Origin of the sequence: Paraburkholderia sediminicola (assembly GCF_046027825.1) — a bacterium.
Classification (GTDB): Bacteria; Pseudomonadota; Gammaproteobacteria; order Burkholderiales; family Burkholderiaceae; genus Paraburkholderia; species Paraburkholderia sediminicola_D.
Genome location: NZ_JAQQDU010000017.1, coordinates 1 through 115343, shown reverse-complemented (window position 1 = coordinate 115343; position 115343 = coordinate 1). Strand labels below are relative to the sequence as shown.

Genomic DNA, 115343 nt, shown 5'->3' with positions numbered 1-115343 from the left:
GCCGCCAGTACATATAGCGGCCCGACGTGACCACCGAGAGCATGATCATCACCATCGTCGCGTAACGGCCAGGCAGGCGGCGGAACAGCAGGGCGGTGACGAAGCAGCAGGTCGCGAACGTCAGTTGCTCGTAGAACGCGAGCGGCACGGTGAACACGAAGTACAGCATCACCAGCGCGAACAGCGTGACGAGACCGGTCACGATCCGGCTGTTCCAGAAGCGTGCGTCGACGAAGCGTTCGAGCCGTGACGGATCGCGGGCCTCGATGTCCTGCGACGGATGCGTGCTCATGCGACGTTCCTCGGCGAGACGGCGATCGCGTCGACCGCCGCCATCAGCCAGTTGCCGCACGAGCGAAAATCGGCGGCCGCCTGGCTGAGTGGATCGTAGTGAATCAGCGTGGTGTCGCACGCGAGCGCTTCGCTCACGCCTTCGTCCAGATGGATCACGCCTGGGAAGAGTTTGTCGCCGAGCATCTGGCGCAAGACCTTGAGGACGTCTTTGGTCAATTGGCGAGACTGGTCGATCTGGTTGACCACGTAGCCTTCTCCGCCGAACTCCGGGCGCGGCGCCGCATAGGCTTCGATCAGCCGTTCCATTAACGGAATGGCGGCGTAGGAAGCCGCGTCGGCCAGCACCACGTTCAGCGTGAAGGTCGCCGCGCACAACGCAGTGCGTACATACACCGACGAACCCGGCGGCGTATCGATGATGACGATGTCGGACGGGTCGAGCCGCAGCGATTGCAGCGACTGCGCGAGCCAGCCTGGCTCCTGGTCGACATACGCTTCGAAGCGGCGGCGGTCGTCTTCGAGCACCGCGCCATAGGGCAGCACGGTCACACCGTCTACGCCGTCGAACATCACCGTCTGCCATGGATCGCCCGTCAACGTCGCGCGCGACAAACCGTCGATGCTGTCGAGCGGCACGCCGAAATGCAGACGCAGCGCGTTCTGCGGATCGAGATCGAGGGCAATCACGCGGCGGCCGCTGGCGGCCAGCACGGAGGCGAGATTGGCGGCGAGGGTAGTTTTACCGACCCCGCCTTTGGCGGACACGACCGCAATGACTTTCATGAGCGACGAGGGCCGTTGATCAGCCACGAGTTGGAGGTGGCGGGCACGGCGGCGCGGGGCGCTGCGGCTGGCGCAGCGGCCGTTTGAACAGGTGTGCCGCGCAGACGGTCGAAGACCGATTGCAGCGGTGCGGATTCGCCTTGGCTGCGGACGGGTTGCGGCGGCGCCGGTTCGGATGCCGGAGCGAACAGTTTGCCGAGGATCGAAGCGGGCGGCGGCGCTGCGGGCACCGTCGTGCCGGTGTGGGTGGATGCCGGTGCCTGCGCCCATGCTGGAGCATGAGCATGAGCTTGGGCGGGCGCTGGTGCCCATGTCGGGACCGGAGCGGGAGCAGGGGCTTGCGCCCACGTCGCAGCGGGTGCAGCGATCGGCGCCGGTGCGATGGCGCGTGGTGTGAGGGCGGGGATCCCGGCGCGCGGCGTCACCGCGTTGGGCGGCATGCTCACCATAGGTTGCGTGACAGGCGTCGTCGGCATAGGGAACTGGGCCAGCGGCGGAATAGCTGCAGGCGGCATGACCGGGGGAACCGACGCAGCGGCAACCGGCGGCACCTGCGGCGGGGCGTGTGGGGTCACCGGGGGCACCACATCGATCCGCGCCGCGGCGTCCGCGTTCGGTTCGAGCGCGCCGAAGCGCGAAGCGGCGGGCGGCGCGACAGACTGGGTGGCGACGACGACCGGCGGAATGTCCCGTCGATGTGAGCGTGTAAACAGCGGTGCCTTCGCGCGCGTGACCGAGACAGCGTCTTTGGGCGTCGCGTCCTGGCCATCCGCAGCCGGCGCCGCGTCGCGCGCCGACGTATCGCGAGCAAGCTCGCGGCGTTGCCCGATCGCGGGAATCGTCGGCTGCGTCAGATCCAGCGTCACCAGCAGCGGCCAACGTGTGCGCGCCGAACGCGCTTCGTTTTCGCGGCCGATTTCCTGGTACGCGTTGGCGTCGCCGCCAAAATGATCGAATAGTTTTTCGATGTCGCTCGATGAACTCATAGTGCCGCCGTCTTGTTCATGACTTGCCTTGCCCCGATCCCTGCACGTGCTCGCGGCGCTCAAACGCTGGTGCTGCTACTTCACGCGCACCGGTCTGGCGCGTTCCTCTACTGCCCGTTGTTTAACGATGTCTAACGACTGACTGTCCGTCGGCCTCAAGCCAGTACTGCCGGCTCACGTCCGATGGGTTCAACTTAGCGGTCCGCTTGCCGGGTCCGCTCACACTGCGTGCCGGCCCAGCCGAAACTCGATCGCGGTATCCGTGCCGTACTCGCTCGTTTGCGCCACCGACAGGCCCTGCGCGCCCAATGCGCTCAACCAGGTCTGATAGACGCCTTCGAGAAATGCAGGGGTCCATGCGAGCGCTGCGTTGCCGAATGCCTGCAGCGGCGCACAGTAATGAACGATGCGCAGCGACTCGGCTTCGTCGGAGAGCTCGACGTAGCCCCAATCCGTGTCATGCCAGACCAGATTCAACGCCTGAGCGAGCTCGGCGGTCGACCCGCACGCGGGCAATTGATGCGCTGCCGCAAACCGGCAACCGACGCGATACATCAGTTGGCGCAGTTCGTCGCGACCGATCTGCGCTTCGAACTCTGTCGCCAATGCAGTCAGCATGCCACGCCATTGTGAAGAGATTTGGCGTTCCAGCAGGTAGTCGAGAGTTGGGACCATGTTTTCCGGGAAATGGCCGATGCTTCAGCCGTGCATAAAAACGGGTGCCGACGGTCGAATGCAAATGAAAGTGTTACGGGAGGTCGCGCATTGCACGCGTCCCAGGGTACGTTTTACCGAATCTGTCCAGTCTGTCCGCCACACTTCGCAGGAGTCTACTTAAGACATTAACTTTTAGCCACTTTACATTCGTCTGCTTTATACAAGCAAACGATTGCGATGGATGCCGATCAATTACGCAATATTTGCGGCCTGAATCGCCTTGCTCGCGGCATCCACTGTGGATGCCCACCGCGAAGATGTTCCGGATTGACCTATTCGCGGTACAGCGCGCCGTTGCTTTAGTTTTTTCGTTTCGTGGTAAATGCAACGGTTGAGTTTGCCGCGGGCGGATGCGATAAGCATTTGCGTCGCCGGGAATGCCCGTCACATCTTTCAGGTTCTTTGCGCCCCCAACATTTGCCTGGACCAGTAAGCTTACGGACTGGTGCCGCCGGGCTGTGCGAGTGCTGGCGCAAATTGCGCAGCAGACCGGCGCGGACACGCATACGCAGGGGCGTGGTCCGTTATGGCGATGCCGTTTGACTCAAAACAACAATGCTCAATCCACTCACTATTCTGGTTGTCACGGTTCTGTCGGGCGCCATGGGGATGGCCGTGCTCGGCTCGTTATGGCGTGCGGCGATACCCGGCGTCGGCTACTGGATCTCGGCCAACGCGGTCGCGATCGCGGCGCTTTTAGCTTTTGCCTTGCAGGGACACGCGTCACGCTGGCTGACTTTCGTGGGGGCCAACGAGTTGCTGGCCATCTCGCTGTTGCTGGTGGTAGAAGGCTGCTACCGTTTTCTGGGCCTCCGCGCGCGGCCTTGGGCGGCTTACGCCGGCGCGCTTGCGGTGTTGATCGGCATGACCTACTGGACCTTTATCCGGCCGGACTTCAATGCGCGGGTGACGGTGGCATCGGTGTATCACGCGAGCCTCTATGCCCTCATCGTTGTGATGATGTTGCGCGACCGCCCCTCGACCCGGCCGCGCTACAGTTATTACTTCCTCGCGGTTGCGGCGCTGCTTTTATGCGTCGGGCATCTTTCGCGCGGCGTCATGTACGGCTTCGGCATGCTGCTGCAGTCCAGCTTGCTGGAGGTGACGCCGAGTAACGTCGCCTTTCTCGCACTCGGCATCCTCGCGCCGCCGTGTCTCTCCATCGGCGTAGTGATGCTCGCGCATGATCGGCTTGCCGAGCGGCTCGAGCGGCTGGCCAATGTCGACGATCTGACAGGCGCGTTGTCGCGCCGCGCGTTTCTTGCCATCGGCGAGGCGCTGCTGAAGGCGTCCTTGCGCACCCACTCGCCGGTGGCGATGGCGATCATCGACATCGATTCGTTCAAAGCGGTCAACGACGGTTACGGCCATGCCGCCGGCGACCAGGTGCTGAGCCACTTCGCGACCTTCATCACCCGCAATTTGCGAGTCGGCGACGTATTCGGGCGGCTGGGCGGCGAAGAGTTCGGCGTCTTGTGCCCGGCGACGACCACCGCCGAAGCGGTGCGGCTGATGGAGCGCCTGCAAGTTCGGCTCGCGTCGGCCGCGTCGGCGGAATTGCCGCGTGGATTGAAGTACACCTTCAGCGTCGGGGTGGATCAGCATCGGCGCGATGAATCGCTTGCCCAGTTGATGGCCCGTGCCGACGGCGCGTTGTATGCCGCCAAGGCCTCGGGACGCGATCGCGTGATGGCGGCGTAGCCCTTACGGGGCGGGGCGCCACTCTATTTTCGGGTAGGGCATAAATATTTGTCAGACGGTTGCCGTTATACATGGGCCAAGTGACCGGAGCCAGCCAGATATCCATCAATATGCCTTCCACTTCAACAAAGCCACTGTCCGATTCTGGTTTGCGCGATCGCTTTCATCGACGATCGCTGGAACACCAGCGTCCCCTTTCGACGGTGACGCTGGCGTTTACCGTTGTCGCGTTCCTGTGTCTTGTGGGCGCGCGCGATATGGTCAACGGCCCGGCCACGCCGCTCGGCTACCGGCTCTCCTGCGCGCTGGTACTCGCTTTGCTGGTGATGGCGATCCCACGCGCCAGCTCGACCTGGGCGTTCGGCGCAATCGGTGTCGCCTATTCGCTGGTGCTGGTGGCCGGTCTCGCGCTGAACGTCGCCGGTGTCGAGCATCCCTTGTTGTGGATACTGCCGGCCATGGTGGCGATTCCGATCTGCGCCGCGCCACTGTGGCTCACGCCGACGCATTTCTTCATCGGCAGCGCGGTCTTTTATGTGGCGGCATTTGCCACGCTGTTCGGCGCGCCGCGCACGCATGACGTCGACGTCGTTGTGTGGATGTGGATCGTGGCGATCGGCGTGCCGACTTCGGCTGTGTTTCACTTCGGCTTCTACCGGTTCCGCCGCAATCACTTTCTGCTCGAGAGCCAACTGGCGCAGCTCGCCGCGACTGATCCGCTGACCGGCCTGCAGAACCGCCGTGCGTTTGTGAAGCAGGCCGAGCGCCGCCTCGAAACCATCGCGCCGGATGCGCGGGTCAGCGCGATTTTTCTCGATATCGACAGTTTCAAATCGCTGAATGACCGCTTCGGCCACGCGGTCGGCGACCATGCGCTGTACGAGGTGGCCCAGGTGTTGATGGAGGGGACCTCCGCGGACGATAGCGTGAGCCGGATCGGCGGCGAGGAGTTTGCCGTGCTGCTGCGCGACGGCCTGGCCGGCGCACTGGCGCTGGCCGAGCGTCTGCGTGGCGCGATTGCCGCGATCGAACGCCCGGACGGCCATCTGACCGCGAGCTTCGGCGTGGCCGAACACCGCAGCGGCGAAAGCATCATGGTGCTGCTCGATCGCGCCGATGAAGCCTTGCTGCGCGCCAAGCATTCGGGCAGAAACCGCGTGTGTGCCGAACGCGCGTTGCCACTCGAACTGCTGCAATTCGACGCCGATGCCGCGCACGAGGAGGGCGGGGCGCCCGCGCGGCGCCATCGCTGGGAGGACTATTACCTGACCTCGCACTTCCAGCCGCTCTACAGTTTGTCGCATCAGAAGCAGGTCGGGTTCGAGGCTTTGCTGCGCGGCGAGCAGGACGACGGCACGTTGGTGCCGCCCGTGGTGCTGTTCGCGCCGAGGCCGTCCAGCGATGAAGGCGCGCTCGATCGCGCGAGTCATGCCGTGCATCTGGCCAATGCGCGCAAGTCGCTTCCGGGCGATGCGTGGCTGTTCCTCAACATTCTGCCCGCCACGTTTATCGCCGAAGGCTACGCCGATCGGCTCGCGGCGATCGTGCGGGCGGTGGGGCTCGAACCTGAACAGGTGATTCTCGAGATTCTCGAATCGCATGGCGGCAGCGTCGACGACATGTCGCGCGCGGCGGCTTTGTACCGTGAGTACGGCTTTCTGATCGCCGTCGACGATTTTGGCGCGGGTCAATCGAACCTCGACCGGCTGTTGCGGATTCGGCCGGATATCGTGAAGCTTGATGGCGAGCTGATTCGCGCGACCAGTCACGGCACCGAGCAGCCGATCTTGCCGAAGCTCGTTTCGCTGTTGCATCAGGCGGGGATGCTGGTGGTTGTTGAAGGCGTAGAGACCACGGAGGAACTGATTCTTGCCGTGGAGTCGAATGTCGATTTCGCGCAGGGTTATCTGCTCGGGCGGCCGGCGGCCGAGATTGCGCCGCCTGAATCGGTGCATCGGCGGATCGATGACGCTTTTGATGTGATTGCCCAGGGGCGGGCGCATCAGCATGCGTTGTTTGAGTCGGAGGTCGAGCCGTATCGGTTGGCTTTGAGCCGGGCGGCTGATGAGTTGCGGGAGGGGGTTTTGATGGAGCAGGCGTTTGCTTCTTTGGCGACGCTTGAGCGGTGTGTCAGTTGCTTTATTCTGAATGATTCAGGGCGGCAGATCGGGAATGAATTGCGGGGGCCGGCGTGGAGTAGCGAAGCGGCTTCGCTGCATCCTGTGGCGAATCCGCAGCATGCGAGATGGGATCATCGGCCTTATTTTCGCAATGCGGTTTTGTTGCCTGGGGTGGCGGTGGCTAGTAATCCTTATCTTTCTTTGGCGAGTGGGCGGCCTTGTGTTGCGGTTACTTTGGCTGTGCAGTTTGCCGGTGAGAGGGCGGTTGTTGGGGTGGAGTTGGATTGGGCGGCGGTGGGGTTGCCGTGGCCGGCAGGGGACTGATTGGTTTTTTTGCCTGCGCGGCGCTTGTTGTCTGTGTGCCTGCGGCGTTGGCCTTTTCTTGATTTGATATTGGATTATTAGCGTCGCCCCTGTGCGGGGCGGGCACCTACTTTTCTTTGCCTGCCGCAAAGAAAAGTAGGCAAAAGAAAGCGGCTCGAACCCCCTGCTAAGCGGGTCCCCCGCACAGTCACGGTAGTGGTGCATCTGGAACCTGTGTTCTCGCACATTCAGCGTGAGTGACAAGGCAGTCATGCTTCCCGCCTCGCACGACGTGCTCGCCGGAAGGGTTCATCGTGCAAACCCGTGGCATCGTTTGGGCGTGGTGGGAGTCATCGGCTTCGCCTCGGCGACGTGTCTATCCCTCTTACGAGCGAAGCCCCACTTCGAATGAAATGTCTGGCGATGGCCGCGCAAAGATGATCTGGTGTTCCGAGCAAAAACGAGAGAGTCAAACGCGGTGGGTGGGTTTAAGAAATACGCTTCGGCGCGCGCAGCACCGCCGGAAGAATAACAGCCTTGTCACTGGTGCCGAATGTGCGAGAACCCAGATTCCAGATGCGCCACTACCGTAACTGTGCGGGGGACCCGCTTAGCAGCGGGTTCGAGCCGTTTTCTTTGCTTATCTTTCTTTGCGGCGGCAAAGAAAGTAAGTGCCGCCCCGCACAGGGGCAACGCTAATAAACCAATAAGAATTCAAGGAGAGGCCAACGCAGTAGGCATACAGACAACAAGCACCGCGAAGGCAAACAAACCAGGCAAAGCCCATCGCCGTAGGCAAACAAAGCGCCGCGAAAGCAATAACAACCCCGCCGCGCGGCGCCCGCTGATGCCTGGCAGGCAACCCCTCAATACCCGCCCTTCACGGGCGCCACCATCCCGGCAGTGTTCTTGTACGACGCAGCCAGGTCCGCCGCCGCGCGACTCAACAAACCGGTATCCGTCCCTACCGCCACAAACGTCGCGCCCGCCGCGACATATTCCGCGGCAATCGCCGGATCCGGTGCCAGCACGCCGGCCGCTTTGCCGGCATCCCGCACCTTCCCGATGCCCTTGCATATCGCGTCGCGCACACTCGCATCACCAGGCTTGCCCAGCAACCCCATCGATGCACTCAGGTCCGACGGACCAAAAAACACACCGTCAACACCATCCACCGCCGCAATCGCCGAAAGATTCTCCATCCCCAGCACGGTCTCTACCTGCACCACCACACACAACTCATCAGACGCCGTCTGCAAGTAATCCGGTATCCGGTTCCAACGCGATGCCCGCGCCAACGCACTCCCCACGCCACGAATACCCTGCGGCGGATAGCGCGTCGCCGCGACAGCGTCCGCGGCCTGCTCCGCGGTGTCGATCATCGGCAGCAACAAGGTCTGCACGCCTATATCGAGCAATTGCTTGATCAACGCGCTATCGCTGCGCACCGGACGCACCACCGGATGCGATGCGTACGCAGCCACAGCCTGTAATTGCGCCAGCGTGCTGCGTACATCGTTCGGTGCGTGCTCGTTGTCAATCAACAGCCAATCGAATCCGGCCGTGGCCAGCAATTCGGTCACGTAGGCATCGGCTAGCGCCGCCCATAAGCCGAATTGCGGCCGGCCTTCAGTCAGTGCGCGCTTGAATGTGTTTTGCGGTAGGGACATGTCGGCAACTCAAATGAAATTCAAACCAATGCCGCCGAGCGGGCCATAGTCGACGTGGAACGTGTCGCCCGCCCGTGCCGGGATCGGACTCGTGAACGAGCCGCTCAGAATCACGTCGTTCGCGTTCAGTCCTTCATCGTAGGGGGCAATCTTGTTCGCGAGCCATGCAACGCCAGTGGCGGGGTGATTCAGCACGGCGGCCGCGAGTCCGCTTTCTTCCACGGTGCCGTTCTTGTAAAGCAATGCGCCAACCCAACGAAGGTCAACGTCCATCGGACGCACCGGACGGCCACCCAGCACGATGCCGGCATTGGCCGCGAAGTCGGAGATGGTGTCGTACACCTTGCGCGGTGCCTTCGTCTCGCGGTCGAATTGTTCAATGCGCGCGTCGATGATCTCTACCGCGGGCGTCACGTAAGCCGTGGCATCCAAAACATCGAATAGCGTGATGCCAGGGCCCTTCAAGGGCTTGCTCAATACAAACGCCAATTCCACTTCCACACGCGGCGCAATGAAGCGGTCGGCGCGGATGTCCTGTCCGCTCTCGATGAACATGCTGTCGAGCAGCGGCGCATAGTCGGGTTCGTCAATCTGCGACGAACGCTGCATCGCGCGTGAGGTCAGGCCGATCTTGCGGCCCTTGATTACGTGACCCTCGGCCAGTTTGAGCTTCACCCACTCGCGCTGAATCGCGTACCCGTCTTCTACTGTCATCCCGGGATACCTGGCCGAGAAGTGGCGCAGTTGGGTGCGCGTTTTCTCGGCATTGTCGAGTTCCGCCGCGAGATCGCGGATTGTCTGTTCGTCTAGCATGATGGATTCTCTATTAGCGGCTGCCGCGCCCAGCTACCGGGTCGGATAGTAGGACGGAGCGTCAAGCCCGGGGACTAGGCCCAAGTCTCGGGCTCAAGTCTCAGGTTCAAGTCCCAGGCCCAAGTCTCAGGTTCAAGTCTCAGGCTCAAGTCTCAGACCTTAAGCCGCGCGTGCAAATTGTTGTGTTTCCACGTGCCGGCTTCGCTGAATTCGTTGATCTCCAGCGACAACGCCAGGCCGTGTTTTTCAAACTCAGCCGCGAAGTGCTGTTTGATCGCGTCAAACAGTGTGTCTCCGGTCGCCTTTTTAGCAGCGTCAGAGCGGCCCGCTGCGATCTTCAGGTTTGCATGCAGGAAGGCAGCGTCGGGCCGACCGTCAGCGATGCTGTACTGCTCGCAACGTAATGCACGTACGCGGATGCCGCCGAGCGGAAAAACGCGTTGGTCGTTCTCGCGCTGTGCGTCGAGGTAACGCGCCAGCGTGTTGCATAGCTCGCCGATACTGTCTTCGTCGGCGAGATTGGCGCTGTATTCGAGTGTCAAATGTGGCACAGCAGGCTCCTTTCTCAGGACTTAAGCGGGCAGGGGCGTCACGGGGAAGATCGCATTGATCTGGCCGGTGCCCGAACTGCCGAAATACGGTGTGACGACTTCAACCTTGCCGTCGTAACGATCCCAACCGAGCGCGCCAAGCAGCATCGCGGTGTCGTGCATGCCGCCTTCGCCCCAGCATTTCTCGTTATAGAGTGGCAGCATCTCGCAGAAGGTTTTCCAGTCGCCTGCTTCCCACAACTCGACCACCCTGCGGTCCATCTGTTCGAGAAACGGGCTCCACACCTTGTGCATGAACTGCTCGGCGGTGCCGTTATTGGCGAAGTGGTGGCTCAACGACCCGCTTGCCAGAATCGCCACGGTGCCGTCGTAACGTTCCTCGATGGCCTTGCGTACCGCGAGGCCGAAGCGCGCGCTGGTTTCGAGGTCGTGCCACATGCACCAGCCGGCTACCGACACAGTCTTGAAGTGCTGGTCGCTATTCATATAGCGCATGGGCACCAGCGTGCCGTATTCGAGTTCGAGCGTGGTCTCGCTGTGCGCGCGGCTCTTGACGCCCATTTCGTTGGCGACTTCCGCGATCAGATCGCCAAGCCCGACATTGCCGGGATACGCGTACGGCATGTTCTTGATGAAGTGCGGCAGTTCGTTGCTCGTATAGACGCCTTCAAACTTCGGCGCGCAATTGATGTGGTACTCGCTGTTCACGAGCCAATGCACGTCGAATACGACGATCGTGTCCACACCCAATTCCCGGCAACGGCGGCCGATTTCGTGATGGCCGTCGATCGCGGGCTGACGGCAACCCTTATGCGGACCGTCGAGTTCGGACAGATACAACGACGGAACGTGAGTCACTTTTGCTGCTAACGCGAGTTTGCCCACCGCGGTCTCCTATTCTGTGTGGCGCGAGGCGTGATGCACTCGCGCGCCAATGACCGGCACGTCAGACGCCCCAGCGCGGAATGTGATGCGAGCCGAGCGATACGCACACGTTCTTCGGTTCGAGGAACGCTTCGTAGCTCCACGTGCCGCCTTCGCGGCCCACGCCCGATGCTTTCGTGCCGCCAAACGGCTGGCGCAGATCGCGCACGTTCTGGCTGTTGACGAAGCACATGCCCGCCTGTACGGCGGCGGCGACGCGCAGCGCGCGGCCGGTGCTCTCGGTCCAGATGTAGCTCGACAAACCGTAGGAGATGTCGTTGGCGAGTTTGATCGCGTCGGCTTCGTCGTCGAACGGAATCAGGCAGGCAACCGGGCCAAAGATTTCTTCCTGCGCGATCCGCATGCGGTTGTCGACGTCGACGAACACCGTCGGCTGAACAAAGTTGCCTTTGCGCATGGCTTCAGGCAAGTCGGGAGCGTCGAGTCCGCCGCACGCGAGCGTCGCGCCTTCCTTCGGACCCAGTTCGATATAGCTGCGCACTTTGGCCAGGTGCCCCTGGCTGATCATCGGGCCGACGATCGTGCTGTCTGCCAGCGGATCGCCCACCGTCAAACGTTTCGCGCGCTCGACGAAACGCTCGGCAAAGCGCGCGTAAATCGAGCGCTGCACCAGAATGCGCGACCCCGCCGTGCAGCGTTCGCCGTTGTTCGAGAAGATCATGAACACGGCAGCATCGAGAGCGCGCTCGAAATCGGCGTCGTCGAAAATCACGAAGGGCGATTTGCCGCCCAGTTCCATCGAGAACTTCTTCAGACCGGCCGTTTGCACGATACGGTTGCCGGTTGCCGTCGAGCCGGTAAACGACACCGCATGCACGTCAGGGTGTGCCACCAGCGGTTCGCCGGTGTCCTTGCCGAAGCCATGCACGACGTTCAGCACGCCCGCAGGAATACCGGCTTCGAGGGCGAGATTGCCGAGCATCGACGCGGTCAGCGGTGACAGTTCGCTCATCTTCAACACGGCGGTATTGCCGAATGCGAGACAGGGGGCGACTTTCCACGTTGCCGTCATGAACGGAACGTTCCACGGCGAGATCAGCGCGCAGACGCCGACCGGATGGAATAGCGTGTAGTTCAGGTGCGTATCGGTGGGATACGTATGCCCGTCGACGCGCGTGCACATCTCCGCGAAATAGCTAAAGTTGTCGGCGGCGCGCGGCACGAGTTGCTTGCGCGTCTGCGAGATCGTCTGGCCGGTGTCCTTCGTCTCGGTCTCCGAGATGTCCGGCACGTTCTTCGCGATCAACTCGCCGAGCTTGCGGATGATTTTTGCGCGTTCCGCAGCCGGCTTGCCGGCCCATGCCGGAAACGCTTCTTTGGCCGCGCGCACGGCGGCGTCGACGTCTTCCGCATCGCCGCGGGCGACTTCAGCGAGCACGTCTTGCGTCGCCGGATTGACGGTCTCGAAGTAGTCTTTCGCGGCGCCCGATTTACCGTTGATCAGATGTTCGATTCGCATTGTCTTGTCCTTTCTCTCTTTCACTGTCGATCAGGCGCGGCCGAAGTCCGCGTCGGATGCAATCGTATTGACGAGACGGCCAAGGCCGTCGATTTCGCAAACCACTTCGTCGCCGGCATCGACGTTGACGATGCCTTCCGGCGTGCCGGTCAGGATCACGTCGCCAGGCGCGAGGGTCATGAAGCTGCTCAGGTATTCGATCAACGCCGGGATATCGGTGACGAGATCGCGCGTGTTGCCGTGTTGCTGCCGCGTGCCGTTCACAAACGTGCGTAGTTCGAGTTGCGTGACGTCTTCGACATCGGCGGCGTCGACGAACCAGGGGCCGAGCACCGTGCCGCCGTCGCGGTTCTTCACGCGCAGGTTGGGGCGGTAATAGTTTTCCAGGTAGTCGCGGATCGCGTAGTCGTTGGCGATCATGTAGCCGGCCACATGCTGCATGGCGCTTTCGCGCTTGACGTTCTGCGCGGTTTGCCCAATCACGACAGCTAGCTCGCACTCGTAGTGCATGAAGGTGACGTCAGCGGGGCGGCGCGTGAAGCCACGGTGACCAATAACCGCGCCCGGGCCTTTGAGAAAGACCAAAGGCTCTTCCTGCTTGTTGAACTGCAATTCCTTCGCATGCTCCGCGTAGTTCAAGCCGAGCGCGAAGATCGTGCCGACTTCGATCGGCGCGAGCCACACCACTTCATCCTCACGACGCACGCGGCCATCGGCGAGGCGCACGCCGTTGGCGTCCGGATAGGCTTCGTGAATCGCCCCTGCATACGCAACACGGCCGCGCATCATTGCTGTTCTCCATCTTGTTCTTCTGCACCGACAAACGACACCTCGAGGGGCGGCAATCCGCCGATCGATAGCGTGGCCGTGTCGCCGATATGGGCAACCGACGAACCATGGGGCACGCCGAGCGTAATGACGTCGCCCGCACTGAGCGTCATGAAATCGGTGACGTCCGCGATCAACTGCGCCACGTTGCGTACTGACGATGCGGTACCCGCAGTGAAGACCTCACGTCCTGCAAGCGCAACCTTGATCGTCAGATCGTCCGGCGTCGCAACATGACGCGCTGCAACCACCGCCGGGCCGATCACGCAAAAACCGTCGCGCGACCGAAACCGGACCGAAGGCCGGTACACGCTTGCATGCGGCACGCTCAGATCGGCGACCAGCGTGTAGCCGGCGATGAAGTCAAACGCTTGCCCCACGCCGACGCGCCTTGCAGTGCGGCCAATCACGATGCCCAGCGAAGCGCCGACTTCCACACCCAAGGCGTTGTCAGGCACGACGACACGGGCGCGATGACCGGCGAACGTATTGCGCGGCTTCAGATAGAGGATGGGCGCCTTGGGCGGTGCTTTATAGGGAGCGGCATGCACCGCGTCGCCCAATGCTTCCAAGGCGGCACGGTCGTTCAGCAACGTTCCGTAGACAGCGCCGGAAACCGGTGCGCGGCAGGCCACGCCGCTTGCGAGCAGCGCGGCGACGGTGTGCGCATCCACGTCGCGAGGCAGCGCGTCGCCTTCGGGATGCAGCAGGTGATCGGCAAGTGCAAACATAAAGTGGTTGTCTCTCGGAGAAAACACTAACATGTTAGTAGTATTGCGCTTGATATTATCCACGGTCAATAGCCTGTCGGCTGATTGCGGGTTTTCCCTTAAGCTTCGACGGTTGCTTTTACCTATCTTCCGCCATGTCCGCTTCCGCTTCTACCCGAGTTTTGCACCGCAACCTGCCGATGTTGTTGCTGCGCGCCAGAGAAAAAATGATGGAGCGCTTTCGCCCATTGATTACGGCGCACGGACTGACCGAACAGCAATGGCGCGTGATTCGCGCGCTCAATGAGCACGGTCCGATGGAGCCGCGCCACATCTCCGATATCTGCACGATTTCGAGCCCGAGCATGGCCGGCGTGCTCGCACGCATGGAAAGCATGGAGCTGGTGACCAAGGAGCGTTTCGCGGAAGACCAGCGTCGTGTGCTGGTGTCGCTCACCGAGACGAGTGTGGATCTGGTGCGGGTGATCTCGAAGGATCTCGAAGCGCACTATCGCGAGTTGGAGCGCAAGGTAGGGCCGGAAATCGTCGAGCGTGTGTATCACGCGGTCGACGATCTGCTTGCCGGCCTGGAAGAAGAGGATAAATAACCCGGGCGCTCAATCGCCCTGGTCGGGCGCCGCGGTGTTGCTAGCCGCGTTCTCCCTCAGCCCGAGCAGCCAGGGAATCTGGCTTTTGTCGTGCATGCCGAGCTTCTTATAAGCACAGCGCAGATAGTGGCGCACGGTGGTTGGTGAAATCGCCATACGTTGCGCGACTTCCTTGTGTGAGAGTCCGTCGCCGTACAGCTTGATCGCACTCAGTTCGCGTGGACTCAAACGGTCGAGTGGCGAGCGCTGGCGCGCTTCCAGTTGAAACAGGCCGACCACCGGCGAACAAGTCACCGTCACCGTTTCGCCGACATACGGCTGGTCCGTGTCCGCATGCAGATGCGCGATCAGTGGCGCCGGGAGATGCTGGTTCTGATAGCCCGGCCACTCGCCGCGCAAGACGGTTTCGAACGCTTTATCCGCCTGGTGCACGGCACCAAAACCGTCGCAGATCGCCCGTGCCGGCGTTGTGACGCCTTCGCCGCGCTCACGCGTCAATTGAAACGAGCGGCTGATTGTCAGCGCCGCGCTTAAGTGCGGAATCACATCCTCCAGCATTTGCGCATCCGCCGCGGAGAACGGTTTGTCGAGCGCGCGGCGATACACGGAGAGGAAAGTCGCGAGCCCGAAGCGATGATCGAGCGCGGACACCACCATCAGTTGCGCGAGCCCATATTTGATAGCCCAGTTGCGAAAGCGCGGATCGATGCCGGGCGCCACGATCGACACTTCCAGCGCGCGGCCGTAGCGGTTCATCGAGCCTAGCGCCAGCGGATCGCAGTCGCGCACGCGCTGCCAGTCGGTAAAGAACTCGCCTGGCAGGCCATAGACGAAGCTATTGTGCATCACCGGACCGTTGGCCGTGTGTGTTGTCACGCCGGTCCAGCCGGCGTCAAACGGTAGATGCTGCGAGAGCAGGCGGAAAAAGCCGTGCTCGAATTCGCCGATGCCGGTTCGGTTGGCGAGCGCATAGAGGTCGAGCAGGAAAAGGCTCAGGCCGCGCGCCGCGGTGCCGTTGCCGGACAACGTGCCTTCGAAGTCGGCGCTGCGCTGGGCGAGCGGTGCGCCTGCATAGTCGTCGAGCGCGATGGCAGGGGGCATTGCACCCCACTGGTCTATAACCCGCTTTGGGTCTGCGGTGACTGTCACGCTGGCTCCTTCGGCTGTCGATAAGGCGCGTCCGGCCGCTCGTGCGGCGTGCCGACCGATTATACGTGGCGCTTTTTTGAAAAACGCGGCGATGAAAATGGCGCTACGCCCCCTCATTTGAACGGCCCCGGGCCGCGGCTGCCGCGCCGCGTCATGGCGCCGAGCCGTTCAACACAAGCGTCTGAGTTAATCGCACTGGGGCTGCGCGCCACCACGTGCGGGTTTTCCACACCGTTCATCTGGACGTCTATTCAGCGCAATTGCCGCTACCGACACTGCCGTTGCACTCGATTAGGGATGCAGCCCTCAGCGGCGGACACATGACAAAAACATCAGACGGTTTGGAGCTTCTCGATGAAACGAAAAGAATCACGGCAGCGCAGCGGTCGACGAAAGACGTTAGCGGCATTGAGCGTGGCGGCCGCCTTTTGCGCCGCGACCGCCCACGCGCAGTCGAGCGTCACGCTGTACGGTTTGATCGACGCGGGCATTCAGTACCGCACGAACGAGGACGGCCAGCAAAGCGCGGTCAACTTGCAGAACTACGGCGTGTTGCCGTCGCAGATTGGGTTGACGGGCACGGAAGAGCTGGGTGGGGGACTGCAGGCGATCTTTCGCCTTGAGCAGGGCATCAACGTCAATGACGGCACGGCCACCGTGCCGGGTTATGCATTCTTTCGCGGGGCTTACGTCGGATTGACCGGCAAGTTCGGCACCGTCACGCTCGGGCGGCAGTTCAGCGTGTTGTTCGATCGCACGCTTTTCTACGACCCGCTGCTGTACGCAGCGTACAGCGGACAGGGCGTGCTCGTGCCGCTGTCGGCCAACTTCATCGATAACTCGGTGAAGTTCAAGAGCGCCGATTACGGCGGCTTCAGCGCCGAGGCGTTGGCGGCGACCGGTGGCGTGGCCGGCAATTCCCGCTCGGGCCGGGTGCTGGAAATCGGCGCGCAATACGGTGGTAACGGCTACGGCATCAGCGCGGCGTTGCATCGGGCGCAAGGCACCGCGTCCGCGGATGACGATACCTCAGGATTGCAGCAGACCATCGGCACGCTGGCCGCGCATTGGGACATCGCAACGCTTTCACTGTATGGCGGCGCGGAGCGCCAAACCGGCTCGCTCGCGCCGTCGAAAACCGTGGCGTGGGGCGGGGCGCGTTACCAGATCAACAATTTCTTTGGCCTTGCCGGCGGGGTCTATCAGACCTGGTCCAGCACGCCGAGCGTGGGTCACCCGACGCTGTTCATTGCGAGCGGCACCTATGCGCTGTCAAAGCGCACGTCGGCGTATGTGAATCTCGGTTACTCGCGCAACAGCAGTCAAAGCTCGCAGCCGGTCTATGAATACGATGCAACGCCGCTCAACGGCGCCTCGCAGTTCGGCGCGATGCTCGGCATGTTTCACACGTTCTGAGTTTGCCCGGCGCCGGCGTGGCGCTTTTGTTTCGACAGCGTCGGCTCGTAGTCGCCTGGTTTAGGCCTCGTTCCAGCCATCGTTGCAACCGCAACCGTTACCTCTGAGCCCCATGAAAACTTCTTCGACTTCCTCATTTGGCACGGCCGCAGCGCCCGCGACGCCCACGGCCGCGCCACGCGAATTCGCGACGTCCACGCTGCTGTCGCTGGTGGTGTTCGCCGCCATCACGCCATTGTTGCTGCTGGTCGCGCCGGCAGTGGCTGCGCAACTCGGCGGACAACTCGGTTTGAGCGCCTCGCAGATCGGCACGTACTTCTTCGTCGAACTCGGCGCGTTCAGCTGCGCGACCTTGCCGTCGCTCTTATGGTTGGGACGTGTCGACGCGCGCCGTGTCGCGGCGATTGCCACGGCGGTGTTTTGCATTGGCAATTTCGCCACAGCAGTGCTGATGCCAGGCTTCGTCGCGTTGCTGGTGCTGCGCGCGCTGACCGCGTTGGGCGGCGGCACGCTGATGGTGCTATGCATGACGAGCGCGGCGACGAGCGGCAATCGTGAGCGCGTGTATGGCTTGTGGGTGGTCGGTCAGCTGGTGGCCGGTGCGCTTGGTCTGTTCGTGCTGCCGCATCTGTTCGACGCGTTCGGTCTGCGCGCGCTGTACGTGATGCTGGCCGTGCTCGCGCTGATCGCGTCGCCGCTCACGCGTGGCTTCGATCCGGCATTGGGCGGGGCTAGCGGCAAGCAGACACAACGGGCCGCGTCCGGCATCAAGGGCACAAGCAGCGAAGGTACCGCAGGCAGCGCGTGGTTTCTCGCGACGCTGGTGATCGGCGGCGTGCTCGCATTCTATGTGGCGATCGGCGGCGTCTGGACGTTCGCGAGCAAGGCGGCGTCGCTCGCTGGACTCGATGCGGGACACACCGGCGAACTGCTGGCGATCGCGAGCGTGATGGGAATCGTCGGTGCGGCGTGCGCGTCGTTCATCGGCAACCGGATCGCGCGTGCGGCGATGCTGCTGACGGGTTACGCGATTCTCGTCGCGGCTTTGCTCGGTCTGTCAGCGCATCCTGGTTCGACAGGTTACGCCGCCGCGATCTTTGCCTTCAAATTTGCGTGGACTTTCGTGCTGCCGTTCATCCTTGCCGCAGCCGCAAAAACCGATAAATCCGGGCGTTTGATCGCCACGCTGAACTTCGTGATCGGCGCGGGGCTCGCGATCGGTCCGCTGATCGCCGGTTTTCTCCTCGACGCCGGCGCGGGACTCAGTACGTTGTTTCAGGGCGCGGCCGTGATCAGCGCGTTGTCTTTCGTCTGCCTGTTGCGTGTCGAGCGCAGCGGGCGCGAAGTGTGAGGCGCGCGTTGGTGACCGTGCAATCGAACCCGGTCGATTTGAATCCGCAGGTGAACTACAGGTAAGAGAAATCATGAGCAAAACAGCATTTTTCACGGATGAACGCACCTTCTGGCATACAGGTGGCACGCATGCGCTGTTCTTTCCAGTCGGCGGCTGGGTGCAGCCGCCGTCGAGCAGCGGTTACGCGGAATCGCCCGATTCGAAACGCAGGCTGCTGGCGCTGATTCAAACCTCGGGGCTGGCGGCGTCGCTCGATATGCAGGGTGCGGCGCTTGCCACCGAAGAAGATTTACTGCGCATTCATCCGCGCGATTATCTGAGCCGCTTCAAGGCGCTCAGCGACACCACAGGCGGCGATCTTGGCGACCTCGCACCCTTCGGCAAGGGCAGCTATGAGATCGCTGCGCTTTCCGCGGGGCTCGCCATCGGCGCGATCGACGCCGTGCTCGACAAGCGGGCAAGCAATGCATTCTCGCTGTCGCGCCCGCCCGGTCACCACTGTCTGCGCGATAAGCCGATGGGCTTTTGCCTGCTGGCCAATATTCCCGTCGCGATCGAAGCGGCTCGTGCGAAGCATGGTGTCGAACGCGTCGCGGTGATCGACTGGGATGTCCACCACGGCAATGGCACGCAGTCGATTTATTACGACGATCCGAACACGCTGACGATTTCGCTGCATCAGGATCGCTGCTTTCCGCCGGGCTACAGCGGTGAGGACGAACGCGGCACGGGCGCGGGCGTGGGGGCTAACGTGAACATTCCGCTGTTGCCGGGCGGCGGGCATGACGCCTATCTGTATGCGTTCGAGCGCATCGTGCTGCCCGCGCTCGACGCGTTCAAGCCGGATCTGATCGTCGTGGCGAGCGGGCTCGACGCGAGCGCGGTCGATCCGCTCGCGCGCATGCTGCTGCACAGCGAGAGCTATCGTGCGATGACGCAATTGATGCGCGATGCCGCCGAACGTTATTGCGGCGGGCGGCTGGTGATCGTGCACGAGGGCGGGTATTCGGAAGCGTACGTGCCGTTCTGCGGCCACGCGATTGTGGAAACGCTGGCGGACGTACGTACGCAGGTGACCGATCCGATGCTCGACCTGGCGATCGCGCAGCAGCCAAACGAGCGTTTCAAGGCGTTTCAGCGTGGGCTGATTGATGAGCTGGCGGGTGAGCTCGGGCTGCTGTAAGGCGCGGGCGTTGTCATCCTTATGGTTGATGCCGCTGCGCCCGGGGCCTCCTTACAGTAGTCACAGGTGCCGCGGCCTGGCGCGCAATGCGAGTCAAGCCGCGGCGATTCATCGAACTACTGGAGTGATACAGACATGACATCTCAACCCGTTTTCATCCAGGTCGGCGCGCTGGCCGAAGGTTTCGCACCCGACAGCCACATCCTGCCGCCCGTCGACGATCTGACCGGTCGTACGTTGCAGCTCGAATTCGCGGACGGTTCCGCCGAGGCGTTGACGTTCGTCTCCGCCAGTGTAGTGCGTACGGCCCACAGTCAATTCGAGTGCCGGGTCACGTCGGTGCGCGACGGCATTTACTTTGTCGACTACATCGGCGGTGGCGACGGCTCGCGGCCGGCTGCGACGAGTTACGTGCTCGATGTGAAACAGGGTTTGTGCACCTCGGTGGTCGGCACCTTGCCGAACGAAAGCGAAACCCGTACCGATGCGTTCACGCGTGTCGAGCGAGGCCTGGAGTTGACCGGCGTACAGGCGCAGTTCCGTCACGGCAGGATCGTGCAGCAGGGCGCTCAAACGGGGGCAGACGCGGCGTTGCATCATCCGACTCGCGAACTGATCGGCATGCGCAACCTGTACAGGTATAGCGCCACGGAACAGTACGAACACGTTTATCTGAACGACAACTTCTATGCGTGGCAATGCCTCTCAGGCGTGGAAGCCGGTCTCGCCGATGTGGACCGTTGCCACTACATCGCCATCGCCAACGATCTGTATCTGTTCGTCTGGCGCGAAAAAATCATTCCGACGCTCGGTGTGGTGATGATCGACCTCGAGCGCAAGAAGACCGACGGCAAGATTTTCGGCTATCAGGGCAACCAGTTCGACTCGCTGTCGAATTTCCCGGTCGGCGCACTGGCACAGGTGCTTAACGTCACGCGGCATCCGCAATGAGCGGCACAGCGCATACGGCGAGCCTGCGCGATTTTGCCGGCAAAGCGGTGCTGGTGACTGGCGGCGCGCAAGGCATCGGACGCGGCATTGCCGGGGCGTTTGCCGCGCGTGGCGCCTCGGTGGCGATTGCGGATCTGCGCATCGACGCCGCCTCCGAAGCGGCGCAGCATCTCGCGCAGCAGGGCGGCGCGGCCCGCGCGTACGAAGCGGATATGGCCGAGTACGCGCAGATCGAGCGCCTTGTTGCTGGTGTGGAAGCGGACTTCGGCAGGCTCGACGTGGTTGTGCACAACGCCGCGTATTTCCCGCTCACCGCTTTCGACGCGATTACGCCCGCGATTCTGCAACGCACCTTCGCCGTGAATCTCGCCGCGCTCTTCTGGCTCGCGCAGGCGGCGACGCCCGCGTTCATCCGGCAAGGCGGCGGGCGGATGCTGGCGACCTCGTCGGTGACGGGGCCGCGCGTGGCGTATCCGGGGCTCGCGCACTACGCGGCGTCGAAGGCGGGCGTGAACGGCTTCATTCGGGCTGCAGCTTTGGAGTTGGCGAAGCACCGGATCACGGTCAACGGCGTCGAGCCCGGCATGATTCGCACGCCGGCGATGGGCAATCTCGGCGACGACGCGCACAACCGCCGTATCGAACAGGCTATTCCGCTCGGACGGCTGGGTGAACCGTCGGATATCGCGGCGGCCATGTTGTTTCTGGCTTCCGACGCGGCCTCGTACATCACCGGCCAGACCATCGTGGTCGACGGCGGCGCGACGTTGCCCGAGTCGACCGCCGTGATGAGCTAAGGCCTCGCGGCCTCGCTTACATATGGTCGAAGGCCAGCGTCGGCACATCGACGATTGAGGAGCCGCCGTCGGCAACGAGGGTGGCGCCCGTCACGATCGACGCAGCGGGCGACACCAGAAACTCGCACACGCCGGCGATTTCTTCCGCGTGAGCAGGACGGCGCAACGGCACATCGGCGCAGACGCGCTGATAGGCCGCGTCGAGCGTTTCGTCGTAGCGCTCCATCAACGGTTGCATTTCCGCATCGGCCATCGGGGTGCGGACCCAGCCAGGGCATACCGCGTTGACGCGCACGCCGTGGGGGCCGTAGTCGCGCGCGAGCGAGCGCGTCAGGCCGATCAGCGCGTGCTTTGACGTGGTGTAGCCGCAGACGGCGGGCCCCGCGGCGAGCGACGCGATCGAGGCGACCAGCACGATCGCGCCGCGCCGTTCGATCAGATCGGGCAGGCAGGCGCGGGCGGCGACGAAGGCGGTGTCGAGATTCGCGCGCATCGCGGCGGACCAGGCCGCGTCGTCAGTCTCGGTGGCGGTGCCCATGCCGAAACCGCCGGCGCAGGCGATCAAGGCATCGACAGTGCCGCCGTCGGCCTTGATTGTGGCGATGAAGCGCTGCCAGTCGGCGGCGCTGGCTGCGTCGCCATCGAGCGCCAGGCCGCCGGTTTCGCGCGCCACCCGTTCGAGCGGTTCGCGGCGCCGGCCGATCAGCACCACGCTTGCGCCGCGCGAAGCAAACAGCCGGGCGCAGGCTTCACCGATGCCGGTGCCCGCGCCTGTGATGACAACCGTGCGTTGTTTGGACATGACGTTCCTTTTGAACGTGATTGAAGATGATTGGATTTGATGAAAGGAGTGAGGCGTGAGTCCAGAGTCTAGACACGCGGGCCGCAGCGCGGAATCAGGCAAAAGGATGACAACCCGGCCGTCGTTTGAGGGCACGGCTCGCGCCGATTTGCCAATTTGTGCTCACGCAATGAAATCGTACATTCGTACGATGGTCTCGATCAGGTGAACCGGGAGAGCGCCATGTTGAACACGATCCGCGACGAAGCCACGTCCCAAAGCGCCTTCATGCCCGCACTGGGCGCCGCAGTGAGCGCGCTCGCGCAACTGGTGCGGCCCTCGGCGACGGTCTTCTACTGGGTCGGCGCGGATAACGAACCGTCGGGCTTCGAGTTGTTCGGCATGTCCGAGACGATGCATCGCACGTATTTGCAGCGTTACTGCACGCTCGATCCGCTGCATCCGTCGCGTTTTGCGACGCAGACGGGCAGCGTGCTCACGCTCGCGGGCGAGCTGCCCGAGACGGTGCGTGGCGGCTCGGTGTACTGGCGGCGCTTCCTGAATCCGCATCAGGTGGTCGATGTGATGGAGGTCTTACTGCGTGACAGCACGCGAGGCACGCGCCCGGCGGCGGCGTTTTCGCTGCTGCGCATGGCGCCCGCGGAGGCCTTCTCCGAGGACGACGAGCAGCACGCGAGAGCAGTGCAACCGCTGCTGGAAGCCGCACTGGTGCCGGCGTTGCGTGAGCAGCGGCCGATGCGCACGCATCTGCGTCACGGTGCAGAAGTCGACGCCGATATCCGTCCGAACTTGACGCATCGCGAACAACAGATCGCGCGCCTGGTGCGCAATGGCTTGTCGAACAAGGAGATTGCACGCGACCTCGCACTCGCGCAGCCCACCGTCAAAACCCATCTGTTGCGCATGTTCCGCAAGCTCGGCGTGTCAAGCCGCACGGAAATGATCGGCGCGCTGTTTCTATAAACGGCCGACGCCATGATCGACACCAGGCCGACGGATGGCACGTGCATAACCCCCGGCAGTCGACAGCAAGCGAGTGCTAGATGTTTTCCCTTAAGCGACGCCGTGCCTGCCGATTTGCGCTAACGGTGGACGAACCCGCGTGACACCATGCGCTGCAACACGATGGCCCCGCGGCCATGGATCGGACCGCAACGAGACACCCACGAGAGACAGAGGATATGAGTAACGATGCAACGGTTGTCGTCAGCGATGCGGTTCGCGCGTTCGTGCAGCGCGATTTCGGCCTGTTTATCGGCGGCGAGCAGCAACGCGCCCATTCGGAGCGTCGTCTGGACGTGTTCAATCCGGCGAGCGGCGAACGCCTCGCAACGGTAGCGGACGCGGACGCCACCGACGTCGATCGGGCGGTGAGCAACGCGCGCGCCGCGTTCGATGCACGTGTGTGGAGCGGCCTGCGTCCCGCTGATCGCGAGCGCATTCTGTTGCGTTTCGCCGATCTTCTCGAAGCCAATGCCGAAGACCTCGCGCAACTCGAAACCTTGAATCAGGGCAAGTCGATCAACATCGCCCGCGCGGTGGAAGTGGGGGCGACGATTGAGTATGTGCGCTATATGGCGGGCTGGGCGACCAAGATTACCGGCGAAACGCTGGATGTGTCGATTCCGTTTCCGCCCGGTACCCGCTATACGGCGTTCACGCGTAAGGAACCGATCGGCGTGGTCGCAGGCATCGTGCCGTGGAATTTCCCGCTGATGATCGCGGTGTGGAAGCTGGTGCCGGCGCTCGCGGCGGGTTGCACCATCGTGATCAAGCCGTCGCCTGAAACGCCTTTGACGGCGCTGCGTCTGGCCGAGTTGGTGCTGGAAGCCGGCGTGCCCGCGGGCGTGTTCAACGTCGTGACCGGCGGCCGCGAATGCGGGGCCGCGCTGGCGGCGCATCCGGGCATCAGCAAGATTTCGTTCACTGGCTCGACGCCGACGGGCAAGCTGGTCGGCACGGCCGCCGTGCAGAACATGACGCGCTTTTCGCTTGAACTCGGTGGCAAGAATCCGGCGGTGATGCTCGCCGATATCGACGTCGATCAGGCAATTCAGGGCGCACTGGCCGGTGGTTTCTTCAACCAGGGGCAGGTGTGCGCGGCCGCTTCGCGCGTTTACGTGCATCGCAGCAAGTACCGGCAAGTGGCCGAAGGTCTCGCGGATATTGCCAATGCCATGACGCTGGGACCGGGTCTCGACCCGACCGCTCAGATCAATCCGTTGGTGTCCGCGCAGCATCGCGATCGCGTCAGGCAGCACATCGCGCGTGCTCAGGCAGCCGGTCTGAAGTTTCTTGCCGGCGGCAAACCGGTTGATCTGCCGGGCTACTACGTTCGTCCCACCGTCATCGCCGACGTGCCGCACGACGCGGCAATCGTGCGCGACGAAGTGTTCGGACCCGTGCTCGCCATCGTCCCGTTCGACGATCCGCTCGAAGCGCTGCGCGTTGCCAACGATTCACCGTATGGCCTCGCGGCGAGCCTGTGGAGCAATGACCTCAAGACCGTGATGAACCTCGTGCCGCAAATCGAGGCGGGCACCGTGTGGGTCAACTGCCACGTACCGCTCGATCCGGGCATGCCGTTCGGCGGCTTTAAACAATCGGGCATCGGCCGCGAATCCGGCAAATACGCCATTGAAGGCTTTACGGAAACCAAGTCCGTGTGCATCGCGCATTGAGCCGAACGCAGGCACATGCCAGCCACACGAACCTACCAACATACTGGACTTAATGGAGTAAGCACGATGGGAACGAACGAATCCGCCTTCTGGCATCCAATGCAGCACCCCGCCGAAATGCAGCAGCGCGAGCCGATCCGTATCGTGCGCGGCGACGGCTGTTATGTGTTCGACGATCGCGGCAACAAGCTTGTCGATGGCGTGGCCGGTCTCTGGAATGTCAACGTCGGCCACAACCGGCGTGAAGTGAAGGACGCGATTGTGCGTCAGCTGGATGAACTCGAATACTTCCAGCTCTTCGACGGTATTTCGCATCCGCGCGCCGAGGAGTTGTCGAAGGTGCTGATCGAGATGCTAGAACCGGAAGGCATGCGCCGCGTGATCTACAGTTCAGGCGGCTCGGACGCGGTCGAATCCGCGTTGAAGCTCGCGCGTCAATACTGGAAGCTGAAAGGTGAGGCGGACCGCACCAAGTTCATTTCGCTGAAGCAGGGCTATCACGGTACGCATTTCGGTGGCGCGTCGGTGAACGGCAACACCGCATTCCGGCGCAATTACGAGCCGAATCTGCCGGGCTGTTTTCATGTGGAAACGCCGTGGCTCTATCGCAATCCGTTCACGCAGGATCCCGCTGAGCTCGGCCGGATCTGTGCCGAGATGCTGGAGCGCGAGATCATTTTCCAGAGCCCGGACACGATCGCCGCGTTCATCGCCGAACCGGTGCAAGGTGCGGGCGGCGTGATCGTGCCGCCGGCAAACTACTGGCCGCTGATTCGTGAAGTGTGCGACAAGTACGGCATTCTGCTGATCGCCGATGAAATCGTCACGGGCTTTGGCCGGACCGGCAGCATGTTCGGCAGTCGCGGCTGGGGTGTGAAGCCCGACATCATGTGCTTCGCGAAGGGCATTTCCTCCGGCTACATTCCGCTTGGCGCGACCGCGTTCAACGAGCGCATCGAGCAGGCCTTCATGACCAACGCGAATTTCACCGGCGCATTGATGCACGGTTACACCTATGCAGGGCATCCGGTTGCGTGCGCCGCGGCGCTGGCCAACCTGAAGATCGTCAAGGACGAGAACCTGCCGGCTAACGCCGCGCAGCAGGGTGCCCATCTGCTCGAAGCGTTGCGGCCGTTCACCGAACGCTATGCGGCGGTGGGCGACGTGCGCGGCAAGGGTCTGATGGTCGCGCTGGATCTCGTCAAGTCGAAGCAGACCCGCGAGCCCATCGACCCGACCTCGGGCTATGCGAATGCGGTGGCCGAAGTGGCGCGTGCAAACGGCGCGCTGGTGCGGCCGGTCGGCACGAAAATCATTCTGTCGCCGCCGCTGGTGGTCGACTCGGCGCAGCTCGACGCGCTGGTCGGCGCATTGGCTGCGGGCTTCGATGAAGTGAAATTTGCTTGATTGAGCTGGTTAAGTGGTCGGGCGCGCGGGAGAATGCACGGGTGCATTCCGGGTTGGGGCCGCGCGCGATGAAATCGAATCCGTGAAAATGTCGCGGTTTTTTTATCTCGAGCCATATCCGTCGACCTGGAATAACATTGCTTCTTTATGTGCAGATGAAGCGCCGCGAGCCGCGGCCTTCGCCTGCATCCAGGTTGGCGTCCGCTACGACAGGCCGGGCCGTCATCGCATGAATGTAGCCTGTTCGGAGTAGGCGGGAGGGGACATGGACTTCCGGATCAGCACGCTTGCCGACGTGCACGATCATTCGCTGGCAGTGAGCGGCTGGGAGCAGGTTTATCGTCAGATGACGCCGGGCCGCTTCCAGAGCACGCTCGTGCAGGCAAGTTCGAACGACTTTCATTTCTTTCGCGAGACCACCAATCGCCGAGTCGCGCAGCATGGTGTGTCGCCGGCCGGTCTGGCTTCGATCGCGGTGCCGCTCTATGCACCGCTCGTCGGCACGTTTCAGGGGCGGCGCGTGGAGGGGTATGCGCTCCTGCTGCTCGGTGCAGGCGAGGAGTTTCGTTTCTACACGCCGGAGTCGATGCACTATGCTGGCATCAGCGTGTCCGCCGGGATGATGGAGGAGTTACTGAGCGTGACCGTGGGCGAGCACGCCAGCCATCAGGTGAAAGGCGGCGTGGTGGCGCTCTCCGATGAGCAAGGCGTGATGCTGCGTGAGCGGCTCGCGCCGTTTCTCGACGCTGCCGAGCGCAACGCTGCCGCGTTTGCGCATCCCGCTGCGACCAAAGTATTTCGCGACGAAATGATCAGCGTGTTGCTCGGCCTGATCGAAAGCGCGTCGCAAACGCCGTCGCGAGACCTCACGCACACCACGTATAGCGACATCGTGCGGCGCTGCGAACGCATTCTGCAAGACAACGCCGAAGAACCGACTACTGTGCTCGATCTGTGCCGCGCGCTGCGATGCAGTCGCCGCACCTTGCAAACCAGCTTTCAACGTGTCGCCAACGTGACGCCTGTCGAATACCTGCGCTCGATCCGGCTCAACGCTGTGCATCGGCTGCTACGCATGACGAGCGCGGAAGAACTGTTGATCGGCGATGCGGCAAGCCGCTGGGGCTTCACCCATCTCGGCTACTTTGCCCGCGAATATCGCGACCTGTTCGGCGAATTGCCGTCGCAGACGCCGCGCTTGAGCTAACGCCCAGCGCGCGTTTCCAGGGCCGCGCGGGCGTGTGGTCCTGCTGCCCGGGTTCTCTGTCCGACTCTCTGCCTGATTTTCATCCACGAAGGTTCCCGCTCGCGGGCATGCTTGCACGCGTCCCGCCCGATTTTTCACGTCCGGATTCGATGCCTTGGCTGGCCGCATGGGCCGACGTCCAGGTGTAAACCCAAGTTCGCGCCGCGTTGCCAATTTGTGCTCCCGCCGGGCATTTTTGGCTTTCTACAGTGCGGTAACACGTGTACTGCGCCCGACTTCGTCGTGATGCGGACGAACGAAAATCCTGGAGCTAAAATTATGAGCGTCGTCGCTGAACCGTCACCGTCCACCGAGTTGCGCAAGGGGGCGTTGGGACTCGGCTTCATCATCTTCTTCGTGATCTCGGCGGCAGGGCCGCTGGTCGCGATCGCAGGCGGTTTTCCCATCGGCATCATGCTCGGCAACGGTGCCGGCACACCCGCTCTGCTGGTTGCCACGGTGGTGATCCTGTTAATGTTTTCCGCCGGTTATACGGCAATGTCGCGGCACGTGACTAACGCCGGTGGCTTCTACGCGTTCACGGCTCGCGGTCTCGGCGGCACCGCGGGCGGCGCGGCGGCCTTGATCGCATTGCTCGGCTACAACACGATGCAGATCGGTTTGTACGGCATGTTCGGCGCGGTGGCCTCGGACTTCCTGAACGCGCACTTCAACCTCAATGCGCCGTGGTGGATCTGCTCGCTCGCTGCGATGGCCAGCATCGGTGTGTTCGGTTACCGGCAGATCGATCTGTCCGCGAAGGTGCTTTCACTGCTGGTATTCGGCGAATACATCGTCGTGCTGATCCTCGATCTGGCCATTCTGAAAGGCGGCGGCGATAGCGGGATCAATGCGGCCTCGTTCACGCCGCATACCTTCATGAGTGGCACGCCCGCGATCGGCTTTCTGTTCTGCTTCGCCAGCTTTATTGGTTTCGAAGCAACCACGATCTATAGCGAAGAGGCGAAAGACCCGCAACGCACGGTGCCGTTGGCGACCTACATTTCGGTGCTGCTGATCGGCGTGTTCTATGCGTTCTCCACGTGGTGCATGGTGATTGGCGCGGGCAGCGACAAGATCGTCAAGACACTCACCGCATTAAGCGATCCAACGACGTTCCTCTACACGCTCTCCGATCACTACGCCAACAAGACGCTGACCACGGCGATGAGCGTGCTGTTCATCACGAGCGTGTATGCGGGCTTGCTGGCTTTTCACAATTCGGCGGCGCGCTATTTCTTTGCGACCGGCCGGGAGGGTTTGCTGCCGCAAGCGCTTGGCCGCACGCATCGAGTGCATTGCAGTCCGCACGTGGGCTCGCTTTTGCAATCGGCGGTGGCCGCCATCGTGGTGCTGGTGTTCATCGTGGCGCACGCCGATCCGGTTCTGACCTTGTTCTCTTGGCTCACGAATGTGGCGACGCTTTGCATCATCGCGTTGATGGCGCTTTCCTCGGCAGCGGTGTTCGTGTTCTTCAGGCGCATCGACAAGGCCGACGCGGGCGTGATGCGCGTGGGCGTGTTGCCGGTGCTGTCCGGTGTTGCTCTCGCGCTTGTTCTGGTGCTCGCCATCGTGAATTTTCCGCTGCTGACTGGTGCGGGCGTGGGCGTGTCGTACGCGTTGACCGCATTGCTGCCGATCTTCGCAGTGGCTGGCGTGCTCGCGGCGAAGAGCCTCAAGCAACGTGACCGTGACGCCTTCGAACGGTTGGGGCGGTCGAGGTTGTAAAGCATTGCGTCAAAGCTTCGTGGCAAAGGGACTTGAAGCGAGACCAGGATCCGTCGTGGAAATGGAGATCAGGGGGGGCGTGCGGTGGCACAGATTTATGGCGTGACGTCCTCGAGTACGCGCCGGCTACTGGTGACGACAACGAGCATTCTGCATCGGTTCTGATCCAATGACGACGGCGTTCGATTCGGCTCAATACCGTACATCGACTGCGGCGCACCGGCATCACGCTTTACCTCGTTTCGCCTTACCGGCCCAGCTCAGCGTTCCCCCTGAATCCGCTGAACAAGCATACGGCCCGGCGGCTCGAAGTAAGTTCCGAATCGCACCAATCCGGCTTTCTTCAGATGACATGTCATTTCGTAGCTCACCAGGATACCGGGATCAGGATTGTCGATGTACTCCACGTCGATTGACCGGATGCGCGGCTCGTACACGAGCAGCGTCGCCTCCATCTGCTGCTTGAGCGAATGCGCCGAGGCAGGTAGCGCCTTGTAGATGTTCGTGAGGTCGGGTAGGCCGTAATCGGGCAGGTGCTTGAGCGCGCCCGCCCGTGCGTTGAGAATGCGGCGGATGTTCTGCTGGACGCTCAGTATTTCGAGGGTCCTGTCGTCATAGGCATCCAGCGGCTCACCACCGATCTGGCCAAGCAGCTTGTCGTACAGGGAAGGGCCGACTGGCATCGCGTTCTCCGTCAGGTGCCGGCGGCATGAGTAAGAAGCGCCAGCCCGCGCAAGGCGGACTGGCGAAAGGAGGCGAAGCAGTCCTCGACCTTCGAGGGATCAGGTCGCCCGTACCAGCCTCTCGAATAAGCTTATGAGCGTTCGTTCCAGCTATCGGCGTGAATGATGTTGCCGTCCTTGTACGACCACGTAATCTTCTCGTAGCGCAGTTCGACGTCTTCGAGGTGGTTGTGCTTCTCGTAGGACGGGTTCTTGATGTCGAGCATCTTCGGCTTGACCGCCACGACCTTCACGTTGTCGAATCTGGTGTTGAAGTATTCCTTTTCCTTGCCCGCATCATCGATCTTGTACCACTTGATCTCGATCGATTTCAGCGTCTGGCCGCTCGTCACCGCCTTGTACAGGTAACCACGATCGTCCTTGCCGCCAGTCTGCTGCTCAGTGCATGCGGTGCGTGGCAGGCCGTGTCGGACTCGACCTCAAGCGCGTATCGCGCCGTCTTCTACAAACAGGTCAAGGTGTTGAACGTCGACCTGACCGCGCGCGCTTCAATTAACCCCGACGAAGCAATGCGATCGGCCTCAGTCGCCGTGCGCGTGTACCAGCTCAAGGATCGCAAGCTCTTCGACAAGGCGTCATATGACGATCTGTTGAAGAACGACAAGACCGTCCTCGCGCAGGATCTGCAGGCCAGCATTGAGACAGTAGTCAATCCCGGCGCGTCCGCAAGCGTGTCGCAGCCAATGCAGTCCGACACGCAATACGTGGGTATCGTCGCGTTCTACCGGGCCCCGGATTCGAATGGAACCTGGCGTCGTGTGGTTCCGAAGAAGAAACTGTTGGCAGATGCGCCACTGAAGCTTGAACTGGTCGACCGGGAAGTGGTCGTGTCGGGCGATGTGGCAACCTCGGTTCTGATCCAGTGAGGACGGCACGGCGATACTGTTCGGCTGCGCCGTGCTAGCGTTTGAACGTGACCCTCACCACCCTTGAAAACGCCTCCACTCGACACTGTTCCCGTCCGCCGAAACCGCGTGATACTCAGGAAACTGCGCGCCGGTCGCGCACGCATGATTCGGCAGGATGCGCAGCTTCATGCCGATCGGAAAGCGCTGCGCAATGTCGTCCACATACGCGTCTTGTTCCGATGACGACAGAATCCCGTGCTCCTGATTGGCGCCGCTCACAACGAAACCTGTTAGTGGTGTTCCGTTCAGCAAACAGGGCTGGCCGTAGCCAAAATCGTGCGCTTGCTTCGAGGTGCCGCGATCGCGGCTCATCGCCATCCAGCCCGCATCGAGAATCGCCCAGCCTTTATCCGCCTGATGACCGATCACGGTGGCCAGCACGCTGAGTGCGATATCTTCAAGCGCGCACACGCCGACGTTGTGCATGACCAGATCAAAGAAAACGTAGACGCCGGCGCGCACTTCGGTCACGCCATCCAGCCGCCCGGCGGCCAGCGCCGTGGGCGTCGAACCGACGCTGACAGCCGGGCACGGAATGCCTGCTTCGCGCAACCGCTCCGCTGCGCGCACGCAGCCCGCGCGTTCCTGCTCGGCCAGCGCGGCGAGCGCCTCCGGCGTATGAAGTTCGTAGCTGGAGCCGGCGTGGGTCATCACGCCTCCCACCTTGACGCCGTTCTCATGCAGAATCCGGCCGACTTCAAGCAGCGTGTCCTGTTCCGGCGTAATACCGGAGCGGTGGCCATCGGTGTCCACCTCGATCCACACGTCGAAGGTTTCGCCGTGCTGGTCCGCAAATGCGGCGATAGCCGCGGCGGCGGTCGGATTGTCCACCACCAGCTTCAGATCGCAACCTTGCCGCCGCAGCGCCAGCGCTCGCGGCAGCTTTGAAGGCGCGATGCTGACCGCGTAAAGAATATCGCTGACGTCAGCCGCAAAGAAAGCCTCCGCCTCTTTCAGGGTCGAGACCGTAATGCCGCGCGCTCCGGCGGCGATCTGCGCGCGGACCACGTCGATGCATTTGGTGGTCTTCACATGCGGACGGAATGCAACACCCAGTGCGTTCATATGCCCCTGCATCCGCGCGATGTTCTTCTGCATCCGGGGGATGTCGATCAGTGCGGCGGGGGTGTCGATTTGGTCGAGTTTCATGCGTTCACCAGGGAAGAGAGTGGCTTTCGGTCTGATCGAAGCGGCTGAGCCATGGGATCAGCGAGTCGAGCGTCGGCGCCTCGATTTCGGGCGGCTGTGCGCCTTCAACCAGCGGCAGACCCACGCGGTTGTGCCAGTATGTCCGCAAGCCGACCGCGGCCGTGCCGAACATGTCGTAGCTGGAGCCGGCGACGAACGCGGCCTCATGAGCGCCTACACCAAGTAGGCCGAGCGCGAGCCGGTAAGGCAACGGGTCCGGCTTGTACATACCGGCTTCTTCAGCGGTGACGATCGCGTCCCAGTTGATTGGGAAAATGTCGGCAGCCTGAGTGCCGAGGCGGATGGAGCAGTTGGTGACGATCGCCAGTTTGCAATGCGGGCGGAGCGCCTGCAATGTGTCGAGGGCGCCGCTCCAGGGCGCAAGCTTCAGCCAGTCTGCTTCGAGTGCGTGCGCGGCGGATTCCGGCAGACCAACTTCGGTGGCTGCCGCGCGCACCAATTGTTCATACGCAATGTAGCGACCGCAGCCGTAGGTCAGGCGCAAATAGGCGGCACGCCAGGCACGGCCCGCCGGTTCGGAGCCCGCGGCGTGATTCCATGACGTCCACGAGTCGAGCAGGGCGGTCAGGAGGTCGAAGAGGACCGCCTTGGGGTAGGCGGTTGAGGGCGATAGGGAGGTCATGATTAAACCGGCGATGGACGGTAAGCCGATTATAAAGTTTCATGATTCGCCCGGCGTTCAGTCAGATTAACTCTAAAATTCAGTCTGACTGAACGTGCCATTCGCGACCTGATTCACCCCGTTTCACGCTCTATCTCCGCCACGGCGGCAATGGCCTGAATCTACCCTGCAAATACTGCATGAAATGCCGCGTGCGCGCCGGCAATCCCGCCCGCTGATGCGTCAGCGCGATCACGTCAGCATCCGGTGCCTTCCAGCCTTGCAGCAGCCGGACGAGTTTTCCTTTCGCGATGTCGTCGGCCACATCCCATTCGGAGCGCAGGATCACGCCGCGGCCTTCGCAAGCCCATTGGCGGATCACGTCGCCGTCGTTGCAGCTCAAATGCGGAGACACGCGCACGCTGCGACGCGTGCGGCCTTTGCTGAACTGCCACAGCGAGACATCCTCGTTGTTCTCGCGCAGCACGATGCACGGCAGCTTGCTCAAATCTTCCGGCGACTCCGGTTGGCCAAGTCGTTTGAGCAGCGCTGGCGCGGCGCATACGAAGCGCGCATTCGGTGCTATCGCATAGCCGACCAGATTCGATACCGGCAACTCGCCGATATGCACGACGATGTCGAAGCGGTCGATTGTCTCGGTCAACGGACGGTCGGACAGCGTGAGTGCCACGTCAACAGCCGGGTTCTGCTGCTGGAAGTCGGCGATGGCGGGCGCGAGGTGGCGTCGGCCGAATCCCAGCGGTGCATTGATTTTCAGCGTGCCGATCAGTCCACCCCGGCGCGTCTGCAGATCTTCGAACAGCGAGTCGAACTGCTGGACCAGTTCGGCCCCGCGTTCGCACAGGAGCGTGCCTTCTTCCGTGAACTGCAAACGGCGCGCGGTGCGGTTGACCAGTTGCGCGCCGAGTTTCTTTTCCAGTTGCTGCAGGCGTTGGGTCACCGCGGAGGGCGACAGTCCCAGTTTTCGCGCGGCGGCGATCAGGCTGCCACTCTCGCGGATGGTCAGCAGAAACCGGATGTCGGCCGAGTCGTTCATGGCAGCCACGTTTGAGTTCGGAAGACTGGCAGCTTAAAGCGTTTGGATGTGCTGTTCCAGTGCATCACAAGAAGTCATCGCAAGGTAAAGTGGATGCTTTCGTAACAAAGTCGACAGCTTGACCCGCTAAAGTGTGGGCTTGAGCCAGGTGGGGCAGGCAGCGCCTGCCGTCCATCGATTCGTTGTCGCTTCCATTTGAAGAGATGTCCAATGCCGTTGCCACATGAACCGTCGAGCGGTCCCTCAGTGGGTCCATCAAGCGCCGCTGAGGGGTTGACCCGCATGTCGAATGAGCCGGCTAGCGATCCGGGTGATGTCGTGCAAAAACGTGCCCTGAAACAGGGCGTATTTCTGCACACGGGCTGGCGCAGCGCAGGAACGTGGATCTGGTCGCGTCTGCGCGCACTCGATTCCGTGACCGGATTCTATGAACCGTTTAGCAACGTGCTCGCCGATCTGAGCCTCGCGGACGTTTCAGCGTCCCGTCCTACGCTGACCTCTGGACATCCGCCGCTCGCCGCGCCGTATTTCGAAGAATACCGGCCGTTTCTCCAGGAGCGCGCGCGCGGCGTAGCCGGATACAGGAAGCGCTTCGGCACCGATCGCTTCTCCCATGCCCCCGACGCGGAATTCCCCGCGTTGCAGGCCTACCTGGCCAACCTGTGCGAGCGCACTGCCGAGCACGGCAGCGTACCCGTCTTCAAGTTTTGCCGTTCGTCAGGCCGGCTGCCTTGGCTCAAGCGCGCATTCCCGCAAGCCATGCATGCCGCCGTGCTGCGAAATCCCGCATCGCAGTTTGCCTCGGGGTGGCTGCTTAATCAGCAATGGAGCAACCCGTTCTTCGTCGCCGCACCATTTCGCGTGCTGGGTCTGAACCAGACGGAACCGTTGGTCCGGCAGGTTATCGAAATCTGCGGCGTGAGCTTGCCGCCCGTTGTGCCGGCTTCGGATGACGCCTACGCCATGGCGTGCGAGCAGTATGCGCGTACGGCGGAAGGCAACAACGCGTATCGGGCGTTTGTTGCGTTGTGGATACTCTGTGCGTCGCGGATGGCGGATGGCGTCGATCTGATGATCGACATCGACCGGTTGGGACAGTCGCGCGACTATGCGGCCGAATTGCGCGTCGGGTTCCAGGCGCAGAGCGGTTTGTCGCCTGACTTCAGCAGTGCGCGCGATCTGGTCGAGGAAACGCGTCGCAGCGCGGCGCGCATGGTTGGAATCGACGGCCGGTCGATGCGGACCGTTCATTCCGCGGCACTGAAGTTCCTCAAGACGCAGAACGGAGCGGACGCCGGTTTTACCGAACTCGTCCGCGAGAAGATGGTGCTGGCCAACGAATTGACCGAGCAATGGCGCTGAATGCCCGACAGGAAGACAGCGATGGCGATACGGTTTGCCGCTTGATCTCAGTCGTCAACATCTAACGGCTCTAACCGGCCGCCGGGACCGCTGCTCGCAAGCTGGGCAGATAACCGTCGGCGCCAAAGCCCCACATGCCGCGCCGACCTCACCGACCAATACAGTTGCCGCACGAAAATCAATACAGTGAGGCGCGGTTTTATTGTGCTGTACCGGGAATATGACCAGCACCGTCGATACAGTTGGCGGGTCAACTCTTGCGGCCTATCCCGAACACGAGGTAACGAAATGAATGCAGTGAACGAACAAGCGAAGCTGTCGGTGCAGCAACTGGGCCATTACATCAGCGGCGCGCCGGCTCCATCGACTAGCGGCCGGTTCAAGGACGTGTTCAATCCCGCTACCGGCCAGGTGACCGGTTCGGTCGCTTTGGCGTCGGTCGAGGAAGTGGATGCGGCGGTCAAGGCCGCGAAGGCCGCTTTTCCCGCCTGGAGCGAAACCGCGCCGATCAAGCGCGCCCGCATTCTGTTCAAGTTCAAGGAACTGCTGAACAAGCACCACGACGAACTCGCCATGCTGATCACGCGCGAACACGGCAAGGTGTTCACGGACGCACAAGGCGAAGTGGTCCGCGGTATCGAAGTCGTCGAGTTCGCTTGTGGCATTCCGAATCTGCTGAAGACCGATTTCACCGACCAGATCGGTGGCGGCATCGACAACTGGAATCTGCGTCAGGCGCTGGGTGTGGTGGCGGGAATCACGCCGTTCAATTTCCCGGTGATGGTGCCGATGTGGATGTTCCCGGTTGCGCTTGCCTGCGGCAACACGTTCGTGCTGAAGCCGTCGGAGCGCGACCCGTCGGCGTCGTTGCGCATTGCTGAACTGCTGAAGGAAGCCGGTTTGCCGGACGGTGTGTTCAACGTCGTGAACGGCGATAAGGTGGCCGTAGATGCGCTGATTGAACACCCGGACGTCGCGGCGCTGTCGTTTGTCGGATCCACGCCGATCGCCGAATACATCTATACGGAAGCGTCGAAGCGCGGCAAGCGCGTGCAGGCGCTCGGCGGCGCGAAGAATCATCTGGTGGTGATGCCGGACGCCGATCTGGACCAGGCTGTCGACGCCTTGATCGGCGCCGCCTACGGTTCGGCCGGCGAGCGCTGCATGGCGATCTCGGTCGCGGTGGCAGTCGGCAATGTCGCCGATGAACTGATCGAACGCCTGGTGCCGCGCGTGAAGTCGCTGGTGATCAAGAACGGCGAAAACCTCGACGCTGAAATGGGTCCGTTGGTTACCGCCGAACATAAGGCCAAGGTGGCCGGTTACATCGACGCTGGCGTGACGGAAGGCGCGAAGCTGATCGTCGATGGGCGTGCGCATCCGGTCGTGAATGAAGACGGTTTCTTCATCGGCGGCACGCTGTTCGACCAGGTCGGCACGGAGATGAAGATCTACAAGGAAGAAATCTTCGGCCCGGTGCTGGCGGTGGTGCGCGTGCCCGACTTCGCGAGCGCGGTCGAATTGATCAACGCACATGAGTTCGGCAACGGCGTGTCGCTGTTCACGTCGGATGGCGGCGTGGCGCGCGCGTTCGGCCGGCAGATTCAGGTGGGCATGGTGGGCATCAATGTGCCGATTCCGGTGCCGATGGCATGGCACTCGTTCGGCGGCTGGAAGCGTTCGCTATTCGGCGATCACCACGCGTATGGCGAAGAAGGTGTGCGTTTCTACACGCGCTACAAGAGCATCATGCAGCGCTGGCCGGATAGCATCGCGAAGGGTGCTGAGTTTACGATGCCGGTCGCTAAGTAAGCCGTCAAGCAGTATTGCCGCAAAGAAAAACCCCGTGCCTGATTTTTTCAGGCGCGGGGCTTTTTAACGTGTCAACGAATTCGCACCGGGTGGCGGCGCGGGCTGCGATTACGTATTCATTCTGATGCGCTGGCCGCTACCTATTGCGCAGCGGTCCTTAAACCCCAGCCGACGAATCCTCTTCCGCTTCGCTCAACACGGCATTCTGTACTGCCGTGGCGGGACTGACGTAAGGCGGACCCAGGCGTAGGTCCTCGATGCTGTACCGCAACCGGCCCGCCTCGACATATACGCGCAACTGACGATACTTCACCAGATACATCAAGCCGACAATCGCCGCCGCGAACCCCGATGCAGCGCCGACGCCGAGCGCCCAACGCGGGCCGAAACGATCCGCGACCCAGCCCACCACCGGCGCGCCGAGCGGTGTGGTGCCTAGCGAGATGGCCAGCAGGATCGCAATCACCCGGCCACGCATGGCCGGGTCCGTGGAGATCTGCACGAGACTGTTCGTCGAAGTGGTGAACGTCTGCGTGGATATGCCGATCACGACAAGTGCAAGCCCGAACAGCACATAGTTCGGCATGAGCGAGGCGGTCGTACAGCCCAGTCCGAAAAGCGCCGCTGCGACGATCAGAATAGCCATGCGAGGCTTTGCTCTGCGCGCGGCCAGCAACGCCCCGGTCACCGAACCGATTGCCATGGTCGAGCTCAACACACCGTATTGGCTTGCGCCCGCATGAAAGGCGGTGACGGACATGGTGGAGATGAAAATCGGGAAGTTTAGCCCGAAGGCGCCGATCAGAAACAGCATCAACAGCGCAGCCTTCAGATCGGGGCGCGTCCACACATACTTGAAACCTTCCACGAAGCTGCCGCGTGCACGTACCGCGCGCGGCTTCAGATTCAGTTCGCTGAGGCGCAGCATGCGTAGCGACCCGAGTACGGCGACGAACGAGAGCGCGTTAATCAGAAACACCCACCCCGTGCCCACCGAGGCGATCAATAGCCCCGCGACGGCGGGCCCGATCATGCGCGCCGCATTGAACGAGGTGGAGTTCAGCGCGACCGCGTTCGACAGATCGGCTTCTCCCACCAGATCGGAAACAAAGGTCTGACGCGCCGGTGAATCGAACGCGGTGACGCAGCCGAGCAACCCCGCAAACACATAGACCTGCCATAACTGCACGAGGCCGGTCACGGTGAGAATCCCGAGACCCAACGCCAGCGAACCCATTGCCGCCTGGGTGGCGAACAGCAGCTTGCGGCGGTCGAAATGATCGGCCGCATAGCCGGTTAGCGGCAGCAGGAGCATTTGCGGTCCGAACTGCAGCGACATCACAATGCCCACGGACGTTGCATTGTGATGCGTGAGTTCCGTGAGCACGAGCCAGTCCTGCGCCGTGCGCTGCATCCATGTCCCGATGTTGGACACGATTGCACCGCTGGCCCAGACCCGGTAGTTGAACGTGCGCAGCGAACGGAATGTGCCGCTCATCGGGACATCCCCGTGTGGACGATCCGCGCTGTGCAGCGGTTCAAACGTGGGGTCATGCGCGCGACTGTTCGAGCAGATCGAGGACGTTCTGCGTCGTACCCGTTTCGCCGAGGCGCGGGAAGATTCGCGCGATGCTGTTGGTATGAGCGTCGGGATTCATGTCCGTCATCGCGTCGACCGCGAAGGTGACGTTGAAGCCGAGTTCTTGTGCGAAACGCGCCGTGGACTCGACGCCGATGCTGGTGGCCACGCCGACGAGCACCACCTGCGTGACGTCTTGTTTGCGCAGATACGCTTCGAGATCCGTGTTCGTGAACGCGCCCCAGGTGCGCTTGGTCACCAGATGATCCGACGGCTGCTGATTCAGTTCTGGAACGAGGTCCGCAAAGCCGGCTGGGAAGTCACCGGCAGGACGCGACTGTTCCGCGCGGCCGGGCGCGCCGCCCGCCACATTGACGAGCACGACGGGCAGACCGTGACGGCGAAATGCATCGATCAGACTGACGGAGCGCTTGACGATCTCGCCGGTGGGATGGGCGGTGGGCAGCGCGACGATACCTTGCTGCAAATCGATGACGACCAATGCGGTCTTTGCGTCGAGGGTAGTGAGAGCCATGGTGTTTTCCTGGGGGTTAGGAGTCGATGAGGCGTTTGAGCAGATTGACGCCAATCGCGAGTTGTTTCTGTTCGGCAGCGGAGAAGCGGGTCTGGATCGTCCGGAATAGCCAGTCTTCGCGTGCTGCGCGGCTTGCCTTGATCTTTTTGCGGAAGGCGGGCGTAAGGGAGAGAACGGTTTGCCGCCCGTCGTTCGGGTCCGGTGTGCCGCTCACGAGTCCGGCAGCTTTCAGAACCGAAAGCGTCTCGCCCATGGATTGCGGGCGCATACCCTGGATGCGCGCGAGCGTAGTGACCGTTGCCGGACCTTCGCGTTCCAGCAGGCCGAGAACCTGCACCTGCGACGGCGTGAAATCGCCCACATGCGCTTCTTCGCGCAAGCGGCGGCGCAACTTGCCGACCAGCACGCGCAAGTCTTCCGCCGTGGCGTGCAGCGCGTCGGGGTCGGAGGGGGGCAGTGTGGGCTGAGTGTCGTTGCTGGACATACCGGCAGATGTGAAGGTTACCTTCGTAGGTTACCTTCGCATCTGCCGATAGTCAAGTTGACGAAGTGGGGGCGGAATGCGGAGTGAACCGCGCATTCCGTGATTGGCTTGAATGATCTAAATGAAACGTGGCGAGCGGCGGTGCATTGCTTAGAACTTATGGCGAAGCGCCACGCGCGCCACGACCTGATTCTGCGTTGAAGAGGGAGACTGCGTGCCTGGGATGAATGCATCGTCGAGAATCGAGTTGGTCGAACTGCCGGCGACCTTCTGATACTCGCCCTGAACGTAGACGTCCGTGCGTTTAGACAGGTTGTAGTCCGCCATCAGTCCGACTGAGTGGATTTTGGGCTTCACGCTGCCGGTCGAGGCATCGTAGGTCTCCATCGTGTAGACATATTGTGCGCCGACAAAGAACGCTGGTGTGATCTGGTATTTGCCGTTCACTTCGAAGTTCTGGTATTTCAGCGTACTCAGCAGGACGCCGTTCGCGGCGAGGGGGATGCCGATATAACCGTTGCCGGTGGGATCCTGGTAATTCGAGTTGGTATAGGCGAAGCCGACCGTTGCTGAGCCGAACGTGTAGTTGATTCCGCCGCCGAACACGCGCATGCGGCCGGCGATGAAGCTTGCGTCGTTCGCGGTGATGGCACCGTTCGAACCCACGCCGGGATTATTTGCTTGCAAATAGGCTGCGGCGACCAGCAGACCGCCTGTTGCGTACTGAGCGCCGAAGCTGTACTGACGGTTGTTGGCGAAATTCGTATCGTTGCTGAAGCTGTACGTGCCACCGAACTGGAGCCCGGAGAAATCTGGACTTGCGTATTTGATGGTGTTATCTACGCGGAACGAATTATCGGTGTTGTCGTTGTCATAGGGGTGGGCGAACAGATAGCCGGCCCAATTGCCGTTGGCGGTGGTTTGCGCCAGGTAGTCGACCACCGAGTCATATTGACGGCCTAGCGTAACGGTACCCAGGCTGTTGCTGCTCAGACCCACGTAGGCTTGCCTGCCGAACATGCGACCGCCCTGATTGAGCCGACCGGAATTCAGATCGAAGCCATTTTCGAGTTGAAAGATTGCTTTAAGGCCACCGCCCAGATCTTCCGAGCCTTTCGAACCCCATCGACTGCCTTGTGCGTAACCGCTTGCGAGTTCCACGACACTACCGTGTCCGACGTTATTGGTGTATTCGATACCTTCATCGATGACTCCGTACAGCGTGACGCTGCTTTGTGCGAAAACGGGGGAAGCGGCGGCGCTGACCAGGGCGATGGCGAGGACTTTCTTTTTCATAGGATCTCCTGAATGGTTTGGCGAGTGGCCGACGCATGATTTTCCGGCCAATACTTTTTGCAAAGCGAGGAATTCTGATGGCATCAATCGGAAACACCGATGGAGCGCGCTGGAGAGAGGGAACCCGAGTCACGAAACGTTTGCTATCCGAATTACTTAATCCGGGAGAGGGGCGAACGATGCGTGAGGGGAGATGGAACGAGGGGAGATAGGACGAGGCGGGATGAGAGGAGAGGAGGGCAGAGGAGATGAGATTCGGTGCGACTGACCGAAACAGGACGAGTTGAGCGAGCGTGCCGGCGGATGGTTTGAACCGGACCCTTCGGCGCGCGCAGCGCCGCCGGAAGAATGACTCCTTTGTCACTCGCGCCGAATGTGCGAGAGCACGGATTCCAGATGTACCACTACCGTAACTGCGCGGGGGCCCCGCTTAAGAATTAGCGGGTTGAGCCGCTTTCTTTGCTTATCTTTCTTTGCGGCGGCAAAGAAAGTAAGTGCCGCCCCGCACAGGGCAACGCTAATAGTCCAATATCAATTCAAGGAAAGGCCAAAAAGCCAGATCAAGGAAAGGCCAAAAAGTCAGATCGAGAAAAGCCAACCACCGAGAAGCAAACACCAACCCTAAGCGGCAACAGCAACCGCTACATTGCGCCTCTCCTCCACCATCTCCTCGATCAAAGCCGCGAGCACATCCACGGCAGGATCCCGATTAACCGAAGCCCGATGCAACTCCAGATCAGCCGCAGGCAAGGTCGGCAACCCATCCTGCACCCCAAGCACGCGCCAGTTATCAGGCAAAGTACACCGATCAATAATAGTAACAGCCGCGCCGTGATTAACGGCGACCTTAATCCCAGTAGGACTCTGACTCGTATAAACAACCTGATACTGCCGTTCAAGCGCGGCAAGCGCTTCAAGCCCCCGTTGCCGATAGCAACAAGTCTCAGGAAACAAAGCAAGCGGCACCGGCGCCCCAGCCTCCAGAACAAAATCCCGATGTGCGGCCCACACCACTTCTTCACGCCCCAGATGCCGCCCACTGGTCTGCGACCCATGCCGCACCACTAAAGCCAGATCCAGCTCCCCAGCTTGCAACCGCTCCAGCAACTCCAGCGACATCCGGCAATGAATATGCGGCCGTGCGCCCGGCCTCAGCGCATAAAACTTCTTGAGCAGATCAGGCAGCCATAACTCCGCATAGTCCTCGGGCAGACCAAACCGGATCACCCCATCGCTGTTGCTCCGGTTCAGTGCGGCGATCGCCTCGTTCTGCACCTGAATAATGCGCCGCGCGTGAATCAAAAAATTCTCGCCATCGCGCGACAACGCCAGCCGCCTGCTGTTGCGCAGGAACATATGCGTTTCCAACCGCTCCTCCAGCGTGCGGATTCGCAGGCTAATGGTCGACTGAGTGCGGTGCAGCAACTTCGCCGCCGCGGTAAATCCACCGCTGTCGACCACGGCAACGAATGCCCGCACCAGTTCGGGGTCCAGAGAACTCAGTTTCGACCAATCGGGTCCGCTGATGGAAGCCATCGGAATTACTCGCTTTCCAAAGAAATTTGGCGATCAAAACATGGGGGCGTCAGTGAGGTGATTGTTGTCGAAAACAATTCGCGTCACAAATCAGTCCGAACCCTATCTGGAGTCCCGCCGTGTCAGTCCGTCTTCCTCTTGCCGACGCTGAGTGCAACGATTTGAGCGATATCGTCGATACCGGGTGCTATCCGCTGCACGATCCGGACCATCCCCGAATGCGCGAGCTGATCGCGAGCTGCCGCGCCCACCTGGCGGGCAATGGCAGCGCGGTGCTGCACGGCTTCCTGCGGCCCGAGGCGCTCACCCAGGCGCGGGCCGAAGGCGTGGCGCTGGCGGCCAAGACCTACTTTTCGACGCGTAAGGTCAACGCATACTTCACCGCCGACGATCCGTCGCTGCCCGCCGACGATCCGCGCCGCGTCTTCATGGACCGCACGAGCGGCTTCGTCACCCGCGACGTGATCCCAGCCGACGCGATTGTGCACCGCATCTATGTGGCTCAGGCGATGAAGCGCTTCGTTGCCGCCTGTCTGGGTGAAGCGCGTGTCTGGGAATACGCGGACCCTTACGCCGGACTGGTGCAAAACGTCATGCCGCCGGGCACCGAACAGCCGTGGCACTACGACACCAACGAATTCATCGTCTCGATGATGACGCAGCAGCCCGAGGCGGGTGGCGATTTCGAGTATTGCCCGAATATCCGCTCGCCCCAGGGCGAGAACTATGGCGATGTGGGCAGTGTGGTGCGCGGCGAGACGCGCGCGCCGATCAACGTCATCACGTTGCAACCCGGCGATCTGCAACTGTTCAAAGGGCGCTTTTCGCTGCACCGCGTCACGAAGGTGCAAGGCGGAATCGACCGGCATACGGCGATTTTCGCGTACTCGCAGAAGCCTGGCGTGATCGGCCGCCTCGAACGCACGCGCCAACTGTATGGACGGGTGTCCGAAATGCATCTGGAAGCCGAGCAGCGGCTCGTGCGTGCCGACAATCTGGTCGATTGAAGCTGTCCTCTCATACAACCCACGTCCCCTTCAAAACATGACGATTATTCGCCCGACCCACCGCCCGGAAGATTGCGAACCGACCGCGGAAGAAATCGCACAGATTCAGCGCGACCGGCTTGCCGCCGTGCGCCGCGAACTGAAAAAGCGTGACCTGACCGCCGCGATCCTGTTCGATCCCACGCACATGCGTTACGCGACTGGTTCACGCAACATGCAGGTCTATTCGATGCGCAATCCCGCGCGTTATCTGTTCGTGCCGGCCGAAGGCAAGGTTGTGCTGTTCGAATACGCCGGCTGCGATTTTCTCGCCGACGGACTCGATACCGTCGACGAAGTGCGCCCGGCTACCGCAATCTCCTATTACTTCTGCGACGACATGCTGGGCCGTGTCACCGAACGCTGGGCCGATGAAATCGACGAGCTTGTCAGGCAGAGCGGTGGTGGCAAGCGCATTGCTATCGAAAGTGCGACGTCGGCGGCTGCCTTTGCGTTGCAGGCGCGCGGCTATCAGATCAGCGACGCGCAGGAACCGCTCGAACGGGCCCGTTCGATCAAGGTGCCCAACGAGATCAAGATGATCCGTTCATCGCTGCGTGCCGCCGAAGAGGGCGTGCGCAAACTGGAAGCCGCGCTTGTGCCGGGTATCAGCGAGAACGAGCTGTGGTCGCATTTGCACAAGCACATCATCGAAACAGACGGCGATTACGTCGAAACGCGCCTGATCAGTTCGGGGCCGCGTACCAATCCGTGGTTCCAGGAGAGCAGCCCGCGCAAGATCCAGACGGGTGAACTGGTCGGGCTCGATACGGACGTCGTGGGGCGCTTCGGCTATTACGCGGACTTCTCGCGCACCTTCCTGTGCGGCGACGATCCCGCCACCGTGGCACAGAAGACCGTTTATAAGCTCGCTTATGAACAGGTGCATTCGAACATGGAGAACGTGCGCGCCGGCACGACCTTTCAGGAGTTCATCGCGAAGGCCTGGAAGATCCCCGGCCCCTACCAGGCGCGTCGCTATTTTGCGCTCGCGCATGGCGTCGGCATGACCGGCGAATATCCGTACATCGTCCATCGCGAGGACAACGACGCCAAGGGCTATGACGGCGTGATCGAGCCGGGCATGACGCTGTGCATCGAAAGCTATATCGGTCATGAAGACGGCGGTGAAGGCGTCAAGCTGGAAGAACAGGTGTATGTGCGCGACGACGGCCGCGTGGAACTGCTGTCCGACTATCCGTTCGAGAAGCGCCTGCTCGCTTGAGCGCAGGGCGTGTCCTCACCGGCATGTGAGGCAGAGGTTCGGCCTCTCGCGCATGCCGACTCAATGCAATTCAACGCTCCAAGGGTGATCGACGATGCAATTCAGACAACTTCGGGTGGTACTGTGCGCCGCCGCCATGGCTTTGACCGGCGCGACCGCCCACGCGGCGGATAGCTGGTGCGCGCAGGGCAAGACGGTGCATTTCGCCGGCATTACGTGGGAAAGCGGGTCCTTTGCAACCGAAGTGCTGCGGCAGATTCTGGAGAAGGGCTACGGCTGCAAGACCGATGTCGTGCCCGGCAGCACGGCGGCCACGGAAACCGCGCTCGCGCACAACGATGTGCAGGTGTGGGCCGAACAATGGACCGGGCGCAGCGAGATTACCGCCAAGGCCGTGGCCTCGGGCAGCGTCAAACTGGTCGGTGACACCTTGCCGGGCGGCACGAAGGAAGGCTGGTTCGTACCGGAATACGTGGTGAAGGGCGATCCCAAACGCGGTATCAAGCCGGTCGCTGCGGGCCTCGTTTCGGTGACTGACCTGCCGAAATACAAGAGCGTATTCGCCGACGACGAGGAACCGGACAAGGGCCGCTTTCTCAACTGTCCGACGGGTTGGGATTGCGAACGGGTCAATACACGTTTGTTGAAGGTGCTGAATCTCGACGCGAGCTATACCAACTTCCACCCTGGCACGGGCGCCGCGCTCGATGCGGCTATCGCGTCCGCGTACCAGCGCGGTGCGCCGATCGTGTTCTATTACTGGGGACCCGCCGCATTGATGGCGAAGTACAAGTTCGTCGAACTGAAGATGCCGGCCTATAACGAGGCGTGCTGGAAGACCTTGCGCGACGAGAGCAGCACCTCGCAATGCGCTTCGTCGTATATGGTTTCGCATGTCACCGTAGGCGTATCCACACCGTTCTACGACGCCGACCCGCAACTCGTGGCGATGCTCGGCAAGGTCAAGTTTCCGATGGACTTCCTCAACAGCACGATCCTGGAAATGAGCACGAAGAAGCTCGACGGCTCAGCCATGGCCACGCAATTCCTGCGCGAGCATCCGGAGATGTGGAAGCAAAGGGTGCCTGCCGACGTCGCGTCGAAAGTGCAGGCCGGACTTGCTGGCGCTTGACGGGCGGTAACGTCAGGCAGACTTCGACGGCACGAGGTCTTGCGGCTTCGTGCCGGACGGCAGGTGCAGTACAGCCTGCTGTCCACCTGCAGGGGAGAGTTGATCATGCATTCGTTTTTTCTGCATCTTTCGATCGCTGATTGGGTGAACGATGCCGTGCAATCGTTCGTGACCCGCTACGGCGACAGCTTCCACCAGTTCAGCATCGTGCTCCTGCGCTATGTGCTCGTACCGCTCGAAGGCGCACTGCGCGCCTTGCCGCCCTGGCTGATCCTGCTGGTGGTCGGCGCGGTGACGTGGAACGCGACACGGCGCCTGAGCATTGCCGGCTTCTTCATGCTCCTGCTCTATGCGATCGGTTGCTTCGGTCTGTGGGAAAAGCTGATGCAGACCCTCGCGTTGATGCTGGTGGCGACGGTGCTGTCGGTCTCGCTTGGCGTGCCGCTCGGCATTCTGACCTCACGCAGCGCATGGCTGCGGCGCGTCCTGTTGCCCACGCTCGACGTCATGCAAACGCTGCCGAGTTTCGTCTATCTGATTCCCGTGTTGATGCTGTTCGGTCTCGGCAAGGTGCCGGCGATCCTCGCCACGATCATCTATGCGCTGCCGCCGCTGATTCGCCTGACCGATCTCGGCATCCGTCACGTGGATAGCGAGGTGGTCGAGGCGGCGCGCGCATTCGGCACGACGCGCTGGCAGTTGCTGGTCAACGTGCAGATGCCGCTGGCGCGGCCCAGCATCATGGCCGGCATCAACCAGACGACGATGATGGCGCTCTCGATGGTGGTGATCGCCTCGATGATCGGCTCGCGCGGCCTTGGCGAAGATGTGCTCGCCGGTATCCAGACGCTCGACGTGGGCAAGGGGACGCAGGCGGGTATCGCCATCGTGATCCTCGCGATCGTGATCGACCGCATCAGCCAGGGCTATGGCCAGGACCGCCGCACGCGACGCCTGTTTGCGCAGCGCAGAAAGGCCAAAGCGGCTTCGCGTATTCCCTATCGCGAGAGCAGCACGAATACGGCTGACACATCGGCGGCTGAAGGCGGGCTTGAAACCCGCACGGCCAGGTAGCAGGAAAACGCGGAAAACGCGGAAAGCGAGGAGAGCAACATGGCAGCGATTGAAGTCAACCACGTGTACAAGCTTTTCGGGGCGCCGGCCAACCATGCGCGGGTGCTCGACCTGTTGCGAAGCGGCAAAGGCAAGGCCGATGTGCTGGCCCAGACCGGTTGCAACGTCGGTCTGAACGACGTCAGCCTGAATATCGGCGACGGCGAGATCTTCGTGATCATGGGACTGTCCGGCTCCGGAAAGTCGACTCTGGTGCGCCATTTCAACCGGCTGATCGAGCCGACGTCGGGCGAGATCGTGATCGACGGGGCGGACGTCATCAAGCTCGGCGCACGGGGTTTGCGTGACTTGCGGCGCTACAAGGTCAGTATGGTGTTCCAGAATTTCGGACTGTTGCCGCATCAGACCGTGCTCGACAATACGGCGTATGCGCTGCGTGTCCGTGGCGAAAGCAGGTCAGCGGCCAATGAGAAAGCCCGTGTCTGGCTCGGTAAGGTGGGCCTGAACGGTTACGACGAACACTATCCGGACGAGTTGTCCGGCGGTATGCGCCAGCGGGTCGGGCTGGCCCGGGCGCTTGCGGCGGATACGGACGTGCTGCTGATGGACGAAGCATTCTCCGCGCTCGATCCGCTGATTCGCACGGAAATGCAGGATCAACTTCTGCAATTACAGGCTACGCTGCAGAAGACTATCGTGTTCATTACACACGATCTGGACGAAGCACTGCGGATCGGCAACCGCATCGCGATTCTGCGAGACGGAAAACTTGTGCAGGAGGGTACGCCCAACGAGATTCTGACTTGCCCCGCGGATGACTATGTGAGGCGCTTTGTTGAACGCCGCTCGGATCGCGGATCGGCCGCGCATTGATGCACTCATCGTGTGCGCACGGAAATGAATGTACCCAGCCTCACGGTGCGATCTGCGCGAAGTCGGGCCAGCCATCTTCAGGCGGAAGCCTGTCATCGACCGCGAGGCCGCGGCAATCAGGTGCCGGAGCGGCCGTTACTGCAACAGGCTCGATTTCGCTACGACCGTCCGAGTTAACGACACGGGTCGTTCCGGCTTGCATGGCGACGCTGCAACCGAGCGCTTCGAGTAACGAGGTCGAGTTGGTCGCGCGGCATTCCTCGTGCAAGTTGTCAGCCCAATTCGCAAAGCCGAGGAGCTTGCTCCGCTCTTTCGGATCTCTGAACAGTTCGGCATACCCGACATAGGCCAGACCCGCGTGTGTCGGATCCATTTCGATAGCGCTCATGTATTCGCGGCGCGCGCCTTTGTCATCGCCGAGTAGGTTTAACGATTCCGCGAGATTGACGTGCGCCTCCTGGTAGTCCGGTTTCAGATAAACGGCTACGCGGAAATCGTCGCGCGCGTTGTGCAGGTCGGTTCTGGCTTCCGTCGAATGAAGATCCGGCGCCCGTCTGGCGAGTGCCAGCCACGCGCGGCCGATTGCGTTGAATGCGGCCTCCCGCGACGAACGCAAGGCAATGGACCGCTCGAATGCGGTGATCGCCATTTTGTAGCAACCGAGTTCGCTGAGCGCGACGCCCCAGTTATAAAAACTCCACGACGACGGGTACTCAGCGGAGAGGCGGCTGGCCGCGTTGATCTCGCCGTTGTAATCGTGGTACGCCTCGTCGATCTTCGATAGTGCGAGGAGGGCCCATTTGTAGTTCGGCTGTTCGTCTCCGGCGTCGACGATGCTCGAAAACACCCGCTCAGCCTCGGAGAAATCGCAAGTGCCCTTGCCGGCGTAGCAACGCGCCTGAGCTTCGGCCGACTCGTACGACGCGTAGATATACGGGCTGTGCTTCTTCAGCACGTCCAGTGCGAGGTTGGAGAGATTCTGCTCCAGATCGGCGATCGAGCCTTCAGGCGTGGCAAAGCGATACACCGCGCCGCGCTCCGCCAGGACCAGATGCAAAACGTAATGATCTGGGGTGCCGGTGACGCTGCCCGAGATGGTCGAGACCGGAAGCGGTAGCGCCTCGCGCACGTATTGCAGGATTGTCTTTGCGGAAATGGACGTGCCGGGCACCGAGAAATCCGGCATGTCGGAATCGAGCTTGATTTCTTCTTTGGCCGATGCGGGTATCACGTCCGCGGCGCGCGCTTCGAGGGCGATCAGATGGCCCGCAACGAATGACTGGAACGCCTCGCTGGAATAGCCGATTCTGGTGAATGCCTCGGGCACGGTGATATTTTCGATGAGGGTCTCTCGTGCGAATACCAGCTTCCACAGCATGGCCCCGGCAAGACACGCGCCGATGAGCAGCAGCAGGTTCAGCGACACCATGCGCAGGTTCGTCGTGACGATTGCGAGCGTCGCCAGGCGGCCTTCCTGCGCGGGACTCGCATTCCTCGGCGTCGGCCCTGGCTTCCGTTCTGGCTCGGGTTGGGGGCCGGGGCGCGGCTGATCGGTTGGCTTGACCGCTTTCAGATACGGGGGGCGATGAGCGCCGCGATGATGTTTCTGTGCGTGCACATTGCCTCCCCTCGATGAGCCGGCATCAACAAAACGAACCGGCGCGGCGGGGATTTAACAATTGGGCGGGTGCAACGGCCGTGTGTCCCTAGGCCGCTTCGCAAGCCTCGCGCACGATGCCGAAATGCTCGTTGAGCCCCTTCCAGCCTAGCGCCGTGACGGTTACCGACCGCGTGGCGGGCGACCTCTGCATCCAGCCCCATGCAAGGAAGGCGTCCATTAGCCGGGCGCCTAACGGCCCCGCGACATGAAACTGCCGTTCCGTCCAGTCAAGACATTGGCGCGCATGTTCCGCCTGGTCGAACGCCGGACCGCCCATGTCGATGCCGAGATGCTGCAGCCACGCACGGCCGGACGGGGTGAGGGCGTATTGGCGCCCGGCCGCTTCGACAATGAAGCCCCGAGTCAGCATGCTTTGCGTCACCTCGACGCCGATCTGACCCGCCAGGTGGTCGTAGCAGCAGCGCGCGAAGCGAAGCGCCTGGGCCGCGCGATTGGGCGTATTGCGCCAGGCTGGGGTGACCGGCCCAACCGACGCGAGGCTTTCAAGCAGGTGCGAAACGTGGGCGCCAGCGAGTCGGTAATAGCGATGCCGGCCCTTGCTTTCGACGCTCAGCAAGCCACCGTCGAGCAGCTTGGCGAGGTGTGAGCTGGCGGTTTGCGCGGTCACGCCGGCCACTTCTGCAAGCGCGCTGGCCGACAGGGCGCTGCCGTCGGCGAGCGTGATCAGCATCACCGAGCGAACCGGCTCGGCGATCAGGTGAGCAACGCTCGCAATATTGTGCTGGCCCATTTATTCGCAGCCTCCGTCATTGGTGCGCGTTTGATGCCTGATGGCGGTCAAAAAGCCGTTCAGTTGAACACTTCGATACAGCTCGAAGCATTCTCGGTGCGTGCCGCCTTATAGTCAACGGCGAACCGATAACCAGGGGCCGGAACTCTTGAACAATGAACGTGAATATCAGAAGCGGGTGTTGATCGCGACGAGCCTCAGCTACGTCATTGTCATACTGGATACATCGATCGTAAACGTCGCGCTGGAGCCGGTTGCGAGCAGTCTGGGCTCGGATATCACTGGCCTGCAATGGGTGGTCAACGCCTATACGCTGACATTTGCCAGCCTGCTGCTGAGCGGCGGCGCACTGGGCGACCGGATCGGCGCGAAAACCGCGTATCTCGCCGGATTGCTGGTTTTCGCCTGCGCCTCGGCGTTATGCGGATTGGCGCCGGATTTGCAGATTCTGGTTGGCGCGCGAATCTTGCAGGGCGTCGGCGCGGCATTATTGGTCCCGTGTTCACTGACCCTGATCAATCATGCTTTTCCGGTTGCGCGGCAGCGCGCGAGCGCGATCGGTGTGTGGGCCGGATGCGGCGGCATTGCGATGGCGGCGGGGCCACTGGCCGGTGGTCTGCTGATTCATCTGCTGGGCTGGCGCAGCATTTTTCTGGTGAATGTGCCAATCGCGCTGATCGGCGCCTGGCTGACGACGCGCGTCGAATCGGTCCGGGCGGCCGCGTCGGGCCGGCCGATGGATGTCACCGGTCAGATGCTCGCTATCGTGGCGCTCGGCGCGTCGGTCGCCGTGTTGATCGAAGGGGCGAAACTCGGGTGGCACGTGGGCGCCATCCATGCGGGCGCCGTGCTTGCGCTCGCCGCCTGGATTGCGTTCGTGTCGGTCGAGACAAAACGCAAACAGCCGATGCTGCCGCTGGGTTTCTTTCGGAGTCCGGTGTTTTCTGCATCGGCGTTCGTTTCGCTGGTTTCCGGCCTGATTTTTTACGGGTTGTTTTTCCTGCTAAGCCTGTACTTCCAGTCTGCTCGTGGGTGGACACCGTTGCAGACGGGCCTCGCATTCCTGCCGTTGACTGCGATGGTGACCCTCGGCAGTTTCGTATCCGGCGCGTTGAACAGGGCGTATGGCGCGCACCGGCTTGTTTGCGGTGGCTTCCTGCTCTATGCGCTGGGTTTCGCCGGGCTTGTCGCGCTCGCGGACGATGCGCCGTATTGGCGTATTGCGCTTTGCTTTCCCGCTGTCGGTTTCGGGGCGGGGGTGATTACGCCGGCAGCGACCGCCGCGTTGATGGCGGGGGTGGAGAAGGCGCGCGCTGGTGTCGCGGCGGGCGTGCTCAACGCAAGCCGGCAGACAGGGGCCGCATTTGGCGTCGCGATCTTCGGCGCGCTGATGAGCGCGATCCAGCCGCTCGACATGGGCATTCGCGTGGCGGTCTATCTGGCGATCGGCCTGTCGCTGCTCGCCGCGCTGGTCTGGGGCGTCGCTTTGGCAGTGGCGACACGTTATGCCGGCAGTGATGCCTGTTGAGCGTGTTTGAGCAGGAAAAAGGGCAACAACAATAAATGTAGGGTAAGCGCCCCTTTGCGAGCGCCTTCGATAACAGAGGCGTTCGGGGCACAAGTCGCGGCTGGCACCATCGAAAGGACGCCGCTGGCACTACGCGGGCTTTCGGAATACTGCGACGATACCGGCCCTTTCCTGAAGATGTCGTCGTGCGCGAAACGTAGCAATCGATTTGACCTTCGATGCTCCGTTTTTAGCGAACCAACGACTTATGAATGTTGTCGACACGCCTGCCGTACTGGGATGTCTGGCCCTGGTGACCCTCGTGGCGGGCATGGCAAAAGGCCTGACCGGATTCGGCGGCGCGCTTGTCATGGCGCCGTTGTTCGGGCTGTTGATGCCCGTGCCCGAAGCCGGCGTGCTGATCGTCCTGATCCATTTCGCGACCTCGCTGCAAGGCGTACGCACCTGGGCGAGCGCGGCGCGCTGGCGCACGGTGGTTCCACTCGCGCTGGTCGCCATGGCGTGCACGGCAGTCACGACACGCTGGATGGCAAGCGAGAGCGCGGTGGAGCTTCGCCGGCTGGTAGCGGTCGCCGTTCTTGCCTCGACGGTGATGCACATGCGGGGCTGGCGCTGGCTTCACAATAGCGGCTGGCGACCGACCTTCACAGCAGGCGCAATGAGCGGCGCGCTGACCGCGCTGGGCGGCATCGGCGGTCCGCCGGCCGTTTACTACTTCAACGGCATCGGCAAGGGTTCGACACTGCGCGCCAATCTTCTCGCTTATTTTGCGCTGCTCTATGTGGGCGTCGTCGCCCTTTTTGTGGCCGAGCATCAGGTTCACACGCCCCAGCTCAGTTCGCTGGTGCTGCTCGTGCCGGTGTTCGTGCTCGGCGTTGCCATGGGGGAGCGCTTGGGTCCGCGCTTGCCTGTGCGCCGCCTCGAACAGCTCGTGAGCGTGTTGCTGCTGTGTTCCGGGCTGGTCGCCCTCATAACGTAAAGACGCATCGTGGCGCATGGAGACGCACAGAGGCGCGTCGGCGTGTAGAAAGGCGTAAAAACGACCTTGCCATATGCATAGGAGCGGGTGCAATGTCCGCTTAGGGTCCCTCATGTGGACCAGGCGATTTATTATCGCTGGTACTAGTCAGGTGCATTATCGGCCACCGATACTGAATTCGTCTGCCTTGGCCGCCGTGCCGCCTCCACTTGCCGCTGACTGCCACCACCTGGTCCGGTCTTTCAATGGCAGGCGGATTCGGCAGACATGAGTTCATCGATCACAAAAAGCAGACGGAGACTCCATGCTCAAGTTCCTGATTGGGATCGGCATCCCCTATATCGGTGTGATAGGCCTGCTGCCCTGGGTCGCTTCGGTCGATCGGTTCGTCCTGGGTGTGCCGTTCATCTATGCGTGGATTTTCGCGTGGTTTGTCCTGACGTCGATCTGCCTGCAGGTGTGCTGGCGTCTGTTCGACCGTCCCGCGGACGATGCCCCTCCGCAAACCCACTGACGTTGCAGGAGAGTCCGGATGTCCACCGTTGTCTTTCTCGGTTTGATTCTCTTCTCGCTGTATCTGGCGATACGGTCCAAAAAAGGGCATGGCGCGCAAAGCGTTCATGACTTCTTTGTCGCGTCCCGGCAGTTTGGCGCGTATCTGGTCTTTTTCCTCGCCGCGGGCGAAATCTACAGTATTGGCACGATGGTCGGCTTTCCGGGCGGCATCTATGCCAAGGGGCCAACCTATGGGGTCTGGTTCCTGGGATATATCCTGCTGGCGTATCCCATCGGCTATTTCATCGGACCGAAAATCTGGGAGGCTGGCAAACGCTATAACGCCATTACGCTGCCCGACCTGTTTAAAGGCTATTTCGGCAACCGTGCGCTGGAGGTGATCGTCGGCGGATCGGCGATCCTGTTCCTGCTGCCCTGGGGGGAGTTGCAATTCACGGGGCTCGTTGCCGCGTTCAAGGGCCTCGGCTGGAATTTCCAGCCGCTCTATCTGATCCTGATCTCGGCGATGCTGGCATTCACGTACATCGCCATTTCAGGCGTGCGGGCGTCGGCGTACATTGCGATCCTGAAGGACATACTGATGGTCGCGGCGATCGTGATCACGGGACTGGCGGTTTCATGGCAGGCCGGCGTCACGGAAGTTTTTCACGCCGCGAGCCTGCACGTCAGCAACAGCATGAACGCCAGTCAACTGACGTTTTCGATGAGCACCATGCTGTTCCAGTCGTTAGGGTTCTACGTGATGCCGTTCGCCGTGCAGGTTTTCTTCACGGCCGCCAGTCCGAACACGATCCGGCGCACCCAGGTTGCCATGCCGCTGTACATGCTGATGTATCCGTTTCTGGTCATCGCTTCGTACTACGCGATCAGTCAGAACCTGCACCTTGCGTCGCCGAATGAAGCGTTCTTTGCCGCGGCGATCCGGTTGTTGCCAGGCTGGTTGCTAGGTCTGGTCGCGGCTGGCGCCGCGCTATCCGGTCTGCTGGTGCTGACGGGTATCTGCCTCGCCATCGGCCCGCTCGTGACGCGCAATCTGTTGCCGAAGATGCCCGAGAGCAAGCAGAAAGCCACCGCCAAAACGGTGATCGTCATTTACCTGCTGGTCTCGATCGTGATGACCTTGCTGACCCCGAATCTGATGCTCACGCTGATCAATACCGCGTACTACGGCGTGACGCAGTTTTTCCCGGGCGTGATGATCATTCTGTTTTCGCTTCGGGTCAAACCGTCCGCCGTTGCAACGGGTATTCTGACCGGGCAGATACTCGCCATCATCCTTTACCTCTTTCATCCCGATCTCGGCGGATTCAACCTGGGCCTGCTGTGTCTCGTGATCAATATCGCGGTGACCGTCGTGCTGAATCATGGTTGGAAGCGTAAGCCGGTGCACGCTCTACCCTGACCGTTCGAACTGCGTCCTGAACCCATTAACACCACGCTATGAATCAGATTGAACGAGGTCCCATCACTGTCTTCGTCGCCAGAAAGATTCTGACGATGAATCCGGCTCAACCGCACGCCACGCATGTTGCTGTGCGAGACGGCAGAATTCTCTCCGTCGGCACGCTGGAAGACGTTAGCCGGTGGGGCGAGGCTGAGATCGTCGATACGTTCCAGGACAAAGTGTTGATGCCGGGTCTCGTGGAAGGGCACTGCCATCTGATGGAAGGCGCCATGTGGGACGCCGTGTATCTCGGCTATTACGACCGGCGCGGTCCCGACGGCAAGGTGTGGCGAGGGCTGAAAACGCTGGACGAGGTGATCGAGCGGCTGGCCGTTGCGCAACGCGCGATGACGGACGCGACGGCGCCGCTGCTCGCATGGGGCTTCGATCCGATTTTCTTCGGCGCGAGCCGCCTGTCGGTCAAGGAACTCGATACAGTTTCGACCCAGCGGCCCATTGTCGTGCTGCACGCGAGTGTGCACCTGATGAACGTCAACTCCGCCATGCTGGCGCTCGCCGGTATCGACGAGAACACCGACATCGATGGGATCGACAAAGACAACGAGGGCCAGCCGACCGGCGAGTTGCAGGAATTCGCCGCCATGTTCCCCGTGTACCAGGTGATCGGCAGCCAGCTTTCCATTGCGGCGAGTGAAAAGACCGAGGCCATCTGGAATTTCGGCAAGGTCGCGCAACTCGCCGGTGTGACCACCGCGACGGATCTGGTCAACGATCTGTCGGTGCTGGGCAATCGCACGCTGCGCGAAGTCACGGCCGACCCGCAGTATCCGGTGAGAATCGTGCCCGCGTTTGCGCCGCAGCGAAGCCCTGACGGCGGCGTCGAAAAAGTACTGTCGGCCATCAGCGACAGCACCGAAAAGTTGAGATTCGGCCCGATCAAGTTCATCGTCGATGGGTCGATTCAGGGCTTCACGGCGCGGCTGAGATGGCCAGGTTATGTCGGTGGACAGCCGAACGGCTTGTGGCTGATTCCGCCCAGCCAGTTGGAGGAGGTTTTCACGCCGTTTCATCGCGCCGGGTTGCAACTCCATATTCATACCAACGGCGATGAAGCGACCGAGGTCGTATTGAACGCCCTCGAGAAGATGCTCGACGCCTGTCCGCGCAGCGATCACCGCCACACGCTGCAGCACTGTCAGATGGCCGACGCGAGCCAGTTGGCCCGCGCGGCGAAACTCGGCATGTGCGTCAACTTTTTCTCCAACCATATCTACTACTGGGGCGACGCCCATTACGCGCAGACCATGGGCCCCGACCGGGCGAACCGGATGAACGCGGCGGGGACGGCGCGGCGACTGGGGCTCCCCTTTGCCTTTCATTCGGATGCGCCGATCACGCAATTAAGCCCGCTGTTTACGGCCTGGTGCGCGGTGCAGCGCAAGACGGCCACCGGTCGTGTGCTGGGTGCGAGCGAGTGCATCCCCGTGGCGGATGCGTTGCGCGCGATTACACTGGGTGCGGCCTACACGCTCAAGATGGACCATCTGATCGGCAGTATCGAGGTGGGCAAATTCGCGGACTTCGCCGTGCTGGCGGACGACCCGACCGAGGTCGCGGCCGAGCGCCTGAAAGACGTCGAAGTGTGGGGCACGGTGCTGGGCGGCCGCGTGTTTCAGTCGCCGGAAAAAAATGAGTGACGCAGCGGCCGTTGGCGCCCGGCCACCCATTCCACTGGTCGTGCTCGGCGGCTATCTGGGCGCCGGCAAGACGACCTTGCTCAACCACGTGCTCTCGAATGCGGGGCAACGCCGGGTGGCCGTGCTGGTCAACGATTTCGGCGATATCAATATCGACGCCGCACTGATCCGCGAACGCACCGACGATGTCATCAATCTGGAGAACGGTTGCGTCTGCTGCTCCATCGGCGGACGTCTCGTCGACGCGCTCGTGACAATCAGCGCGCGTCCCGAGCGTCCCGACTTGTTGATTATCGAAGCCAGCGGTGTGTCCGATCCTGTGAAGATCGCACAGATCGGCTTGCTCGACCGGAGCTTCAGACTGGTCGGGATTATCGTGGCCGTCGATACGGAGCGGATCGGCGCCACGTTGCTCGATCCGTATGTCGGCGACATTGTGCGTCGGCAGATCGCGGGCGCGACGGCGCTTGTGCTTACCAAGACCGACCTCGTCACAGAGCGGGAAAAAGCGGCGGCGACAGAAACGGTGTCGTCGCTGGCGACCACGTCCATTCTGCTCGACGCGGCAAACGGAGCCATCCCGCTGGAGTTGATCTTCGACGCGAGTGTCGCGCCTCGTCATCGCACCGGTGAGCGGGCCCTCGCGGCGGGCGAGCGTTTCAATAATCATCAGGACATCTGCAGCTTTTCCTTTCGATCGGACTTCCGCCTCGACAGGAAAAAACTCAGGGAGGTGTTTCGCAGCCTCTCTGTCCCGCTACTGAGAGCGAAGGGCATAGTCTGGCTCGACCAGGATGCTTCTCCGCAGGAACTCCATGTGGTCGGCGGGCGCATTCTGATCACGCCCTTTGCGGGGCACGCAGCGGCCGAGTCGACGATCGTCCTGATCGGCCGTTTCACCGACGAAGACGAGCGTATCGTGAAGCGCTGCCTCGAAAGCACGCAAGCGCTGAACTAGCGCCAGTGTGCCGCGTTTACCGCGGGAATGGCGCTAGTCGCACCAATGGCACCAGCCGCACGAATCACACCAGCCACACGAATCACACCCAGCACACCCAGCACACCCACGGCCTGAATCCGACAACCCGGTTCGAGGCCAGTCAACGCATGTGTTCTCGATCGACACACGCTGCACCAGGCGAAACCAGCGCACTGGCCCTACCGTAGAGGCCACCCCAAACTTACACTTTTCAGTGAGAGTTCGCCGTTCACGCGGGCTCACTAGCCTTAGCCAAATTCACTGAGCAGGAGACATGCATGGCCACAACAGAAACGTCCGCAGCGAAGGTTACCGCGGACACGCTCGCCGCCTTTTCAGATGCATTCAACCGTCACGATGCGAATGCATTGATGCGCTTCATGACTGAAGACTGCGTGTTCGACACCGCGGGCGGAAACGAAGTGTATGGCACGCGTTTCATCGGCCGCGACGCGGTACGCGCAGCGTTCGAAGCGGTCTTCAAGACCTTCCCGGATGCGCATTGGGGAAAGGGCCGTCATTACGTCATCGGGGAGCGCGGTGTGTCCGAATGGGTGTTCACAGGGACGCATGCGGAAGGCTGGCGCATCGAAGCGGAAGGGTGCGATCTCTTTGAGTTCCGCGATGGTCTGATCGCAGTCAAGCGCGCGTTCCGCAAGGAACGCCCGAAGCAGAACGTTTGACGCCGACGAGGAGCTTCACATGGCGCAAAGTGTCATCACACGGGTCGGCGAAGGTCTGTCTGCAGGGCGGGACAGCGCGACGCAATATGACCCGAGATACGACCCGCTGGTTTCGCCGGGGCCAGGGCACGGCAAGCAATACGCTCCGACCTATTGGGCCGCGACTGCCGGCACGCCGCCGCCCGACGATGGCCCGATCACGAAAGACATCGACGTGGACGTGGCGATCATCGGCGCAGGGTATACAGGGCTTGCGACGGCGCTTTGTCTCGCACGCGAGCATGGCATCAAGGCCGTGGTGCTCGAGGCCAACAAAACCAGTTGGGGCTGCAGCAGCCGCAATGGCGGACAAGGGCAGAATGCATCGGGTCGTCTGTCGCGTTCCCAATGGATCGAGCGCTGGGGTAAAGACGTCGCGTTGAAAATGCACGACGAGATCCAGGAAGGTTTCGACAACTTCAAGTCGCTGGTGGCCGAGATCGATTGCGATCCGCAGCCGGGCGGTCACTTTCTGATCGCGCACCGGCCGCGCATGATGGCCAAACTCGCCGCGGAAGCCAAAGTCTGGAAAGACGTGTTCGGCTACCCGTCCGAGCTCATCGATCAGGCCACGTTCCGCCGCGAGTTCGTCAACGATAGCGAGGCGGCCGGCGCGCTTCACGAACCCGAAGGCATCGGCATCCACGCGCTGAAACTTGCGTTCGGCTATCAGCGGCTGGCGCGCGAAGCGGGCGCGCGGGTCCATCCGGCGAGCCCGGTGATCGGCTGGGAAACCATCAACGGCATTCATCATCTGCGCACGCCGGGCGGTATCGTTCGTGCCCGGTCCGTGGGTATCGCGACCGGCGCATATACGGCGCCGGACCTCCATCCCTCGCTGACGAGCAAGGTGATGCCGATCCTGTCGAATTCGATGGTGACGCGTCCGCTCACGCAGCAGGAGATCGCCGCCTGTAATTTTCGAACGACACAGGTGCTCACCGATACGCGCACCTTGCGTTTCTACTACCGTTTCCTGCCGGACAACCGGCTGCAGATCGGCAGCCGTAGCGCGATCACGGGAGCGGATGCGCCGAATCCGCGCCATTACGAGTTGCTCATCGAAGGGATGGGCCGCAAGTTCCCGGCGTTGCGTGGTGTCCAGATCGACTATTCATGGTGGGGCTGGGTCGATGTGAGCCACGACATGATGCCGCGCGTGTGCCAGCCGGATCCGAAGCAGTCGGTGTTTTACGCACTGGGCTACGGTGGCAACGGCGTGTCCTATTCCCAGCAGGCGGGCCGCCGGCTCGCCGAACGGATCGCGGGGAAAGGGGCGAAGCAGACGCTGCCGATCTTCACTTCGCCGTTGCCCGGCCATCCGTTCGCACCGTTCCGTCGCATTGGACAACGGATGCTGTATCAGTTGTATTTCCGGCGCGACGAGAAACCTTGAACGCGCTTTGCGTGCCGCGCTACCCGCGGCACGTGATTTGCCGATCGTTGTGCGTTACCCGCACGGCGCGGCGCAGCCAGACAGGTCTGCGTGTTAAGTCATAAGAAAAAACACATATAGCGAGGCGCTTAAGCGTCCTCACTCGATCCGAATTGACGGCGCCCAGGTTCCGGGAATGCACGCAACTCCGCATGCAGCCCCGCGCGACCGGCGCCGGCATCAACAGGATGTGGAGGTGACATGGAAGTATCGAATAAAAGTGAACTGAAGACTGGCCTCAAGGAGCGCCACATGACCATGATCGCGCTAGGCGGCGTGATCGGCGCGGGTCTGTTTGTCGGTAGCGGTGTCGTGGTCCAGCAGGCTGGTCCAGCGGCGGTTCTGTCGTTTCTGATTACGGGCGGCCTGATCGTGCTCGTTATGCGCATGCTCGGAGAAATGGCGTGCGCGATGCCGGCGGTAGGCTCGTTTTACGAGTACGCACGCCTCGCGTTTGCCGGCAAGCGCGGGCCGGGCAAACTGGCCGGCTTTCTGACCGGGTGGATGTACTGGTATTTCTGGGTGATCGTCGTCGCCGTCGAGGCGGTGGCCGGCGCGAAACTGGTGCAATTCTGGCTGCCGGATACGCCGGCGTGGGCGATCAGTCTCGTGTTGCTGGTCGTGTTGACCGCGACCAACCTGATCTCGGTGGGCAGCTACGGGGAGTTCGAGTTCTGGTTCGCGTCCATCAAGGTGGCGGCGATCGTCGTGTTTCTGTTTCTTGGCGGCCTCTATGTACTGGGCCTGTGGCCCGCGTCGATGCATACCACCGCCGTGATGCCGACGCTGCTTTCGCACGGCGGGCTGATGCCGAAGGGGATCGGACCGGTGCTGAGCGGTGCTGTCGCGGCGACGGGTTTTTACTTCGGTGCCGAGATCGTCACCATTGCCGCCGCCGAAGCGCATGAGCCGGTCAAGGCCGTTGCCAAGGCCACCAATTCGGTGATTACCCGCGTGCTGATTTTCTATGTCGGCTCGATCATGCTCGTGGTTGCGCTGGTGCCCTGGAATTCACCGGGTATGGCCACGCCGTATGTGAGCGCGCTCAGTGCAATGGGCATCCCGGCCGCCGCTAACGTCATGAACGCGATCGTGTTGACCGCAGTGCTGTCCGCGCTCAATTCCGGTCTGTACGCAGCATCGCGGATGATCTTTGCGCTGACCCGCCACGGCGACGCGCCGGCCGGGCTGGCCAAGGTCAATCGCCGCGGCGTGCCCGTTCGCGCGATTCTGGTCGGTACCTTGTTCGGCTATGTGTCGGTCGTCATGTCTTACGTATCGCCCGACACGGTGTTCGCCTTCCTGGTCAATTCATACGGAACGGTGGCCATTTTCGTCTATGTGCTGATCGCCGTGTCGCAACTCAAGCTGCGCGCTCGCCTTGAGCGCGAGGCGCCGGAGAAGTTGCGCGTGAGGATGTGGTGCTATCCGTATCTGACCTGCTTCGCGATTGTCGGCATGGTCGGCATTCTGGTGGCAATGGCGTTCATACCGGATCAGCGCACGCCGCTGTGGCTCGGCGTGGTGAGTCTTGGCGTGCTGCTCGTGGCGTATGCGTGGCGGGCCCGCAAACGCGGCGCGGCTTCAACCGAACCGGAATATGTGGACTATCAGCCTCGTACCCATTGAGGCCTGTCTAACGCGTGCTGTTTGATGTGCAGCGGTGGGTCGTTCGTTCGAGATCGCCGCTGCACCCTGCCAATGCCAGGCTGGCGGCGCGTTCTCGCTACTTCGACTCGGCTACCGCCGCCGTTGTTGCAGGCTGAAGCAGCGGTCCGATGCGCAAGGCGATCTCCTTGAGCTTCGGCACCGATTTCAACAGGTCCTCCAGACTCGCACGCGCCGTGGGTGCATGAACGGCCAACGCCGCGAGCACATGGCCATCCTCGACATTGCGCACCGGCACCGCGACCGCCACCATCCCGCGCACGAACTCCTCGTTGTCGACACCGATGCCGCGTATGGCGAGGCGGTCGAGTTCCGCTTCCAGCAGATCGACATCGCTCAGGGTGCGGTATGTCATCGATTTGAGCGGCAAGCGCCGGATGACGAGTCCGCGCTCGGTAGGCGTCATCTGCGAAAGAAACAGCTTGCCGCTGGCGGTGCAATGCATCGGGACGCGCGTGCCCGGTTGCAGATGCAAACGCAAGGGTTCGCTCGTCTCGACACGCTCGACGTACAGCACGGTATCGCCGTCGAGGACGGTGAGATTGCAGGTCTCGCCGAGTGCCTCCACGAGCGTGCGCAGCAGCGAGCGGCACGCCCGCGTAAACGTGCTGTTTGCGAGCGTGGTCAGGGCGAGTTGGGCAGCACGTGGCCCGAGCGCAATGGCGCGATCGGCTCCGCGCGAGTCCGGCATATGTGTGACGTAACCGCGTGCTTCAAGCGATTCGATCAGACGCATCAAGGTCGCCTTCGGAATCTGCAGACGTGAGGACAACTGGGAAAGTGACGACGGTTGTCCGGCGGACGCAAGTTGTTCCAGCACGCTGAGCGCGCGCAGGACGCGGGTGTCGTCGGCGGGCTCGCGAGCGGGTGAGGGGAGCTGCGTGGTGTCTCTCATTGTCCTTCCCGAGGCCGATGAAGGTGATGGCAGTCCGAACGGATCAGTGACAACCCGGATGAACGCGCACGGACAGATCGAATAGTGAAACGAAAAAGTCGGTTTTCGTACCGCTTTGTCCAATCGTAACCGGATTTGCTTGAAGTCGAAACTCTCATCCAATAAATTGGGACGAAATGATCCGGTTTTAAAAGAACTGAAATCGGCACGGAGACATCAATGGTTCGGAGTTTCGACTACGTGGTCGTCGGCGCGGGATCGGCCGGTTGTGTGCTGGCCAACCGCCTCTCTGAAAATGGCCGCTACTCGGTATGCCTGCTTGAAGCCGGTCCGCCCGACCGCTTTCTGTGGATCCATATCCCGATCGGTTATGGCAAGACCATGTTTCATCCGGTCTACAACTGGGGCTTCTACACCGACCCCGATCCAAACATGCACGATCGCAAGCTCTACTGGCCGCGCGGGCGCACGTTGGGCGGCTGCAGTTCCATCAACGGGCTGATCTACATTCGCGGTCAGAAAGAGGATTACGACCACTGGGCGGCACTCGGCAATCGTGGCTGGAGCTGGAAGGAGTGCCTGCCTTACTTCCGGCTGCTCGAACACAACGAACTCGGCGAGTCGCCGACACGTGGCGTCGACGGCCCGTTGTGGGCCTCCACGATCAAGCAGCGCCACGAACTCGTGGATGCGTTTATCGCTGCGTCGAATCGCCTGGGCGTCCCCACGGTCGACGACTTCAATCAGGGCGATCAGGAAGGGGTCGGATACTACCAGTTGACCACGCGGCATGGCTGGCGGTGTTCGACGGCCGTCGCTTACCTGAAACCCGCGCGCCGGCGTCCGAATCTGCAGATCGAGACCGACGCGCTGGCGTCGAAGATTCTCTTTGAAGGCACGCGTGCTACGGGTATTCGCTATGTGCAGCACGGCGAGGTGCACGAGGTGCGCGCGCACCGCGAGGTCGTGCTGACGGCTGGCGCGCTGCAGTCGCCGCAATTGCTGCAGGTGTCGGGCGTCGGGCCGGCGAAACTGCTCAATGAATTCGGTATTCCGGTGGTCGCCAATCGGGCTGGTGTCGGCGAAAACCTGCAGGACCATTTGCAAGTACGCCTGACTTATGAAGTGACGCGGCCGATCACGACGAATGACTTGCTGCACTCATGGACGGGCCGCGCGAAGATGGGGCTGCAATGGGCGCTGTTTCGCGAAGGGCCGTTGTCCGTCGGCATCAATCAGGGCGGCATGTTCTGCCGCGCCTTGCCGGACGAAGCCAAAACCCCTGACATCCAGTTCCACTTCTCCACGCTCTCAGCCGACACCGCAGGCGGCGATGTCCACGCGTTTCCAGGCTGTACCTATTCGATCTGCCAGTTGCGCCCGGAGTCGCGCGGCAGCGTGCGGATCCGCTCGGGCGACATGCATGACGCGCCGTCGATCCAGCCGAATTATCTGGCGACCGATCTTGACCGCCGCACGACGGTCGCGGGTGTGCGCTTCGCGCGCCGCGTGGCCGCCACGGAGCCCATGGCCTCCCTGATGAAACGTGAAGTGCGTCCTGGCCGGGAGGCGCAAAGCGACGATGAACTACTGCACTTTTGCCGCGAATACGGCCAGACGATTTTTCATCCGTCCGGCACCGCGAAGATGGGCGTCGCGAGCGATCCGGGTGCGGTGGTCGACGAACGATTGCGCGTGTATGGCACGCAAGGATTGCGGGTGGTCGATTGTTCGATCATGCCGACGCTGGTCTCCGGCAATACCAACGTCCCGATTGTGATGGTCGCTGAGAAGGCGTCGACCATGATCCTCGAGGATGCTCGCGCCGGCGATTGGCCGGCCGGGCAGGTGCAATCGCAGAGCATGGAAGCGCATCACTGACGCAAAGGCGGAAGCAGAAGCGAACAAAGAAGCGAATGTAGAAGCCGACGCAGACGCGAAGGCAGAAGCACCGAAGGGCAGAAGCACCGAAGCGAAGTCGCCGCAGGAAGTAAATCGATCGCTACCTGACTCGCTGCACTCGAAGTCGATAACAGCAGCGTGCAGGCGGCGAAATTCGTGCCCCCAGGAGGAGACAGACAGGGGCTCAAAAGTGCTGCGTTGCCGGGACGGCGCGCGGCCATCCATTGGAGGAGGCGCTATGGCAATCGATAAGCGGGTGATCCGCCGCGTTGCGTTCGCGAGCGTGATTGGAGCGACGGTCGAATGGTATGACTTTTTTCTGTACGGCGTTGTGGCCGGCATTGTGTTCAACAAGCTCTACTTTCCCGCCCACGATCCGCTCGTCTCGACGATGCTGGCCTACGGCACATTCGCCGTCGGCTTCATCACGCGGCCGCTCGGCGGCGTGATCTTCGGCCACTTCGGCGACAAGGTCGGACGCAAGTCCGCGCTGATTTGCACGCTCGTCATCATGGGGATTTCGACGGCGGGGGTCGCCTTCGTGCCGACCTTCAATCAGATCGGTATCTGGGCGCCCATTCTGCTGCTCTTCTTGCGCGTGTTGCAGGGCATCGGACTCGGCGGTGAATGGGGCGGCGCGGTGCTGATGGCCTATGAATATGCTCCGCCGAACCGGCGCGGTTTGTACGCAAGCTTGCCGCAGATCGGCTTGGCGATTGGCTTGTGCCTCGCGTCGGGCATTGTCGCGGGCATTTCCCGGCTGCTGCCGGAAGCGGCGTTTCTCTCGTGGGGCTGGCGGGTCGCGTTTGGCGCTTCGTTGCTGCTCGTGGTACTCGGCCTCTACATCCGCCTCAAGGTGATGGAGACGCCCGAGTTTCTCGCGCTCAAGCGCAACCGCCGCGACGTGAAAATCCCTTTCTTCGACATGATCACGCGCTATCGCGGTTCGGTGTTGCTCGGCATGGGTGCGCGCTGGATCGACGGGGTGTTTTTCAACATCTTCGCGGTGTTCATGATCGGCTACCTCACGCAACGTCTTTCGATGAGCAGGACGGAAGCACTCACCGGGGTGATGATCGCGGCGATGGTGATGTGCTTCTTTATCCCTATCTTCGGCAGGATGTCGGACCTGATGGGACGCGCGCGCGTGTATCGCTGGGGCTCGCTGATCTGCGGTGTTTCGGTGTTGCCGGCGTTCTGGCTGATGGAGACGCAGGCCGGCAACACGTTGGCCGTCTGGCTCGGCGTGGTGATTCCGTTCGGCATCTTCTATGCGATGGTTTATGGACCGGAAGCCGCGCTCTTTGCCGAACTGTTCGATCCAGAGGTGCGCTATACCGGCATCTCGTTCGTGTATCAGTTCTCGGGCATCTTCGCGAGCGGCCTCACGCCGATCATCGCGACGGCGCCGCTGCGCCTGAACGGTGGCAAGCCCTGGTATGTGTGCGTGTATGTGATTTTGTCGGCGCTGCTTTCGGCATGGGCCGCGCGCGCGGTGGAACGGCGTGCGAAACCGTTCGACGAGATGGCAACGGCGCGTTGACGGTACGGCTCGCCGGGTCGATGCGGACGAAGCGCTGCTCAAGGCGTCAGATTCTGTTTATAATAAAAACGGAACAAATCGTACCGAAAAATGAAGAATCGTCCGGCGCCGCCGAACGAACATCCCCGCAGTGGGGAGGAGAATGAAGTGACTGATATCGTGACTGGAAAACCCGACAGAATGGTCGCGGTACGTACCGTTTTCGGCATCGATTCAAGCTTGATGGTGCCCGCTTTCAGCGAGCGTGACGACCATGTGCCGGAGATCGACGAGGTCTATCGCTTCAATCCGGAAGTGACGCTGGCGATTCTGGCTGGTTTCAGCCGCGACCGCCGGGTGATGGTGCAGGGCTTGCACGGTACCGGCAAATCGACGCATATCGAGCAGGTCGCAGCGCGCCTCAACTGGCCGTGCGTGCGCGTGAATCTCGACGGCCATATCAGCCGCCTCGATCTGGTCGGCAAAGACGCGATCGTGGTGCGTGACGACCTGCAGGTCACCGAGTTTCAGGAGGGGATCGTGCCATGGGCATTGCAGCGCCCGGTTGCCCTGATCTTCGACGAATACGATGCGGGGCGTCCGGATGTGATGTTCGTGATCCAGCGCATTCTCGAACGCGACGGCAAGTTCACCTTGCTCGACCAGAATCGCGTGATTCATCCGCATCCGTACTTCCGCATGTTCGCCACTACCAACACGGTGGGGCTGGGCAATCTGAACGGTTTGTATCACGGCACGCAGGTGCTGAATCACGCGCAGATGGACCGCTGGAACGTGGTGGCGACGCTCAACTATCTGCCGCGCGCGGAAGAGGCCGGCATCGTGCTGGCGCGCGTACCGGAGCTCGCTGACGAGGCGGGACGCGCGCTGATCGAATCGATGGTGAGTGTGGCGGAACTCACGCGCAAAGGCTTTGCCGGTGGCGACCTGTCGACGCTGATGTCGCCGCGCACGGTGATCAACTGGGCGGAGAACTGCCAGATTTTCCGCGATCCGGCGATGGCGTTTCGTCTGACCTTCCTGAACAAGTGCGATGAGGCCGAGCGCTCGATCGTGGCCGAGTATTTCCAACGCTGCTTCGGCACTGAACTTGAGGCTGGTGCCGGTGCTGACGCCGACGCCGACGCTGAAGACCACGCAGCGGGCACCTGCTGATGGCGTCGGAATTGCGGCAAGCGACCCTCCGTGCAGAGCAGCGTGAGGCCCTGTGCGCGGCGACCGTGCGTGCCCTCACCGGCGACGCCGCGTTGCATTACCGTGAGGGCCGTTTGTGCCGCGACTTGCGGCCGTTGCCGTTACACGCGCCGCATCTGCGCACCGACCCGCAGCAAGACGATTTCACCTCTTTGCGCGGCGCCGCCGATGGTGCGGCCTTGCGACTCATGCATTCCGACGCGGCATTGCACAGCCGGTTATGCCCGACCGATCGCGTCGAACGCCTGGTGTTCGAACTGCTCGAGCAACTGCGGTGCGAAACGCAGACCCCGCCTGGCATGGCGGGCCTGGTGCAGAATCTGCGCGATCGTTTCGAGGCCTGGTCGAAGGCTTTCTACCGCTCCGGGCTTGCCGAGGACCATCTCGGCATTCTTCTGTACACGGTGGCGCAGATTGCGTGGTCGCGCCTGACTGGCTGGCCGGTGCTCGAACAGACTGAAGGCCTGATCGAAGCCACGCGTGCGGCCATCGTGCCAGTGCTGGGCATGTCGTTGGCGGGCTTGCGCCGGCATCGGCAAGAGCAGGGCGCATTCGCTGTCCATGCGCTCGAGCTGGCGAGGCTAGTGGGCGACATGATCCGCACCGCCCGCGCCGAGGCGCTGGACGATGCCGAGGATGACCCCCAGGAGAACGACGACAAAGCCCCGCGTACAGCGTTTTCGCTCTGGTTCGACGTCGAGGACGACGAGTACAAGGACATGGCCGTCGCGCTGACTGGCAAAAGCCGCGTGCTCGAAGCGTCGGAGCAGGGCTATCGCGCGTTTACCACGCGCTATGACCGCGAGATCGCGCCTGGCACGCTGGTCCGCAAAGCCTTGCTTAGCGAGTTTCGCGAACGGCTCGACGAACGCGTCGCTGCCCAGGGCATCAACGTGGCGCGGCTTGCGCACGCGCTGAAGGCGGCGCTGGCGATCTCGCAACGAGATGGCTGGTCGTTCGGTGAAGAACACGGCCGCATCGACGGACGGCGCCTCGCGCAACTGGTCAGTTCTCCCGCTGAACGGCGCCTGTTCCGGCTCGAGCGGAACACGCTCATGGCGGACTGCGTGGTCGGCTTCCTGATCGATTGCTCGGGCTCGATGAAAGCGCATATCGAGCCGGTGGCGACCATGGTGGACATCCTCACGCGCGCGCTCGACCAGGCGGGCGTGACCACCGAGGTACTGGGCTTCACCACCGGCGCCTGGAACGGCGGCCGTGCGCGGCTCGACTGGCTGGCGCACGGCCGGCCGCCGCATCCGGGCCGGCTCAATGAACTGTCTCATCTGGTGTTCAAGGACGCCGACCGGAGCTGGCGGCGCGCTCGCGCCGATATTGCCGCCCTCTTCAAGGCGGACCTGTTTCGCGAGGGCGTGGATGGCGAAGCGGTCGACTGGGCCTGCGGGCGTCTCGTCGCCCGTCCGGAGGCGCGCCGGATCCTGATCGTGATCTCGGATGGCAGCCCAATGGATAGCGCGACGGGCCAGGCCAACGATGGGTTCTATCTCGACAACCATCTCAAGGCCGTCGTGGCGCGCCATGAAGCCTCGCGCGACGTGGAGGTGCTGGGTTTGGGCGTCGGGCTGGACCTCAGCCCGTATTACCGCCGTTGTCTGGCGGTGGACCTATCCGTGCCGCCCGACATGAAGCTATTTGCGGAGATTGTTGGTTGGATCGGCGCACGCGCTGGAAGGCGCGGCAGCAGGTAGGCGATCCTGCGGCTTTAGAGGCACAACTGCCGCAGCGAACATGGGATAAGCGACCAACCGATCACCACCAGCACCCCGAACGCGGCGCGCCGCGTGGCCACCGCCGAGCGCGGCGGCGGGTCATGACGCAAGCGGGGTAGTCTGTGCATCCAGCGACGCCTCCGCGGTTTGCGCCTGTACAGCAGTCACCGCGATCACGAAGTAGATATCGTCCGCACTGCACCCACGCGAAAGATCGTTGGCCGGCTTCTTCAGGCCCTGCAACAGGGGGCCGATTGCCTTCGCATCGCCGATCCGCTCGGCCAGCTTGTAGCCGATATTGCCGGCCTCGAGGCTGGGGAAAATCAGCACGTTGGCGTGTCCGTGCACCTGCGAGTGCTCGATCTTGCGCATCGCGATCTCGGAGACGAGTGCTGCGTCCAGTTGCACGTCACCGTCGATCGCGAGATGCGGACGCTGGGCCCTCACCTGGCGCGTCGCTTCCACGACTTTGTCGACTGCCGCGTGGTGAGCACTACCGCTGGTCGAAAATGACAGCATGGCCACTCGCGGTTCTTCCATCAACAGGCTTTGCGCGCTGTCGGCCGCCGCCATCGCAATCTGGGCCAACTCACCGGCGTCCGGGTCCACCACCAGCCCGCAGTCGGAGAAAATCAGGCCGCCTTTGAGCGTGTGGAATGGCTCGCATAACATCATCAGAAAGAAGCTCGACACGAGCTTGAAGGACGGATGGATGCCGATGATCTGGATCGCCGTGCGGACCACGTCGGCGGTTGTGTGGACGGAGCCGGCCACCGAGCCGTCGGCGTGACCGAGCCGTACCATCAGGTTGGCGAAGCAGAGGGGCTTGAGGATCTCCTCTTTGGCTTCGTCCAGCGTCATGCCTTTCTTGCTGCGCAGTGCGAAGAGTTTTTCGCTAAAGGACTCGGCGAGCGGCGAAACGGCAGGGTCTACTAACTCCATGCCGGACAGTTCGATGTTCTGCTCGGCAGCCGCCGCGCGAATGCGCCCGCTCGGGCCTACCAGCACGATGCGGGCAATGCCTTCACGCGTGGCGCGTTGCGCGGCCTCCAGCATGCGGGGATCTTCCGCTTCGCACAGCACAATGCGTTTTGGCGAAGTGCGGGCGCGCTCGATGATGCGATTGATAGCTTTCATGGCACTCAGCGGCGGTCACAGTTGAAAAAGAGGGGAGCAGCAAACGAAGGCGGCGGGAGGCGAAGCAAGCAGCCAACGAATGCGGCGCGAAAACTAAAGATCCGAAAACTAAAGATCCGAAAACAATGCGACGAGAAACAAAGAGACCGAAAACAAAGAGAGCGAAAACAAAGAGACCGAAAACAAAGAGAGCGAAAACAAAGAGACCGAAAACAAAGAGACCGAAAACAAAGAGACCGAAAACAAAGAGACCGAAAACAAAGAAGCCAAAAACAAAAAGACCAAAACAAAGAAACCGGAAACGGCAGGGGAAGCCCCGTTTCCGGCCCGCCGGGCAGCGGGAATTCATCTCCCGGCGCCCGGACCGTCAGACAACGGACGGATCAAACATAGTCCTTGTACTTGTCCAGCAGGCGCACCGGCTTGGCCAGCGCATCGCGGCGGAACGGATCGCCGAGTTCGCGGGTGCACATGATCTCGATGATGGTGGTCTTGCCGTGGTTCATCTGTGCATCGATTGCACGCTTCAACGCCGGGCCGACATCCTCGAGCCGGTCCACCGTGACACCCTCGGCGCCCATCGCGCGAGCGATGCCGGCGAAGCTCTGATTGTCGAGTTCACCCGCGACGAAACGGCGGTTGTAGAAGTCGACCTGGTTTTTCTTCTCGGCGCCCCATTGCCGGTTGTGGAAGACCACCGCGGTGACCGGAATGTTGTGACGCACGCAGGTCATGGTTTCCATCAGGCTCATGCCCCATGCGCCGTCACCCGCATAGGAGACCGCAGGGCGATGCGGTGCCGCCACCTTGGCGCCGATGATGGTGGGGAACGCGTAGCCGCAGTTGCCCCAGCTCATCGCGGCGAAGAAGCTGCGCGGCTTTTTGAATCGCAGGTAGCTGTTGGCCACGGAGTTGATGTTGCCGATGTCGGTGGAGACCATCACGTCGTCCGGCATGGCCTTTTCGAGCTCGCGCAAGACCTGGCGCGGGTGCAGATAGGTGCCGCCGCCGGGCGTGCGCTCGCCTTTCTGCTCTTCGATCATGTCCAGGCTGTAGGGGTCGCGCTCATGCGTCCAGCCATCCAGCTCCTTCTCCCATGCCGCCTTCTCGGCGGCGATTTCACCGGCGCGTTCTTCACGCGAGGCGTCGCAGGCGAGGGTGCGGCCTTCGAGGCGCTGCGTGAGTGCAACCGCGGCGGCCTTGGCGTCGCCGCAGATGCCCACGGAGATCTTCTTCACCAGGCCGAGCATCTTGTGGTCGGCGTCGATCTGGATGATTTTTGCGTTCTGCGGCCAGTAGTCCATGCCGTGCTGGGGCAGCGTGCCGAACGGTCCCAGACGCGAACCGAGCGCGATTACGACGTCGGCGCGCGAGATCAGCTTCATCGCTGCCTTGGAGCCCTGATAGCCGAGCGGGCCGCACCACAGCGGGTGATCGGCGGGGAAGGAGTCGTTGTGCAGGTAGCTGTTGACGACCGGCGCGCCCAGACGCTCGGCAAGCGCCTTGCATTCCTCGATCGCATCGGCCATGACCACGCCGCCGCCCGAGATGATGACGGGGAATTTGGCCTGGGCGAGCAGTTCGGCTGCTTCGTTCAGGCGTTGATCGCCGCCGGGGCCGCGGTCGAGGCGCTGCGGCTGCGGAATCTCGGCCTTGATCTGGCCGTAGAAGTAGTCGCGCGGAATGTTGAGCTGGGTCGGGCCCATCTCGGCCAGCGCGCGGTCGAAGCAGCGGCCGGTGAATTCAGCCATGCGCGCGGGATGGGTAACGTGCCCCTGATACTTGGTGAACTCCTGGAACATGGGGAGTTGCTTCGCTTCCTGGAAGCCGCCCAGACCGATGCCCATGGTGCCCGCCTCGGGCGTGATCATGACCACGGGGCTGTGCGCCCAATAGGCCGCGGCGATGGCGGTCACGCAATTGCTGATGCCCGGGCCGTTCTGGCCGATCACCACGCCGTGGCGGCCCGACACGCGGGCATAGCCATCGGCCATGTGGCCGGCGCCCTGTTCGTGCACCACGGGGATGAGGCGGATGCCGGCGGGCGCGAAGATGTCCATGGCGTCCATGAAGGCCGAACCCATGATGCCGAACATGTCGGTCACGCCGTTCGCGGCCAGGGTTTCGACAAACGCTTCTGACGGGGTCATGGCCTGCGGGCCGCTGATGGGGGTGTGATCGCTCATGGGGTTGTCTCCGCTGTTTAATGAAACCGGAACAATTTGTTCCGAAAAGTGGTTATCTAAAATGTAGAGCATGCACCTGTGATGGTCAATAGGTGATGCGATGAAAACGGTACAATTTGTCTCGAAAATTAATGAATGCGATGCTGCGTGGGATGCATGGGTGTGCGGCTCAATCCCAAGGCAGCGAATAGGTCTTCACGTTGGTGAAGCTTTTCATCGCCTCCTGGACACCTTCCTTGTAGCCAAGCCCCGAATCCTTGATGCCGCCGAACGGCGTCAACTCGAGCCGGTAGCCGGGCACTTCGCGTACGTTCACACTGCCCACCTCCAGTTCGGCGATAAAGCGCGTGATGTAGTCGAGGCGATTCGTGCAGACCGAAGACGAGAGCCCGTAGTCAGTCGAATTGGAAATCCGGATCGCGTCGTCGATATCGCGAAAGCGGATCACCGGTGAGACAGGGCCGAAGGTTTCGTACTTGACGAGCGGCATGTCCGGGCTCACGTGATCGAGAACCGTCGGCGAATACAGCGCGCCTGCGCGGTGATTGCCAAGCAGCAAGGTTGCGCCGCGGCTGATCGCATCGTTCACCTGGGCTTCGAAGAATTTCGCTGCTGCTTCGTCGATGACGGTGCCCATGTCGGTCTCCGGATCGGCGGGGTCACCGTAACGGATGGCCCGGGTCTTCTCCACGAGCAGGCCCACGAAACGGTCGGCCACCGCCTCATGCACCAGAATTCGCTTGATCGCGGTACAACGCTGCCCGGAGTTCTTGTAGGAGCCGGAGACCGCGAGCGTGCTGGCTTCGTCCAGATCGGCGTCTTCCATCACGATGATCGGATCGTTGCCACCGAGTTCGAGCACCGCGCGTCGATAGCCTATCTTGCTGGCGATATATTTGCCGATCTGCACGCCGCCCGTGAAAGTGATCAGATCGACGTGTTCGTTCGTGATCAGTTCGTCGGCGATCTCTTTCGGGTCGCCGGTGATGACCTGCAGCATTTCCTGGGGCAGGCCGGCTGCGTACAGGATGTCCGCGAGCAGGTACGTGGACAGCGGCACCTTTTCAGAGGGTTTGACGACGATACGGTTGTTGGTCGCGATGGAGGGCACGATTTTGTGCGCAACCTGATTCATCGGATGGTTGAACGGGGTGATCGCGGAGATGACACCGAGCAATGGATCGCGCTGGGTGTAGACGCGGCGCTTCTTGCCGTGTGGCGTGAGATCGCAGGAAAACACCTGGCCGTCGTCCTTCAGCGCTTCATTGGCGCCGAACGTCATGACGTCGGCGACGCGGCCTGCTTCGTAGAGCGAGTCTTTCTTGCACAGGCCGGACTCGGCGGTGATCAGATCGGCGATTTCTTCGGTACGCTGACGGACCATGTCGGCCGCACGCAGCAGGATCTGTGAGCGCTCGTAGCGCGTCAGCCGCGCACGATACTGGTGTGCCCAGGCAAAGGCGTGTTGCACGTCGGCAAGCGTCGCTTTGGGCACCGTGCCGACCAGGTCGCCGGTATAGGGATTGAAGACTTCAATGATCTCCGCGCGCCGGATTTTTTCTCCACCGATGCGTAGCGCTTCATGACGCACCTGCGGCAACGGCCAGACTTTCGCGATTGAATTCATACTGCCTTCCAGCGATAACAGACAGCTGAAGTATTGGGGAGGGGACCGCTAGCCGCGTAGTACCAGCCGCCGCCAATCGCTGAGTCCAAGCTGGTGTGGCGCGCTGCACTGCGCTGCCGCTAATCCCCTCGTCGCGGTTTGCGCCTCGAACCCGATTAGTGCGGGGACGCCCCGCGCAATGGGAAAACGCGGCCGCTGTCGGGCCGCGCTCCATTAGTCGTGCTAGCCGCTAGCCAGTCAAACCCGGCCTTTCCACGGTACCAGCACGCGCTCGAGGTGGCGCATCAACAAGTCAAAGCACAAAGCAAAGAAGCCGATGACGACAATGCCCATGATCACCACGTCGCTGGCGAGGAACTCCGCAGCGTTGAGCACCATGAAGCCGAGGCCACTCGTCGACGCCACCATTTCGGCTGCGACCAGTGTCGTCCAGCCGACGCCAATGCCGATGCGCATCCCCGTGAAAATCTCCGGCAGCGCGGATTTCAGGATCACATACAACACCACCTGGGTACGCGAGGCGCCCATCGAATAGGCTGCATGAATCTGCTCGATCGACACGGAACGCACGCCGGATCGCGCGGCGATCGCGAGCGGCGCGAAGATGGCGAGGTAGATGAGAAAGACTTTGGAGAATTCACCAATGCCGAACCAGATGATGATGAGCGGCAAATAGGCGAGCGGCGGAAGCGGACGATAGAACTCGATGGGCGGATCGAAGATGCCCCTTGCAAAACGCGAGACGCCCATCATCACGCCGATTGGAATGGCGGTCACGCAGGCAAGCGCGAAAGCGCCGAACACGCGCAGCAAGCTGATACCGGTGTGTTGAATGAGCGTTGAACCGGCGAAACCCTCCGTGGCGACAAACACGAACTTTGCATACACCGCTTGTGGCGACGGCAGAAAGAGCGGCTTGATCCAGTGAAGGTTAGTCGCGACAAACCACAGTCCGATGAATGCGGCGACCGTCACGAGGCTCGCGACGACGCTGCTGCCCTGGCCGGGTACGCCGAATGTGTCGCCTGGCTTGGCGGGTTTCTTGGCGAGCAGCCGTGGAGGTCGGCCGGGTGTGCGCGGTGGCTCGATCGGCGTGTCGGAGCCCAGCGGGGCGTGCTGGCCGTGCGCAAGGGCATGAGCCCGTTTAGAACTAAACATGTGTCACCTCGGCTTCGGCGCTATGCATTTTCTCGTCGCCGTAAATGATGCTGAGTACGCGCTCGCGCATCTCGATGAAATCGGGGCTCGACTTGATGGCGCGTGCATCGCGCGTTTCCAGAAAGCGTCGATTGAAATCCAGCTCATAGGTGTGCGTGATGCGCCCGGGACGCGGCGACATCACGACCAGGTGGCTGGCCAGAAAGAGCGCTTCCTCGACGCTGTGCGTGATGAAGAAGAACATCTTGCTGGTCTTCGTCCAGACATCGAGCAGCAGCTCCTGAATGGTTTCGCGGGTCAGCGCATCGAGCGCGGCCATCGGCTCGTCCATCAGCAGCATGGCGGGGTCGCAGGTCAGCGCGCGGGCGATGCCGACACGCTGCTGCATCCCGCCGGAGAGCTGATAGATCATGTGCTTGTGAAAGTCCTGCAAGCCGACCAGCGCGAGATTGCGCGCGGCGATCTCGCGCCGCTGCGTTTTCGGCACGCCCTGAAGCTTCAGGCCGAACTCGGCGTTGTCGATCACGTTGAGCCAGGGCAACAGGGCATGCTTCTGGAACACGACGCCACGGTCGGCGCCCGGTCCGGCGATCGGCGAACCGCCGAGCAGTAACTCGCCGCTGGTCGGCGCGATGAAACCCGCCATGAGCGAGAGCAGGGTGGTTTTGCCACAACCCGATGCGCCGAGCGCGACGACGAAGTCGCCCGAGTTGATCGTCAGATTGATGTCGTCGAGCGCATGCACCGTCTGGCCGGGCTTGCGGCCCGGAAAGACCACGCTCACATTCTTGACTCTCATGCTTTCCATGTTGCCTCCTGAATCGACAGAACCGGCCTACATCATTTGAGTTTCATTGCCGCTTCGGCATAAACCGGCGTCACGAACTTCGAGTAATCGGGCAACACCGCGCTGATCTGTTTCTGATCCTTCAGGAAATTGGCGGTGTCCTTCAGCGCGAATGTCGCGCGGCCGGCGCTGCCGCCGCCCAGCCATTGCGAGGAGACCTGCTCCTGGAGCGTCGGGAAGGCATAGAGCGAGAGCGACTCCGGCACGTCGGCCGGCGAGCCGCCGATCATCTTGGCGATGGCTGCGGCCTGCGGCGAGGTGGCATTCCATTGCGCGGCGTTCTTGCGATACTGATCGTCCGCATTGGCGATGGCTCTCACGAGTTTTGCCATGAAGTCCTTATGCGCCTCGCCCCATTGGCGATCGACTGCGATTCCGTCGAAGGTCGGTTTGCCGAGTTTCGACAGGTCGCCGGACGTAATCAGGACCTTGCCGCTCTTCTTCAACTCCGCAAGCGCCGGGTCCCAGACATAGGCAGCGTCGATATCGCCGCGCTCCCACGCCGCAACCAACTGGTTCGGCTGCATGTTGAGGATCTTCACCTCGGACGGATTGATGCCCCAATGCTGCAGCGCGAACATGGTGTGATAGTGCGTCGTCGACACGAACGGCACGCCGATCGTCTTGCCCTTCAGATCAGACGGTTTGGTGATGCCGGAGCCGTTGCGTACGACCATCGCTTCGGCCTGGTTGATGTTGTCCAGAATCCAGAAGAGCTGCAGGTCGAGCCCCTGACTGACCGCGGCGGCGAGCGGGCTCGAGCCGATCACGCCGACCTTCACGTCCCCTGACGCCATCGCGGTCGCGACTTTCGCGCCGGATTCGAACTGCCGCCAGTTGATCTTGTAGCCCGTTTCTTTCTCGATCGAGCCGCTCGCGATCGCCACGACCCATGGGTCGACGATCTGCTGATAGGCTATGGTGACCTCCTTGTCCTGCGCGTAACTGCTGGGCGCCGCCACGCAGGCGAGCGCAGCGAGCGCCGCCACCGTCATACGGCGCGTCAGATGACCGAACCAGCGGGACAGCTTTTGGGGGGTATCGCTTCTCATCGTAGGTCTCCAGAATGGCCGTGTAGGTACGCGAATACACGTGAATCCAACCCGTGCCGACGGGGGCATGTCCCAATCGCCGGCATAGGGGTGATGCGAGTATCGTCAGTAAAAAATGTTGCAGGTTAGGGCCAGACGTGGCTGATCGTTGAGTCCACACCGCTGCACCAGAATGAGCCGTTGCGCCGGTCTCGGCCGCAGCCGCCCGGCGGGGCTGGCAGGCGTTTTTTTGCGCGTCCACAATGCCGGTGTCCGCCTTCGTGCGGATGGGCTCCGCCTACAAAAATCAGGAGAAAGCATGGCAAGTCGCACCTCGATGGCGCTATGGAGTCAGCGATTCCAGCGTTCACCCGAGTCGAATATGAGTCTCCAGGGCCAGATTCGTCAGATGCTGGTGGCTGCGATCCTGGACGGCCAACTGTTGCCGGATCATGCGCTGCCGTCCAGCCGCGAGCTGGCCGATCAATTAAGTGTAGCTCGCAATACGGTCGTGCTCGCCTACCAGCAACTGGTGGAAGAGGGTTATCTGATTTCACGCGAGCGCAGCGGCCATTTCGTCAATCCGGCCATTCTCGAAGGGCGGCACGCATTTGCGCCGCTGCAGACGGTGCCGGCGCAAGCGGCCAATGAGGCGCTCGCGCGGCCGGATTGGGAACAGCGCCTCAGGAGGCGGCCGTCCTCGCAGCGCAACATCGTCAAGCCGGGCAACTGGCTGAGCTACGAATATCCCTTCATTTACGGGCAGTTCGACCAGTCGCTGTTTCCGACCAACGACTGGCGCGAATGCTGCATGAAAGCGCTGTCGGTCATGGAGATCCGCAACTGGGCACCGGACCTGATCGAGCGCGACGACGATACGCTGATCCAGCAGATCCGCACGCGTGTGCTGCCGCGGCGCGGCGTGTTTGCCATGCCCGACGAAATCGTCGTGACGATCGGCTGCCAGCAGGCGCTCTATCTGATCGCGGATCTGCTCGCGAGCGAGCGGACCACGATCGGCTTCGAAAACCCCGGCTATCCGGATGCCCGCAATATCTTCGAGAACCGCAATGCGCGGCTGCAGCCGCTGCCGGTCGATGGCGGCGGCGTGCGCCCTGTTGAGGACGCCGATCTGCTTGCGCAATGCGATTACGTCTATGTGACGCCGAGCCACCAGTGCCCGACCACGGCCACCATGCCTATCGAGCGCCGTCATGCGCTGCTGGAACAGGCGCAGGAGCATGACTTCGTGCTGATCGAAGACGACTACGAGAGCGAAAACAATTTCTCAGGCATGCCGCACCCGGCCTTGAAAAGCCTTGATACGGCGGATCGGGTGATCTATATCGGCAGCCTGTCGAAGACGTTTGCGCCTGGGCTGCGGCTCGGTTATATCGTCGGGCCGCGTGAACTGGTGCGTGAGCTGCGTGCGCTGCGGCGCCTGATGGTGCGCCACCCTGCAGCCTATATTCAGCGCGCGTTCGCCACGTTTCTGGCGCTCGGGCACCACGATGCACTGCTGAGGCGGCTCGCTCACGCCTATCGGGAGCGCGCCCAGGCGCTGATGACGGCGCTCGATACGCACCTGCCGGAGGCGCGCTATGTGCCGGTCGGCGGCGGCGCGTCGTGCTGGGTCGAAGGGCCGCCATGGCTCGATGCGACACAGCTTGCCGCGGATGCGCAGGCACATGGCATTCTGATCGAGCTGGGGCGGGTTTTCTTCATGACAGGACTGGAGCAGAACCACTGTTTCAGGATGGGTTTTTCGGCCATCAAGCTGGAAAAGATCGATGCGGGCGTGCGTTTGCTCGCGGAGCTCGTGCGCGCGCAGCGGCCTGAGGAATAGGGGGCGGGCTAAGTGATGCCATAAGTGATGGCATGAGAGCGGTAGCCGAAACGACGGCATGAGCGGTGCCATAGGCGACGGCGCGAGCGCTGGCAGAGACGGTGCCACAAGCGACGGCATGGACTGACCTTACAAGCGACGGCCGAAGCGCGTTAGAACGTTTTGGCGAGCTGTTGAGCGGCTTCCTGCAGGCGCGGCACGAACTCGAGGGCGCGCGACAGCGGCGCACGCGAGACTGGCGCATGAACGGCGATCGCCGCGATGCAGGTATTGTTCTCATCCATCACCGGCGCGGCCACGCACGCGATACCGGCGACAAATTCCTCATTGTCGATGGCGATGCGCTTGTGTGCGGTGCGGTCGAGTTCTGCTTCGAGCAGTTCGGGATCGGTGATGGTATTCGGCGTGAAGCGTTCGAGCTTCAGCGTGCGGACGAGGGCGCTGCGTTGTTCGCGCGGCAACATAGCCAGCAGCAGCTTGCCGCTCGCGCTGCAATGCGCCGGTACGTGCGAGCCGGGCTTCAGATCGAGCCGCAACGGCCAGGGCGCTTCGAGCCTGTCGAGATACAACACCTCGGTTTCATGCAGCATCGTGAGATTGCAGGTCTCGCCGAGATCGGCAACCAGGTTCGACAGGATCGCATGCCGCAGCCGGCGGGCCCCCGAGTGCATCATGACGCCCAGACCGAGTTGCGCGAGACGCGGCCCGATCACATAGGCGTTTTTCTGGCCCGGCTCGCGGATCACGAGGCCACCGGCCTCGAGTGAAGCCAGCATACGGTGCAGCGAAGCCTTCGGCAGGTCGACGTCCTGAGCAATGTCGGCAAGCGACGCCGGACCTTCGGCGCGGACGAGGTGTTCCAGCAGAGCGAACGCGCGCAGGGTAGGAGTATCCGCTTTAGTCATGTCTGCCGTTCCGGAAAATGGATCGGCGTCATTGTACCGCGTGGCTTTACCGGTGGTGGTTTTCGCGGGGATGGAGTGATTTCAGCGCGCTATTTCAGCGTAGATCATCCCGTTTTTCGGAATGCGCCCACTACTGCCGGAATGTCTTGGCGGTTTCCTCCGCGGCGAGCCGCAGATCGGGCAGGAAGGCCAGCAGATCCTCGAGTACGACCCGCCCGACCGGTGCCTGGACGGCGATGGCCGCGCAGGCGCGATTACGATCCAGCATGACCGGCACCGCGACCGCGATGAGCCCCTGCAAATGTTCCTGATTGTTGATGGCGAGCTGGCGCCGCCGCGTAATGGTCAGCTCTTTGCGCAACTCGCCGCGATCCGTAATCGTCCGCTCGGAATAGGCGCGTAGCGGCAAGGTTTCGATGACCCGTTCGCGCCGGTCCTTAGGCAGAAAGCTGAGTAACAGCTTGCCGCTTGCCGAACAGTGCAGCGGAACATGCGAACCCGGTTGAAGGTGCATGCGCAGCGGCCACTCCGTTTCCACCCGGTCCACATAGACCACGTCGTTGCCGGCCAGCATCGTCAGATTGCAGGTCTCGCCGATTTTAGCCACCAGTTGCTCAAGCAGCACATGACGGGCAGCGGCCGGGCCTGCATGCATCAGCACATTGACCGCCAGCATGCGCACGCGCGGGGAACACTCGTATAGCCGGTCGCCGGCGCTGCGCGTGACCAGCCACGCATCCATCAACTGCACCAGAATCCGATGCACGGTCTGCTTGGGCAGTTCGAGAGCATGGACGAGATCCGTCATGGAAAGCGGGCCGCTTGCCTCAGCCAGGGTTTCAAGTACGCGAAATGCACGCACGGCTGCCGCATTCGATTGATTCGAAGTTGCCACGCTGTCTCCTCAGTGTCGTACTTATAACTTGGATTGTGCATCGGTCTGGTTAGTTTTCGGGACTATGGAAAGTCCCGAAATTTGCACTTTTCGATTCTCGCCACCCTGGCGCAAGGGATAGTTCAGAAAACGGGACTCCGAAGCATGCACGGTTCACTAGATTGGTACCAACACCCATCTTTTCCGTTCCGGAGTGAACCGTATGAACGTCAGGGCCACAGAAGCCGAAGCCACGCACGCCAGCGCGGATAGCGAAGTTGGACGCGTGGTTGCGTCACTGGTTGCGCGTGCGCGGGCCGCACAGCGCGTATTCGAGGTCGCGGGGCAAGACGTGCTCGATACCGCCGCCGACGCCGCAGCGTGGGCAATTATGGAACCCGGGCGCAACCGGCAGCTTGCCGAGCTGGCGGTGCGCGACACCGGTCTCGGCAACGCGGACGACAAGTTCCGCAAGAACTATCGCAAGACGCTCGGGCTGTTGCGCGATCTGCACGGGCAGAAGACCACCGGTGTGATCGAGCGTCATGACGCTACCGGCATTGTCGAGATCGCGCGGGCTGTCGGCGTGGTGGCGGCGATCACGCCGTCCACCAATCCGGCGGCTACGCCGATCAACAAGATCGTCAACGCCCTCAAATGCGGTAATGCGGTGATCGTGGCGCCGTCTCCCAAGGGCTATTCGTCGTGCGCGCTGCTGATCGACTTCATTCACGCGCAATTCGCCAAAGTCGGAATCTCGGCCGACCTCGTCCAGATGTTGCCCGCGCCGATCAGCAAGGCGGCCACCGCTGAATTGATGCGGCAGTGCGATCTGGTCGTGGCGACCGGCTCGCAGGCGAATGTGCGGATGGCCTACGCAAGCGGGACACCCGCGTTCGGCGTGGGCGCGGGGAACGTGGCTTCGATTATTACCGCGTCGGCCGATCTGCACGATGCAGCGCACAAGATTGCACGCTCGAAAACGTTCGATAACGCCACGAGCTGTTCATCCGAAAACAGCGTCGTGATCGAAGCTGCGGTGTACGCAAACATGCTGGCCGAGCTGACCGCCTGCGGCGGCGTGATGCTCGACGCCGCGCAAAAGGCGCAACTGCAGGCCGCGATGTGGTCGAACGGCAAGCTATCGGCGCACTGCACCGCGCGCTCGGCTGCCTTCATTGCGCAGGCGGCGGGCCTCGACGACATTGCCGCACGCGAGCCAGCTTTCCTGATGGTGGAGGAAACCGGCTTCGGCGCTGACTATCCTTTCTCGGGCGAGAAGCTCGCGCCGGTATTGACCGTTTATCGCGCGGAAACCTTCGATGCCGCTGCCGACATCGTGAGTGGCATCTACGCCTACATGGGAGCCGGGCACTCGGTCGGCCTGCATTCGACTGACCCCGGCCAGGCGGTGCAGCTCGGCTCGACGCTGCCGGTTGCGCGCGTGATCGTGAATCAGGCGCATTGCCTCGCGACTGGCGGCAACTTCGATAACGGCTTGCCCTTTTCGCTCTCGATGGGATGCGGAACGTGGGGCCGCAACAACTTTTCGAGCAATCTCAACTTTCACCATTACCTGAACATCACGCGCGTGGCCTACCCGATCGAGGAGCGCGTCCCCGAACTCGACGATGTACTCGGCGATTTCTTCGGGAGGTATGGCAAATGAAGACGCCTCATACGATTCGCGCGCTGATCGACGCTCGCGCCGCGCAGTATCCCGATCAGCCGTTCCTGCTGGCGGCCCCTGAATGCGCCGAGGACGAGGGCGTTGCCGCGTGTGCCGACGTATTGACCTTCGCGGCGCTTCGCGACGACTGCCGCGCGCTTGAGACGGTCTTTCACAAAGCAGGCTTGCAGGCCGGCGATGTCGTTTCGGTCTTCATGGGTAACGGTATCCACACGGCAAGGCTGTTGCTCGCGGCGATGTACAGCGGGCTCGTCGCCAACCCGCTCAATCTGTTGTGCCAGCCGTCGCAGTTGCGCTACATCGTGGAGCATTCGGACACGCGCATGGTGTTTGTCTCCGGCGATACGCACGCGGCGATGTCGAGCGCGATCGACGGGTTGCGCGAGCAAGGCATTACCCGCACCGTTGCACTGATTCGCACAGAGCCCGATGCCGCGATGGCGCTCGTGCCGGTCGGCGTCGAAGCTGCGCTGATGGAAACGACAGGTGGTCCTGTTGCCGCGCAAACGGCATCGGCCAATGGTGCAGCCTGTGCGGCGGGCGTCCCTTCTGCTCCGCCTGTTACCGCATGGGATTCCGAAGGCGCATCGTCAACCGGCGAGCCGGATGCGAGCGATGTGGCGCTGTTGATGTACACGTCCGGCACCACGGGCGCACCGAAGGGCGTCCTGCTGACCCATCGAAATCTGCTGGCCAATGCGCGCAACATCTCGCACGAACACCGGCTTGGCACCGGCGACCGGGTCTTCGCCGCTTTGCCGCTCTATCACATCAATGGTCTCGTCGTGACGCTGCTTGCGCCGCTCTTTCATGGCGGCTCGGTGGTCATGACACCGCGGTTTTCCGCGCGTACCTACTGGCGCGATGTCGCGCGCCACGGTTGCACGTGGATCAACGTGGTGCCGACAATCGTCGCCTATCTGCTCAACAACGACGAACCATGCACGTTCGACCTGTCCGCGCTGAGGTTCTGCCGCAGTGCGTCAGCGGCGCTGCCCGTCGATCATCACCGTGCGTTCGAAGCGCGCTTCGGGGTCGGCATCATCGAAACGATGGGGATGACCGAAACCGCCGCGCCTGTGTTCAGTAATCCCTATGATCCGGCGAAGCGAAAAATCGGCAGCATCGGCCTGCCTTCGGGTGGCGAAGCCAAGGTGATCGATCGTGACGGCCGCGAATGCGCGCCCAACGAGTGCGGCGAACTGGTGTTGCGCGGAGAGCAGGTGATGGGCGGCTATTACAAGCGCGCCGGGGAAACACGCGAGGCCTTCACCGCCGACGGCTGGCTGCGCACCGGCGACCTCGGCTATCGCGACAGCGACGGTTACTTCTTCATTAACGGCCGCGCGAAGGAATTGATCATCAAGGGCGGCGAAAACATCGCCCCGCGCGAGATCGATGAAGCACTGCTCAAACACCCCGGCGTGCTGGATGCGGCAGTGGTGGGCGTGCCGGATACCGCTTACGGGCAGGAGATCGTCGCCTTCATCGTGCCTCGCATCGAGCAAGGGCAGGGCGCGCTCGACGTCGCGGATCTGCATGAGCACTGCTTGCGCGAACTGGGCCGCTACAAGACGCCGAAGGAGTTTCGCTTTGTCACGGAACTGCCTCGTGGACCCTCGGGCAAGGTGCAGCGCCTGAAACTCGTGCCCACCTGACGGCACGCGCATCGATATGCCGGATCGCGCCGGCAAGCCCAGGAGGCGGGTGCGTGTCGAGGCGCACCTGACCCGACACAGCGCGACGCAGTACGACGTGTGAATCGAACGCCACAGACGCCGTCGGCGTCACATAAGAGACACAGGAGACAGCATGCAAACGCATAAGCGGCGTGTGAAGACGCGCCACATCATCCTGGCCGTCATGTGCCTGATGTATTTCATCTCGTACATCGACCGTGTGAATATCGCCGTGGCTGGCCCTATCATCCGCCACGAAATGGGGCTGACGACGGTCCAACTCGGCCTCGTGTTCTCGGCCTTCGCCTATCCGTACGCATTCATGCAGGTCATCGGTGGCTGGCTGTCGGACAAGTACGGGCCGAAGCTGGTGCTGACGGTGCTGTCACTGATCTGGGGCGTGGCGACACTCGCCACCGGATTCGCCGGCAGTGTGGCGATGCTCGTCGCGCTGCGGTTCGCGCTCGGAATCGGCGAGGGTGGTGCATTCCCGACGGCGACGCGTGCATTTACCTACTGGATGCCGGTCGCGGAGCGGGGTTTCGCTCAAGGTATCACCCATAGCTTCGCGCGCCTCGGCGGCGCGGTCACGCCGCCGCTCGTGCTTGCGGTGGTGGTGGCGGGCGGCTGGCGTGATGCGTTCATTCTGCTCGGCGTGGCGAGTCTCGCGTGGACGGTGCTGTATCTCTGCGTCTTTACGAATTCGCCGGAGCAGAACCGTCGCGTGACACCTGAAGAGACGGCGGAGATCGGCTATCGCGTTGGCGATTGCGAACGCGCCAAGCGGGCGGCCACGCCGTGGCGCAAGCTGATCCGTCGCATGTGGCTCGTGACGTTCGTCGACTTCTGTTACGGCTGGCTGCTGTGGGTCTATCTGACCTGGTTGCCTTCGTATCTGAAGGAGGCCCGCGGTTTCGATCTCAAGCAACTGGCCCTGTTCACGGCGCTGCCACTGCTTGCGGGCGTGATCGGCGATACGCTGGGCGGCGTCGTCTCGGATCGGCTCTACAAGCGCACCGGCCGGCTGCGTTTTGCGCGCTGTGCGGTACTGGTGGTGGGCATGGGCGGCTCGCTCGTGTTCTTGCTGCCGATGGTCTCCGCGACCAATCCCCTGATGGCGGTGCTGTACCTGTCGGCGTCGTTCTTCTTTCTCGAGATCACGAATCCTGTGTTGTGGACCTTGCCGCTTGACATCGGCGGTCGCTACGCGGGTACGGCGGGCGGCATGATGAACACGGGGTTCGGCGTCGCCGGCATGATATCGCCCGTGGTGTTCGGTTATCTGATCGAGACAACCGGCAGCTATAACGTGCCGTTCACGATTTCCGCGGGCTTGCTAGGGGTGGGGATCGTGGCCGCGCTCTTCATCGATCCGGCGAAGACGGTCGAGGCCGACGAGGAGCGCGATCGGCTCGAAGGCCGGCAACTGGACGGCATGCCTGCGTTTGCCCCGGCGAGCGCCGGGGTGCGGCTGGAGCGGCACCATCTGCGCCGTCCGCTGCGCTGGCGCCGATAAGGCGTGCTTACCAGGGGTCCTGGTCATGGATCCCATCGCTCAGTTCGCAGCCACATGCGGAACCGACGTGGCGACGATTGGCGGAGCTAGCGGGCGGCAGGCACCCGCTAGCTCGTGACACTGGTTAATCGGCAGGCGTGAGCTTGCGTAACCGCCAGATGAGGCTCGAAGTGTCGTAGCGGTTGCCGCCTAACGCCTGAACGTCGCCGTAGAACTGATCGACAAGCGCGGTGACCGGCAGCGACACGCCGACGCGCTTCGCTTCGTCGAGGCAGAAACCGAGGTCCTTGCGCATCCAGTCGACGGCGAAGCCGTAATCGAACTTGCCTTCGATCATCGTCTTGCCGCGGTTTTCCATCTGCCAGCTCGCCGCCGCGCCCTTGCCGATCACCTCCAGGACGCGGGTCATGTCGAGGCCGGCGCTCTCGCCAAAATGGATCGCTTCGGACAGGCCCTGCACGATGCTGGCGACGCAGATCTGATTGACCATTTTGGCCAGTTGGCCGGCGCCCGTCGGGCCGATCAGCGTGACGGCGGCCGCGTAATGGCGCAGCGTCGCCGCGGCACGTTCGAACGCAGCCGCGTCGCCGCCGCACATGATCGTCAGCTTCCCGTTTTGCGCCCCGGACTGGCCGCCGGAGACTGGCGCGTCGATGAAGTGCAAACCTTGCTTGCCCGCGACGTCCGCGAGTTCCCGGGCGACGTCCGCCGAGGTGGTGGTGTGGTCGACGAAGGGCGTGCCACGCGCCATACCCGCAAACGCGCCCTGGTCGCCGAGGGTGATGCTGCGCAGATCGTCGTCGTTGCCCACGCACGCCAGCACCAGATCGGCGCCGTCCACGGCTTCGCGCGGCGTGCCCGCAGCGCGTCCGCCGTACTCGGCGACCCATTGCTCCGCCTTTTGCGCGGTACGGTTGTAAACCGTCACGTCGAGGCCGGCTTTCGCCAGATGCCCGGCCATTGGATAACCCATGACGCCGAGGCCGAGAAAGGTGACGCGGCGCACGGCATCGCTCGAAGAGGCGTTTGCTGGAGTGTTCATTGGAATTCCTCAGGGCTGGGGGATATGAGGAAAACAATTATGTCAGCGATATCTGCGTGGTGCGAGCCGTCACTCATCGCGAGGGCGTAGGGGCAGTGCCGTTTTATATTCAACGCGACGCAGCGCGACAGATGTGTGGATGTCGCGTACGCCGTCAATCTTCGTGAGTTTGGTCATGACGAAGCGCTCGATTCCGGCGATGTCGGCCGCGACGACCCGAAGCATGTAGTCGAAGGCGCCGGTCATCAGATAACACTCCATCACTTCCTCGAAGTTGCCGATGGCGCGCTCGAATGCCGCGAGCCGCGTCTCGTTCTTCTTCTCGATCGCCACGGACACATAGGCATTAACGGGAAAGCCGGCCTTTTCCTGATCTAGCAGGGTCACGTATTGGGTGATGACGCCGGACTCTTCGAGCATCCGGATACGTCGGTAAAACGGCGACAGTGAAAGACCTAGCGACTCCGCGAGGTCGGCTGCTTTCGTATGGGCATCGCGCTGCAGTGCGCGCAGGATGGCCACATCGCTACGGTCCAATTTCATTAGCTCATTTTCCCTGAAACGGTTTAAAAACGGGTGTTGTTTGCCAAACCGGAGAAATTTTTCGGCTCAGTTTGGCACGAATTTCCTCTATCGGCTACCTAAAATGGCTCGCATGCCACCCCTACAGGCAGAGGAGACGAACAATGAATATGCGAGCAGTGGAGCTGGGGCGCCAGATCGACATGGCGTACGGTCTCGAGGACCGCTACCTCAGAGAGAACGGAACAGTTTTCCTGACTGGCACCCAGGCGCTGGTGCGAATTCTGGTTGAACAGGCGCGCAGCGATCGCGCTGCCGGCGTCCATACAGGCGGGTTGGTGTCAGGCTACCGGGGCTCGCCGCTCGGTGGCTTCGACCAGGAACTGTGGCGCCAGAAGAAACTGCTCGCCGAGCACGCGATCCGCTTCGAACCGGGCTTGAACGAAGATCTCGGCGCCACCATGCTGTGGGGCGCGCAACAGGTCGACGCATTTCCAGGCAAGCGTGTCGAAGGCGTTTTCTCGATGTGGTACGGGAAAGGTCCGGGCGTCGATCGTACCGGGGATGTCTTCCGTAACGCGAACATCATAGGCACGTCGCGGCAGGGTGGTGTGCTCGCCGTCGCGGGTGATGACCACGCGGCACAATCGTCGATGTTCCCGCACCAGACGGACCACGTCTTCGAAGGCGCGATGATGCCGATTCTCTTTCCGGCATCGGTTGAGGAATATATCGAGTTCGGCCTGACGGGTTACGCGATGTCGCGTTATTCAGGCCTGTGGGTCGCTTTCAAGGCGATCACCGAAACCGTTGAAAGCGGACGGTCGATGACCGTGCAGGCGCAGGGCGCGAGCGGGGTGCCCCGCTTCAGGCTGCCCGCCGACATCCACGTGCCGGATGTGCGGGGTTTCAACTACGACCCGAATCTTCGCTGGCCGGCCGAGCGCAGCGAACTCGAACGACGCGTACTCGACGAGCGTCTGCCCGCCGCACTCGCCTTCATGCGGGCGAACCCGGTCGATCGCACTTTGGTTCGGCCGCGCGGCGCGCGGGTCGGTATCGTTACGGTGGGCAAGGCGCACGGCGATGTATTGGCGGCTTTCCAGGCCCTTGGACTCTCGCCGCAGGAGCTTGAGCGCCTGGGCATTGGCGTCTACAAGATCGGGATGATCTGGCCGCTCGAGGCCGAGGGCGTGCGCGCATTTGCACGCGGTATGCAGGCCCTTGTCGTCGTCGAAGAGAAGCGCTCGTTCGTCGAGCGTCAGATCAAGGAAGCGCTGTTCAATGTGCGGGCGGACGAACGTCCCGCCGTGTTCGGCAAGGACTTGGGTGTTGCAGGACCGCTGCTGCCCGCAGCGATGGAATTCGCGCCGGAACAGGTTGCCGCCGCACTCAAACTGTTCTTTGCTCATACCGGCGTTGAGCTCACGTCACCCGCTCCGCTCATTGCTGCGGTTCACGGCAGCGGTTCGCGCGTTATTCCACTTGCGCTCAGCAAGGATACGCAGCCGCTGACACGCAAGCCGTTTTTCTGCGCAGGCTGTCCGCACAATACGTCGACCAAGTTGCCGGACGGTTCTTACGCGGCAGCCGGCATTGGTTGTCACATCATGGCCTTGGGCGAAGCGGGCGATACCGCGACCTTCTGCCAGATGGGCGGGGAAGGCGTGCAGTGGATCGGCATGTCCACGTTCATGGACATTCCGCACATGTTCGTCAATCTGGGGGACGGCACCTATCAGCACTCCGGCAGCCTCGCGATCCGCCAGTCCGTTGCGGCGAAATCCAACGTCACCTACAAGATTCTCTTTAACGACGCGGTGGCGATGACCGGGGGCCAGCCCACGGAAGGCAGTCTCACCGTTCAGCGTGTGGTGGCCCAGGTGGTTGCCGAAGCTGTGGCCAAAGTGGTTGTCGTCTCCGACGAGCCCGAAAAGTATGCCGGTCCACTGAGCCTGCCCGCCAACGTCGACATTCAACATCGGGACGACCTTGACGTACTCCAGCGAACGTTGCGTGAGGCTAAAGGCGTTTCGGTCATCGTGTACGACCAGACCTGTGCGGCCGAGAAGCGTCGCCGGCGTAAGCGCGGCAAGCTGATCGACCCGCCGAAGCGCGTGGTGATCAACCCGGCCGTTTGTGAAGGCTGCGGCGATTGCTCGGTGCAATCGAATTGCATAGCGATCGAACCGCTCGAGACTGAGCTGGGTCGTAAGCGCGCCGTCAATCAGTCGAGTTGCAATAAGGACACCTCGTGCCTCAAAGGGTTCTGCCCCAGCTTCGTTACGGTCGAAGGACTGCAGCCTAAACAGCCGGATCAGAAGCGCATTGGCGCTATCGAAGCCGAATGGCGCGCGAAACTTCCCGCTCCCGCGGCTGTACCGGCGGATGTGGAGGCACACGCCAACATCGTCGTCACCGGCATCGGCGGCACGGGCGTCGTCACGATAGGTGCGATTCTCGCGATGGCCGCGCATCTGGAGGGCAAGGGCGCGTCCACGCTGGATTTCACGGGTCTCGCGCAGAAGAACGGTGCCGTCATCAGCCATGTACAGATTGCGGGCAGCCGCACTCAGATCGTGACGTCACGCATCGGCGCGCACGCCGCGAATGTTCTGCTTGGCTGCGACGCGGTGGTCGCCGCGTCTGCGGGCGCGCTGTCGCGGGTCGCTTCGGGCGTGACGCGGGCAGTCGTGAATGAACGGATTACGCCAACGTCTGACTTCGTGCGCGATGGCGACCTGCCGGTTAGCAAAGCCATTCATCAGCGCGCGATCGAAGGTGCAATCGGTACGGGTTCATCCGCGTTCTGGGACGGCTCTGGTGCAGCAGAGATCCTGTTTGGCGATGCGATTGCATCGAACATGATGATGGTGGGGTACGCGTATCAACGAGGACTGATTCCGCTCTCGGAGGCGGCCATCGGGCGGGCCATCGAACTGAACGGTACGGCCGTGAAGATGAACGAGCGCGCCTTTTTCTGGGGGCGGCTGATGGCGCACGACGCGAATGTAATCGAGCGGGTCGCCGGCACGGCAGCGGCTGCGTCGGCGGAGTTCGAACTTGAACGTTTTGTCGCCGACCGCGTGCGCGATCTAGAGCTTTACCAGAACGCCGCCTATGGCCGCCGCTACATGGCGCTTGTCGATCGCGTGCAGCAGGCCGAGCGGCGTGTTTCGGGCCATGCCGGTGAACTCACGGAAGCGGCGGCGCGTAACTATTTCAAGGTGCTTGCGTACAAAGATGAGTATGAGGTCGCGCGTCTGCATACCGACGGCAGCTTCCATGCGTACCTGTCCAGCGCTTTTGATGGTGGTGGCAAAAAGATGTTTTACATGGCGCCGCCCCTTCTCACCCGTCGCGACCCTCGCACCGGTCGCAGAAACAAGATTGCGCTTCGCGCTGCATGGCTTGACCCTCTGTTGCGCGTGATGAAGTACGGCAAGGTATTGCGCGGAACGACCTTCGATCCGTTTGGCCGTCAGAAAGACCGGCTCATCGAACGTGCGTTGATAGATGAATTCGAGGAAGACGTCGAGCTCGCCCTTCAAAGACTCAGCGCCCAGACGGTCGAGTCGGCGCTTGACTTATTACGTCTACCGTCGTCGATTCGTGGCTTTGGCGTAATCAAGGAGCGCAACTACGAAAACACCCGCCCTGTGCGTGAACGATATCGCGCGATACTCGGAGGCAAGTGAGGGTCGACGGCTCGCTGCCCGAGGAGACGAGGGTCCGGTCGTCAAGATGCCAGAACAATCTGATCGGCAGGACCCTCGAACCATTAAATCCTGAACGACCGTGATGCCGGGTTTCAAGCGGTTCAGGCGTGGCAGGTCTTGAGTTGCCAGGATTCCATGGTCTAACGGGTCCACGGCGCGCTGAGACTTGTTTCGATGTCGTAGCGTTGCAGCGCCTGCACGTGCTTGGCGCGATCAATGCCCGAGAGCGCGGCGAGCACGATGTGATACCGGTCGATTTCGAAGAAGCGTCGCAATGCAGGACGTGTGTCGCTGCGCCCGAAGCCGTCGGTGCCGAGTGCGACGTAGGGTGCGTCCACATACGACGCAATCAGTTGCGCATAGGCGCGCACATAGTCGCTGGCGGCCACAACAGGCGTGTCGCCTTGAAGGCAGTGCGCGACATGGCTCTTCGCCTCATGCGCCGCGCCGAACATGGCATTGCGTTCAACCTCCCGTGCTTCGCGTGCAAGCTCTGAGAAGCTCGTCACGCTCCAGAGTTCGGAGGCGATGCCCCAGTCGTCGGCCAGCAGTTCTGCGGCGGCAATCACTTCGCGGAAGATCGCCCCCGAGCCTAGCAGACGGACGGCCGGCGCTGCACCTTCTGCGCCGCGTGCACCGTAGAGGCGCATTCCCTTGATGATGTCGACGTGAGCAGAGGCATCGATAGGCGTGTGCGTACAGTTCTCATTGGTTGCCGTTAGGTAATAGAACTCGTCCTTTTGCTCTTCGAGCATGCGGCGGCAGCCGTGATCGACGATGACGGCAGCTTCACCGGAAAATGCCGGGTCATACGCGCGGCAATTCGGTACGGTGGATGCGATCACGTGACTCGTGCCGTCCTGGTGTTGCAGGCCCTCGCCGGCGAGCGTCGTGCGCCCGGCGGTGGCGCCGATCAGGAAGCCGCGTGCGCGCTGGTCGGCGGCAGCCCAGATGAGGTCGCCTACACGCTGGAAGCCGAACATGGAGTAATAGATATAGAACGGCAACATCGCGACGCCGTTCACGCTATACGAAGTGGCCGCCGCGACCCAGGACGAGATCGCACCTGCCTCGGTGATACCTTCCTCGAGCAGCTGACCGTCTTTCGATTCCTTGTAGTACAGCATCGATCCTGCGTCTTCCGGCTCGTACAATTGTCCAAGCGGCGCATAAATGCCGACTTGGCGGAACAGATTCGCCATACCGAAGGTACGCGCTTCATCCGCGACGATGGGCACGATGCGCGGACCCAGTACCTTATCTTTCAGCAGATTGGTGAAGATGCGGACCAGCGCGGTTGTCGTGGAAATCTCGCGATCGTCCGGCTCGAGCGCGAATTTTGCGTAGCTTTCCAACGGCGGCACCGTGACGGCGGGTGCATGCGTTGCGCGCTTTGGCAGATAGCCGCCCAAGGCGTCGCGACGTGCGTGCAAGTAGCGTTGCTCGGCGCTGTCGTCGCCAGGCTTGTAGAAATGCATTGCTTCGACCGCCGAGTCGTCGAGCGGTAGCGCGAAGCGATTACGAAACGCCTTGAGCGCGTCGACGTCGAGCTTCTTCTGTTGATGCGACGTATTGCGCGACTCGCCGGCATGGCCCATTCCGAAGCCCTTTTTCGTCTTGGCGAGAATCACCGTCGGTTGTCCACAGTGCTTTGCTGCGGCGTCGAATGCGGCATATAACTTTCTGAAGTCATGGCCGCCGCGCCGCAGGCCATCGATTTCTACCGGCGACATATGCGCGACCAACGCCTGCAGCTCGGGGTCGAGATCGAAAAAATGCGTACGGTTATAGGCGCCGTCGTTTGCGCCGAGCGTTTGATACTGGCCGTCCACCGTGGCGGCGAAGCGGCGCAGCAAAACGTGGTTGCGGTCGCGCGCAAAAAGCGCGTCCCAGTCCGAGCCCCACACGACCTTGATCACATTCCAGCCTGCACCGCGAAAGAGCGACTCCAGTTCCTGGATAATCTGACCGTTACCACGCACCGGTCCGTCCAATCTCTGGAGATTGCAGTTGATGACGAACGTGAGGTTGTCGAGCTTCTCACGCGCAGCAAGCGAAAGCGCCCCGATCGATTCCGGCTCGTCCATCTCGCCGTCGCCGAATACGCCCCACACGCGACGCCGGCTCGTGTCGGCAATGCCGCGATGTTCGAGGTAGCGCAGAAAGCGCGCCTGATAGATTGAGCTGATTGGCCCGATGCCCATCGAACCCGTCGGAAATTGCCAGAACTCAGGCATGAGCCAGGGATGCGGATAGGAGCACAGGCCGTCGCCATCCACTTCCTGTCGATAGCGTTCAAGATGCGCCTCGTCGAGGCGTCCTTCGAGAAACGCACGGGCGTAGACTCCGGGCGCCGAATGCGGCTGAAAATAAACTAGATCGCCCTTTGATTCCGCGTTATCCGCCTTGAAGAAGTGATTGAAACCCACCTCGAAGATCTCGGCCGCCGACGCATAGCTTGCAATGTGGCCGCCGAGTTCGCCATAGGCCTTGTTAGCTTTGGCGACCATTGCGAGCGCGTTCCAGCGGATGATCGACGTGATGCGTTCCTCCATGAGGAGGTTGCCAGGATACGCCGGCTGGTCCGCGACAGCGATCGTGTTCTGATACAGCGAGTATGGGTGCGAAGAGGGCGGCATGCCCAGGTGATTGGCGTGTTCGGCGAGCCGTTGCAGCAGGAAGGTGACGCGATCGACGCCCGCGACGTGCGCAACGCCTTCCAGCGCGTCGAGCCATTCAGCGGTTTCCTGCTGGTCGGTATCGGTATCGGTATCTGAACGCAGCGCGGTGCCACTGTGCGACAGGTGGACGGGTTCGGCTTTCATTATTTATGCCGCCATTGTCTGGACTGCGCGCGTGAAATCCAGATTGCGCGTGCGGGTCGTGTCGATGCGAAAGCCAATCACCTGCTTACCCAGGCGCTCCACCGTCAACACGCCGCTGATGACGGTCGACTGACCTGCAGGGTCGAATGTGAAAACGTCGTTGCCGACTGGGGCGAGCCGGTAGTTGGCACTGCCTGCTACGCCTTCCATTACCAGAGTGAGTTCGTCATTGATCATCGCGATCGTCGCACGCGCGGCGGCGTCGCCACTGTGATACGTGCCCGCCAGACCAGCCGACGCATCGGAGAGTGGGGGGGCATTGTCGGGTAAGCGCTCAAGCGTCTCTGTGTGCCCGCAGTCCACCAACTCGATAGCAGTGACGCGTCCCGCTGCCGGTGCCGTGCGAGGTTTGATCAGGAGCGCGCCGCCCGCACCGTCGTCCACCCGCAACCCGGCGGCCGTCTCGATGAGCGGCAGGGGCATCGGCTTGACGTTTTGCAAGACCGCATTCACGCGCCCGTCGTGGTCGCCGATCACGCAATACGTTCCGGACTGGCGCGAGTGGTACTTGCCAAGCAAGGTTTCGTGCCCGGCTGTTTGCAGGGGTGCAGCAGGTTGTGCGCCCAGTATCGCGTCTCCCAGAGCGATATCGACCACCTGTGTAGCCAGTTCGGCCGGATTGGCCGCCGCGCCGTTGGTGAGAATGATCACATCCAGCGCATGCTGCTCCACGGTCAACATCTGGCAGGCACCGCCGAACACACCGCCGGCATGGTGCAGCAACTCGACGTCGCGATGCGGCGTGCGCATCAGCCCTAGGGCGTATACGCCTTCCGCTCCGCTCGAATAGCGCGGTTTAGTCAGCATCTGGCGCCAGATCGATTCGCTGCCGAGCCGCTTGGGGCCGCGCAGATGCTCGAGCCAGAGCAACATGTCGTCGACTGTCGATACGATCCCACCTTCGCCAAGCACTTCCCACGTGGGAAAGAGGCCGCGCATGAATCCGCCTTTTCCATCCGGCACATGCTGGGTTGCCATGCGCGGGCAGATTTGCATGTCGTCAGCGACCGACTCCGTGTCGACCATGCCCATCACGTTGAAGATGCGTTCCTTCAGAAAGGTCTCGAAGGGGATCCCGCTGACCCGTTCGATCGCGAGCGATAGCAGTTGATATCCGCCGTTGCAGTAGATCATGCGCTCTCCCGGCGGGAAATTGACATCGCGCTGTCGCACTTCGGCGGCCAATGCACCGCCGCGCGGCAGCGTCGCCACACCTTGTGCGAGCAGCGTGAGATCGAGGTAGCAGCGGTAGCCTCCCGTATGCGTCATCAATTGGCGCAAGGTCGGGTCGCCGGCCAGCGGCGGCAGTTCGGGCATATACGTGCGAATCCCGGCGTCGATATCGAGTTTGCCGTCTTCAGCCAGTAGCAGTGCGGCGAGGCAGGTGAAGTGTTTGCTCGTGGAGCCGATGCGCAGACGTGTGGCCGGAGTGTTGATTACGCCGTGCTCGAGGCTCGCAAGGCCGAAGCCGCGCCGGTAGAGGATTTCGCCCCGATGTGCCACGGCTACAACCAGGCCCGGTTCATCGCCCTTGTTGAAACACTCGAACAGGGCATCCAGCTGATTGATGATGTCTTTCGAATCTTGCGTCATTATCAGTTATCCATATTATTAGAACGGAACGGTCAGCGTCGCGCCGATTGTGCGGGGCTGAATCACGCTGACGAGAGCCGGGCCGCCCAGCGGCATCAGCGAGGTACCGGCTGCGATCAAGGCGCGACGGTCAAACAGGTTGCGGACATAGAACGCCAGGCTGAACTTCCTGAAGTCCACGCCTGCTTGCAGATCCGTGATCGCATAGCCGGGCAACGGGTAGTCCGGGCGGCCCGAGCTGGTGTCGAACCCGCTGTGACGTCGGCCGACCAATCGTTGGGTGACCCCCGCATACGACGGATACCCTTGCGCCGTGAACAGATAGGTGCCCGAGAACGTCGCGGCGACCTTGGCCGAATCTGGCAGTGGTTCGCCGGCTGTTGTGCCGGCGCTGGCGTCGCCAGTCGTCAAACGCGCGTCGATGAGCGAAAGGTTCGCGCTGAAGTTCCAGTGCCGGTCGGGACGGAACGTACCGGAGAACTCCAGCCCCTTGATTCGTGCGTCACCGGCGTTGACGACCTGGTTTACACCGTCGACCGTACCGAGCTGCTGGATGTTCTTCCACTCGATGTCGTAGACGGACGCTTCCAGCGATATCCGCTTGTCGAGCAGGTCGGCTTTGTAGCCGGCCTCATAACTCCACAGCGTGTCGGGATCGAACGTCGGCCTGCCCGGCGCGCGCATGCCGGTGAGTGGATCGATTAGCAGTGCATTCGGGCCGCCGGGCCGGTAGCCGCTGGCGACGCGGACATACGCATTGCTATTGGACGTCAGCGCATAGCTCGCGGTGAACATGTAAGTCTTGCTGGTGTCCGACGACGGCGCCGAGACGGTCTGGGTTGGGCCGGCGAGCGTACCGGACGTGGTTTGTTCATACGTCTGGGTGTTGTGTGCGATCCGGATGCCGCCGGTCAACGAAAGGCGCGGGGTGAGGTGATAAGTCAGGTCGCCGTATGCCGCGTACTCGTCGTACGTGCTGGGCGCTTCGATCTCCGACAGGTTCGGCCCGGCTGTGCCATCGGGCAGAGTCGTCAGAAACCCCTCGCTCAAGTTGCTGCGCTCATGCGTATAGAAAAGTCCGGCCAGCCACTCCAGTCGCTGGTTGCCCGGCGAGGTCAAGCGAAACTCCTGCGTGAACTTGTTCGTGGTGGCCACATCCTTTGCCACCACCGAGCCCAGGTCGAGCCCCTGAGCGGCAAATAGCGGCCCATATACGCCGGTCAAGTCTTGCGGCGCGCTCGAGTTGATCCTTTGAAACGACGTGATCGAGTTCAGCCGCGCCCAGCCGAGCTCGTATTCGATTCCGGCCGAATAGAGCTGGATGTTCTGATGAAACGGTTGCGGGGCGAACTGTTGCGTTGTCAGGTCACCCCAAACCGGTTGGCCGTTGGAGCCATATTCAACGTAGTTTGGGTCGTTGCGATTGATGTTCTGCGAGACAGCGGTCAACCGCACCGTCAAGTCTCTGGTCGGAGTCAGCAGCAACGATGCGCGGGCACCGTAGGTGTCGCCGCGATCGATGTGCGAATCCGCCTGGGGACCCACTGCATCGACATAGCCGCCGTCGTGCTGCCCGAAAACGGAGACGCGCAGTGCCGCAACGTCGGTTTTCAGCGGGATGTTCAACGCTGCATTGGCCGTGCCGCTCACTCCGCCATGCTCAGTTCCCGACACGCCGGTGCCGACCAGCCCGGAAAACTGCTCCGAGTCGGGTTCGTTGGTAACGTATTTCAACAAGCCGCCCATCGCGCCGGCGCCGTACAACGTGCCCTGCGGACCACGCAGAATTTCGACGTGGTTGAGATCGAGCAGACTCATGTCGAGCGCAAACGTCGCACTTTGGGAGAACAAGGTGCTGCCGCCGAACGCGACGTCGTCGATATACATGCCGACCGTCGGCCCTGTCTGAACACCTGTTGTCACGCCACGGATACTGACCTGACCGGACCCACTGCCGCCGCTGGCGTTTAGGTCGACGCCCGGCTCCGAAGACAGGTAATCCGACATTGTCTTTGCGCCGCTCTTCTGAAGTTCATCGGCCGGGAGCACGTTGACCTGCATCGGCACTTCGCGCGCCGGCTCACGTCGGCGGGTCGCGGTAACCACAACGGTATTGAGCGTCGCGCCGTCTTTACCTTGCGCTTTCGACGTCTCAGCCGCGGGTGCGTTCGACGCCGCAGTGCTCTGTGCGATGGCCGGCGTTCCGGTGGACGCCGCTTCCGGCGCAGCGATCTGCTGAGTCGGCATTGGTGTTGGCGCTTGTTCCTGCGCATGCACACCCAGCGATGCCAACCCGAAAACCGGTCCGACGAATAGCGTTGCGTAACATCCGCCGTGCCGCAGCGATAACGCCGTCGAAACCGCTGCGTGCTTCGTTCTGTTTTTCATCTTCACCATTGTCTCCTCTTGATTTTGCAATCTACCGAAAGTGGTGCCGCGTAGCGCAACTCAAGGTGAACGGTAAGTGCCGGTTATTTCTGTTTCATGTGGCCTTTGTATCGCTGTTGATACAAACTTGCGGAGAGGGTAGGTGACCAGACAGGCAGTGGACGTATAGCCAATACGGAAATTTGTTTCGAGTTTGCAATAAAGTACACACAGAGACCCTACATTCGCAGGCGATAATTGAAATCATCGCTCGCTGTCGGCCAGGACCATGCGCAAACCCCGCTTCGATTCCGCTTTTTACCGCCTGCTCTTCATGATGATTTCGATCGTCCTGGTGACGCAGGCGAGTGCCGCCCTTTTGCTTTTCAAGCTCTACAGCACGGCTCCTTTCAGACCGCCTCCCGGGATGAGTGCGCCGCTGCAGTGGGGCGCTGCGGTGATGATCCAGGTCATGCCGGCGCTGATCTCGTCCTGGATCGGGGCACGCATGCTGGCTGCCCCCTTCCGCTCGCTAGCCTTGGGGGCAGCTGAATTGTCGAGGAACATCGATGCGCCGCCTATCAAGGAATCGGGGCCCATCGAAGCGCGTCAGGCTGCCAGAGTGTTCAACACCATGCAGGCGTCGCTGCGGCGGCAAATGAGTGAGCGCAACCGTTTTCTCGCCGCTGTGTCGCACGATTTGCGCACACCGCTGACGCGCATGAAACTGCGCCTTCGCTCTGCTCAGGATGTCGAATTGAGTGAACGGCTCAGAGACGATATCGACGAAATGACGCAACTCCTGGAAGCCACGCTGTCGTTTCTACGCAATGAAGAAGTGGTTGAGGCGTTCAGTCCGGTCGATATCAATGCGCTGGTGGATGCGATCGCGGAGGACGCAGCCGAACACGGCCAACGGGTGACAATCAGCGGTGCTGTGCCGCCGATATCGGCCCAGCCGCTCGGCCTCAAGCGTTGCCTGACGAATCTGGTTGCCAACGCGATTCGATACGGTGAAGACGCGCACATCCGTCTGACCGACGCGCCGTCGTGCGTACGTATCGAGATTGTCGATCATGGCCCCGGTATACCGGAGTCGCAACTGGAGCGGGCATTGGAGCCGTTCTACCGGGTGGAAAGTTCTCGCAACAAGAACACCGGGGGAACGGGACTTGGCCTTGCCATCGCGAACGACGTTGTGAAGCGCCATGGCGGCGAGCTGGTGTTGCGCAATGGCACGGAAGGCGGGCTGGTGGCACAGGTTACGCTGCCGCGTCGGTAGAACGGGTGATCGGATCGACCGTAGTCGAAGCTCTATTTCACGCTTGATACACAGTGATCACAAAGCGGAAATGGCGCGTGCTTATAGTCGTTTCACACCCCTAAATCACGTTTGGCAGACCTCACCATGAAAATATATACGGCTCAGCTTTCGACCGAAACGAACACGTTCGCCCCTTGTCCGACCGGTTGGGGTGGTTTCGAGGAGAGCACCATCTTTCACGGCGACGCGAGTTTGCGCGAGCCCGACGGCATGGGGCACGTGCTCGCGGAAGTTCGGCGCCTTGCTGAGCAGGACGGCCATGAAATCAAAGAGGGACTGTGTGCCGAAGCCCAGCCATCCGGTCGCACGATTCGTGCAGTTTACGAGTCCCTGCGAGACGAAATTCTCGACGGTGTGAAAGCCGCGTTGCCGTTGGATGCGGTGATCCTGCTGCTACACGGTGCGATGGTAGCGGAGGGCTACGACGATTGTGAGGGCGACCTGCTCGCCGGCATTCGCGCCATTGTCGGTCCCCACGTGCCCATCTCCGTCACGCTCGATCCGCACTGTCATTTCACACAACTGATGAAGGCATCGGCGGACATCCTGATTGCGTACAAGGAGTATCCGCATATCGATGCCGTCGACCGGGCCCGCGAGGCCTATCTGTTGGCGCTTGATATGGCTGCCGGGCGCATCCGTCCGGAGATCGCTGTGGTCGACTGCCGGATGGTTGGCGCATGGCATACCACTAGCGAGCCGATGGCGGGGTTTGTCCGGCGTATGCACTCGTTCGAAGGGCGCGACGGCGTGCTATCCGTGTCGCTCGGCCACGGTTTCCCGTGGGGCGACGTGCCCGAAGCCGGCGCGAAAGTCTGGGTGGTGACGGACAACGATCTCGCGAAGGCGGAGGCGCTGGCGGCGCAATTGGCTCGCGAATTCTGGGAGCTGCGCAACGCGACCCGCCCGGCATGGCTCGACATCGATACCGGACTGGATCGCGCGCTGGTGCTCGAGGGTGGCCCGGTCGTATTGGCGGATGTCGCGGACAATCCCGGCGGTGGCGCGCCGTGCGACAGCACGTTCATCTTGCGTCGCGTGGTCGAGCGGCGGATTGCCAATGTTGCGATTGGGTGCTTGTGGGATCTTGGTGCTATTCAGATCTGCAGGGACGCCGGTGTGGGGGCGACGCTGGATTTGCGTATTGGCGGGAAATGCAGTGTGTACTCCGGGGACCCCGTGGACTTGCGTGTCACTGTGCGCGGGGTGGTCGAGCGGCATACGCAAAGCATCATGGGTATCGAACAGCCGCTTGGGCGGGCGGTATGGGTCGAAGCGGCCAACGGGCTCGACATCGTGTTGATTTCGGTTCGCACCCAGGTGCTGGGTGTCGACGCGTTCACGGGTCTTGGTATCGACTTCGGCTCAAAGAAGCTGGTGATCGTGAAATCGACGCAGCATTTTCAGGCCGATTTCGCGCCGCGCTCGAAGGCAGTGTTCCACATTGCGGCGCCAGGTGCGCTCACGACGGCTTTTGCCGAACTGGACTATCGGCATCGTGATCTGAACTATTGGCCGCGCGTGTCGAATCCTTTTGCGTCGGCAAAGTGAGTATTTGCCGGCGCGGTCGACGCGCCGGCAAGTGTCAGGCGTCAGGATTCAGGCGTCGGCCCGTACCGGCGTGAAGGCGAGATGCCGGGTACGCGGAGTATCGACACGAAAACCCGTGATGTTTGCGCTCGCTGCATCGCGCGTCAATGTGACGATCCCGGCCATGATATCCATCGGATCGACCGGCGTCAGGCCGAAGACGTCGCTGGCCAGCGGCGTGAGGCGGTAATCGCAACCGCCCGCTGCGCCATCCATCCGAAGGACGAGTGCTTCGCCGTCGATATGGATCGTTGCGCGTGCATTCGCATCATGACTTTCGAACGTGCCAGGCATCCCTGCGATCAGGCAGGGCGTCATCGCGGGCGCTTCAACGAGTCGCGTGAACATGTCTGCGTGGCCACAATGCACGATGCGGATGCACGATAGATCGTCCGGCGCGCCGGGCGATCCCCAGCGCAATGCGACGGCTCCGTCGGCGCTGGCTTCGATCTCTACGTCGTTCAGATCATCATCGCTGTTGTAGAGCGGCATCGAAGGCTTAGGGCAAAGCAGTCCCGTTAACACCAGCGCACCGTCGCGGTCTTCTAGCGCATACACCGTGCTGCTGCCTGGCGACCGGTAGGTGCCGAGGCGTGCCCTATGATCGGCAGCGCGCGCCGCGACCGGTGGCCCGTCGCCGCTCAACTCGCCCGCGAGCACGATGTCGACGACACGCTTCGCAAGTTCAAGCGGTACGTCGACAGCGCCATTGCTGAGCAGGACCACGTCAAGTCCATGTTCTGCCGACACCAGCATCTGGCAGGTGCCTCCTACGACACCGCCCGAATGGTGTATCAGTTTAACGCCTCGATAGACACTGTGCTTAAGACCGAGCGAGTATTGACTGCGCTGGCCGCTTGAAAATACCGGCAAGGCCAGCATCTGCGCCCAGGTATCGGTGTTGCCGACGATCTTGTCGCTGCTGCGCAGGTGTGAGGTCCATCGCAACATGTCGTCGATGGTCGAGATGATCGAGCCCTCGCCCAGCAGGTCCCACGATGGAAAGATGCCGCGCCGGAATCCTCCCTGGCCGTCGGGTACATGCATGGTCGCAATGCCGTGCTCGATTGTCATGTCGTTCGGTACGCACGTCGTATCGCGCATGCGCATGGGGTTGAATATCTGCGTTGCCAGGAACGCGTCGAATGGCATTTCACTTGCGCGCTCGATGGCTAGCGAAAGCAGGTGATAGCCACCGTTCGAATACATCATGCGTTCTCCCGGCGGGAAGTTCTCGTCACGTTGACGGTGCTGCGTCGCCAATAGTGCGCCACGCGGCGAGATTGCCAGGCCCTGCGTCAGCAATGCAAGATCGAGCGCGCATCGCTGGCCGCCGCGATGCGACATCAACTGCCGCAACGTCGGTGCGCCGGCGGCCGGTGGCAACTCAGGCAGATACGCACCGATGGGTGCGTCGGCGTCGAGACGTCCGCTCTCGCACAGGAGCAAGGTAGCAAGGCAAGTGAAGTGTTTGCTGACGGAGCCAATTCGCATGCGCGTGGCCGGCGTGTTGGCGACGCCGTGTTCGAGGCTGGCCATGCCGAGGCCGCGCCGATACAGAAGTTGGCCTCGATGCACAATACCGGCGACTAGCCCGGGTGCATTGGCTTGTTGATAAGGAGCGAACAGCGCGTCGAGCCGCGTCGTCGTGGCGGATGCTTCAGGTGTCATGTCGATAGCTCAGCGAGAGGAAGCGGTGACGCCCGCGTGGCCCCAGATCTGGGGCGGGCAATACAGCAGGCCGTCGACGTAGGCGGCGCCTGGCTCGCGATCGTGAGCGAGAAAAATCGGTCCGTCGAGATCGACGTGATTGCACTGTTGTCCGAGCAGAAAGGCGGGCGCAATCGCTAACGAGGTACCGGCCATGCAACCGACCATCACGGACAAGCCCGCCTCGCGTACGCGTGCGGCGAGATCTAGCGCGCGCGTCAGACCTCCGCATTTATCGAGCTTGAGATTGACGATGTCGTAGCGGCACGCGACGGTAGGTAGGTCCCCGATATCCTGAAACGATTCGTCGGCTGCTAGCGGGATCGGACAATCGATCTCCTCGAGGCAAGCGTCCGCGCCGATCGCGAACGGCTGTTCGAGCATGCCGACGCCCAGCTGTTGCAGCACCGGCATCATCGCGTCGAAGTGCGCGCGCGACCAGCCCTGATTCGCGTCGACGGCGAGCGGCACGTCCGGGCGTATTTCACGGATTGCCGCGAGGCGCACAGCGTCGGCAGCGGTGCCGTCCAGTTTGATCTTCAGCGCCCGGGCGTGGATCAGCGCCCGAGCGACCTGGGCCATCGCATGCGGCGTGTCCACGCCGATCGTCATCGTAGTCAGCAACGGACGCGGTGCGGGCAAGCCGGCCACGCGCCAGACAGGCAGGGCTTGCCGTTGTGATTCGAGCGCCCACAATGCCGCATCGACCGCGTTGCGCGCGCCGCCGGGCGGCAACACGTCGAGGAGTTGTGCACGCGTGATGCCCGCTTCGATCGACGTTCGCACGCTTTCGATTTGTGCTGCGATCGATTCAGGTGTTTCGTCGAGGTAGAAGACGCCGGATGCTTCACCATGGCCGGCATGATACCCGTCGGCGATGGTCACGCTCACGAGGCGAGCGGCATCGATAACGTGGCCGGTGATGTGAAACGGAACGGCCAATGGCCACCGTTCGATACGCAATGAGAGTGTAAGCAGGCGGGGTAACATGGGAGAGGGAGGGAGAAGAGAATCACGCATAGCGTTCGATTGCCCCGCGTACTCCGCGGCCGGCCGCGCGCATCAGAATGCAAGCGGCGAAGAAGCCGAACGCGGCTACACAGACAATCGACCACAGCAGACCCTGGGTGAGCGCGTGCAGACGGTCCGACATGAAACCGATAAACACAGGGCTGACGGATTGCACGACGATCGACGTCAGCGCGCCGATCGCCGCGACGCGCGAGCGCAGATGCGCGGGGCAGATGTTCTGCATGATGGTGGGAAACAGCACCATGCCTGCGACCATGCAAGCGAGCTGGACGCCGAAGAGCGCATAGACCGGCGTGACCGAGCCAACTGCCAGATAGAGGAACGACAGACCGCCTGCAACCAGCGCGCCGCATTCGCAGACACGCAGGGGGGCGAGCGCACCGAAGCGCGCCCTCATGCGGCCGGCCACGAGTCCGCTGAGCACGCAACCTGCAATGCCGCCGGCCATCGCCGCCACACCCATGCCGCTACCTGCTTCGGCCGGCGTGGCGCCGAAGGTCCGCACGGCCACAACCGGCATCCATGTCGCCACACCGCCAAACGCCAGGTTGACCAGTCCGATTGCACCGAAGAACTTGAGCATCATGGTGGCTTCGCGCCGGAAGTAGACCGGTGCGGACGGTAACGGCGCGGAGGACCGGTGACGAGCCGCGGATTCGCCCGTGTCGCTGTGCCGTCCGGGCCGGATGAGTACAACCAGCACGACCAGCACGGGCGTCGGCAAGGCAACGGCAAAGAACGCGATGCGCCACGGCGCGAGATCGGCGAGTCCGGCGGGCAGGGCGCTGTGCAGCGCCGCGATGCCGTGCATCAGCGCGCCGCCAAGCGCCATCCCAGCGCCGGCGCCCAACAGATTGGCGAGGGCGAAGATCGCATTGGCGAGTACGCGTTGACGCGCCGGGAAGAGATCGGGAATCAGGCCATAGATCACCGGCACCAGTCCGGCTTCGCCGATTCCCAAGCCGACGGTGGCGATGAACAATTGCCAGAAGTGGCTGGTCATGCCGCAGATCGCGGTAGCGGCGCTCCAGACGAGTACGCACGCCGCCAGCACCACGCGGCGGTCCACGCGGTCGGCGACCCAGCCGATCGGCAGGGAAGCAACGCCAGCGAAGAGGGCGATGCCCGCACCTTGCATCAGGCCGATTTGCGTGTCGGTCAGCCCAAAATCGTGGCGGATGGGTTCCGTCAGCAGGATCAGCATCTGACGGTCGACGAACGCGAAGAACGCCACGATTACAAGAATCGCCAGGCCAAACCAGGCGAGCGGTCCGGCGCGTGAATCCGATGGCGGGCTTTGGCCCGCTACGGGGGCGGGCAAGTCGAGGTTGGAGTCGAACATGGGGGCTCTGTGATGAGAGAACGGTTATTGCATGAACTGCTCGTTACCCACGAGCCCGATGTGGGTCGCGCCGAGCCGCTGCGCAGACGCCATGACCATCGCGACGGCGCGGTAGGGCGCGGCCTTGTCGGGCCGTAGATGCAGCTCCGTCGCTGTGGGGTCGGAGGCCACGTCGCGCAAGCGCGTTTCTAGCTGTGCGCGCGAGATCAACGCCTCGCCATTCCATGCGATGGTGCCGTCGGCCGCGATATCGATCTGCACCACCGGTGGCGTTTGCGGCTGCGATGGTGGCGCGCCGGTCGGCATGTCGAGCTTGACCGCGTTTGTCTGGATTGGAATGGTGAGGATCAGCATGATCAGCAGGACGAGCATTACGTCAATTAGCGGCGTAGTGTTGATTTCGACCATCACTTCGGCGTCGTCTCCGTCGCCGGTGGGCATCGTCATCGCCATCTCGGGTCTCCTTGTTGGTGTGGATGGATCACTGGCGTGGCGGCGGTTCGGTGATGAAGTCGACCTTGGCGATGCCGGCCCGCTGGCAGGCGAACACTACTCGGCCAACGGCGGCGTAGCGCGCGTCGAGATCGCCGCGGATGTGGACTTCCGGCTGCGGGGATTGCACCGCGACTGCCTTGAGCTTCTCGACGAGCGTTGCCGCATCGGGTACGCGCCGTTCGTCCCAGAACACGTCACCGTCCTTCGTCACGGCGAGAATCACGTTCTGCGGCGTCGTCTGCAGAGGCTGCACGGTCTCCTTGGGCAGCGAGACCGGCACGGTATGCGATACCACCGGAATCGTGATGAGGAAGATGATCAATAGCACCAGCATCACGTCGACCAGCGGCGTCGTGTTGATGGACGCCATGACCTCGTCGTGATCGTCGCCGTCACGGGTTCCCACGGTCATGGCCATGGTTCACCCTACGCGTGAGAGGGAGGTGGCCTTAGTCGCGGCGGCGGCCCCGGCGGTGGTCTTGCCGGTCAGGATGACGATGTGCAATTCCGTCGAAAACCCGCGCACGCGTTCCATCACGGCCTTATTGCGGCGCACGAGCCAGTTGTAGCCGAGCACGGCGGGCACGGCGACAGCCAGGCCGATCGCGGTCATGATCAGCGCTTCGCCGACCGGCCCTGCGACCTTGTCGATGGAGGCCTGCCCTGCGATGCCGATGGCCGTTAGTGCGTGATAAATACCCCACACTGTGCCGAACAGGCCAATGAACGGCGCGGTCGAACCGACGGTGCCGAGAAATGCGAGACCGTCCTGCAAGCGGCTCGAGACTGCGTTGGTGGCGCGTTCGATGGCCGCCGCGACCCAATGATTGAGATCGACCTGTTCGAGTAGCGCGCCTTCGTGATGCTCGAATGACGCGAGACCTTTCTCGGCGATGAAGCGGAACGGACTACAGGCGTCCAGTTGGCGCGTGCCTTCGTTGAGATTGCCCGCTTTCCAGAAGCCCGTTTCCGCCGCCTTCGCGCGTCGCAGCACACGCGCCTGTTCGAGCAGCTTCGCGACGATGATGTACCAACTGCCCATCGACATGATGACCAGAATGAGCAAGGTGCCTCGCGCGATGAAATCGCCGCCCTTCCAGAGCGCATCGAGGCCATAGGGATTCACCACCGTATCGGTAGCGGCATGGGCGGCGCTGGCTGCGAACGACAGAGTCGTCATTAGGGCGGCCGAGCGGGTGCGGTTGGTCATGAACGTCTCCTGAAATGCGTTAGCAAATAAAAAGGAACGGCTGTCGTGGGCAGCCTTAATCGAGCTTGAAAGAGAAGGGCACCTGCACGCGGACCTCTTCGCCCTGCGCGACGCAATGGAACTGCCGCACAGCGTTTTCGGCGGCCCGGTCGAGAACGGGCACGGCCGATTGGGTCACGCTCAGATCCTTGACGTTGCCGTCGGTGCCGACGGTGAACGTCACGACGACATCGCCGGTCAGGTTGTCCTTGAGCGCTTCACGCGGATAACGGATGGCGGCGCGTACTTGCGTCGAGTTCGGACACACGACGCCGACGCTCCTCGCCACCGGCGCTGCAGGCGCGGGGGGCGTCGGCGGTGCGGCGGGTGTGGACGGCGCAGGTATGGTCGACTGCGCGGTGATCGCGTTCGACGACGGCGGCGCGGCGACGTGCACTTCGGGTGGTGGCACGAACGGCGGCGGGGGCGCGACGTGTTTCGGCGGTGGTGGCGCGATTCGCTTCGGCGGCGGTGGAGGTGGGGGCGGTGGCTTGATCTCTTCGATGATGCGCGTCTCGATCGGCTGACGAATCACGTCCACGACTTTCGTCGCGAGACCGGTGAGCAATGCGTAAACGATCACGGCGTGCAATCCGACCACGAAGGCGATGCCGGCCATGCGCCGGGCGGGCGGCTTAGGTTGTGCGTAGTTCATTTCCCGCGTGTCTCCTGCCTTGATATGACTTGGGAGCCACGTTAAGACCCGGGCATTTCTGGTTCATATCGGCTTTGTATCTGTGCTGACACAAACGCTGTCTGGTTCGGAAATGTTGCCGCACGAGGTGCAAAGCCAGACGGGACGGCGGGGGTGGACGATGCAGAGAGGTGTTACTTCGGGAAAAACCGGATCGGGTTATCCATGACATGCGCCCTCGCAAGGCGTGCTGGCTTCTCCGGGCGGCCTTGCAGGGCAAGGCGCAGGGCGATTATTTCAAGGCCGCAACAATTCGTGCAAAAAGTCCTTATATTGAGAGGCAATAATGAGCCTGAGGGCCACACCTCACCGTCGCAATATCGGAGAAGAGACGCCGTGAACAAAGCGATCCGTATTCTCGTCGTCGACGACGACTCGCAGATTCGCAGCCTGCTGTGCGACTGCCTTGCAGACTTCGGCATGACCACCGCGCAAGCCGCCACGGGTGCGGAAATGCATCTCGCGCTCCAGGAGGGCGGCTTCGATCTCGTGGTGCTCGACCTGATGCTGCCGGACGACGACGGCCTCAACCTGTGTCGCGAGATTCGTGCGACCTCGGAGATTCCACTGATCATCCTGACCGCGCGCGGTGAGATGACCGACCGGATCGTCGGGCTGGAATTGGGTGCCGACGACTACGTCGTCAAGCCGTTTGAACCGCGTGAGCTGATCGCGCGGATCCAGACGATCCTGCGCCGCGTGCGTGCTCAAACGCAAGGCCGCACGCGCGCCCAGGAGGAAAGCCGCTTCGCCGGTTGGCGGCTTCACCAGACCGGCCGCCACCTGATTGCCGCCGACAACACGGTCATCCCCTTGTCGAATGCGGAATTTCGTTTGCTCAACGCGTTCCTCGCCGCACCGGGACGTGTGCTGAGCCGCGAATACCTGATGGACACCGCGCGCGGCAAGTCGATCGACGCGTTCGACCGCAGCATCGACGTGCAGATCTCGCGCTTGCGTCAGAAGTTGCGCGAGGATATCAAGGAGCCGAGACTGCTTCGTACGATTCGCGGTGAGGGTTACATGCTCGATGTCAGTCACCGTTAGGCGCTCGTGCCACTCATTGCGGCGATTGCACGCGTTCCCGATGCGATGCTCGATCCGCATGTGATCGCCGTGTTACCGGATCGAGCTCGCCGTGCAAACTGTTCTAGAACCGCTCGACCCTGAACGGCCGCGTGTCCACGAGCGTTTCCTCGTGGGTCATCATCTCGGCGATCAGCCGGCCTGTGACCGGTCCTAGCGTCAGCCCGTGGTGCGCGTGGCCAAACGCGAACCATAAGTCCCGATGATTCCTGGCTGGTCCGATGATCGGCATCATGTCGGGCGTACAAGGGCGCCGCCCCATCCAGGCTTCGCTGTCGAGACGCTCGCCCAATGGAAACAGCGTGCGTGCAATCGGCTCGACCGCGGTGAGTTGCGTGGGCGTTTTGGGTGCATCGCAGTGCGCGATTTCCGCCCCCGTGGTTAAGCGAATGCCTTTTGCCATGGGCGCCAGCAGGTAGCCTTTCTCGACGTCCAGAACTGGATGATTCAGACGGGCCGCTGCCTTGGGCGCATAGTGCATGTGGTACCCACGTTTGACGGCAAGCGGTAAGCGGTAGCCGAGCCGCGAGCTCACGCGATCTGACCACGGCCCCAACGCGACTACCGCTGATGAAGCCGTGATCGTTCCGGCCTCCGTATCGACCGCCCAACCTTCACGAAACGAATCCGCATCGCCGATGAAAAATCGTCCGCCAAGCGCTTCGAAATACTTCGCGTAGGCAGTGACGAGTGCATTGGGGTCGCTCACGGAATCGGACGCCGTGTAGCGCAAGCCGCCGGCCAGAGTCTTGTCGAGATCGGGCTCCCTCTGTTGCAGGCGCGCGGCGCCGAGCGCTTCGAACTCGACGCCATATGCACGATGCCACTGTTCAGCGAGCCGGGTCTCCGCGTCCCGTACCTTGTCAGTGCGAAACACCTTGATCCAGCCGGTGTGGCGCAATAATGTGCTCGCGCCGGCTGCGGCGGCTAGCGCGCGGTGCTCGTCCACGCAATGCTCGATCAATGTTGCGTACGACTTCGCGATAGCAGCGTGTTTTTCCGGATGAGAGTTGCGCCAGTATTGCCACAGGAACGGCGCGGTCTTGAGCATGGCGTCGGCATGGTAGCGAACGTCTGGCGACTGGTTGCGCGCGTACCGAAGCAAGGTGCCGAGGTCGCGGGGAAACGCATAGGGATACACGCCTTCGCGCTGGATCAGCCCGGCATTGCCGAACGACGTTTCGTTGCCGGGCTGCTTGCGGTCGACCAATGCGACGTGGCGGCCGCGTTTCTGAAGGTGCACGGCAACGCACACGCCGACAATGCCCGCGCCGAGCACGATGGCATCGAATTTCGTTGTGCTCATAAACTCACCTGTTGCCGCTTACGCCAGAAGCGCCGTCACTGCGACTTCGACGTCGCAACCCGGCTTCATCAGCAAGGCCTGCACACACGCACGGGTGGGGGCGTGACCTGCCGGCACCCATGAGTCCCACGCGGCGTTGAAGTCCGCGAAGTGCCTGGGGTCGCTTAGCCAGATGTTCGCTGACAGGAGGCGCGTACGATCGACGCCGGCCGATTCGAGCAAGGTGTCGATGCGCGCCAGGACTTCTTTCGTCTGTTCGGTGACGGATACGTTCGCCGAGTCGGGGACCTGGCCGGCAAGATAAACAACGCCGTTGGCGATCACTGCCTGGCTCATGCGCGCATTCGTTTGCAGACGTTTGATTTCGTTGGACATAGTTTTGGTGTGCCGACATGCCGGCGCTACACGGGCCGGACTCGTTGAAAGAAAGGGTAAAGCGAGGTGAGTTATCATATACGAGAAAATTAAAATTCTCGTATATGAGAAGAAATTCTCCGCTGAAAGTGAGTGAGATGGTCAAGGCATTGATGAAAAAACAGGTTGCGAACACCCCTGAAGCGCCGCCCGCGCTCGATCATAAATTGGTGGGTGGGCACTTGCGGCAGGCGCGCAAGGCGCGCGGGCTGACCCTGACGGAGTTGTCGGAACGCTCCGGCATTGCGGTGTCGACGATCTCCAAGGCCGAGCGCGGCGATATCGCGCTGACCTATGACAAGTTTGCGGCGCTCGCGCATTCGCTGGAACTGGAGTTCGACGCGATCTTCGGGCGCGTCCGCAAGCCGGCTGCCGATGCAATGAAGCCGTCGTTTACGGCCGCCGGCAAGCAGCAGATCTACGACACGCCGAACTACGAGTACGGCATGCTCGCTCACAACCTGACCGGCAAGCGAATGGTGCCGATGCGTGCGCACATCCACGCGCGTGCCGTGTCGGACTTTCCCGAGTACATCCGGCATTCAGGCGAAGAGTTCGTCTTCCTGTTGAGCGGCAAACTGGAACTGCGCTTCGAAAACGGCAAGGCATTCAAGTTGATGCCAGGCGACAGTCTGTATTTCGACAGTTCGGTCGGGCACATCTATTTGAGCCTCAGCAAGGAGGATGCAGAGGCGCTGGTGTGCTGTGTCGATACCGATGAACATCGGCTGAGTGGCACAATCTGACTGATCGCTGGACGCATCTCCATCTCGCCTTAAATTCCCGTGCGATCCCGGCAATGCTGACACCGGCATTGTGAAGGAACCACGATACGAATACGCCGTCCTTGCCTTTCCGATTTGTTTAACTATAGTGTTAAATATCAACCGAAAGGTTTATAAAAGGAGGCAATCATGAGCGAACCGTTTCATCGTCCTTCGTTGGGCGCGTCGGTGTACTACAAGGATCCGTTTGCCGCGCTCGACTGGCTCGAGAAAGCGTTCGGCTTCGAGCGTCAACTGGTGGTCACGGATAGCGACGGCCAGTTGGGTCACTCGGAAATGCGCTTCGGCGACAGCTACGTGATGATCTGCCGCGAATGGTCGGAAGACGCGGCAAGCCCGGCTTCGATCGGCGGCAAGAATACGCAATCGGTGCACGTGCAACTGCGCGAGGGACTCGACGAACATTGCGCCCGCGCGCGTGCCGCGGGCGCTGTCATCACGCGCGAGCCGGCGGATCAGTTTTACGGCGACCGCGTCTATGCGGCGCGCGATCCGGAAGGGCACGTCTGGAGCTTCGGCCAGACCGTGCGAGCGGTGTCGCGTGAGGAAGCCGAGCGCGTGAGCGGGCTGAAAATCGAAGGATGGGTTTAAACGGATGGGTAAGCCGATGGGACTGCCTGCCAGCGCTTCGCTTGACCGCACGTTGGCCGCGCTTGCCGATCCGAACCGGCGTCAGGTGGTCGACCTGCTCAGCCAGCAGCCGATGCGCGCCGGCGAACTCGCACAAGCCACCGGGCTCTCGCCGCAGGCGATGAGCCGGCATTTACGTGTGCTGCGTTCGAGCGAGCTGATCGAAGAATCGCACGATGGCGTCGACGCGCGCGTGCGGCTCTACGTGCTGAGATCGGCGCCGATGAGCGAACTGAAGGCATGGCTCGAACAGACCGAAGCGTTGTGGTCCGAGCAATTGCTGGCGTTCAAGGCGCATCTGGAGCAGCAGGAATGAGTTCGCGCGTGCAGGTGTCGCTCCGCGTTGCGGCCACGCCGCTGCGCGCGTTCGATGTGTTCACGCGCGAGATCGGCAGATGGTGGCGGCCGAACGGGCTGTTTCAATTCACGCCGCAAGGCGCGGGCGTGCTGTCGTTCGAGCAGGCCGCGGCGCCTCTCACGACCGGGGCGTATGGGCGCCTGATCGAAACGCAGCAGGACGGCAGCGTGTTCGAGATCGGCCGCGTCACGGCCTGGGAGCCGGGTGAGCGTTTGGCATTCGGCTGGCATCAGGCCAGTTTCACCGATGCGCAGCACACGCAGGTCGAAGTGCGTTTCGAAGCAGTGGGCGACGAAACGCGCGTGACGGTTGAGCATCGCGGCTGGGATACGGTGCCGCAGGAGCATGTGGCGCGCCACCATTTCCCCGAGCGCGAGTTTCTGTTGCGGCACGGCGAATGGTGGCAGGCCTTGCTGGCGTCGCTACGGACTGAGGTGCAAGCTGCTGCGCCGCCGGGCTGAAAACCGGCGCGTCGTTGTCACGTTCTCATCAGCGTGTGGCGATCGCGGCGGCAACACCTGCCATGACCGTGGCACTGGCGCGATTGGTGATCCTGACTGCGCGGCGGGTGCTCAACAGCTTGCGTGCACGCGTTGCTAGCAGAGCCCAGCCGAAGTCGACGGCCATCAACACGATCAGCATGGTGAGCGTCAGTTCGAACCACGCGACGGTGCCGATGCGTGACAGATCGACGATGGTCGGCAGCAACGCGAGGTAGAACATCATGATCTTCGGATTGCCAAGTGTCACCAGCATGCCGGCGACGAACATGCGCCACGGCGACTGGCCGCACGGCAACTCGCTGCCTTGCACGTCGGCCGGTGCGCGCCACATCTTCCACGCAAGGAACAGCAGATAGGCGACACCCACGAATTTCAGCACGATGAACACCATGCCGAAGCTGCGCGCGATCACCGCGAGACCGGCCACCGCGCAGGTGAGCCACAATGCTTCGCCGAGCCACATCGCGGCGAGAAACGGCAACACGTCGCGAAAGCCGTTGGTCAGCACGCGCGCGACCAGCGCGGCGGTGCTGGGGCCCGGCGTGCCGGCGGCGATGATCAGCGCCAGGGCGAAAACGAGCAAAGCAGACAGCGTCATAACGTTTCTCCGCGAATTTGAGTGAGCATGCAACTGCCGGCTCAATGAGCGCGCAACCTTCGGTTGACGAAACGCCACACGGCGCTCACCAGCAACGATCCAACACCGAGCGAGACGCCCAGCAGGACGATCGAGCTCATATGATCGCGCACCAGCGGCACGTTGCCGAACAGATAGCCGGCCGCCACCAGCGACACGATCCACAGTGCAGCACCGGCCGTGACGAACGAGACGAAACGTGCAAACGTCATGCGTGAAACACCGGCGACGAACGGCGCGAAAGTGCGCACGACCGCAATGAACGGTGACAGCAGAAAGGTCAGGCCGCCGCGTGCTTCGTAAAACGCGTGCGCTTTACGTAGTGCACCCTTATCAAGCCAGCGGTAATCCGCGGTATAGACTTTTTCGCCGATCGCGCGGCCAATCGCATAGCAGACAATGCTGCCCGCCACGGTAGCGGCGAACAGCACGGGGATCACGAGCCAGACGTTCAGCGCACCGGTGGCGGCGAGACCGCCACAGATGAAAATCAGCGGATCGCCAGGCAAAAAGAATAGCGGCAGGAAGCCGATCTCGACGAACACTACGAGAAACAGCATCGCGTATACGGCCGTGCCGTATTGCACGATCAAACCGCTCAGGTGCTGGTCGAAGTGCAGGGCGACCTGCAACACATGCATGAAATCCATCTTGGTTCGAAAGGGATTGAGGTATTCAGGAGTTTAGTCCCGTGGCGGCGCAGGCACTTGTTTATTTCGGGGTCGCAATGTCAATATCGGGGGAGCCTTCCGGAATCACCTCTAGAAAACCTACAAAATGCTTATGCAACACGCTTCCAACATCACGTTCCGCCTTGCCGCGCCGCACGATGCCAACGCTATCCGTACGATCGAATTCGAGGCCGGCCAGCGCTTTGTCGGCGTCGGCATGATCGGCATCGCCGATGCACCGCCGATGGAGCTGGAACTCGTCAACCGCAAGATCGACGCGCGGCAGATCGTCGTCGCCGTGGATGCCGACGAGTCCTGTGTGGGATTCGTGATGTTCGAGGCGCAGCCCGCGCGCTTCTATGTTCAGGAACTCGACGTGCTGAGCTCGCATGCCGGGCAACGCATCGGCGCGGCGCTGATCGAGCAGGTCGCGCAACTCGCACGCGCGCAACAGGTCACGCAACTTGTATTGTCGACGTTTCGCGAGGTGCCGTGGAACGCGCCGTACTATCGGCGGCTCGGCTTTCACGATATCCAGGAGGCCGATCTCGATGCGGCGCTGATCGCGCGGCGCGACGCGCATATCGCGCGCGGACTCGACGAATCGAAGCGCGTGTTCATGCGGCGTGATCTGGCATGACGGCAGGCGAGAGCGCTTAGTGTGCCAACGCTGCGTCTGTGATGTGTCTGCGATGAGCGTGCAATTCACACGAAGCGCCCGACCGGCAGCGCATAAAAAAACGCGGCAGGTGAGATTGGACATCCGTCCGCTCATACCCGCCGCGCTGTCGTACCGCACACTTCTACGAATCAGCCGCCTTAATACAGCGGCTTAACCCTCCGCCGACTTCGCAGCTCATTTGCGTTGTTAATTTCCCAGCTCAATTTCCAGCTGACTTCGACCACTTATTCGACAGTTTCCAGCGTCGGATAATCGACGTAGCCGGTTTCGCCACGTGCATAGTACGTCGCCGGATTCGGCTTGTTCAACGGGGCATTCGTCTCGAAGCGGCGCACCAGATCCGGATTCGCGATGAACAGTTGACCCCACGCGACCGCATCCGCTTCACCCGCGTCGAGCACGTGCTGCGCGGTTTCCTTGGTGAACTTTTCGTTCGCGATGTACGGGCCGCCGAACGCTTTCTTCAGTTGCGGGCCGAGGCGGTCGTCGCCGAGCGCTTCGCGGGCAGCGATGAACGCAATCTTGCGCTTGCCGAGTTCGTGTGCCACGTAACCGAAGGTGGCCGCCGGGTCCGAATCGCCCATGGTGTGTGCGTCGCGGCGCGGTGCGAGGTGCACGCCGACACGATTCGCGCCCCAGACGTCGATGCAGGCGTCGGTAATTTCGAGCAGCAGGCGGGCGCGGTTTTCGATCGGGCCGCCGTACGCGTCGGTACGCTTGTTGGTGCTGTCCTGCAGGAACTGGTCGAGCAGATAGCCGTTCGCGCCGTGCACTTCCACGCCGTCGAAACCTGCCGCCTTCGCGTTTTCGGCGCCCTTGCGGAACGCGTCCACCACACCGGTGATTTCATCGAGTCCCAGTGCGCGCGGCGTCACGTACGCACGCTCCGGACGCACCAGGCTCACGTGGCCTTGTGCCGCGATCGCGCTCGGCGCGACCGGCAGTTCGCCCTTCAGGAACAGCGGGTCCGAGATACGGCCGACGTGCCAGAGTTGCAGGAAGATCTTGCCGCCGGCTGCATGCACGGCGTTCGTGACAATCTTCCAGCCCTCGACCTGTTCCTGCGACCAGATGCCCGGCGTTTCGGCGTAACCGACGCCTTGCGGTGTGACGGAAGTGGCTTCGCTGATGATCAGGCCCGCCGTGGCGCGTTCGGCGTAGTACTTCGCCATCAGCGCGTTCGGCACGCGGATTTCGTCGGCGCGTTGGCGCGTGAGCGGCGCCATGATGATGCGGTTCGACAACGTGATGTCGCCAATCTGGAGCGGGTCAAAAAGAGTCGGCATAAGAGTTCACCTTAGGTGGCGGGCGCGTGGCCCGAGCCTTAAAAAATTGCACGATGAAATAAGCGAAAAACGCGGCGATGCGGATGATGTGCTCAGAGCCCGGTGTTCATGTGCTCGAGAAACGCCTGAATGACAGCCTCATTGCGTTTGAAAAACACCCATTGACCCACCCGCCTGGACGTGACGAGACCCGCGCGCTGCAAGGCGGCGAGGTGCGCCGACACGGTTGACTGCGACAGGCCGCAGCGCGCGTCGATCTTGCCGGCGCACACGCCTTGATCGAGCGGCAACTCCTGATCGGAGAAATGCGCGTACGGCTCGCGCAGCCAGCCAAGGATCTCCCGCCGTACAGGGTTGGCAAGCGCTTTGTGGATCGCGTCGATATCGAGCGTCATGTGGGTCAGTTTTCAGGGCATCAACAACCGGCAGACGTGGCCGCCGGTTGGCGGCCACACATCTGCATCGCTACAAAACGAATTGTATATCGGAATTTAACGATATGCTTGAAGCCATTACTGGCTATGGGGTCGATAGTTGTGGGCGCACAAATAAGCCTGCACTTTCGGGACGGACCGCATTTCGCACAAAAAAGAACGCAGCGCAAATTTCACAATGTGAAATCGCGCTCGTAAATCAGCTGCAGATGG

98 protein-coding genes and 1 pseudogene (1 of these 99 running past the window's edge) are annotated in these 115343 nt (G+C 62.1%); 47 read left to right on the top strand and 52 right to left on the bottom strand.

Annotated elements, in window-relative coordinates:
* The 4 genes from bcsA to bcsD form a co-directional block, all read right to left on the bottom strand.
* A protein-coding gene (gene bcsA / locus PQQ96_RS12375) for a UDP-forming cellulose synthase catalytic subunit (RefSeq protein ID WP_408291965.1) crosses the window boundary here: on the bottom strand, positions 1-292 show its 5' end (the start). It extends 1913 nt beyond the left edge of the window; 292 of the gene's 2205 nt are visible here — the first part of the coding sequence; the start codon lies at positions 290-292; its stop codon lies off the left edge, out of view.
* Positions 289-1077, bottom strand: coding sequence for a cellulose biosynthesis protein BcsQ (gene bcsQ / locus PQQ96_RS12370; protein ID WP_408291963.1), 789 nt, complete (start codon positions 1075-1077; stop codon positions 289-291). The genes bcsA and bcsQ overlap by 4 nt, the downstream gene beginning before the upstream one ends.
* The gene (gene bcsP, locus PQQ96_RS12365; protein ID WP_408291961.1) at positions 1074-2063 is read right to left on the bottom strand and encodes a cellulose biosynthesis protein BcsP; all 990 of its coding nucleotides are present in this window, start codon (positions 2061-2063) and stop codon (positions 1074-1076) included. Before bcsP ends, bcsQ begins: the two co-directional genes overlap by 4 nt.
* A 219-nt stretch (positions 2064-2282) precedes the next feature.
* Positions 2283-2738 (bottom strand): cellulose biosynthesis protein BcsD, encoded by a 456-nt coding sequence (gene bcsD / locus PQQ96_RS12360; protein ID WP_408291959.1) that lies wholly within the window; start codon positions 2736-2738, stop codon positions 2283-2285.
* Between the two features lie 597 nt (positions 2739-3335).
* Between bcsD and PQQ96_RS12355 the strand changes: the two genes are divergently transcribed.
* The gene (locus PQQ96_RS12355) at positions 3336-4481 is read left to right on the top strand and encodes a GGDEF domain-containing protein (protein WP_408291958.1); all 1146 of its coding nucleotides are present in this window, start codon (positions 3336-3338) and stop codon (positions 4479-4481) included.
* A gap of 110 nt (positions 4482-4591) precedes the next feature.
* Positions 4592-6925 (top strand): EAL domain-containing protein, encoded by a 2334-nt coding sequence (locus PQQ96_RS12350; protein WP_408291956.1) that lies wholly within the window; start codon positions 4592-4594, stop codon positions 6923-6925.
* Between the two features lie 845 nt (positions 6926-7770).
* Here PQQ96_RS12350 and hpaI read toward each other — a convergent pair.
* The 7 genes from hpaI to PQQ96_RS12315 form a co-directional block, all read right to left on the bottom strand.
* A complete protein-coding gene (hpaI, locus tag PQQ96_RS12345; protein WP_408291954.1) occupies positions 7771-8574 on the bottom strand; it encodes a 4-hydroxy-2-oxoheptanedioate aldolase in 804 nt (267 codons plus the stop codon).
* A gap of 9 nt (positions 8575-8583) precedes the next feature.
* Positions 8584-9387: a 2-oxo-hept-4-ene-1,7-dioate hydratase gene (hpaH, locus tag PQQ96_RS12340; protein WP_408291953.1), complete on the bottom strand. Its 804-nt coding sequence runs from the start codon at positions 9385-9387 to the stop codon at positions 8584-8586.
* A 152-nt stretch (positions 9388-9539) separates the two neighbouring features.
* Positions 9540-9938, bottom strand: a complete 399-nt coding sequence (locus tag PQQ96_RS12335) for a 5-carboxymethyl-2-hydroxymuconate Delta-isomerase (protein ID WP_408291952.1) — start codon at positions 9936-9938, stop codon at positions 9540-9542.
* A 21-nt stretch (positions 9939-9959) separates the two neighbouring features.
* Complete coding sequence (gene hpaD, locus PQQ96_RS12330) at positions 9960-10823, bottom strand: 3,4-dihydroxyphenylacetate 2,3-dioxygenase (protein ID WP_120308159.1); 864 nt, start codon at positions 10821-10823, stop codon at positions 9960-9962.
* A 61-nt stretch (positions 10824-10884) separates the two neighbouring features.
* Complete coding sequence (gene hpaE, locus PQQ96_RS12325) at positions 10885-12342, bottom strand: 5-carboxymethyl-2-hydroxymuconate semialdehyde dehydrogenase (RefSeq protein WP_408291951.1); 1458 nt, start codon at positions 12340-12342, stop codon at positions 10885-10887.
* 30 nt (positions 12343-12372) lie between these two features.
* On the bottom strand, positions 12373-13131 hold the full coding sequence (locus tag PQQ96_RS12320) for a fumarylacetoacetate hydrolase family protein (protein ID WP_408291949.1): 759 nt from the start codon (positions 13129-13131) through the stop codon (positions 12373-12375).
* Complete coding sequence (locus PQQ96_RS12315) at positions 13128-13901, bottom strand: fumarylacetoacetate hydrolase family protein (RefSeq protein ID WP_408291947.1); 774 nt, start codon at positions 13899-13901, stop codon at positions 13128-13130. Before PQQ96_RS12315 ends, PQQ96_RS12320 begins: the two co-directional genes overlap by 4 nt.
* 179 nt (positions 13902-14080) lie before the next feature.
* Between PQQ96_RS12315 and hpaR the strand changes: the two genes are divergently transcribed.
* Positions 14081-14488, top strand: coding sequence for a homoprotocatechuate degradation operon regulator HpaR (gene hpaR / locus PQQ96_RS12310; protein WP_408291978.1), 408 nt, complete (start codon positions 14081-14083; stop codon positions 14486-14488).
* A 9-nt stretch (positions 14489-14497) separates the two neighbouring features.
* Here hpaR and PQQ96_RS12305 read toward each other — a convergent pair whose 3' ends face one another.
* Positions 14498-15637 carry a response regulator transcription factor gene (locus PQQ96_RS12305; protein ID WP_408291945.1) on the bottom strand — a complete coding sequence of 380 codons (1140 nt, stop codon included), beginning with the start codon at positions 15635-15637 and terminating at the stop codon, positions 14498-14500.
* A 354-nt stretch (positions 15638-15991) separates the two neighbouring features.
* Between PQQ96_RS12305 and PQQ96_RS12300 the strand changes: the two genes are divergently transcribed.
* The 5 genes from PQQ96_RS12300 to PQQ96_RS12280 all read left to right on the top strand — a co-directional run bounded on the left by PQQ96_RS12300 (position 15992) and on the right by PQQ96_RS12280 (position 21338).
* Positions 15992-17053, top strand: coding sequence for a porin (locus tag PQQ96_RS12300; protein WP_408291943.1), 1062 nt, complete (start codon positions 15992-15994; stop codon positions 17051-17053).
* A 112-nt stretch (positions 17054-17165) separates the two neighbouring features.
* Positions 17166-18404, top strand: a complete 1239-nt coding sequence (locus PQQ96_RS12295; RefSeq protein WP_408291941.1) for an MFS transporter — start codon at positions 17166-17168, stop codon at positions 18402-18404.
* Positions 18405-18477: 73 nt separating this feature from the next.
* A complete protein-coding gene (locus tag PQQ96_RS12290; protein ID WP_408291939.1) occupies positions 18478-19590 on the top strand; it encodes a histone deacetylase-like amidohydrolase in 1113 nt (370 codons plus the stop codon).
* A 135-nt stretch (positions 19591-19725) separates the two neighbouring features.
* The gene (locus PQQ96_RS12285) at positions 19726-20541 is read left to right on the top strand and encodes a MoaF C-terminal domain-containing protein (RefSeq protein ID WP_408291937.1); all 816 of its coding nucleotides are present in this window, start codon (positions 19726-19728) and stop codon (positions 20539-20541) included.
* Complete coding sequence (locus tag PQQ96_RS12280) at positions 20538-21338, top strand: SDR family oxidoreductase (protein ID WP_408291935.1); 801 nt, start codon at positions 20538-20540, stop codon at positions 21336-21338. Before PQQ96_RS12285 ends, PQQ96_RS12280 begins: the two co-directional genes overlap by 4 nt.
* A 16-nt stretch (positions 21339-21354) precedes the next feature.
* On the opposite strand, the gene PQQ96_RS12275 is transcribed toward PQQ96_RS12280, so the two are convergent.
* A complete protein-coding gene (locus tag PQQ96_RS12275) occupies positions 21355-22140 on the bottom strand; it encodes an SDR family NAD(P)-dependent oxidoreductase (RefSeq protein WP_408291933.1) in 786 nt (261 codons plus the stop codon).
* 222 nt (positions 22141-22362) lie between these two features.
* Here PQQ96_RS12275 and PQQ96_RS12270 point away from each other — a divergent pair, with 222 nt between their 5' ends.
* From PQQ96_RS12270 to PQQ96_RS12250, 5 genes are all read left to right on the top strand, one after another.
* Positions 22363-23103 carry a helix-turn-helix transcriptional regulator gene (locus PQQ96_RS12270; protein WP_408291932.1) on the top strand — a complete coding sequence of 247 codons (741 nt, stop codon included), beginning with the start codon at positions 22363-22365 and terminating at the stop codon, positions 23101-23103.
* A gap of 218 nt (positions 23104-23321) precedes the next feature.
* A complete protein-coding gene (locus PQQ96_RS12265; protein ID WP_408291930.1) occupies positions 23322-24821 on the top strand; it encodes an aldehyde dehydrogenase family protein in 1500 nt (499 codons plus the stop codon).
* Positions 24822-24887: 66 nt separating this feature from the next.
* Positions 24888-26228 (top strand): aspartate aminotransferase family protein, encoded by a 1341-nt coding sequence (locus tag PQQ96_RS12260; protein ID WP_408291928.1) that lies wholly within the window; start codon positions 24888-24890, stop codon positions 26226-26228.
* A gap of 265 nt (positions 26229-26493) precedes the next feature.
* Positions 26494-27435, top strand: coding sequence for a helix-turn-helix domain-containing protein (locus PQQ96_RS12255; RefSeq protein ID WP_408291926.1), 942 nt, complete (start codon positions 26494-26496; stop codon positions 27433-27435).
* Between the two features lie 318 nt (positions 27436-27753).
* The gene (locus PQQ96_RS12250) at positions 27754-29202 is read left to right on the top strand and encodes an APC family permease (RefSeq protein ID WP_408291924.1); all 1449 of its coding nucleotides are present in this window, start codon (positions 27754-27756) and stop codon (positions 29200-29202) included.
* A gap of 260 nt (positions 29203-29462) precedes the next feature.
* On the opposite strand, the gene tssE is transcribed toward PQQ96_RS12250, so the two are convergent.
* A complete protein-coding gene (gene tssE / locus PQQ96_RS12245) occupies positions 29463-29885 on the bottom strand; it encodes a type VI secretion system baseplate subunit TssE (RefSeq protein WP_408291922.1) in 423 nt (140 codons plus the stop codon).
* 131 nt (positions 29886-30016) lie between these two features.
* Positions 30017-30292, bottom strand: a pseudogene (gene tssD / locus PQQ96_RS12240) (type VI secretion system tube protein TssD); the annotation flags it as partial.
* On the opposite strand from tssD, the gene tssJ reads away from it, so the two are divergent.
* Complete coding sequence (gene tssJ, locus PQQ96_RS12235; RefSeq protein WP_408291977.1) at positions 30263-30811, top strand: type VI secretion system lipoprotein TssJ; 549 nt, start codon at positions 30263-30265, stop codon at positions 30809-30811. The pseudogene tssD and the gene tssJ overlap by 30 nt on opposite strands.
* A 54-nt stretch (positions 30812-30865) precedes the next feature.
* On the opposite strand, the gene PQQ96_RS12230 is transcribed toward tssJ, so the two are convergent.
* The 3 genes from PQQ96_RS12230 to PQQ96_RS12220 form a co-directional block, all read right to left on the bottom strand.
* Entirely contained in the window at positions 30866-32002 is a 1137-nt protein-coding gene (locus PQQ96_RS12230; RefSeq protein WP_408291921.1) for a DSD1 family PLP-dependent enzyme, read from the bottom strand.
* Positions 32003-32006: 4 nt separating this feature from the next.
* Positions 32007-32684 (bottom strand): HAD family hydrolase, encoded by a 678-nt coding sequence (locus PQQ96_RS12225; protein WP_408291920.1) that lies wholly within the window; start codon positions 32682-32684, stop codon positions 32007-32009.
* 130 nt (positions 32685-32814) lie between these two features.
* Positions 32815-33720, bottom strand: coding sequence for a LysR family transcriptional regulator (locus PQQ96_RS12220; protein WP_408291919.1), 906 nt, complete (start codon positions 33718-33720; stop codon positions 32815-32817).
* Positions 33721-34002: 282 nt separating this feature from the next.
* On the opposite strand from PQQ96_RS12220, the gene PQQ96_RS12215 reads away from it, so the two are divergent.
* Complete coding sequence (locus PQQ96_RS12215) at positions 34003-35082, top strand: hypothetical protein (RefSeq protein ID WP_408291917.1); 1080 nt, start codon at positions 34003-34005, stop codon at positions 35080-35082.
* A gap of 288 nt (positions 35083-35370) precedes the next feature.
* Complete coding sequence (locus tag PQQ96_RS12210) at positions 35371-36894, top strand: CoA-acylating methylmalonate-semialdehyde dehydrogenase (protein WP_408291915.1); 1524 nt, start codon at positions 35371-35373, stop codon at positions 36892-36894.
* A 157-nt stretch (positions 36895-37051) separates the two neighbouring features.
* Here the strand turns inward: PQQ96_RS12210 and PQQ96_RS12205 are convergent, their stop codons facing one another.
* From PQQ96_RS12205 to PQQ96_RS12185, 5 genes are all read right to left on the bottom strand, one after another.
* The gene (locus tag PQQ96_RS12205) at positions 37052-38392 is read right to left on the bottom strand and encodes an MFS transporter (protein ID WP_408291914.1); all 1341 of its coding nucleotides are present in this window, start codon (positions 38390-38392) and stop codon (positions 37052-37054) included.
* Positions 38393-38444: 52 nt separating this feature from the next.
* On the bottom strand, positions 38445-39008 hold the full coding sequence (locus PQQ96_RS12200) for an isochorismatase family protein (RefSeq protein WP_408291912.1): 564 nt from the start codon (positions 39006-39008) through the stop codon (positions 38445-38447).
* Positions 39009-39024: 16 nt separating this feature from the next.
* Positions 39025-39492: a MarR family winged helix-turn-helix transcriptional regulator gene (locus PQQ96_RS12195; RefSeq protein WP_408291910.1), complete on the bottom strand. Its 468-nt coding sequence runs from the start codon at positions 39490-39492 to the stop codon at positions 39025-39027.
* A 150-nt stretch (positions 39493-39642) separates the two neighbouring features.
* Positions 39643-40788: a porin gene (locus tag PQQ96_RS12190; RefSeq protein WP_408291908.1), complete on the bottom strand. Its 1146-nt coding sequence runs from the start codon at positions 40786-40788 to the stop codon at positions 39643-39645.
* Positions 40789-41409: 621 nt separating this feature from the next.
* Complete coding sequence (locus PQQ96_RS12185; protein ID WP_408291906.1) at positions 41410-42324, bottom strand: LysR substrate-binding domain-containing protein; 915 nt, start codon at positions 42322-42324, stop codon at positions 41410-41412.
* 119 nt (positions 42325-42443) lie between these two features.
* Here PQQ96_RS12185 and PQQ96_RS12180 point away from each other — a divergent pair, with 119 nt between their 5' ends.
* From PQQ96_RS12180 to PQQ96_RS12160, 5 genes are all read left to right on the top strand, one after another.
* Entirely contained in the window at positions 42444-43331 is an 888-nt protein-coding gene (locus PQQ96_RS12180) for a HalD/BesD family halogenase (RefSeq protein WP_408291905.1), read from the top strand.
* A 37-nt stretch (positions 43332-43368) separates the two neighbouring features.
* Positions 43369-44595, top strand: coding sequence for a M24 family metallopeptidase (locus PQQ96_RS12175; protein WP_408291903.1), 1227 nt, complete (start codon positions 43369-43371; stop codon positions 44593-44595).
* A 94-nt stretch (positions 44596-44689) separates the two neighbouring features.
* Positions 44690-45727, top strand: a complete 1038-nt coding sequence (locus PQQ96_RS12170) for an ABC transporter substrate-binding protein (protein WP_408291901.1) — start codon at positions 44690-44692, stop codon at positions 45725-45727.
* A gap of 105 nt (positions 45728-45832) precedes the next feature.
* Positions 45833-46801, top strand: coding sequence for an ABC transporter permease (locus PQQ96_RS12165; protein ID WP_408291899.1), 969 nt, complete (start codon positions 45833-45835; stop codon positions 46799-46801).
* A gap of 39 nt (positions 46802-46840) precedes the next feature.
* Entirely contained in the window at positions 46841-47674 is an 834-nt protein-coding gene (locus PQQ96_RS12160) for a quaternary amine ABC transporter ATP-binding protein (RefSeq protein ID WP_408291898.1), read from the top strand.
* A gap of 40 nt (positions 47675-47714) precedes the next feature.
* Here the strand turns inward: PQQ96_RS12160 and PQQ96_RS12155 are convergent, their stop codons facing one another.
* Positions 47715-49292 (bottom strand): tetratricopeptide repeat protein, encoded by a 1578-nt coding sequence (locus PQQ96_RS12155; RefSeq protein ID WP_408291897.1) that lies wholly within the window; start codon positions 49290-49292, stop codon positions 47715-47717.
* Between the two features lie 88 nt (positions 49293-49380).
* Entirely contained in the window at positions 49381-50085 is a 705-nt protein-coding gene (locus PQQ96_RS12150) for an ArsR/SmtB family transcription factor (protein ID WP_408291895.1), read from the bottom strand.
* Between the two features lie 148 nt (positions 50086-50233).
* On the opposite strand from PQQ96_RS12150, the gene PQQ96_RS12145 reads away from it, so the two are divergent.
* From PQQ96_RS12145 to PQQ96_RS12105, 9 genes are all read left to right on the top strand, one after another.
* Positions 50234-51613, top strand: a complete 1380-nt coding sequence (locus PQQ96_RS12145) for an MFS transporter (RefSeq protein ID WP_408291893.1) — start codon at positions 50234-50236, stop codon at positions 51611-51613.
* Positions 51614-51860: 247 nt separating this feature from the next.
* Entirely contained in the window at positions 51861-52592 is a 732-nt protein-coding gene (locus PQQ96_RS12140) for a sulfite exporter TauE/SafE family protein (protein WP_408291891.1), read from the top strand.
* A 304-nt stretch (positions 52593-52896) separates the two neighbouring features.
* On the top strand, positions 52897-53106 hold the full coding sequence (locus PQQ96_RS12135) for a DUF3311 domain-containing protein (RefSeq protein ID WP_120308127.1): 210 nt from the start codon (positions 52897-52899) through the stop codon (positions 53104-53106).
* An 18-nt stretch (positions 53107-53124) separates the two neighbouring features.
* Positions 53125-54510, top strand: a complete 1386-nt coding sequence (locus tag PQQ96_RS12130) for a sodium:solute symporter family protein (protein WP_408291889.1) — start codon at positions 53125-53127, stop codon at positions 54508-54510.
* A 38-nt stretch (positions 54511-54548) separates the two neighbouring features.
* Entirely contained in the window at positions 54549-56210 is a 1662-nt protein-coding gene (locus PQQ96_RS12125) for an amidohydrolase (protein ID WP_408291887.1), read from the top strand.
* Positions 56203-57168, top strand: coding sequence for a CobW family GTP-binding protein (locus PQQ96_RS12120; RefSeq protein WP_408291885.1), 966 nt, complete (start codon positions 56203-56205; stop codon positions 57166-57168). The genes PQQ96_RS12125 and PQQ96_RS12120 overlap by 8 nt, the downstream gene beginning before the upstream one ends.
* Positions 57169-57467: 299 nt before the next feature.
* Positions 57468-57872, top strand: coding sequence for a nuclear transport factor 2 family protein (locus PQQ96_RS12115; RefSeq protein WP_408291883.1), 405 nt, complete (start codon positions 57468-57470; stop codon positions 57870-57872).
* A 19-nt stretch (positions 57873-57891) separates the two neighbouring features.
* Positions 57892-59307 carry an NAD(P)/FAD-dependent oxidoreductase gene (locus PQQ96_RS12110; protein WP_408291882.1) on the top strand — a complete coding sequence of 472 codons (1416 nt, stop codon included), beginning with the start codon at positions 57892-57894 and terminating at the stop codon, positions 59305-59307.
* 240 nt (positions 59308-59547) lie between these two features.
* A complete protein-coding gene (locus PQQ96_RS12105; RefSeq protein ID WP_408291880.1) occupies positions 59548-60975 on the top strand; it encodes an amino acid permease in 1428 nt (475 codons plus the stop codon).
* A gap of 97 nt (positions 60976-61072) precedes the next feature.
* Here the strand turns inward: PQQ96_RS12105 and PQQ96_RS12100 are convergent, their stop codons facing one another.
* Entirely contained in the window at positions 61073-61909 is an 837-nt protein-coding gene (locus PQQ96_RS12100) for an IclR family transcriptional regulator (RefSeq protein WP_408291878.1), read from the bottom strand.
* A 219-nt stretch (positions 61910-62128) separates the two neighbouring features.
* Here PQQ96_RS12100 and PQQ96_RS12095 point away from each other — a divergent pair, with 219 nt between their 5' ends.
* The 4 genes from PQQ96_RS12095 (at position 62129) to PQQ96_RS12080 (ending at position 68257) form a co-directional block, all read left to right on the top strand.
* Positions 62129-63790, top strand: coding sequence for a GMC family oxidoreductase (locus PQQ96_RS12095; RefSeq protein ID WP_408291876.1), 1662 nt, complete (start codon positions 62129-62131; stop codon positions 63788-63790).
* 259 nt (positions 63791-64049) lie between these two features.
* Entirely contained in the window at positions 64050-65354 is a 1305-nt protein-coding gene (locus tag PQQ96_RS12090) for an MFS transporter (protein WP_408291874.1), read from the top strand.
* A gap of 147 nt (positions 65355-65501) precedes the next feature.
* On the top strand, positions 65502-66509 hold the full coding sequence (locus PQQ96_RS12085) for an AAA family ATPase (RefSeq protein ID WP_408291873.1): 1008 nt from the start codon (positions 65502-65504) through the stop codon (positions 66507-66509).
* Entirely contained in the window at positions 66509-68257 is a 1749-nt protein-coding gene (locus PQQ96_RS12080; RefSeq protein WP_408291872.1) for a cobaltochelatase CobT-related protein, read from the top strand. The genes PQQ96_RS12085 and PQQ96_RS12080 overlap by 1 nt, the downstream gene beginning before the upstream one ends.
* 120 nt (positions 68258-68377) lie before the next feature.
* Here the strand turns inward: PQQ96_RS12080 and pta are convergent, their stop codons facing one another.
* The 6 genes from pta to tauA all read right to left on the bottom strand — a co-directional run bounded on the left by pta (position 68378) and on the right by tauA (position 76228).
* Positions 68378-69415 (bottom strand): phosphate acetyltransferase, encoded by a 1038-nt coding sequence (gene pta, locus PQQ96_RS12075; protein WP_408291870.1) that lies wholly within the window; start codon positions 69413-69415, stop codon positions 68378-68380.
* 383 nt (positions 69416-69798) lie between these two features.
* Positions 69799-71601, bottom strand: coding sequence for a sulfoacetaldehyde acetyltransferase (gene xsc, locus PQQ96_RS12070; RefSeq protein WP_408291869.1), 1803 nt, complete (start codon positions 71599-71601; stop codon positions 69799-69801).
* A gap of 169 nt (positions 71602-71770) precedes the next feature.
* Positions 71771-73228, bottom strand: coding sequence for a phosphonoacetaldehyde dehydrogenase (gene phnY, locus PQQ96_RS12065; RefSeq protein ID WP_408291867.1), 1458 nt, complete (start codon positions 73226-73228; stop codon positions 71771-71773).
* Between the two features lie 237 nt (positions 73229-73465).
* Positions 73466-74386, bottom strand: coding sequence for an ABC transporter permease subunit (locus PQQ96_RS12060; RefSeq protein WP_408291865.1), 921 nt, complete (start codon positions 74384-74386; stop codon positions 73466-73468).
* Positions 74379-75194: a taurine ABC transporter ATP-binding protein gene (locus PQQ96_RS12055; protein ID WP_408291863.1), complete on the bottom strand. Its 816-nt coding sequence runs from the start codon at positions 75192-75194 to the stop codon at positions 74379-74381. Before PQQ96_RS12055 ends, PQQ96_RS12060 begins: the two co-directional genes overlap by 8 nt.
* A gap of 32 nt (positions 75195-75226) precedes the next feature.
* The gene (gene tauA / locus PQQ96_RS12050) at positions 75227-76228 is read right to left on the bottom strand and encodes a taurine ABC transporter substrate-binding protein (protein WP_408291975.1); all 1002 of its coding nucleotides are present in this window, start codon (positions 76226-76228) and stop codon (positions 75227-75229) included.
* A 355-nt stretch (positions 76229-76583) separates the two neighbouring features.
* Between tauA and pdxR the strand changes: the two genes are divergently transcribed.
* Positions 76584-78110, top strand: coding sequence for a MocR-like pyridoxine biosynthesis transcription factor PdxR (pdxR, locus tag PQQ96_RS12045; protein WP_408291861.1), 1527 nt, complete (start codon positions 76584-76586; stop codon positions 78108-78110).
* 152 nt (positions 78111-78262) lie between these two features.
* On the opposite strand, the gene PQQ96_RS12040 is transcribed toward pdxR, so the two are convergent.
* A complete protein-coding gene (locus PQQ96_RS12040) occupies positions 78263-79015 on the bottom strand; it encodes an IclR family transcriptional regulator (protein WP_408291859.1) in 753 nt (250 codons plus the stop codon).
* A gap of 130 nt (positions 79016-79145) precedes the next feature.
* On the bottom strand, positions 79146-79910 hold the full coding sequence (locus tag PQQ96_RS12035; protein ID WP_408291857.1) for an IclR family transcriptional regulator: 765 nt from the start codon (positions 79908-79910) through the stop codon (positions 79146-79148).
* A 202-nt stretch (positions 79911-80112) separates the two neighbouring features.
* Here PQQ96_RS12035 and sauS point away from each other — a divergent pair, with 202 nt between their 5' ends.
* The 3 genes from sauS (at position 80113) to PQQ96_RS12020 (ending at position 84774) form a co-directional block, all read left to right on the top strand.
* Positions 80113-81558, top strand: coding sequence for an acylating sulfoacetaldehyde dehydrogenase (sauS, locus tag PQQ96_RS12030; RefSeq protein WP_408291856.1), 1446 nt, complete (start codon positions 80113-80115; stop codon positions 81556-81558).
* Complete coding sequence (locus PQQ96_RS12025; RefSeq protein ID WP_408291854.1) at positions 81555-83237, top strand: AMP-binding protein; 1683 nt, start codon at positions 81555-81557, stop codon at positions 83235-83237. The genes sauS and PQQ96_RS12025 overlap by 4 nt, the downstream gene beginning before the upstream one ends.
* Positions 83238-83391: 154 nt before the next feature.
* Complete coding sequence (locus tag PQQ96_RS12020; RefSeq protein ID WP_408291853.1) at positions 83392-84774, top strand: MFS transporter; 1383 nt, start codon at positions 83392-83394, stop codon at positions 84772-84774.
* 124 nt (positions 84775-84898) lie between these two features.
* Here the strand turns inward: PQQ96_RS12020 and PQQ96_RS12015 are convergent, their stop codons facing one another.
* Both PQQ96_RS12015 and PQQ96_RS12010 read right to left on the bottom strand, forming a co-directional pair.
* Positions 84899-85816 (bottom strand): NAD(P)-dependent oxidoreductase, encoded by a 918-nt coding sequence (locus PQQ96_RS12015; protein WP_408291851.1) that lies wholly within the window; start codon positions 85814-85816, stop codon positions 84899-84901.
* A gap of 69 nt (positions 85817-85885) precedes the next feature.
* Positions 85886-86359: an Lrp/AsnC family transcriptional regulator gene (locus tag PQQ96_RS12010; RefSeq protein ID WP_408291849.1), complete on the bottom strand. Its 474-nt coding sequence runs from the start codon at positions 86357-86359 to the stop codon at positions 85886-85888.
* 143 nt (positions 86360-86502) lie between these two features.
* Here PQQ96_RS12010 and PQQ96_RS12005 point away from each other — a divergent pair, with 143 nt between their 5' ends.
* On the top strand, positions 86503-90036 hold the full coding sequence (locus PQQ96_RS12005) for an indolepyruvate ferredoxin oxidoreductase family protein (protein WP_408291847.1): 3534 nt from the start codon (positions 86503-86505) through the stop codon (positions 90034-90036).
* 161 nt (positions 90037-90197) lie between these two features.
* Here the strand turns inward: PQQ96_RS12005 and mdeB are convergent, their stop codons facing one another.
* The 3 genes from mdeB to PQQ96_RS11990 are packed head-to-tail and all read right to left on the bottom strand — an operon-like array spanning position 90198 to position 96923.
* A complete protein-coding gene (mdeB, locus tag PQQ96_RS12000) occupies positions 90198-92882 on the bottom strand; it encodes an alpha-ketoglutarate dehydrogenase (RefSeq protein WP_408291846.1) in 2685 nt (894 codons plus the stop codon).
* A gap of 3 nt (positions 92883-92885) precedes the next feature.
* Entirely contained in the window at positions 92886-94535 is a 1650-nt protein-coding gene (locus PQQ96_RS11995; protein WP_408291844.1) for a serine hydrolase domain-containing protein, read from the bottom strand.
* An 18-nt stretch (positions 94536-94553) separates the two neighbouring features.
* Entirely contained in the window at positions 94554-96923 is a 2370-nt protein-coding gene (locus PQQ96_RS11990; RefSeq protein WP_408291842.1) for a TonB-dependent receptor, read from the bottom strand.
* A 268-nt stretch (positions 96924-97191) separates the two neighbouring features.
* Between PQQ96_RS11990 and PQQ96_RS11985 the strand changes: the two genes are divergently transcribed.
* Both PQQ96_RS11985 and PQQ96_RS11980 read left to right on the top strand, forming a co-directional pair.
* A complete protein-coding gene (locus PQQ96_RS11985) occupies positions 97192-98184 on the top strand; it encodes an ATP-binding protein (protein ID WP_408291841.1) in 993 nt (330 codons plus the stop codon).
* 126 nt (positions 98185-98310) lie between these two features.
* A complete protein-coding gene (locus PQQ96_RS11980) occupies positions 98311-99777 on the top strand; it encodes a M81 family metallopeptidase (RefSeq protein ID WP_408291839.1) in 1467 nt (488 codons plus the stop codon).
* Between the two features lie 48 nt (positions 99778-99825).
* Here PQQ96_RS11980 and PQQ96_RS11975 read toward each other — a convergent pair whose 3' ends face one another.
* The 7 genes from PQQ96_RS11975 to PQQ96_RS11945 are packed head-to-tail and all read right to left on the bottom strand — an operon-like array spanning position 99826 to position 106299.
* A complete protein-coding gene (locus PQQ96_RS11975) occupies positions 99826-101487 on the bottom strand; it encodes a serine hydrolase domain-containing protein (protein ID WP_408291838.1) in 1662 nt (553 codons plus the stop codon).
* Between the two features lie 9 nt (positions 101488-101496).
* Positions 101497-102516, bottom strand: coding sequence for a dipeptide epimerase (locus PQQ96_RS11970; protein WP_408291973.1), 1020 nt, complete (start codon positions 102514-102516; stop codon positions 101497-101499).
* Between the two features lie 22 nt (positions 102517-102538).
* Positions 102539-103900, bottom strand: a complete 1362-nt coding sequence (locus tag PQQ96_RS11965; RefSeq protein WP_408291836.1) for an MFS transporter — start codon at positions 103898-103900, stop codon at positions 102539-102541.
* 24 nt (positions 103901-103924) lie between these two features.
* Positions 103925-104353: an ExbD/TolR family protein gene (locus PQQ96_RS11960; RefSeq protein ID WP_408291834.1), complete on the bottom strand. Its 429-nt coding sequence runs from the start codon at positions 104351-104353 to the stop codon at positions 103925-103927.
* Between the two features lie 28 nt (positions 104354-104381).
* Positions 104382-104813 (bottom strand): ExbD/TolR family protein, encoded by a 432-nt coding sequence (locus tag PQQ96_RS11955; protein WP_408291833.1) that lies wholly within the window; start codon positions 104811-104813, stop codon positions 104382-104384.
* A gap of 3 nt (positions 104814-104816) precedes the next feature.
* Positions 104817-105605 (bottom strand): MotA/TolQ/ExbB proton channel family protein, encoded by a 789-nt coding sequence (locus tag PQQ96_RS11950; protein WP_408291831.1) that lies wholly within the window; start codon positions 105603-105605, stop codon positions 104817-104819.
* A 55-nt stretch (positions 105606-105660) separates the two neighbouring features.
* The gene (locus PQQ96_RS11945) at positions 105661-106299 is read right to left on the bottom strand and encodes an energy transducer TonB (RefSeq protein WP_408291829.1); all 639 of its coding nucleotides are present in this window, start codon (positions 106297-106299) and stop codon (positions 105661-105663) included.
* 375 nt (positions 106300-106674) lie between these two features.
* On the opposite strand from PQQ96_RS11945, the gene PQQ96_RS11940 reads away from it, so the two are divergent.
* On the top strand, positions 106675-107385 hold the full coding sequence (locus PQQ96_RS11940) for a response regulator (RefSeq protein WP_408291827.1): 711 nt from the start codon (positions 106675-106677) through the stop codon (positions 107383-107385).
* Positions 107386-107488: 103 nt separating this feature from the next.
* On the opposite strand, the gene PQQ96_RS11935 is transcribed toward PQQ96_RS11940, so the two are convergent.
* Both PQQ96_RS11935 and PQQ96_RS11930 read right to left on the bottom strand, forming a co-directional pair.
* Positions 107489-108730 carry an NAD(P)/FAD-dependent oxidoreductase gene (locus PQQ96_RS11935; protein WP_408291826.1) on the bottom strand — a complete coding sequence of 414 codons (1242 nt, stop codon included), beginning with the start codon at positions 108728-108730 and terminating at the stop codon, positions 107489-107491.
* A gap of 18 nt (positions 108731-108748) precedes the next feature.
* On the bottom strand, positions 108749-109105 hold the full coding sequence (locus tag PQQ96_RS11930; RefSeq protein ID WP_408291824.1) for a RidA family protein: 357 nt from the start codon (positions 109103-109105) through the stop codon (positions 108749-108751).
* 152 nt (positions 109106-109257) lie between these two features.
* Between PQQ96_RS11930 and PQQ96_RS11925 the strand changes: the two genes are divergently transcribed.
* The 4 genes from PQQ96_RS11925 (at position 109258) to PQQ96_RS11910 (ending at position 111378) form a co-directional block, all read left to right on the top strand.
* Complete coding sequence (locus PQQ96_RS11925; RefSeq protein ID WP_408291822.1) at positions 109258-109890, top strand: helix-turn-helix domain-containing protein; 633 nt, start codon at positions 109258-109260, stop codon at positions 109888-109890.
* Positions 109891-110058: 168 nt separating this feature from the next.
* A complete protein-coding gene (locus tag PQQ96_RS11920) occupies positions 110059-110520 on the top strand; it encodes a VOC family protein (protein WP_408291820.1) in 462 nt (153 codons plus the stop codon).
* Positions 110521-110524: 4 nt separating this feature from the next.
* Positions 110525-110875: an ArsR/SmtB family transcription factor gene (locus tag PQQ96_RS11915; protein WP_408291818.1), complete on the top strand. Its 351-nt coding sequence runs from the start codon at positions 110525-110527 to the stop codon at positions 110873-110875.
* On the top strand, positions 110872-111378 hold the full coding sequence (locus tag PQQ96_RS11910) for an SRPBCC domain-containing protein (RefSeq protein WP_408291816.1): 507 nt from the start codon (positions 110872-110874) through the stop codon (positions 111376-111378). Before PQQ96_RS11915 ends, PQQ96_RS11910 begins: the two co-directional genes overlap by 4 nt.
* A 28-nt stretch (positions 111379-111406) precedes the next feature.
* Here PQQ96_RS11910 and PQQ96_RS11905 read toward each other — a convergent pair whose 3' ends face one another.
* Complete coding sequence (locus PQQ96_RS11905) at positions 111407-112018, bottom strand: LysE family translocator (protein WP_408291814.1); 612 nt, start codon at positions 112016-112018, stop codon at positions 111407-111409.
* A 41-nt stretch (positions 112019-112059) separates the two neighbouring features.
* Positions 112060-112707, bottom strand: a complete 648-nt coding sequence (locus tag PQQ96_RS11900) for a VTT domain-containing protein (RefSeq protein ID WP_408291812.1) — start codon at positions 112705-112707, stop codon at positions 112060-112062.
* Between the two features lie 133 nt (positions 112708-112840).
* On the opposite strand from PQQ96_RS11900, the gene PQQ96_RS11895 reads away from it, so the two are divergent.
* Positions 112841-113368 (top strand): GNAT family N-acetyltransferase, encoded by a 528-nt coding sequence (locus PQQ96_RS11895; RefSeq protein ID WP_408291810.1) that lies wholly within the window; start codon positions 112841-112843, stop codon positions 113366-113368.
* 266 nt (positions 113369-113634) lie between these two features.
* Here PQQ96_RS11895 and PQQ96_RS11890 read toward each other — a convergent pair whose 3' ends face one another.
* Positions 113635-114696, bottom strand: a complete 1062-nt coding sequence (locus PQQ96_RS11890; RefSeq protein ID WP_408291808.1) for an alkene reductase — start codon at positions 114694-114696, stop codon at positions 113635-113637.
* A 92-nt stretch (positions 114697-114788) separates the two neighbouring features.
* On the bottom strand, positions 114789-115091 hold the full coding sequence (locus PQQ96_RS11885; RefSeq protein WP_172314577.1) for an ArsR/SmtB family transcription factor: 303 nt from the start codon (positions 115089-115091) through the stop codon (positions 114789-114791).
* Positions 115092-115343: the final 252 nt, after the last annotated feature.

Excerpts from the sequence above, each read along its gene's own strand:
- PQQ96_RS11890 (WP_408291808.1), bottom strand. The coding sequence starts at position 114,696 with ATGCCGACTCTTTTTGACCCGCTCCAGATTGGCGACATCACGTTGTCG.
- PQQ96_RS12215 (WP_408291917.1), top strand. The coding sequence starts at position 34,003 with ATGTCGAATGAGCCGGCTAGCGATCCGGGTGATGTCGTGCAAAAACGT.
- PQQ96_RS12125 (WP_408291887.1), top strand. The coding sequence starts at position 54,549 with ATGAATCAGATTGAACGAGGTCCCATCACTGTCTTCGTCGCCAGAAAG.
- PQQ96_RS12150 (WP_408291895.1), bottom strand. The coding sequence starts at position 50,085 with ATGGGCCAGCACAATATTGCGAGCGTTGCTCACCTGATCGCCGAGCCG.
- PQQ96_RS12355 (WP_408291958.1), top strand. The coding sequence starts at position 3,336 with ATGCTCAATCCACTCACTATTCTGGTTGTCACGGTTCTGTCGGGCGCC.
- PQQ96_RS12195 (WP_408291910.1), bottom strand. The coding sequence starts at position 39,492 with ATGTCCAGCAACGACACTCAGCCCACACTGCCCCCCTCCGACCCCGAC.
- PQQ96_RS11960 (WP_408291834.1), bottom strand. The coding sequence starts at position 104,353 with ATGGCGATGACGATGCCCACCGGCGACGGAGACGACGCCGAAGTGATG.
- PQQ96_RS12280 (WP_408291935.1), top strand. The coding sequence starts at position 20,538 with ATGAGCGGCACAGCGCATACGGCGAGCCTGCGCGATTTTGCCGGCAAA.
- PQQ96_RS12200 (WP_408291912.1), bottom strand. The coding sequence starts at position 39,008 with ATGGCTCTCACTACCCTCGACGCAAAGACCGCATTGGTCGTCATCGAT.
- PQQ96_RS12135 (WP_120308127.1), top strand. The coding sequence starts at position 52,897 with ATGCTCAAGTTCCTGATTGGGATCGGCATCCCCTATATCGGTGTGATA.
- PQQ96_RS12350 (WP_408291956.1), top strand. The coding sequence starts at position 4,592 with ATGCCTTCCACTTCAACAAAGCCACTGTCCGATTCTGGTTTGCGCGAT.
- phnY (WP_408291867.1), bottom strand. The coding sequence starts at position 73,228 with ATGAATTCAATCGCGAAAGTCTGGCCGTTGCCGCAGGTGCGTCATGAA.
- PQQ96_RS12205 (WP_408291914.1), bottom strand. The coding sequence starts at position 38,392 with ATGAGCGGCACATTCCGTTCGCTGCGCACGTTCAACTACCGGGTCTGG.
- PQQ96_RS12105 (WP_408291880.1), top strand. The coding sequence starts at position 59,548 with ATGGAAGTATCGAATAAAAGTGAACTGAAGACTGGCCTCAAGGAGCGC.
- PQQ96_RS12275 (WP_408291933.1), bottom strand. The coding sequence starts at position 22,140 with ATGTCCAAACAACGCACGGTTGTCATCACAGGCGCGGGCACCGGCATC.
- PQQ96_RS12295 (WP_408291941.1), top strand. The coding sequence starts at position 17,166 with ATGAAAACTTCTTCGACTTCCTCATTTGGCACGGCCGCAGCGCCCGCG.
- PQQ96_RS11885 (WP_172314577.1), bottom strand. The coding sequence starts at position 115,091 with ATGACGCTCGATATCGACGCGATCCACAAAGCGCTTGCCAACCCTGTA.
- PQQ96_RS12120 (WP_408291885.1), top strand. The coding sequence starts at position 56,203 with ATGAGTGACGCAGCGGCCGTTGGCGCCCGGCCACCCATTCCACTGGTC.
- PQQ96_RS12260 (WP_408291928.1), top strand. The coding sequence starts at position 24,888 with ATGGGAACGAACGAATCCGCCTTCTGGCATCCAATGCAGCACCCCGCC.
- PQQ96_RS11990 (WP_408291842.1), bottom strand. The coding sequence starts at position 96,923 with ATGAAAAACAGAACGAAGCACGCAGCGGTTTCGACGGCGTTATCGCTG.
- pdxR (WP_408291861.1), top strand. The coding sequence starts at position 76,584 with ATGGCAAGTCGCACCTCGATGGCGCTATGGAGTCAGCGATTCCAGCGT.
- PQQ96_RS11930 (WP_408291824.1), bottom strand. The coding sequence starts at position 109,105 with ATGTCCAACGAAATCAAACGTCTGCAAACGAATGCGCGCATGAGCCAG.
- PQQ96_RS11945 (WP_408291829.1), bottom strand. The coding sequence starts at position 106,299 with ATGAACTACGCACAACCTAAGCCGCCCGCCCGGCGCATGGCCGGCATC.
- PQQ96_RS12315 (WP_408291947.1), bottom strand. The coding sequence starts at position 13,901 with ATGTTTGCACTTGCCGATCACCTGCTGCATCCCGAAGGCGACGCGCTG.
- PQQ96_RS12320 (WP_408291949.1), bottom strand. The coding sequence starts at position 13,131 with ATGATGCGCGGCCGTGTTGCGTATGCAGGGGCGATTCACGAAGCCTAT.
- PQQ96_RS12285 (WP_408291937.1), top strand. The coding sequence starts at position 19,726 with ATGACATCTCAACCCGTTTTCATCCAGGTCGGCGCGCTGGCCGAAGGT.
- PQQ96_RS12060 (WP_408291865.1), bottom strand. The coding sequence starts at position 74,386 with ATGTTTAGTTCTAAACGGGCTCATGCCCTTGCGCACGGCCAGCACGCC.
- bcsP (WP_408291961.1), bottom strand. The coding sequence starts at position 2,063 with ATGAGTTCATCGAGCGACATCGAAAAACTATTCGATCATTTTGGCGGC.
- PQQ96_RS12005 (WP_408291847.1), top strand. The coding sequence starts at position 86,503 with ATGAATATGCGAGCAGTGGAGCTGGGGCGCCAGATCGACATGGCGTAC.
- PQQ96_RS12115 (WP_408291883.1), top strand. The coding sequence starts at position 57,468 with ATGGCCACAACAGAAACGTCCGCAGCGAAGGTTACCGCGGACACGCTC.
- PQQ96_RS11900 (WP_408291812.1), bottom strand. The coding sequence starts at position 112,707 with ATGGATTTCATGCATGTGTTGCAGGTCGCCCTGCACTTCGACCAGCAC.
- hpaI (WP_408291954.1), bottom strand. The coding sequence starts at position 8,574 with ATGTCCCTACCGCAAAACACATTCAAGCGCGCACTGACTGAAGGCCGG.
- pta (WP_408291870.1), bottom strand. The coding sequence starts at position 69,415 with ATGAAAGCTATCAATCGCATCATCGAGCGCGCCCGCACTTCGCCAAAA.
- PQQ96_RS11910 (WP_408291816.1), top strand. The coding sequence starts at position 110,872 with ATGAGTTCGCGCGTGCAGGTGTCGCTCCGCGTTGCGGCCACGCCGCTG.
- PQQ96_RS12230 (WP_408291921.1), bottom strand. The coding sequence starts at position 32,002 with ATGAAACTCGACCAAATCGACACCCCCGCCGCACTGATCGACATCCCC.
- PQQ96_RS12265 (WP_408291930.1), top strand. The coding sequence starts at position 23,322 with ATGAGTAACGATGCAACGGTTGTCGTCAGCGATGCGGTTCGCGCGTTC.
- PQQ96_RS11920 (WP_408291820.1), top strand. The coding sequence starts at position 110,059 with ATGAGCGAACCGTTTCATCGTCCTTCGTTGGGCGCGTCGGTGTACTAC.
- PQQ96_RS12025 (WP_408291854.1), top strand. The coding sequence starts at position 81,555 with ATGAAGACGCCTCATACGATTCGCGCGCTGATCGACGCTCGCGCCGCG.
- hpaH (WP_408291953.1), bottom strand. The coding sequence starts at position 9,387 with ATGCTAGACGAACAGACAATCCGCGATCTCGCGGCGGAACTCGACAAT.
- PQQ96_RS12175 (WP_408291903.1), top strand. The coding sequence starts at position 43,369 with ATGACGATTATTCGCCCGACCCACCGCCCGGAAGATTGCGAACCGACC.
- PQQ96_RS11970 (WP_408291973.1), bottom strand. The coding sequence starts at position 102,516 with ATGTTACCCCGCCTGCTTACACTCTCATTGCGTATCGAACGGTGGCCA.
- sauS (WP_408291856.1), top strand. The coding sequence starts at position 80,113 with ATGAACGTCAGGGCCACAGAAGCCGAAGCCACGCACGCCAGCGCGGAT.
- PQQ96_RS12170 (WP_408291901.1), top strand. The coding sequence starts at position 44,690 with ATGCAATTCAGACAACTTCGGGTGGTACTGTGCGCCGCCGCCATGGCT.
- PQQ96_RS12185 (WP_408291906.1), bottom strand. The coding sequence starts at position 42,324 with ATGGCTTCCATCAGCGGACCCGATTGGTCGAAACTGAGTTCTCTGGAC.
- PQQ96_RS12225 (WP_408291920.1), bottom strand. The coding sequence starts at position 32,684 with ATGACCTCCCTATCGCCCTCAACCGCCTACCCCAAGGCGGTCCTCTTC.
- PQQ96_RS12165 (WP_408291899.1), top strand. The coding sequence starts at position 45,833 with ATGCATTCGTTTTTTCTGCATCTTTCGATCGCTGATTGGGTGAACGAT.
- xsc (WP_408291869.1), bottom strand. The coding sequence starts at position 71,601 with ATGAGCGATCACACCCCCATCAGCGGCCCGCAGGCCATGACCCCGTCA.
- PQQ96_RS11925 (WP_408291822.1), top strand. The coding sequence starts at position 109,258 with ATGAAAAAACAGGTTGCGAACACCCCTGAAGCGCCGCCCGCGCTCGAT.
- PQQ96_RS12210 (WP_408291915.1), top strand. The coding sequence starts at position 35,371 with ATGAATGCAGTGAACGAACAAGCGAAGCTGTCGGTGCAGCAACTGGGC.
- PQQ96_RS12110 (WP_408291882.1), top strand. The coding sequence starts at position 57,892 with ATGGCGCAAAGTGTCATCACACGGGTCGGCGAAGGTCTGTCTGCAGGG.
- PQQ96_RS12010 (WP_408291849.1), bottom strand. The coding sequence starts at position 86,359 with ATGAAATTGGACCGTAGCGATGTGGCCATCCTGCGCGCACTGCAGCGC.
- PQQ96_RS12015 (WP_408291851.1), bottom strand. The coding sequence starts at position 85,816 with ATGAACACTCCAGCAAACGCCTCTTCGAGCGATGCCGTGCGCCGCGTC.
- hpaR (WP_408291978.1), top strand. The coding sequence starts at position 14,081 with ATGTTGTTGCTGCGCGCCAGAGAAAAAATGATGGAGCGCTTTCGCCCA.
- bcsD (WP_408291959.1), bottom strand. The coding sequence starts at position 2,738 with ATGGTCCCAACTCTCGACTACCTGCTGGAACGCCAAATCTCTTCACAA.
- PQQ96_RS11980 (WP_408291839.1), top strand. The coding sequence starts at position 98,311 with ATGAAAATATATACGGCTCAGCTTTCGACCGAAACGAACACGTTCGCC.
- PQQ96_RS12020 (WP_408291853.1), top strand. The coding sequence starts at position 83,392 with ATGCAAACGCATAAGCGGCGTGTGAAGACGCGCCACATCATCCTGGCC.
- PQQ96_RS12090 (WP_408291874.1), top strand. The coding sequence starts at position 64,050 with ATGGCAATCGATAAGCGGGTGATCCGCCGCGTTGCGTTCGCGAGCGTG.
- PQQ96_RS12300 (WP_408291943.1), top strand. The coding sequence starts at position 15,992 with ATGAAACGAAAAGAATCACGGCAGCGCAGCGGTCGACGAAAGACGTTA.
- PQQ96_RS12130 (WP_408291889.1), top strand. The coding sequence starts at position 53,125 with ATGTCCACCGTTGTCTTTCTCGGTTTGATTCTCTTCTCGCTGTATCTG.
- PQQ96_RS11965 (WP_408291836.1), bottom strand. The coding sequence starts at position 103,900 with ATGTTCGACTCCAACCTCGACTTGCCCGCCCCCGTAGCGGGCCAAAGC.
- PQQ96_RS12055 (WP_408291863.1), bottom strand. The coding sequence starts at position 75,194 with ATGGAAAGCATGAGAGTCAAGAATGTGAGCGTGGTCTTTCCGGGCCGC.
- PQQ96_RS12250 (WP_408291924.1), top strand. The coding sequence starts at position 27,754 with ATGAGCGTCGTCGCTGAACCGTCACCGTCCACCGAGTTGCGCAAGGGG.
- PQQ96_RS12220 (WP_408291919.1), bottom strand. The coding sequence starts at position 33,720 with ATGAACGACTCGGCCGACATCCGGTTTCTGCTGACCATCCGCGAGAGT.
- PQQ96_RS12100 (WP_408291878.1), bottom strand. The coding sequence starts at position 61,909 with ATGAGAGACACCACGCAGCTCCCCTCACCCGCTCGCGAGCCCGCCGAC.
- PQQ96_RS12095 (WP_408291876.1), top strand. The coding sequence starts at position 62,129 with ATGGTTCGGAGTTTCGACTACGTGGTCGTCGGCGCGGGATCGGCCGGT.
- tauA (WP_408291975.1), bottom strand. The coding sequence starts at position 76,228 with ATGACGGTGGCGGCGCTCGCTGCGCTCGCCTGCGTGGCGGCGCCCAGC.
- PQQ96_RS11985 (WP_408291841.1), top strand. The coding sequence starts at position 97,192 with ATGCGCAAACCCCGCTTCGATTCCGCTTTTTACCGCCTGCTCTTCATG.
- hpaE (WP_408291951.1), bottom strand. The coding sequence starts at position 12,342 with ATGCGAATCGAACATCTGATCAACGGTAAATCGGGCGCCGCGAAAGAC.
- PQQ96_RS11915 (WP_408291818.1), top strand. The coding sequence starts at position 110,525 with ATGGGTAAGCCGATGGGACTGCCTGCCAGCGCTTCGCTTGACCGCACG.
- PQQ96_RS12255 (WP_408291926.1), top strand. The coding sequence starts at position 26,494 with ATGGACTTCCGGATCAGCACGCTTGCCGACGTGCACGATCATTCGCTG.
- PQQ96_RS11905 (WP_408291814.1), bottom strand. The coding sequence starts at position 112,018 with ATGACGCTGTCTGCTTTGCTCGTTTTCGCCCTGGCGCTGATCATCGCC.
- PQQ96_RS12140 (WP_408291891.1), top strand. The coding sequence starts at position 51,861 with ATGAATGTTGTCGACACGCCTGCCGTACTGGGATGTCTGGCCCTGGTG.
- tssE (WP_408291922.1), bottom strand. The coding sequence starts at position 29,885 with ATGCCAGTCGGCCCTTCCCTGTACGACAAGCTGCTTGGCCAGATCGGT.
- PQQ96_RS12270 (WP_408291932.1), top strand. The coding sequence starts at position 22,363 with ATGTTGAACACGATCCGCGACGAAGCCACGTCCCAAAGCGCCTTCATG.
- PQQ96_RS12160 (WP_408291898.1), top strand. The coding sequence starts at position 46,841 with ATGGCAGCGATTGAAGTCAACCACGTGTACAAGCTTTTCGGGGCGCCG.
- PQQ96_RS11955 (WP_408291833.1), bottom strand. The coding sequence starts at position 104,813 with ATGGCCATGACCGTGGGAACCCGTGACGGCGACGATCACGACGAGGTC.
- PQQ96_RS11995 (WP_408291844.1), bottom strand. The coding sequence starts at position 94,535 with ATGACGCAAGATTCGAAAGACATCATCAATCAGCTGGATGCCCTGTTC.
- PQQ96_RS12190 (WP_408291908.1), bottom strand. The coding sequence starts at position 40,788 with ATGAAAAAGAAAGTCCTCGCCATCGCCCTGGTCAGCGCCGCCGCTTCC.
- PQQ96_RS11935 (WP_408291826.1), bottom strand. The coding sequence starts at position 108,730 with ATGAGCACAACGAAATTCGATGCCATCGTGCTCGGCGCGGGCATTGTC.
- bcsQ (WP_408291963.1), bottom strand. The coding sequence starts at position 1,077 with ATGAAAGTCATTGCGGTCGTGTCCGCCAAAGGCGGGGTCGGTAAAACT.
- PQQ96_RS12040 (WP_408291859.1), bottom strand. The coding sequence starts at position 79,015 with ATGACTAAAGCGGATACTCCTACCCTGCGCGCGTTCGCTCTGCTGGAA.
- PQQ96_RS11950 (WP_408291831.1), bottom strand. The coding sequence starts at position 105,605 with ATGACCAACCGCACCCGCTCGGCCGCCCTAATGACGACTCTGTCGTTC.
- PQQ96_RS12290 (WP_408291939.1), top strand. The coding sequence starts at position 18,478 with ATGAGCAAAACAGCATTTTTCACGGATGAACGCACCTTCTGGCATACA.
- mdeB (WP_408291846.1), bottom strand. The coding sequence starts at position 92,882 with ATGAAAGCCGAACCCGTCCACCTGTCGCACAGTGGCACCGCGCTGCGT.
- PQQ96_RS11975 (WP_408291838.1), bottom strand. The coding sequence starts at position 101,487 with ATGACACCTGAAGCATCCGCCACGACGACGCGGCTCGACGCGCTGTTC.
- PQQ96_RS11895 (WP_408291810.1), top strand. The coding sequence starts at position 112,841 with ATGCAACACGCTTCCAACATCACGTTCCGCCTTGCCGCGCCGCACGAT.
- PQQ96_RS12080 (WP_408291872.1), top strand. The coding sequence starts at position 66,509 with ATGGCGTCGGAATTGCGGCAAGCGACCCTCCGTGCAGAGCAGCGTGAG.